Origin of the sequence: Asaia lannensis NBRC 102526, assembly GCF_024054035.1 — a bacterium.
GTDB classification, from domain to species: Bacteria; Pseudomonadota; Alphaproteobacteria; order Acetobacterales; family Acetobacteraceae; genus Asaia; species Asaia lannensis.
The window spans coordinates 1-115,343 of sequence record NZ_JAMXQU010000006.1; the positions used below are offsets into that span (position 1 = coordinate 1).

Below are 115,343 nucleotides of genomic sequence, written 5' to 3' on the forward strand. Positions count from 1 at the left end.
CAAGGACGATCCTCCCGGCAACACATAAAAAGGGCGGTCCTATCCATGGATCGCCCTTTTTCATGCCAATACCCCCCAATCCCCCAGCCACTGGAACCCCATGAGCGCCCCGCTCCCGCAACGGGACATGCGGTGACTGAGTAATATCTGGCGCACTCTGCCAGGGCGAGACTCTCCCTCCTCCTGCGAAGCGCTGCGATAATCCAGCGCAACAGAGCTTTTGCAGCGATACGGCAGAATGCCCGATCCATCATTGCCGGCAATGGATTTCCAGATTTTCCCGGGTGTTGTCAGTGTTACCCAGAGGTCAACCGACGTCCCAGAGTCCACCTCGGACACGAAAAAACATGGCAATTTATCGTATACTGAACGATCGCGCATGATCGTCGCTCTGCGGCTCGCACAAGGCTGGCGGTCCTGATACAGACATGAAAAAGCCCGGCACGACGGCCGGGCTTTTTTCTCGGATCAGACCGAGTAGTACATTTCGAACTCGGCCGGATGCGGCGTGTGCTCGAACTTGTAGACTTCTTTCCACTTCAGCTCGATATAGCTCTCGATCTGGTCCTTGGTGAAGACATCGCCTTCGAGCAGGAACGCATAATCGGCTTCAAGGGCCTGAAGGGCTTCACGAAGCGAACCGCAGACCGTCGGGATCTGGGCCAGCTCTTCCTTCGGCAGTTCGTACAGATCCTTGTCCATGGCTTCGCCCGGATGGATCTTGTTACGGATGCCGTCCAGACCGGCCATCAGCATGGCGGCGAAGGCAAGATACGGGTTGGCGGTCGGATCGGGGAAACGAACCTCGATACGCTTTGCCTTCGGCCCGATCGAATACGGAATACGACACGAAGCCGAACGGTTGGCAGCCGAGTAAGCGAGCAGAACGGGGGCTTCGAAGCCCGGGATCAGACGCTTGTAGGAATTGGTCGACGGGTTGGTGAAGGCGTTCAGCGCCTTGGCGTGCTTGATGATGCCGCCAATGTAGTACAGCGCATCTTCCGACAGGCCAGCATACTGGTCACCTGCGAAGAGCGGCTTGCCATCGCGCCAGATCGACTGATGCACATGCATGCCCGAGCCGTTATCGCCAGCGATGGGCTTCGGCATGAAGGTGGCCGTCTTGCCATAGGAATGGGCGACGTTGTGCACGCAGTACTTGTAGATCTGCATGAAGTCAGCCGACTGCACCAGCGTGGCAAACTTGGTGCCCAGCTCGTGCTGCGACTGCGCCACTTCATGGTGGTGCTTCTCGATCGGCAGGCCCATTTCGCCCATCGTCGAGAGCATTTCAGCGCGCAGATCGCCTTCGCTATCGACCGGAGCCACCGGGAAGTAACCGCCCTTGACCACCGGACGATGGCCCATATTGCCTTCCGGATAGTCCTTCATCGAGGCGTCGGGGCCTTCGATGCTGTCGAGCTGGTACGTGCCGTAGTTCGGGCCCGTGCCGAACTTGACGTTGTCGAAAATGAAGAACTCGGCTTCGGGACCGAAGAACGCCGTATCGCCGAGACCGGTGGTCTTGAGATAGGCTTCAGCGGCCTTGGCAGTCGCACGCGGGTCACGGGCATAGTAGTTGCCGGTGCGGGGCTCGACGATATCGCAGATCAGGATCAGCTGCGGCTTGGCCGAAAACGGGTCCATGACAGCCGTGGTCGGGTCGGGCAGAAGCACCATGTCGGATTCATTGATGGCCTTCCAGCCAGCGATCGACGAACCGTCGAACATGAAGCCTTCAACGAAGGTGTCTTCCTCAATGGTCGTGTGCCACTGCGTCGTGTGGTGCCACTTGCCCTTCGGATCGGTGAAGCGCAGGTCAACCAGCTCGACCGAGTGTTCCTGCATCAGCTCGAAAACGCGCTTTACAGCGGCGCTGTCCGGCTTGCCCGGCTTGGGCGCTGCAATCGTGGAGGACGCAGCCTTGGACGCCGCGGCTGGAGCTTTTTTCGCCATTTGTCAACTACCTGTATCTGCCTCAAGGGGCCGCACTGATCGGCTGCAAAACGATTAGGACAGGATTCGCGAACTGTCGAGTATTCCAGAGGCTTTTTAGCGCTCTGCACGAACGAAAATCCCCCTCTTTTCCCCCTCGCCTCGCCCCCGTATCCTCTTTCGGAAGCAAAACGATGCATGACAGACCAACAGAAAATGCATATCGGAGCGTTTCGCTCCCCCATCGAAGTTTTTTTCTGCCCTGCACGCGACTGTGATCGGCAGGAACCACTCGACTCCCATTCTGGACCAGAACAGCCGTCTTCATGACTGGCGGTTGCTCAACCTGCTCCTGTCAGGGTCGCCTGCCTGACAGGCCGAAGCCTGTGAGGCGCATCTGCCTGCGGATTTTACTCCGCCGATTATGCCGGTATCATGGGTCCTTCCCTCCAGAGCAGGCCCGGCATGAAACATCCAAACGCCTTTCTCGGCTCCTTGCCGACGACGATTTTCACGACGATGTCCCAGCTTGCCATGGCGCATGGCGCCGTCAATCTGGGGCAGGGCTTTCCCGATACGGAAGGACCGTCATCTCTGATCGATGCCGCTGCCGAAGCCCTCAAAGACGGTCGAAACCAGTACGCGCCCCTGACCGGCCTGCCTGAGCTGCGTGAAGCCGTAGCGCGCGCGAACAGACGCGATTACGGTCTGGACGTCGATCCTGCGCAGGAGGTTATTGTCACGTCAGGGGCGACTGAGGCGCTGGCTGTCAGCCTGATGGCGCTTATCGAACCGGGCGATGAAGTGGTGCTGATCGAGCCGCTCTACGACACCTATCTGCCTGTGCTGCGTCTTCTGGGTGCAATTCCACGCTGTGTCCGTGTCGAAGCCCCGGACTGGCATCTGCCTGAAGATGCCCTGCGCGCCGCCTTTTCGGCGAAGACGAAGCTGATCCTTCTCAACTCACCCATGAACCCGAGCGGGAAGGTTTTCACCACGCAGGAGCTCGATCTCATTGCCTCACTGGTTCAGGCATATGATTGTTACGCCCTGTGCGACGAAGTCTATGAACATCTGACCTTCGGTGTGAAACACGTGCCGCTGATGACCCGCCCCGGTATGCGCGAGCGCACGATCAGGATCGGCAGCGCAGGCAAAAGCTTCTCGGTCACCGGATGGAAAATAGGCTATATCACCGCCTGTCCGGCGCTGACTGCCGTTATTGCCAAGGCGCATCAGATCATCGCGTTTTCAAGCGCACCCAACCTGCAACGTGCCGTCGCCAAGGGGCTGGATCTGGGTGAAAGCTTCTTCCGCGATCTGTCGGACAGCCTGCGTGCAAGGCGCGATCTGTTTGCCGCAGGATTGCACCGTCTCGGCTTTCCGACGCTACCCGCCGATGGCAGCTATTTCGTGGTGGCCGATATAAGCGCGCATGCAGAAGGACGCGACGATGTGACCTTCTGCCACGATCTGGTGACTCAGGCCGGCGTAGCCGCCATTCCGGTCTCGGCCTTTTACGATCCGGCCGGGCCGACACCGCCACGTCACCTGATACGCTTTGCTTTCTGCAAGACAGAGGCCGTTCTGAACGAGGCACTGGATCGCCTCGCACGCCATTACGGACCGCAGACAGAACAGGCCTGAGGAAAGAGACAAAGGCCCGCTTCGTCAGGTATCTGGCCGCCATGAGTCAGGTCGACAGGCATCAGGCCGGTTGAAACGCTGTCATCTTGCCGGTCGGCACACGCTGATCGAGAGGAGAGACCTGCGCGTCCGGTCGCTTGTCCTGCGGAAGCGCCGTATGGCCGATTGCAGCATTCTGGCCCGATGGATGCTCCTGACTACCGGTCTCGACATCGCCTGCCGGTTTGGGCGGTGGCATGACCGGATCGTTCTCCTGGGGGCCGACGGCGCTATACGGATCGCTGGGCGGCAGAACATCGATCGGCGGCTGGCTGGCATGGGGATTACGCTCAAGAATGCGATCGGTATCGGCAGGATAACGACGCATCAGACCAAGTAACGTGCCATTGGTCCATCCGAACCCGATCTGCATCGGATATTCGCCACCGCCCTTGCCGCCGGTCGCGCTGATGGTCGGTGACTCGACATCGTATTTCTCAAGCAGCACGCCCGATTTTTCATACGTCCCGATCACGCGGGCCATCCAGCGTCTGGCAATCGTCTCGGCCAGATCGGTCGCACCGTAATTATTGAGTCCCTTGATGGCCATCCATTCCTCGGGGGCCCAGCCATTGGGCGCATCCCATTGCTGCCCGCTTTCATGATCCGTTGCCATGATACCGCCTGCGCGCAGCAGACGCGCCTTGATGGTATCGGCAACGGAAAGGGCCTGGTCCTGAGAAGCGATACGCAGAAAGAGCGGCATGGCCGTGGCAGCCGAGAGCACATCTGTCGACTGTCCCTTGCGCCAGTCGTAATCGTAGAATGCCTGACGATCGTCATTCCAGAACACGCGGCGCACAACGGCAATCCGTTCATCAGCGCGCTGGCCATAAAGACGCGAGAGCTTTCTCTGCCCTGTCAGGGCGTAGGCATGTTCAAGCGTCTGCTCCAGGTGGACCATCAGGCAATTGACCTCGATCGGTGCGAGATCGGTCGTATGAATGGTCGATAGCGTGTGGCCATCGGCCAGCCAGCGCGAAGAGAAATCCCACCCCGTTTCCGATCCGGCACGCAGATCGCGATAGACATCCGAAGGCGGCCGGGATGGCGCACGCCCCGCCGTGGCGACATCTTCAGGATAGCTCTCGTCGCGCGGCGTATCGAGATCGTCCCAGTGACGCAAAAGCAGGGTGCCGTCATTGAGGCGAACGACATGACGATAGGCCTGACCCGGTTTGAGCGTTCCGGCGCCATCCATCCAGTAATCATATTCTTTCTGCAGCTGAGGCAGGAAGGTTCGATAGGCGCTCTGCCCGTCATGCTGTGCCAGAAGATCGACCATGAGCGAGAAAAAGGGCGGTTCCGAACGGCTCAGATAATAGGTGCGCGTACCATTGGGGATGTGGCCGTAGCGGTCGATCAGCGAGGCCATGTCCCTGATCATGCCACGCAGCAGATCCCACTGGCCGGACTCATAAAGCCCGATCATGGTGAAATAGGTGTCCCAGTAATACAGCTCCGAAAAGCGGCCGCCCGGCACGACATAGGCATAAGGCAGCGGCAGAAGCGAGGAATAAGGGATTGGCTTGTCGGGCTGGCGCGTCAGAACACCCCACATGCCCTGGATGTAGTCGTAGATGTTTTCATCGGCCTTGCGCCTGTACGAGACATCACGCCGTATCGGGAGCGTAAAATGCTGCTGGTAAAATGCCTTGAGGTCGAAATCGGGGTGGTGACGCTGGGCCTCCCAGTCGGCAAGCAGGGCTGCGGGGGCTTCATCGGGGCGTGAATCTGCAATCGTTTTGAAATCCGGCGCCAGATGCGCGCCGCCGATCGCCGCGAACAGTCCACCGAGAGCGATGGAGGGCGAACGCAGATCCTGCGGTACGGAAGCGACATGAAGCGATTGCGCGGCCTCGCTGGCAACGGTTTCCCGCGGGCCTGTAGCGGGGCTTGGCGCTGCACGCGCGGGCGACGAAACAGCCGGAGCAGGGTCGCCGGATGATGGCGTGGCGGGGGCGGAATCTGTGGATGCCTGCGCTACCTTGTCATCGGCCCTGATCACCGGGGTGCCCTCATGCGTGGCCGACCCCGACGTCCCACCCTGTCCCGTCACACCCTGTCCCGTCGCGCCCTGTACCGGTGCGCCCGCTGCCGTCGCCTTCCTCTCCGACACTGCTTTTGCCGCTTCTGCACGGGGGTCAGAAACGCTGCCCCCTTCCTGCTGCGGAGCTGCCTCTGCGTTCTGACCTGCTGCCCAGGCGGAAGCGGTCGCACTCGACAGGGTCAATACGAGGAGCGATGACCCCAGAAGAAGAAAATCGGGAAGGGAAAGGCGGTTTCTCGTCATGCGGTCTCCATCGGTTCCGGGCCATAATCGCCTGGCCTGCCTCTCTCTTTTCACGAGGTTGAGGCGGCAATCTGTCACAGATGTGACTCGAGCCCGGTGCCGTTTTGTGGCGCTCTGCCCTTCCCGGCGCCTCAGGCGTCAGAAAAGGGGGAATGCCGGATGAACAGGACAACACAGCTTGGGTTGCAAAACAGCACAAGAAGCGTCTTCTTTCTTGTCGGGGCCGTATCGGCCTTGTGGTCGTGTCTCGTCCCGGTGGTAAAGCATCATGCCGGGCTCGATGACGGTGGGCTCGGACTGCTGATTCTGTGTCTTGGCACCGGATCGGTCATCGGCATGCCTCTGGCCGGACACTGGGTAGGGCGCTGGGGCTGTCGCATTGTCGCCACGGGGGGCATTTCGCTGGCTGGCATTGTGCTGCTACCGCTGGCTCTGGCCCATGATATTCCCCTTCTTGCTGCCTCTGTTTTCGGCCTGGGCATGGGGCTTGGGGCCATCGAGACGGCAATGAACATCCAGTCGGTCGAGGTCGAAAAACGTAGCCAGCGCCCGATGCTCTCCGGGTTTCATGCGTTTTTCAGCATCGGCGGCGCCATCGGGGCGGCAGGCCCCCAGCTTATGGCTGTCCTGCACGCGCAGCCCTGGCATAGCGTCGTGATCGGGCAGATCTGTCTTGCCGGGCTTTTCTGCTTCGCCTGGCGGGGATTGCTCAACGAACCCGAACCCGGCGGCGAGGCAGGCTTTGCCCTGCCGCGCGGTATCGTCTGGCTGTTGGGACTTCTGACCGGTCTTGCCTTTCTGGCCGAAGGCGCCGTGCTCGACTGGAGCGGGGTCTATCTGGCGGGCGAACGCAGCGGTTTCGGGATCACGCCGGGATGGGGCTACGCCATTTTTGCCGCGGCCATGACGCTGGGACGCCTGACAGGCGATCGTATCGTGGCGCTATGCGGTCGTGCGCCCGTTATGGCCGGTGGGGCACTCTGTGCCAGTCTGGGGTTCGTTCTGGTCGTAATCGGGCCTGGACCGGTGAGCCTTCTGGGTGGTTTTGCCCTGATCGGTCTGGGCTGCGCCAATATCGTGCCTGTGCTCTACGCCCTGACAGGAACGCAGACGGTCATGAGAATCAATGCGGCTGTCGCAGCCATCTCGACGATGGGCTATGCGGGCATTCTGGCCGGCCCGGCGCTGATCGGGGCCATAGCCCATTTCAGTAGCCTGACGACCGGCTTTGCCCTTCTGGCGCTCATGATGGTGTTCATTGCCTTCAACGCCCGTCTGGCAAGGTAGCGGTCGTTACCGGTCTCGCGGTGACGCAGCGTCATCCGTCTTTTTGCATGGCATGACGCGGTTTCCTCTCGCATTCGTTCACCGGAAACGCCATGTGTCTGGGTTCATGAAGGAGCTTTTCGTACCCATGACATCCTATGCCGAGACTGCGCCCCTCTCTGCCCTGGCGGTCACGGACCGTCTGTTTTTCGAACGCGCACACAGCACGCTGACACGCGACGAGGCGGAAAAGATCGTTACCCGCTCTCTGGAAGGGATCGAGGATGGCGAACTCTTCCTCGAATATCGCGAAAGCGAGTCCATCGTGCTCGATGACGGGGTCATACGCTCTGCCAGTTTCGATACCTCGTCGGGCTTCGGCCTGCGCTCGGTCATCGGTCCGGAAACCGGCTTTGCCCATTCCGACGAGATCAGCAAAAGCGCGCTCGAACGCGCGGCCGGGGCGGTCTCCGTCGTGCGTCAGGGACGAAGCGGCGTGCTGGCGGCATCGCCTCATGCCACCAATCGTCAGCTCTACACGCCCGAAAGCCCACTGGGCGATACGGAATTCGCCGCACGCGCCGCCGTACTGGGCGAGATCGATGCCTATGCGCGCGGTCTCGGCCCGGAGGTCGTACAGGTCTCTGCCAGTATCGCGACCGAATGGCAGGCTGTGCAGATCATGCGCGATTCGGGGTTTCGCACGGCCGATCTGCGCCCGCTTGTCCGGCTGAATGTCTCGGTGGTGCTCGAACGCGATGGCCGTCGCGAGAGCGGTAGCCGGGGCATGGGCGGCCGCTACAGCCTGTCGCGCCTTCTGGGGCGCGAAACATGGCAAAGCGCCGTGGATGAAGCGGTCCGCCGGGCAAAAGTGAGTCTTGAGGCAGGCCCCGCCCCAGCAGGCGAGATGGACGTCGTGCTCGGTCCGGGCTGGCCGGGCATTCTGCTGCATGAAGCCGTGGGCCATGGGCTGGAAGGCGATTTCAACCGCAAGGGCACATCGAGCTTCAGCGATATGGTGGGCAAGCGTGTGGCGGCTCCCGGTGTTACCGTGGTCGATGACGGTACGCTGGAAGAGGGCCGAGGCTCTCTGACGATCGATGACGAAGGCACGCCATCGGGCCGCACCGTCATGATCGAAGACGGCATATTGCGCGGCTTCATTCAGGACAGGCTGAATGCGCGTCTGATGGGCGTTGCTCCCACGGGCAATGGCCGTCGACAGTCCTATGCGCATGTGCCGCTACCGCGCATGACCAACACGCTCATGCTGGGTGGCGATGCCACGACAGAAGACATGATACGCTCGACGAAACGCGGCCTTTATGCCGTCGATTTCGGTGGCGGCCAGGTCGATATCACCTCGGGCAAATTCGTGTTTGCCATGTCGGAGGCCTATCTGATCGAGGATGGCAAGGTCACGCGGCCGGTCAAGGGCGCCACACTGATCGGTAATGGCTTCGATGCCATGAACAAGATCTCGATGATCGGTCAGGATGTCGAACTCGACCCCGGTATCGGCACCTGCGGCAAGGCCGGTCAGGGTGTGCCTGTGGGCGTGGGACAGCCGACGCTCAAGCTCGCCGGTCTGACCGTGGGCGGCACGGCCTGAAGCAGCCGTGAGAGAGGGTCAGGCGTCTCGCCTGCCCCTCGATGCCCCGAATGCCATACCGGCGACCATGGCGGCATAAACCACCGCCATCTCTTTTTTCAAAAAAACCAGTTCCCAGCCGGGGGTAAACCGTCTGGGTGTCGCCTTGTAATCGGCGAGGGCCGCAACCGGCCCCAGAGCGAGTGTTGCAACGACCGCGCGCGCCCGGGTGGGACGCTTGCCGAGGGCGCAATCGTAAAAAACAGCCCAGAACAGCACAGCAGCGACATTGGTCGCCATGCCTGTCCCCGAATGAACGCCATCGAACTGTGTGACAGAGGCGGCCTCATCTCCTTTGAGCCAGTGTGCCGTACAGTTGATCCCCCTTGCCGCTGCGCCGGTTTTTCTGTGCGCGAGGGCAAGCAGGGCTGCATTGCAGGCGAGGGAGCCGAACAGGGTGATTGCAGGCAGACGCGAGCGCATGGATATGTCTCCGTTCAGTAAGGCTGCCCCTCACAAAATGCAGCCCTCAGGGAAGGTAATTCAGTAAAGCGTCAGGCAGATGGCGCCCCCTACGATCGCCATCATCCAGAAAATGGAAACGACGATGCGATGGCGTATGGCACGCAGGGCCAAAAGCCGCATAAGCGGGTCGAGTTCGGACCCGGCAGTGTTTTTTTTCTGCCAGTCCATGCGCTGGCCCCGCTCATTATCGTCCACTTCATCGTGAGACAGCGCAGCCAGTCTGTCCTCGCCACGTACGCGCACGGCCTTGCACCATTCCATACGCAGACGCTCCAGCTCGCTTCTCCGGAAAAACGGCCGCGAGCGGATTTTCAGCATGGCAGGGCCGCAGCGGAATAGTCGCAGCGCACGGAAAAGTCCCGGTGTCAGGCCGAGGAACGCGGCGGACTGAACCGGATCGAGCAGTTCCTGCCGGGGCATGACCCGAATGACCGCACCTGTTCCCGCTTCATCGGGACGATCCATCGTTTCGCCTCCCCAATCAGGCCGATGAACGATGCAGGCAAGAGCAAGGTTCGGGATATTTCTGCAGCTCTTGCCCCCAGCTCTTGCCCGCATCGGAAGCAGACACAACATCAGACTCAAGCAGTAGAAACCAGGTAAAAGGGATAAAGCCATGGCAACCGGCTGGGCTCCCGATGGAGCCGTTCAAGACCAGATTGACGATACGATCAGCGATGCCGTGAAGAGGGCACGCGCCAATATGCCCAAGGGCGAGACCCTGACAGAATGCGTTTCGTGCGGAGAAGACATACCACCTGCGCGTCAACGTGCCCTGCCTGGAGTCAAATTATGCGTGGAGTGCCAATCGGAGCGCGACAAGAGGCCGGTCTTCACCGGCATCAACCGGCGAGGCAGCAAGGACAGCCAGTTGAGATGAGCCGTCCAGGTCAGGGTTTTGCATCGATCGCGAAAGGCCTGTCCGTACTTGCTCTGTGTTGTGTCACGATGGGCATCGTGCCTGCCCTCGCCTCTGACGCGCCCGATTGCGTTGAAGGTGCCGTTCAGCTGCCCCTGCTCGGAGGCATGGGCGATGCGCCCGTTTTGCCCGCCACACTCGAGGGACGACCGATCGCCGTCTATTTTTCGCCGGGGTTCGACAGGTTCTATGTGGGCAACATGAACGGGTTCGATACGACCGATACCCGTCTATCGGCTCATGTCACGATCAACGGCGTGCATTCCGAGACCTATCCGATCATTCGGGCAGGAAATTTCAGGCTCGGTCCGATCGATATGGGTACGCCCGATATGATCCAGCAGGTCGATTACCCGTCCCAGCAGATCGGCAAGACCCCTCTTATCGGTGTGATGGGTTTCAACAGCTTTGAGCACCTTTCCGTTCTGCTCGACATGCCACACGGAATTTTCGCGCTGATACGCTTTCGCCGTGATGAAACGTGCAAAGAGGCCCCGTCAGCCCTGATGGGGCACGGAACATACAGCGTCCCGTTGCAGGAAAAGACACTGATCCCGGTCTCTGTAGGGGGAACCCTGCGGGATTTCACACTCGACCCGGATGTACCCGTGACGACACTGCCCGCCAAATGGCTTCCGCCGGGCGGCGATATGTCGCGCAATATAACCGGTCATGATGGCGTCGCGCTTTATGGCTCCCTCCGCTCGCATATCGTCCCGACAACCGGCGTAACGATGAGGATCGGAGATCTGCATCTGGACAGGATGACGGTCTATGCGCAGGACGATCTGACCATGGGCCTGCTCGGGATGGATTTTTTCCAGAGTCATATCGCCCTGATCGATTACCCCGGTAACAGGGTCTATTTTCTTCCCAGCACGGCGCGCATCGCACGACCGGGGGCCAATCTGCATTTCGACCGTTTCCGCGTGGGGCATGCCAGAGTTACACATGCCCCCAAAGATCCCAACCGGTCCCATACCGACTGGCCCCTGACCCCGGCCTATCAGGGCCAGCCAGGATAAAGGTGCCTCAGAGCAGGGGTGTCAGGAGCGGCATGCCCTGAAAAAAGGCTGCCAGATTATCGAAAACCAGACGCCCCATGGCTGTGCGTGTTTCAACCGTCGAACTGGCACGATGGGCCTGCAAGACGACGTTGTCGAGCGACCAGAATGCCCGGTCCATTTCGGGTTCCCTCTCGAAGACATCCAGTCCCGCACCGCGAATGACGTTTGTCTGCAGGGCGTCGAGAAGTGCCGCCTCGTCCACCACACTGCCGCGCGCCACATTGATCAGGAACCCCTTGGGGCCCAGAGCCTCAAGCATGGCCTTGTCGATCATGTGGAAAGACCGTGCGCCACCGGAGACGCAAAGCACCAGCACATCCGCCCATTCTGCCAGAACGCGCAATTCCGGATAAAACGGGTATTCAGGGGTATCGGTCTGCTCGCGCGAGCTGAAATAGGCAATGGTCATGTCGAAAGCAGCTGCACGTTTGGCGACGGCTTTGCCAATGGCACCGAACCCGGCAATACCGAGCTTGCGCCCCTTGAGCGTCCATGAATTGGGCACAGGCTCGTGCCCCCATTTTCCGGCACGCACGAACCGGTCGCTGGCTGTAATGCCGCGCACGGTATCGAGCATGAGCCCCATCGCCATATCGGCTACATCTTCGGTCAGCACACCCTGCGCTGTGGCCACGCGGATATTTCTGCGACGACACTCATCGATGTCGATCCTGTCATAGCCGACACCATTGACCGAGATGACCTTGAGGTTCGGCAGAACATCCATGACCGCGCGCGGCAGACCGCTCCCGCCGCCGGTCGTCACGCCCTCTATACGTTCGGCGAGCGGGCCGAGTGCCGCGAGCGTGCTGAACTGATGGAGGCGAAAAGGCGACCCGAGCTGCTCATTGAAGCTCGCAGGCATCGGGTCGATCATCAGGATATCGGTCTTGCTGGCCATGATACGTCCGTCTGGCGGGTTGCAGGGCCTGCAACCCTATGAAGATCGCCGCCATATGGTGCATCACCTTGGCGTGACGGGCACAACGACAGGCCATATGGCTGTCATCCGGCGGCAGTTACCCGATATCAACGCGCGTGCAGACGGAAAGGCGCACCCAGATGGGCCTCGACCGGGAAAAGCCCTTCGAAAGCCACGCAGATATCCGATGGATCTTCCACGAAGAGTGTACCCATTGTGGAACCGGTCGTGATGACATCGCCTGCGCGCAGGGGACGCCCGCGTGCAATGGCGTGATTGGCCAGCCAGGTCAGAAGACGCAGCGGATCGCCTGCCTTGTTGCCGCCCCGCTGATCGTAACGCTTTTCACCATTGACCAGCATGGTCATGGGTAGGGTGATTGGGGTAAAATCGCGCCAGTTTGTAACGCCACGCCCCACAATCAGTGCGCCATGACTGCCCTGATCGGCCAGATGAGACAGGTTATGCTGTGTGTCGGGCGCCACGAAACGCGTATCGAGCAGCTCGATGGCGGCATGGATGGCCCCGATCGCCTCACCGACCTCTTCGACCGTCCAGGCGGTCTCGCGTGCGGGCAGATCGCTGGCAAGCGAATAGGCAATTTCAGCCTCGACACCGTGAAAACGACAGAAAGAGGGCGACAGATCGTGCCCGCTCTCGAAGACCGTCGCACGATGAAGCGGCGCACAGGCCGGGGTTGCCGTCGGTGTGGCTGCGCCCACCTTCCATCCCACGATCTCCCCTTTTCCCGACTCGCTGAGCAGGCGGGCAACGACATCCTGCACGGCGTAAGCGGCTTTGGGATTGATGGGAACAATGCTCTCGGGGACGGTCTGCAAGGGCTTGTTGGTGCGCCGTGCATCGAGAAGAAGGGAGGCCAGATGCTCATCCGGCGCTGTTTCCCGCAGGGTATCCTGTATCGAAGCGGTCATGAAATCGGTCATTTCCAGAACAAGGTCGTCAGCAAGATAGATCAGGCCATCGCGTGCCATCATCGTGTTCAGCAAACAGGATGAGGAACAATCTGACCATCGAATCAAGATGACATGTATGTAAGAATTTATCCATCTTTCGTTTGCTCTTCAGCCGGGTGGCCGTTGATCGTCCCCCTTAGACCCTGTCGGGTCTCAAGGCCTGAAAGAACAGCAGATCGAAATTACGGGACAGGATGTGATTTGCCACGGCAATCATGGTTGTCACGATGAGGCTTGCCCCGATCAGAGAGGAACCCGACAGGGCGAACGCTGCGGTCTTCTGCACCAGAACAGTCGTCAGCGCGAACGGAACAGTAAGGACTGCGCTCCAGAAAACGTAGCTCCAGACATGACCTCTCATGGCTTCATAACTCTGCGCGATACGAAAACCCGCATGGCCACTCTCCCACGCAATGTAGCTCATCACGAAGCAGCGTACGCTCAGCCAGATCCAGAACACGCACAGCAGACCAAGAAGACACCCCCCTCCCAGCTTGAACGGGAATGCCATGCGCTCCCCCATTGCCGTGATGATTTCAGGAATCACGAGACCTGTCAGCCCGGCCGGAATAACCTGAACGAACGCATTGACGCCAAGAGACTGCATGGCCCCCCGATCCAGCCGCCAGAGCGCCAAACCGCGTCGCGAGGTCAGACGCGCACGAGTGACCGTAAGAGTCAGGAACCAGAACACGAGCATATCGAGGCAGCTCAGCGCCAGATAATCCGGGTTATCCAGCTTCCCATAGGCCCGGGCCATCGAAGGCAGGTAAGCCTGTCTGATCACAGCGAGGAAAGAACCCGCAAGGATCACGACGCCGATCAGGCTCAGAACGTCAGGTCGATAAAGAAAGCGCAGTTTGATGCTCTGGCGCATAAGCTGCCCTGCTTGCCAGAACGATATCGTTTTTGAAGACAGCGTTTTCATTCTGTCAGATCCAGCCCCCGATTATGCCGCGCTCCATGGTGCGACCTCATGACCGAAAAGTTCCGATTGACCGGTCATGACCCGAAATCAGTCGGCGCAAAACCTAACCCGGCGGCAGAACCATGGGGCGAGGCCGCGGCTTGCGGGCCTTGTTGACCAGCGTATCCAGCGCGGAAAGGAAACGCGAGCGATCTGCCTTGCCGAATGCGGCGCCGCCCGGCGTCATCATCCCTGCCGAGCGCAGATCGGTCATGAGGTTACGCATGGCCAGCGCCATGCCGATCGCATCGCTGTCGAGCACGCGTCCTTTCGGGTCGATCACATGCACGCCCTTCTCGACACAACGGGCTGCAAGCGGAATATCGGAAGTGATCACGATGTCATTCCCGACTGCATGTTCGGCAATCCAGTCATCCGCCACATCGGGACCGGATTCGACGACAATACGTTCGATCAGAGGAGAGTCGGGCAGGGCGATCATGCGATTGGCCACGACAAAACTGTGCAGTCCATAACGACCGGCCACGCGATAAACCTCGTCCTTGACCGGACAGGCATCGGAATCAATGAAGATACGGGTCATGGCCCTACTGTGCCGCAGAGTGGCAGGCGCGGCAAACCGATTGCCGCAGTCAGAACCGGACGGACAAAAGCGGCCCGATAAAAACCGGGCCAATAAAAAAGGCAGGGCCCTGCGGCCCTGCCTTTCTTTTACTGACGACGAAACCGAAACGCCGGATCGTCACCCGCGACCGGGATCAATTGCCGTCGTCATTGCCATCGTCATCGCTGTCGCTTCCTGCAGGAGCGATCGCGATAAAGATCTGCTGGCCGTCACGCAGCACGCGCAGCAGGACAGGCTGCTTGTTCTTGAGCACACCGCGCACAGCAGTCAGCACGGCACGCGGGTTGTCCACAGCCGTATTCCCCACGGCCTGAATGATGTCACCGGGGCGCACACCGGCCTGTTCGGCTGGCGAACCGGGAGCGATCTGGCTGATCACCGCGCCCTTGACGGTATCATCCACACCCAGCTGCTGACGCATGTCACGCGAGAGCGGTGCAAGGGCGATACCGATCTTGCCGCCGCCAGCCTGGCTGGAATCGTCGGACGATGCAGCATCGGCGCCTTCGCCGTCCTTGGGCATGTTGCCAATCTTGGCGGTAATGGTCTGGCTCTTGCCATCGCGCAGAATGGTCAGCGTCGCATCGGTACCGGGCTTCATCGAAACCGTATGAACGACCAGATCGTGCACGCTCTTGATCTTGGTGCCGTTCAGCGCCGTAACCACGTCACCGCTCTTGAGCCCGGCCTTGTCGGCAGGACCGCCCTTCGTGACCTGAGCCACCAGCGCGCCCTCAGGCGGTGCGCCCGGCTCGCTCGGCTTCAGGTTCAGAGCCTGCGCCAGCGTCGGCGAGATACGCTGCATGAGCACGCCCAGATAGCCACGCGTGACATGACCCGAGGTGCGCAGCTGGTCCACCACGCTCTTGACCGTGTTGGAGGGGATGGCAAAGCCGATACCGATCGATCCGCCCGAGGGCGAGATGATGGCAGCGTTCATGCCGATCACCTTGCCGTTCTGGCTGAAGAGCGGCCCACCCGAATTGCCGTGGTTGATCGGCGCATCGATCTGGATGAAGTCGTCATAAGGACCGGCATTCAGGTCGCGACCGCGTGCCGAGACAATACCCGCTGTGACCGTACCGCCCAGACCGAACGGATTGCCGACCGCAACGACCCATTCACCCGGCTGGACATTGTCGGAATCGCCCAGCTCGATGAAGGGCAGCTTGCCGTTGGGCTTGATCTTGAGCAGGGCGACATCGGTCTTGGGGTCGCGCCCGATAATCTTGGCAGGCAGGGTCGTGCCGTCATCGAGCGTGACGGAAACCTTGGTTGCCCCGTTCACCACATGGTTGTTGGTAACGATATAGCCGTCACTGGAGATAATGAATCCCGATCCGCGTGCCTCGACCGTGCGGCGCGGCTGCTGCTGCTGCGGCATCATCTGGAACGGGAAGGGGAACGGGAAAGGCATGCCCTGCGGCATCTGCTGGCCACCGCCGCCACCTTCTTCCTGCTCCGCCACATCGGCGCGGATATGAGAGGTGATGGAGACCACAGCAGGCTTTACCTGCTTCACCAGATTGACGAAGTTCGGCAGGGTCTGGAGTTGGGTCTGGGGCGTGATCGGCCCTTCGGCCCAGGCTGATGACGAGGCGCCCGCTCCGATGGACAGCGCCGTGGCGGCAACCAGAGCCAGGGAACGGAATTTCCGTGAAGGCGTCAAACGAACAGGCATGGCGTCAGTCATGATCTTTCCAGCTTTGGCACCACCAGGGGTGCAGTACGGTACAAGAAACTTATGAAGCGTCTTCCGGTTCGTCCAGAACAGCGCGCTGTAAAAACGTGGTAATCCGTTTCACGAAAGACGAGACTGCCGCAATGTTATGAAAAACTTCTTCAGCAATCGGGCATTTTCCTGCTCTCTCACACCGCCGATCACTTCCGGTCTGTGCAGACAGGCCGGTTGCTCGAAAATACGTGGCCCGTGATCCACCCCACCGCCCTTGGGGTCGTAAGCGCCATAAATCACCCGTCCCAGACGAAAATGCACCATGGCTGAAGCGCACATCGGACAGGGTTCGAGTGTGACCACGAGCGTACATGAAGACAGGGAGCGCGATCCCAGAAGACGTGCAGCCTCTCTCATCGCCAGAATTTCGGCATGGGCGCTGGGGTCCTGACGTTTCTCCACCTCGTTCGAGGCAACGGCCAGTACCTGCCCGTCGCTGCCCAGCACGACGGCCCCGACAGGCACTTCACCCCGGTCGGCTGCCTGACGCGCCGCATCGAGAGCCTGCGCCATTCCCGTTGAGGTGTCGGTCCCTGCGTATGCCCCGTCGACAACCCGATCTGTCACGCCGCCGCCCTCTCTTGCCTGTATCCGCAGAATGACTGCAACCCAGTCTTCTGTTTGTCTATAAACCCTGCTTACATCCATCGCATGACACGCGCGCCTCTTATCGGCCTCACTCTCGATATCGAACCGGGTGGACCGCAGGATTTTTCACGCTGGCCCTATTATGCCCTGCGTCAGAACTACTTCAGTGCCATCAGTGCTGCAGGCGGGCTGCCTGTAGGCCTGCCGCATGAACCCGCACTGGCAGAAGCACTCATCGCCCGTCTGGATGGTCTGGTCGTGACAGGTGGCGCCTTCGATCCGGACCCGGCGCTCTACGGCGAGGTCGCTCATCCCGCCACCACACTCAAACCGGGCCGTACCGATGCCGAACTCGCCTATCTGGCACAGGCACGCGCACGCAACCTGCCTGTGCTCGGCATATGCGGGGGAATGCAGCTTATGGCGATCGTCTGGGGCGGGGCGCTTTACCAGCATCTGCCCGAGCAGGCGCCCGGCCCCGTCAGTCATGAGCAACCCAACCCGCGTGACGAGGCAGGACATGAGGTGATCGTTACCCCGGACACGCGTCTTGCCAGCTATACGGGTTGTCGGGTCATGCATGTCAATTCGTCCCATCATCAGGGCGTGCGCGACCCCGGAACGCTTATCGTCAGTGCCCGCGCACCCGACGGTCTGATAGAAGCCATCGAGACGGGCGACGGAATTTTCAATCTGGGGGTGCAGTGGCACCCGGAATTCGCTATCGATCCGGGCGATGCGCGTCTATTGGCTGGATTCATCGACGCGGCCCGACAGACGACACCACAGGACAGACGATCATGACCGAAGAACAAAGAGGCGAACGCATCGCCAAATGGATGGCTCGCGCAGGCGCTGGCAGCCGACGCGACATCGAACGCATGATCGAGGCGGGTCGCATCCGCATGAATGGCTCTTCGGTCGAGCATCCGGCAACGTTCGTTCAGGATGGCGATATCATCCAGCTCGATGGCAAGGTGATCGGCGCCAAGGAACACACACGCGTCTGGCGCTATCACAAGCCCGACGGGCTGATGACCACCCACCGCGATCCGCAGGGCCGCCCCACCGTGTTCGACTCCCTGCCCGAAGGCATGCCACGTGTGGTCAGCGTCGGACGACTGGACATCAACTCGGAAGGCCTGCTTCTGCTTACCAATGACGGCGAACTGGCCCGTCGCCTCGAACTGCCGTCGAATGCCTGGATACGCCGCTATCGTGTGCGCGTGTTCGGCGTGGTGGACGAGCGCAAACTGGCTGCCCTCGCTCATGGCTCGGAATTCGATGGCGTACGCTATGGCCCTATCGAAGCCGGTCTGGACTCGCAGAAGGGCGATAATGCCTGGCTGACCGTCAGCCTGCAGGAAGGCAAGAACCGCGAAATCCGTCGCGTCATGATGGGGCTCAACCTGCATGTCAGCCGTCTGATCCGCGTTTCCTATGGCCCGTTCCAGCTTGGCACGCTGCAAAAGCGCGAGATCGAAGAGGTCCAGGGCAAGATTCTGCGCGAGCAGATTCCCGGTCTTGCTGCCGCGCCGCGTCGCGTCCGTCGTGTGACCAAAGAGGTCGCGTCTGCTGCCTCCACTCCGGATGCCGAAGAAGAATAATGCGTATTGTCGGCGGTGAACGCAAAGGCGTCGCCCTTCAGGCGCCACGGGGCGAAACCACACGCCCCACTTCCGATCGCGCCCGTCAGGCCGTGTTCGACATGCTCGCTCATGCCCCCTGGGCCGGTGCCGATTTTCTGGGCAGCGCGCATGTGCTCGACGCTTTCGCAGGGACGGGCGCACTCGGTCTGGAAGCTCTCTCCCGCGGGGCAGCATCGGCCATTTTCATGGAGCAGGATCGCAGCGCACGGGCCATGATCTCGGCCAATATACGCGCCTGCCGCTTCGAGGACCGCGACCTGTCCGTACTCACCTGCGATGTGACGCGCGCACCGCGTGCCGCGCGCCCCTGCACGCTTGTCTTTCTCGACCCGCCTTATGGCAAGGATCTGATCCCGGCCGCCCTGAGAGCGCTGACACGCTCGGGCTGGATCGCCCCGGATGCCGTGATCGTGGCCGAGGCTGCCGTCAAGGACGAACTCGCCATCGACCTTCCCCTCCTGACCGAACGTCGCTTCGGCGTGGCACAGGTCAGGATCTGGCGCGCTTCCTGATACCCCGATACGCGCCCAGCCCTGTGATACGCACTTCCGGGGAACCGATGTTCCTTCGGCGAGGTCTGGAGCAAAGTCCTGACATACACAGGGCGCTGATACAGGGCGCTGACCCGATAGCGGCTGATTTCAGCCTTTTTTGCTCTCGTCTCCGGGCGCTGTTCCGCTATAGTTCTGCCACACGAAAGAGTTAGATCAGACGATGCTCGATGCCCCATGCGCGGGGCAGGATGTATTGCGCAGAACAGGAAGATGCGAATTTGGCTTCGTTCAGCCGCTTCTTTTCGACAGGGACAACGGCTCCCGGACCACGCAGCCCGATACAGGACCGGCTAACGGAGCTGGGCGGATTTGTTCTGCTCGCCCTTGCCCTGGCTCTGGCTGTGGCCTTGTGGAGCTACAATCCGCAGGATCCCTCGTTCGATACAGCCACCATTGCGGCGCCGACCAATCTGCTGGGGCAACCCGGTGCGACACTGGCCGATGCGCTCGTGCAATGGCTGGGTCTGGCAAGCGCCCTGCCGATTATCGTCATGCTGTGCTGGGCATGGCAGATCGTCCGGCATCATGCCCTGAGCGTGCCCGTTCTGCGTTTCATCGCCTTTCTGTGTCTGCTACCGGTTGCGGCATCGCTGATTGCCACAGTTCAGGTTCTGGTCCCTGCGCTGACAACAAGCTGGCCGTCGCGTGCCGGTCTTGGCGGACAGCTCGGTCTGGTTCTGGCCGATCATCTGGTTGCGACCGGACGCGCGACGATGGGGCGCGCAGGAGGTATTCTCTTTTCGCTGCTGGGTCTTCTGCTGACTGCTTTACTTGTTCCTCTGGCACTCGGGCTACGGCGCAGCGAATGGCGGGCGCTGTTCAGAGGGGCACGTTCACTCGGCAAGGGGTCCGAACATCTCGCCCGTCGCCTGGGTCATCGCAGCGGTCAGTCCAGTCCGCCGGACTGGAGCAGCTACGAACCGGTCGAGGCCAATGCCTATCGTCACGAGCATCCCTACCCCACGCCGCGACGCGGCGGGGACGCTGCTCGCGCACCGTTCATTCCTGCCAATACCGGATGGCTTCAACCACCAGAAAAGCATGAAGAGACTGCACCGGCAGCCCCGCGCACGCTGCAAACGAGTCCCAAGCCCGCCCCCGCATCGGAACCTGCACCCTCGAACCCCTATGCCATGCAGCTGGCACAGATTTCGCGCGATCAGGACAGCGCCTCGCGGCCCGCTGCCGTGGCACGCTATGCCGAAATCGAGGACGCAACGCCCTTCCCGGAAGAAGCGCCGCCCGCTCCGGTCGAGGAAGAGCCCCGCCGAGGATTTTTCGGTTTCGGACGTGCACGCCCGGAGCGTCCGAGCCCACCGCAGCCTACTGAATCGGCGAGACAGGGCTGGGAGAGCACGGGCTGGCAGCCGCCATCGCTCGGGCTGCTGCGCAAGGCCCCTGCCCATGGTGGCAACGGCCCCTCCAACGAAGTACTTCAGGCCAATGCCCGCCTGCTCGAACAGGTCCTCTCCGATTACGGTGTGCAGGGTCAGATCGGCGACATTCACGCAGGTCCGGTTGTCACGCTCTACGAGCTCGAACCCGCTCCGGGCATTCGCTCTGCCCGTGTGATCGGTCTGGCAGACGATATTGCCCGCTCGCTTTCAGTGCTGAGCGTGCGTATCGCGACCGTTCCGGGGCGTAATGTCATCGGTATCGAGGTTCCCAACGCCACCCGCGAGACCGTCTATTTTTCCGAACTGCTCGATACGCCCGAATTCATGGAACCCGGTGCGCAGCTGCGTCTGGCGCTGGGCAAGGATATTGCGGGTAACCCGGTCTATGCCGATCTGGCCAAGATGCCGCATCTGCTGATCGCGGGCACGACGGGCTCGGGTAAATCTGTCGGCGTGAATGCCATGATCCTGTCGCTGCTCTACCGGCTGACGCCGGAAGAGTGCCGCCTGATCATGATCGATCCCAAAATTCTCGAACTGTCGATCTATGACGGTATTCCGCATCTGCTGACGCCGGTCGTCACCGAGCCGAACAAGGCGGTCGCTGCGCTCAAATGGACCGTGCGCGAGATGGACAAGCGTTATCGCTCCATGGCGCATCTGCAGGTACGCAACATCACAGGCTACAACCAGCGTGTGCGCCAGGTACGTGCTACGGGCGAGCTCGTGACACGTCGCGTGCAGACCGGCTTCGACCCCGAAACAGGGCAGCCCGTGTTCGACGAGCAGCAGCTCGCGCTCGAAACCATGCCGCATATCGTGGTCGTGATCGACGAAATGGCCGATCTGATGATGGTGGCAGGCAAGGAAATCGAAGCTGCCGTGCAGCGTCTGGCGCAGAAGGCTCGCGCAGCCGGCATTCATGTGATCATGGCCACGCAGCGTCCTTCGGTCGATGTGATTACCGGCACGATCAAGGCCAATTTCCCGACACGTATTTCTTTCCAGGTGATCAGCAAGTTCGACAGCCGCACCATTCTTGGCGAGCAGGGGGCCGAACAGCTTCTGGGTCAGGGTGACATGCTCTACATGCAGGGCGCGGCACGTATCACGCGTGTCCATGGTCCCTTCGTGACCGATAGCGAAGTCGAGGATGTGGTTGCCGATCTGCGTAGCAAGGGCGAGCCGGTCTATAACGAAGAGGTCGTCTCCAACCTTGAGGACGAGGCTGCAAGCGCATCGTCGAGCGGCAATGGCATGAATGGTGGCAATTACGATGCTGAATCCAGCCTGTTCGATCAGGCGGTCGATCTCGTAACGCGCGAGGGGAAAGCTTCGACCTCATTCATTCAGCGCCATCTGTCGATCGGCTATAACCGTGCTGCCAAGATTATCGAGCAGATGGAAAAGGAAGGAATCGTAAGCGCTGCCAACCATGTCGGCAAGCGTGAGGTTCTGGCCCGGCGTCAGCGCGAAGAGGACTGACCTCCCTCCCCCGCTCCTCTCTCCATTCTGTGCTCTATTCTGTGCGCTGCCCGGACTTCTGTCATGATCGACCGCTTTCCCTATCCCCTTCTCTATGAAAGCCCGCGACTGGTCGTCATCGACAAGCCCGCGGGCCTGCCGGTGCATCCGGGCCCGAAGGCAACGCACTCGGTCGAATCGCTGTTCCCCCTGTTGTCACGACGCAAGGATGGACCGTGGCTGGTGCATCGTCTCGACGCTGACACGTCAGGCTGCCTGATGATCGCCCTGCGCAAACAGGCGCTTGTCGAAGCACAGGCACTTTTCGCATCGGGAAAGGTCAGAAAGACCTACTGGGCTGTCGTGGAGAACGGTCCTCAGGACTCCGAGGGGCTGGTCGATGCGCCTTTGCGCAAAAAGACCGCTCCGGAAGGATGGCATATGGAAACCCATCCCGATGGGCAGACCGCACGGACACGCTGGCGTGTTCTGGCGCGTGGCAAAGGCCATAGCCTGCTCGAACTCGAGCTGCTGACAGGGCGCACCCATCAGGCACGTATCCACTGTGCCCTGCTCGGCTGCCCCATTCTGGGCGACACGCGCTATGGCGGGAGAAAAGCCCCGTTGCATCTGATGAGCCGCTCGCTCGACCTCGCCCTGAGCGAGGAACGCGTCACGGCGCAGGCTGCACCGCCCGATTTCATGCGCGAAAGCTGTCAGGCTTTCGGGCTGGAGCTGCCATAGAACAGGAACCAGAGCCGGAACAGCCAGGTTTCGGCCAGACGCTGGCGCACGAAGCTGCGCTCTGTAAGCAGGAAGCGCAGTCTTGTGACCGCGCTGCCACTCAGACAGTTCTGCAAACGCCTCAGAAACACCCGGTTATCCGGCGTGAGAACGACCAGTAACTCCGGTTCGGCTAGGCGAGACACAAGAGCGGCGTGGAGAGCCATGAACGCCGCAGGACCGCGGCGCAGTGCACGCAGCCCTCTTGTCAGGAGAGAACGCTCGACCCCGACTGCATTACGACGATGCTGACGATAGAGCGTGACGCAGCGCTCGTCGAAAACGAATGTGCCGCCAGCAGCCAGCACCAGCACATAGCTCCACCAGTCATGCAATACACCTTGGGGGGGCAAAACCGGCCGTATGAGAGACGCTGCAGCCGGATTGAGTACGATCGTATGTCCCGTTGCGAGGTTCTGGATCAGAGCCGTGCGAAAATCCGGCATGCGTCTGAGCGCAAGCGAAGGTCCCTGCACTTTCAGTTTTTCATCGGTCAGAAACTGTCGTGCACAGTAAAGGGCCGACCCGGAGCACTCTGCCAGTTTCTCCCGTGCCCAGCGCAGTTTTTCCGGGAGCCAGACATCGTCCTGATCGGCAAAGGCAATCAGGGCGTCGCGAGGAGCCGCATCGAGCAGAAGCGCATAGGATCGCGCGACACCGATGTTAGCGGTCTCAGCATGACCCATCTCAGCATCGATCTCGATACAGCGTCCCTGACCGCGATGTTCCTGGAATGACAGCATGATCGCGCGTGAAGCATCCTGCGATCCGTCATCGCGCCAGTAAAGACACCAGTTGCTGTCGGTCTGTGCGAGAAAACTGTCGAGCTGCTCGTTGAGAAAAGCCTCGCCGTTATAGACAGACAACAGAATCGCAACGGGCGGCACCGAGGCCGCCCGCTCCGTATCACGCCCTCCGACCGCGTAGAGACGCGGTGGAGTGGCCTGGGCCCTGTTTCTGCCAGTCACGCTCAGGCCGTTTGCGTTGCGAAATGCTCGTCCACCGCGCGGGCGACGCCATCGCGCCATTCAGGCAGGCGAACCCCGAAAACGGTTTCGAGCTTGCTGCAATCGAGACGGGAATCCTGCGGACGTTTGGCAGGGGTCGGCCAGTCCTCGGTACGGATCGCAGCCACTTCCACAGGCATGGCCTGTCCATGACGCGTGGCCTCCTCAAGCGCCGCGACGGCCAGACCGTGCCAGCTCGTCTCGCCCGTGCCACAGGCATGATAGATCCCGGCAAACCTGTCCTGCCAGCCAGCTTCGACCCGATCGGCTATGTCAAGAATAGCCTTGGCCAGATCATCGGCGTTGGTCGGGCAGCCATACTGGTCGCCAACCACCTTCAGATGGGCGTTCTTGGCCCCGGCATTGACCATGGTACGCACGAAATTCTTGCAATGCCCGGAATAGACCCAGGCCGTGCGCAGTACGATACTGCGTGGCTGGGCCTTGAGCACGGCCTGTTCGCCCGCCGCTTTGGTGCGGCCATAGACCGTCTGCGGTGTGACGGGATCGGTCTCGACATAGGGCGCGCCCTTGTCACCGGCATAGACATAGTCGGTCGAGACATGAATGAGCGGAATATCCTGAGCGGCACAAAGACGGGCCAGCTCGGCCGGACCGGTCTCGTTGGCGGCCGTTGCCCCTTCGATTTCAGTCTCTGCCAGATCCACTGCCGTCCAGGCTGCAGCATTCACGACGAGCGCAGGCCTGACGCGATCGAGCGTGGCCGCTATCGTCTCAGGCTTGGCAAGGTCGAATTCAGGGCGACCAACGATAACAACTCGATCGCCACCGAGCTTTCTGAGCGACGTGGCGAGCTGACCCTGCCCACCCGTGACCAGTATCGGTTTATCGGATGTCTTGCTCATGAGTACTGGAACCACCCCTTGGCTTCAGTGAAATGCGGCGCGACCTTGTCCTTGTCGGACAAAACGACCTCATCGGCGCTGATCGGCCAGTCGATGGCGAGATGCGGACAGTTCCAGATCACGGCGCGCTCCGAAGCCTTGTCGTAGAGCGATGTGCATTTGTACTGCACCTCTGTGTTTTCCTGCAGCGTCACAAAACCATGCAGAAAGCCGGGAGGCACCCAGAGCTGGGACCAGTTCTCTTCCGAAAGTTCGGCTGCAACCCATTTGCCGTAGGTTGGCGAACCGGTACGGGCATCGATCGCCACATCCCAGATCGCGCCTTTGGTACAACGAACCAGCTTGCCCTGCACATAGGGGGCAACCTGACAATGCAGACCGCGTACCACGCCCTTCTGTACCGAAAGGCTCTGGTTATCCTGTACGAAAGTCAGGTCGATTCCGGCTTCGACCATCTTCTGATGGTTATAGGTCTCAGAGAAAAACCCGCGCGAATCGCTGAAGCGCTGCGGCGTGACGAGGATGACGTCAGGAATGGCGAGACGTTCGACTTTCATGGCGTATCTCCTAGTTCCTGCCCGAATGGGTCTGGTTTGCGAGTTCCAGCAGCATGCGGCCAAGATCCGTCTTCGCTTTGGCCTTGCCCTGAGCCATGAGCTGTTCGCGATCGATGAAGCCCATACGATAGGCCACTTCGGTCGGTGAGCCAACCAGCATGCCCTGACGCGACTGAATGGTCTGAACGAACAGACCGGCCTGCATCAGACTATCCGGCATGCCGGCATCGAGCCACGCGCAGCCTCGTCCCAGACGATCGACCTGCAACGTGCCTTCTTCCAGATACATCTGGTTCAGATCGGTGATTTCGAGTTCACCGCGCGGGCTCGGCTTCACCTTCTTGGCGAATTCCACAACGCGATGATCGTAGAAATACAGACCGGTCACGGCCCAGTTGGACTCAGGTTCGGTGGGCTTTTCGACGATACCGAGCGCACGACCGCTTTCATCGAAGCTGACCACGCCGTAACGCTCGGGGTCACGCACCTGATAGGCGAAGACCGTCGCTCCTTCCGGGCGGGCAGCCGCTGCACGCAGCAGAACGCCCAGATGATCAGCAAAAATCAGGTTGTCGCCAAGCGCCAGAGCGCAGGGAGAGCCATCGATCCAGTCTTCAGCAATCAGGAATGCCTGAGCCAGACCGTCGGGAGAAGGCTGCTCGCGATACTCGAAACGCACACCGAACTGCGATCCGTCGCCAAGCAGACGCTTGAACTGAGGCAGATCGTGAGGCGTGGAGATGATCATGATATCCTGAATGCCAGCCAGCATGAGCGTGGTCAGCGGATAATAGATCATCGGCTTGTCATAGACCGGAAGCAGCTGCTTCGAGGTCGCGAGCGTCATGGGATGCAGGCGTGTGCCAGACCCACCGGCAAGAAGAATGCCCTTCATCGGCTTGGATGCAGTGACGGCGTTCATGCTTTTGTTCCCAGTCTCTGTCCGGTGTAACGGCGGGCGCGAATACCTTCCCACCAGTTGCGGTTATCGAGATACCATTGGACCGTGCGGCGAATGCCCGTTTCGAAATCGTGCTTTGCCTTCCAGTCCAGAGCCTTCTCGGCATGGCTGGGGTCGATTTCGTAGCGGAAATCATGGCCGGGTCGATCCGTCACAAAGCGGATCAGACGCTCGCGCGGCCCTGCCGGGTCGGGCGACAGCTCGTCGAGTACGGCGCAGATGGTCTTGACCACATCGAGATTGGTACGCGGCTGACGGGCACCAATGGCATAGGTCTCGCCCGGCTGTCCTTGTTCGACGGCCTTGACCAGAGCCTCGGCGTGATCCTCGACAAACAGCCAGTCACGGATATTCTCGCCCTTGCCGTAAACAGGCAATTCCTTGCCTTCAAGCGCGTTGATCGTCACCAGCGGAATCAGCTTCTCAGGGAAGTGCCAGACGCCGTAATTGTTCGTGGTGTTGGTTACGAAAGTGGGCAGGCCGTAGGTATGATACCAGGCGCGCACCAGATGGTCCGAGGCTGCTTTCGAAGCAGAATACGGGCTACGCGGATCGTAGGGCGTCGTCTCGGTGAACGGCGGATCGTCGAGTTCGAGATGACCGAACACCTCATCCGTCGAGATGTGATGGAAACGAAATGCCTTCTGGGCTGCGGCATCGAGCGTCTGCCAGTAGCGGCGTGCGGCTTCGAGAAGCGCATAGGTGCCGGTTACGTTCGTCTCGACGAATACACCCGGACCGTCGATCGAACGATCGACATGGCTCTCGGCCGCAAGATGCATCACCGCATCGGGACGGTATTCCTCGAACAGCTTCGAAAGTTCGACGCCATTGACGATGTTAACGGCGGCATGGCGATAACGCGGATCGGAAGCAACCTCACCCACGGTCTCTTCAGAGGCTGCATAAGTCATGCAATCCACATTGAGAACCTCATGATCGGTCTGACGGATCAGATGCCTGACCACAGCAGACCCGATGAAACCACAGCCACCTGTCAACAATATTCGCATTGCTACTCTCAGTCACAGCATTTTACCGGAGCGACAGTTAGTGCCGTCATCTCCTACCGATACGCCCTGATTACAAGGTGAATGGGCATCATGGAAAGACGTCATATATAACAAATCACATTGATATGTCGTCCTATTGCTTTTCTATGACAAACTTTTCATTCGAAAATTGGAATATTCAAATCATTCTCTAACAATGAATGACATTATAATGGTAATAACTCAATAAACGTCCAGTATAATTGTTTAGTTCTATAATTGATATTTATTTACATGTGGTAATGTTCTTTATAATAACAAAATAGCACATTTCATAATTTTTTATTATTTATATTGTCCCATACAATTCTATAATTCATCATCGTACAGACTGTTATCCTGGAGCTATAGTCAACCGGGCACGCAGATAAATCAGGTGTGACGCCACATATGCTGGCTCAGAGGCGACGGATCACCCTGAACGCCGTCAATGCGGCAACGCTCCCGAAAATCACCACGCCGAGCGATTGTCCGATCAGAATACCGATCGGGCCGTAATGCGCCCCGATCCAGACGAAGGGGATCGTTCCAAGCGTGGCCCGCCCCCAGTTGAATCCGGTCGAATAGAGCGGATGACCCAGATTGTTGAATGCCGTGTTGGAGACGAACAGCAATCCGACGAAAAAATAGCTCGCCACCAGCCAGCAGCAGAAGAGTGTCACGATGCGGATGGCAACGCCCTTCGAGGCGAACAGATGCAGGATCGGCATATGGAACGCTGCCAGTATCGCCCAGGTCAGCAACACGCACAGGCCTGTCAGCTTCAGCGATGCATAGAGCGTTTCGCGCACACGATCCTTTTTACCTGCGCCGAGATTTTGCGACATGATCGGCCCGACAGATCCTGTCAGCGCAAAAACGAAAGCGAAAGCCACTGGCACGATACGCTCAATCGTCGCCTGTCCTGAAATGGCATCGAGCCCGAAACGCGACATGAAATGTGTGGTAAACAGCCCGCCGACAGGCGTTGCCAGATTGGTCGCAATGGCAGGCAGGGCGACAGCACCGATCTGACGCGTAGCCGGCGCAATCGCCCATAAACGCGGCCATTCGAGCATGCGGTGATCGCGCAGGCTGAAGAAGCCGAAAAGCACCACCGTTCCACGCGAGATGATGGTACTGATCGCAGCCCCTGTCAGGCCCATATGAAATCCGAAAATCAGGATCGGATCGAGAATGGCGGAAACGAAGGCACCGACCAGCGTCACCTGCATCGATCGTCGTGCATCGCCCACACAGCGCAGCAGCGCGGATTGCGCCATGCCGTAGCAGACCAGAGGCAGAGCCGGTGAAACGAGATGCAGAAAGCCGGTGGCCTGTTGCAACGCCTCCCCCCTGGCGCCGAGCAGAGCCAGAAGAAACGAGGCCAGCACAGCGGTCAGACATCCCAGCACAGCAGCCACGCCGACCATCACCACCATAAAGGCCGATGCAAAGCGACGGGCCCGGATGACACGACGCGCGCCGATCATCCTGCCGATCACGGCACCGAGCCCGATCGTCATACCGATCGATACCGCCACCTGTACATAACCGAGTGCTGCGGCAAAGCCGATTGCAGCCGTCAGGGCCGGATCGTGCAGATGCGAGACATACCAGAAATTGAGCAGATCGACCGCAAAGACGGCCATCAGACCGATGGCACCAGTTCCCGCCATGACGACAACATGGCGCATAATGCTGCCATGCACGAAACGTGCCGCTCGGGTTGCCTTCAGATCGACCTCGGGCAGAGGCTCCTGAAGATCGTGCTCTTTCGGGGGCGTCTCGCCGGGGGAGGAAGAAGTCAATGACATATCCCCCCGATCCTGCCCTGTTCGGGGGGAACTGGAAACGACTGAAATCCGGAATGGCAGTTTTTTTATCTGCCTCGCCCCCGGCTGCAGGTTTCAGGGCTCTGCTCGATCCGCAAAGGAACAAGGTCCTTCGGGATCGAGCAGGTGACCAGAGAACGACTGTCCTCTGGCGGGTGCGGGGCAGAACCCCGCTTGTCCCGGAAAGCCTAGTTCCGGGCTTTCACTTGACTGATCCAGGCATCCACCCGGTCGGCAAGCAGGTTCAGCGGCATAGCGCCGCCTGAGAGGACGACATCGTGGAACTTGCGGATATCGAATTTCGGTCCCAGTTCGGTCTTTGCCTTTTCGCGCAGACGCAGAATGGTCTGCTGGCCGAGCATGTAGCCCAGAGCCTGACCGGGCCAGGCGATATAGCGGTCTGTCTCGGCCTGCATATCCGGTTCGCTGGTCGGCGGATGCGCATGGAAGAACGCCAGCATCTGGGCACGTGTCCAGTGCAGGTCATGCACGCCGGTATCGAGCACAAGGCGATCGGCACGCAGAAGCTCGCCATTCAGACGTCCGTAATCGCTGTAGAGATCCTTGTAGAACCCCATTTCCTTGCCAAGCCCCTCAGCGTACAGCGCCCAGCCTTCGATATAGGCGTTATAGAAGCCCTGCTGGCGGAAAGGCGGCAGTGGCAGGGATTGTGCCGTGGATATCTGGAAGTGATGCCCCGGTACGCCCTCATGATAGGCTGTATCTTCAATCGTGTAGATGTCGCGCTTGGCGTAATCGCCGGTATTGACGAACACGATACCGGGACGAGAGCCATCGGGTGTGCCCTGATGATACTCGGCACCGGCAGCCTCGGCTTCACGGTAACGCTCGACCGGACGCACCTCCAGCTTTGTGGTCGGGATCCTGTCGAAATCGCGAGGGAGAGCGGGCTCCATCTGTGCGATATACTTGCGGTACAGATCGATGATCTGCTCGCGCGAAGTGGCGTAGAGTTTGGGGTCCCTCGCAACCGAAGCGCGCAGGGCAGCCAGATCGGCAAAGCCGAGCTTATGGGCAATTTCACCCATTTCACCCTCGATCTTTGCCACCTGATCGAGCCCGAGCTGATGAATTTCCTTCGGGGACATGGTGGTGGTGGTCAGAGTGCGAATGTCATAGCGGTAAAGCGCATCGCCACCGGGAAGGGCCCAGACGCCATCCTGCGTGCGACCATGGGCCGTATAACCCTGCTTCATGAACGTCGCGAGACGCTGATAGGCCGGTCGTACATCGTGATCGATGGCCGTCAGGATGGCCTTGCGCAGGCGTGCCTGATCGGCAGCTGGAACGGCAGCAGGGAATCTTGTGACGGGTTCGCCAAACGGGCTTTTCTCGCCGGCGGGTGCGGCAATCTGCTCGACCTGCTGCTCGGCCTTTTCAAGCAGGAACCGCGGCGGCATCAATCCGTCTTTTTCTCCAAGGCGTGCAAGCGCGATCACCTGATCGATCGCCTTGGGAATGGCGCGCAGACGGGCAAGGTAGTCCTCGTACTGCCTTGTCGTATTGAAAGGAATGCTCGACACGAAGCCCGGATATTGCAGCTGGGCGCCGTTCATCTGGTCTATGGGCATCTCATAGGTCTTGAGACGGATCCCCTCGAGCGTGTCCTGGATCTGCTGGATGATCATGGCACGGCTGATCTGGCGCTGATCGTCGAGCGAGGCCGGCGCGATAGCCTCGAACTTCTTCAGAAAGCCCGCAAGAACCGGCACGGAGGCCTGGATATGAGCGAGGGACAGATCGCTCCAGCGGTCGTTATAGCGGTAATCGCCAATCGACGTGGCGAGTTCTGGCGCGTTTTTCAGCTGATACTGCCATTCCTCATCCAGAAGACGATCGAACGCGGCAGCCGCCCTGTTGTCCGACGAGGCAGCAGGGGCTGCAAGCGCCGTGGTCGAGGCAAGAAGACAGCCAAGCCCCATCAGGGCGAGGCGTGAAGAGCGGGGGAATCTCATAAGCGTCGGATCTCCTGATGCGCGCCGGGCGCACGGAGATCCGAACCGGGTCAGAACGCCGCGTGCCAGTCTGTCGAGGGAATCTTCATAGCGGTATCGTTACGATGCCACCACCCTCCCCCCAGAGCCTGAAACAGGGCCACACTATCGGTAAATCTCGTGGCCTTGGCCTGGATCAGGGTGAGGCGCGCCTCAAGCTCGATCTGTACTGCAGCCTGCAGCAATACCGGGCTGATATCGCCATAGGACATCTGGCTTTGCGAAATACGCAGGCTGCGTACGGCGGCATCTTCATTGGCGGCGCTGATGGTCAGAGCATCGGAATCGTCCTGAAGCGCATGCAGCGTATCGGCCACGTTCTGCATCGAGGTCAGCACGGTATTCTTGTACTGCTCGGTCGCCGCCAGAAGATTATCGCGTGCCTGACGCTCCAGATGCATCAGCTCGAACCCCTGGAAAATCGGCTGGGCTACCATGGCGCCGATCGACCAGTTGCCATAGCCGGGCGTGAAGAACTGGCTCATGGCATTGATGGCCTGACCCGGCGTGGCAGAAAGCTGCACGTTCGGCAGACGATTGGCAATCGCGACACCCACCTGCGCGCTGGCACTATGCATCTGCGCTTCGGCAGCACGGATGTCGGGCCGCTGGACCAGAAGGGCACTGGGCAGACTGACAGGCAGGGTAGCAGGCAGACGATAGGCTTCCAGCGGGATTTCGGGCAGCATTTCGTCCGGTGTCGTGCCGACAAGGGCGGCAATCTGGTCATGTGCCTGCTCGGCCTGTAAATGCAAAGGTGGCAGAATGGCCTGCGCCTGTGTGAGCGCCGCTTTCTGGGCCAGAAGCTGGGCTTCGGAAATATCGCCAAGACGGAACTGCTTTTCCATCACGCCCAGAAGCTTCTGCTGATTGGCAATAATGTCTTCTGCTGCCACAATCTGGGCATTGAGGCTCGACTGGGTGATGAGCCCGACGATCAGCGTATTGATCAGCGTGTTGGTTGTCGCCACCAGCTGAAAGCGTTGCATCTCTGCCTGCGCAGCCTGATTTTCGACCTGACGACGCAAGCCCCCCCACAGATCGGGCTGGTAGGAAATATTCAGCTGCAACGTATGCAGGTTATAGAGCATCTCGTTATTGCCCGGCACGGGCGACAAGGCCTTGGAGGTCTTGTTGCGTGTCGGGTTGAACGAGGCCGAGATACTCGGCAGCAAGGGAGCCCCGGCCACCTTGGTCTGTTCATAGGCCGCCTTGAGCGCTGCCTGAGCCGACTGGAGAGACGGGTTGTTCTTCAGCGCACGCGCCACAAGTCCATCGAGCTGCGGTACGCCAAATGCCTTCCACCACTCTCCCGACAGATCGGCCCCGCGCGACAGGGTCTGGGCGGCGCCAGCCGATCCGCTATCGGCCGTGCCATGAATGGCGGCAGGCAGGGCATGGCTCTGATAGGCGCTGCTTTTGAGCATGTCGGGACGATGGAAATTCGGCCCGATGGCACAGCCCGACAGGGTCAGACCGGCGGCGCAGGTCAGAAGCACACGGCGTTTCATGACACACCTCCCGAACGGCGCGCCTTGCGGCGTTCGATGTAATGCTCGAGCTCGAAGAAAAACACGGGCAGAACGAACAGGGTCAGCAAGGTTGCAATACCCAGACCACCCACGACGACAGTGGCCAGACCGCGCTGCACATCGGTGCCGACACCTGTGGCAAGAGCAGCAGGCAGCATGCCAGCGCTGGCAACGGTGGCGGTCATGAGCACGGGACGGAAACGCTCTGCGGCACCCGCCAGCACGGAATCATGAATGCTCAGACCCGCACGATGATGACGGTTGATGGCCGCAATCATGATAATGCCGTTCTGCACCGCCACGCCGAACAGCGCGATAAAGCCGACAGCGGTGGCAATATTGAGCGTCTCGCCACGCAGATGAAGCGCGATCAGCCCACCCAGCGTGGCCAGCGGCACGACGCTGAGCACCAGCACGGCATGACGGAAGGTGCCGAATTCCATGAACAGCAGCAGCAGCATGACGGCGAACATCACCAGCAGCGCTACACCCAGACGGGCCTGCGCACGCTGCTCCTGCTCGAAACTGCCAGCCCATTGCAGGCGATATTTGCGCGGGTCGAAATGAACCTGCGAGGCAATCCGCTTTTGTGCATCTTCCAGATACTGCGACAGAGGGCGCTGGCCATTATCGACACGAATGGTGATCTGACGCTCGCCCATTTCATGGGCGATATTGCTCTCGCCCATATGCAGCCCGACATCCGCCACTTCCGATAGTGTCACAGGCGCCCCATCGGTCGACCGCAGCGGAAGCGCGCGTATCGATGCCAGATCGGTCAGATCATGTGCGCCGACATGAAGCGTTGCGTTGTAAACGCGGTCTTCCACGTAGACCTGTGTGATCGCGCCATCGCCGATCGCGTTCTGCACCACGGTGCTGATATCGGACACGTTAATGCCATAACGTGCGGCCAGCTCGCGTCTTGGCGTCACCATGAGCTGTGGAATCTGCGGCTCCTGGAAGATCGACGCATCGGTCGTACCGGGCACATCATGCAGAATGCTCACGATCTGACGGCCAATACGGCGCAGTTCGTGGAAATCATTGCCATAGACGCGCAGCACCAGCGGCGAGTGGGCGCCGCCAACCAGATCGTTCATGCCATCCTGAATCGGCTGGCTGATCCCGAAGCTGATTCCGGGAATCTGGGAGAGACGCTCGCGCAGGCGTGCAATGAACTGGGCCTTGGTCTCGCCGCTGGCCCATTGATCGTAGGGTTTGAGCCCGACCGGCATTTCGATATGCGAAAATGTCCAGGGATCGGTACCGTCATCGTTACGGCCGAGCTGGGTAATGGCATAGGACGTTTCGGGGAATTCACGCACAGCCGAACGCACTTCACTGGCGATACGGCTGCCTTCATCGAGGGAAATACCGGTGGGCAGCTGCACCTGCAGCCAGAGTGCGCCCTCATCCAGATCGGGCAGGAATTCGCGACCGACCGTCGCTCCCAGAACGACCACAGACAGCAGCGCCACGCCACCACCGATATAAGTGACGAGCGGGCGCGCAAGCATATGGTTGAGCCCGCGCTCATAGGCACGATGAAGGGCTTCGAGCGGGGTATTGTGCCAGATGCGTTTTGGTCTGTGCAGGGCCAGATAGCTCAGCGTCGGGATCAGGCAGAGCGAACAGGCCAGCGCGCCGATCAGCGCGAAGCTGACCGTATAAGCCATGGGACGGAACAGCTTGCCCTCGCTCCCCTCGAAAGCGAAGAGCGGCGAATAGGCGACAATGATGATGAGCGTCGAGGAGAAGATCGAGCGTCCGGCAATACGCGCCACGCTCAGCACTTCCGTACTGGTCAGCGTGGCTTCTGGCGATTCCTCGCGCAGACGCAGGATCGCCTCGGTAATCACGATGGCCCCATCCACGATCACGCCGAAATCGATGGCGCCCAGCGAAAACAGATTGGCCGACATGCCGAAGAAATGCATCAGCACGAAAACGGTCGACAGTGCGAGCGGAATGGTCACGGCGGTCACCACGGCGCTGCGCGGGCTGCCCAGGAACAGGGTCAGAATGACCAGAACGAGGCCGATACCCTCGACCATGGTCTCACCGACCTTATGCGTGGTGGCCTTCACCAGATTGTCGCGGTCGATATAGGGCACCAGACGCACGTCGAGCGGCTTGAGTCGCTCCTGCAAACCGTTCACCACGCTATGCACGTTATCCAGAACAAGCGAGGGATTGGCGCCGGACAGCATGGTCACGATACCCTCGATGGTATCGGGATTGTTGTCCTTGCCCAGAATGCCCTCGCGTATCTGGTGGCCGAACTGGACCTGGCCCAGATCGCTCAGCAGCACAGGCGTGCCGTTATGCTGCGCCACGACAATGCGCTTCATGTCATCCAGCGTGTGGATCATGCCCACGCCGCGCACGATATAGGATTGCTCGCCGCGCGTGATACGTCCACCTGCGGCATTGGCATTGTTGTTCTTGATGGCATTGACCACGTCATCGGTGCTCAGACCGTAACGCAGCAGGGCATCGGGCTTGAGGACGAGCTGATACTCGCGCGTCAGTCCACCGAAATTATTGACGTTGACGATACCCGGCACACGCTGGAGCGTGGGGATGACAATCCAGCGCTGCACATCCGAAAGCTGCATCAGATCCATCGAATCCGATTCCAGCGTATAGCGGAAAATCTCGCCTGCCGGCCCGGTAATAGGGCCGAGCTGCGGGGTCACGCCATCGGGCATGCTCGCTGTGCCGAGCAGTTCCAGCACAAGCTGACGCGCGGTAAAGACATCGACACCATCATGGAAGATAAGCGTGATCAGGGACAGGCCGAACGTGCTGCTGGAACGGCTTTCGGTCACGCCAGGGACAGCGGCCAGAGCGCGTTCGAGCGGTACCGTGACCTGCTGTTCCATTTCTTCGGCAGCGAGGCCTGAAACCTGTGTCGTTACCTGCACGTTGACCGCACCCAGATCGGGATAGGCCTCGACAGGCAGCACACGCCAGGCATAGCCCCCGGCGAGCGCCAGAAATACAGCGCAGATAAAGACGATATGACGGCGCGCGAAGCACCATGAAATCAGGGTCGCAATCACGGATCAGGAAGCTCTCACTCGCGGCGCTGACAGATCAGTCGTTATCATTGAGAAGAATGGCACCACGCGTCACGATGTGCTCACCGCTCTGCAGGCCGGAAAGAACACGCACGGTCTCACCCTCGTCATAGCTCACCGTGACCGGGCGACGGCGAAAATGCATGGGTGCGCCATCCTGGACGAAAACAGTCAGACGGTCGTTATTCATCAGAAGCGCCGTCTTGGGGATGATGACCATATCGGGCTGCTGCACGGCAATCTCGACGTCGGCAAACATGTTGGGGCGAAGCATACCATCGGCATTGTCGCACAGGATATGTGCAACCATGCGACGTGTGTCGTTATGAAGCTGCGGGTCGACAGACTGGATGGGTGCCGTACAGTGACGCCCCGGAAGCGCGATCATCTGTGCGGTCATCTGCTGGCCGACTGTCACCATACCGAGGGACTCCTCGGGAATTTCAGCATCGATCTGGACCTGCGCAAGATCGAGCAGAACGGCCTGCACTGCGGTCGCATCCGTAATGTTCACACCCGGTGCGAGTGTCGTGCTTGCAATAAGCCCATCGACAGGGGCTACGAGCCTCACCAGCCCCTCGCCATCCTGATCGGTGCGGCTATTAAGCGATTCAAGACGGCGCTCTGCACGCTGGCGTTCGGCACGGGCCTGGGCCAAATCGTTGCTGGCGGAGTCCAGATCCTTGCGTGCATTACCGCCAATGGCCAGAACGTCCTGGGCGCGTTTGACCACACGCTCCTGATACGTTTCCTGCGCGCGTGCCTTCAGCAGATCGGCATAAGCCTGATCGAGATCTCCGGAGGCCAGAACAGCAAGGACATCGCCCTTGTGCACGATCTGGCCCGGCTGCAGATCGGTCCTGACAACATGACCGGTAACCGGCGTCAGAATATTGATGCTGCGTCGCGGCTCGGCCTGCACCGTGCCGGGCACGCGCAGACCGTGCGCCAGCACACTGGTCTTTACCGTATCGACATGAAGACGTTTCATGAGCGGAGAGTCATCCGTTACGATGACCATGCCGTTCTCACGTGTGAGCTGGTTGACCGGACGACCGGCTCGCGGGCCAGCATGCTCATGAACGATCGCGATAACGACCCCGAGCAGCACAATAGCGAGGATCGCAGCCAGACCCAGGCGGCGAAGAGGAGGTGCCTGCATGGTCAGGCAAGTCCGTCATGGGAGCGCATCGAAACCTCGGCTCAGCGGGCATTGAAACAGTTTGTCGCAAAGCCTTTAGCTGAACGACATTCTTCCCGCTAGCGGTCGCAAACGGTCGAAACCGCCTTTTAATAGAGTTTTGCACAAAAGAACGCATGATAATTTCATGTCATACGCCCTGTTATCGCTAGTTTAACCGTAACAATGCTCTGACCGACCGGTTCAGCCCGGTATATTTCAGCCTGGCATGTCCGGTTTGACCTCAGGTCCAAGCGTGCGCAACGACCTTGGGCGGACCGGGCCGCCAAGCACATGGCCTATCGGTGTCAGGGCGCCGATATGATCGCAGAAGATCTTGAACACGGCGAGCATGGGCACGGAAAGAAACGCGCCACCGATGCCCCACATCCAGTCCCAGAAGAGCAGCGAGGCCATGACAAGCACCGGGTTGAGCGTAAATCGCTTGGCCAGAAGCATGGGGGTGATCGTCTCCCCCTCAAGGATATGGATGCACAGATAGATGGCCGGCGGCAGCAGCGACATCAGGAAAGAGGGAAAGCTGATGAGCGCCACGCAGAAATAGACGACCACACCGGTGAGCGGTCCGATGATCGGCACATAATTGAGCAGGAAGGCCAGCACGCCCCACAAAAGCGGGTTGGGCATGCCGGTCAGCCAGCATTGCAGCAGATTGAGCAGACCGACCAGAAGATTCATGATGGTGATGGTCGCCAGATAAAGCGACACATTGCGCTCTATCTGCGTCGTGATCTGCACCATGCGTCGTTTATCGGCATAGGTCGGCATGATCTCGACAATACGCCTGAGCAGACTGTCTCCCTCGGTCATCAGGAAGAACAGCATCAGCAGCATGGTGAAGAACTCGCCGACGAAGGCGCGCGTGCCTATCAGGAATGACGAACCCCAGACACGCAGTGTTTCGGCTCCGCTCGACCCCGACGAGGCTGCGGCAGCCGAAACACTGACATGATGATGCGGACTGCTGTTCATCATGGAGACCACACGCAGGTAGCCACGCTGTATGGAGTCGATTGGCCCCTGAAGAAAGGCGAGTTTCTGCTGGAGTGCGGGCAGGCTTTGCGGAACCTTGGTCAGCCACGCGGCGGCAGGCACGGAAATGGCTGTGCCGATACAGACCACGATCAGGAACATGGCAATGATCAGCAGCAGGGCCGAGATGGGCTTTGGAATGCGCAGCCTGCCATGCAGAAAACGCATCGGCCCGATCATGAGCAGATTGACCACCATGGCAAACACGAAGGGCAGAACGATATCGGCAGCGAAATACAGCGTGTAGAAGACAGCAAGCAGAGACAGGATCAGGATACAGACATCGCGCACGCTCAGGCTGTGTCGCAGCATGGCCTTGCGTATGATGCCGGCCTGAAGTCCCTCGCCTTTTCCGCCAATATCGTTGCCTTCGGGCATGATCTGCGGCTTTCTGTCTTTCGACGTGCCACGCCGGAGCGGCTCATCATGCAGCGGTCTACCCGTGTGTCCGTGTTCAGGCTGTGCTGTTTCCGAAGTCAGAGACGGGTCTGACATGGCGGGCGTATCTTTCCTGAAGGCGGTTGCGGCGTGAACAAGATGCCGTCATGACCACCGATCAACAGCCCGGGACCATAAACGTTGCCATCAACGTGATGCACGTTACATTTAATTGGGTTGAATCACGTTGGCTTGCAACCCATTTTCAGGTTCTATCTTTAAGCTGTCTCAGCACATTGTCTCATTGAAGGATATCGTCATGGCCTGGAACACACCTAAGGTTACCGAAATTCCGCTCGGCGCCGAAATCAACTCCTATGTCTGCGGCCAGAAGAAGTAAGTTCTTCACCGGACCGTCTACACGCAACAGCCGCACCCCATGTGCGGCTGTTGTCGTTTCTGGCCGGGCTGAAAGCCTTTCCATAGACCGATCACAAACAGACCGATCCTGACCATGCTCGATATCATCGTTCTCGGCAGTGGCGCAGGGGGTGGATTTCCACAATGGAATTCAAACGCCCCTGCATGTCGCGCTGCCCGTGAAGGCAAGATCCCTTCCCGCAGCCAGGCCTCGCTCGCTGTCAGTGGCGATGGCAGGAACTGGTTTTTGCTCAATGCCTCCCCCGATCTGCGCGCACAGATTCTGGCAACGCCGGAGCTCCATGCGCGAGATGCCGTGCGTTCGACACCCATACAGGGGGTAATCCTGACCAATGGCGAGATCGACTCCATCACCGGACTTCTGACCCTGCGTGAACGCGAGCCATTCAATCTCTATGGCACTGCTGCCACGCTGGCACAGCTCGATGCCAATCCGATTTTCGAGTCCGTCAATCGCGAGATCGTGCCGCGCCTGTTTCTGGATGAAGAGCACCCTGTCGCCCTGCCCAACAAGGATGGAACAGCATCCGGGCTTACGCTGAGAGCCTTCGATGTGCCGGGAAAGGCCCCGCTCTATGCCGAGCATCTGCCGAGCCAGAAGGGCGAAACCATCGGGCTGGAAATTTCGGATGGGCAGCACAGCATGGTCTTCCTGCCAGCCTGTGCCGATCTTACCCCTGCCATACGCGAGCGTATCCGTCGCGCCGATGCCCTATTCATGGAAGGCACGCTCTGGCGCGATGACGAGATGATCCGTGCCGGTCTGAGCCCCAAAACCGGTCTGCGTATGGGTCATATCTCGATGTCAGGCCCACAGGGCATCATCGCAACCCTTCACGATGCACCGATCCATCGTATCTTCATTCATATCAACAACTCGAATCCCGTCCTGATTCCGGACTCGCCGGAGCGCCGGACGGCAGAAGAGGCAGGCTGGACGATCGGCGAAGACGGCCTGCGCCTGACATTTGGAGATCATTCATGACGGTTCTGTCCCCCGACGCCCTTGAAGCCCGCCTGCGTGAAATCGGTGCCGAGCGCTATCACAACCGTCATGCGTTCCATCGTGCCCTGCATGACGGCAAGCTCAACCGCACGCAGGTTCAGGCCTGGGCTCTCAACCGCTATTATTATCAGGCCTCCATCCCGGTGAAGGATGCCACGCTGCTCGCCCGCCTGCCGACAGCAGAGCTGCGTCGCGAATGGCGCCGCCGCCTTGAGGATCATGACGGCACCGAACCCGGCACAGGCGGTATTGCGCGCTGGCTGAAACTGACGGACGGTCTTGGACTGTCGCGCGATTATGTCGAAAGCCTGCAGGGCATGCTGCCCGCGACGGGTTTTGCTGTCGAAGCCTATGTGCATTACGTGCGCGATCGCTCTGTTCTGGCTGCCGTCGCCTCATCGCTGACAGAGCTGTTCTCGCCGACCATTATCAGCGAGCGCGTCTCCGGCATGCTGCGCCATTATGACTTCATTTCTGAAGAGACCCTCGCCTATTTCGCACCGCGCCTGACCCAAGCCCCGCGGGATTCCGATTTTGCACTGGCCTATGTCAAGGAACATGCCCGCACTGCCGAGCGCCAGAAGGAAGTCATCGATGCGCTGATTTTCAAGTGCAACGTGCTCTGGACCATGCTCGACGCGCTTCAGCACGTGTATATGGAAGGCCACCCGGCCCCCGGCGCATTTGCAGGCGCTCATACGCCCGAGGCCTTCAGCGCGTGAGCGTTTCGGAAAGCAGCGTTCTGAAATTTACACGCGGTCATCGGCTTCAGCATGACCGCGTGCGCGATGTCTGGCTTATTCAGGCGCCTGAAAAAGCGTTCATTGCCGATCCGGTAGCCGCTGCGATATTGCGTCTTGTCGATGGCTCGCGCCCGCTCGGTACAATCATCGATACGCTTGCCGAGACCTATCAGGCTCCGCGCGACACGATTGCTACCGATGTGCAGACCCTTCTGGCCTCCCTGCTCGACCAGAAGGTGCTCGACCGGAAGATGCCCAGCGCAGATGTATTCGACCGGCAAGAGCCCGATCAGACTGTCCGCAGCTCCGAAGGACCAGAATCAGAAGGGCCAGAATTATGAGTCTCGTGCCCCCGCCCATGAGTTTGCTGGCCGAGCTGACTCATCGCTGTCCGCTTTCCTGTCCCTATTGTTCCAATCCGATCGATCTGGAACGACGGGCATCGGAGCTTTCGACGGCCGACTGGGTGCGCGTGCTGGACGAAGCGGCTGCCCTTGGGGTGTTGCAGGTTCACTTTTCCGGCGGTGAACCCATGGCGCGCAACGACCTGCCCGAACTGGTGCGTCACGCTTCGTCGCTCAATCTCTACACCAATCTCATCACCTCCGGCGTGCTCATCACGGAAACCACGCTGGCCGCGCTCGATGAGGCCGGACTCGATCATATCCAGCTCTCCTTTCAGGATGTCGAGGAAGAGGGTGCAGAACGCATTGGCGGGCTACGCGGCGCACAGGCAAAAAAACTTAATGCGGCCCGTCTCATCAAGGCGCGAGGCATTCCTCTTACGCTGAACTTCGTGGTGCATCGCGAAAACGTTGCGCGTGTGCCTGCCATGCTCGACCTCGCCCATGACCTCGGTGCAGGGCGTGTCGAGATTGCCCATACCCAGTATTACGGCTGGGGGTTGAAAAACCGCGATCTGCTCATGCCGTCTGCGGCCCAGCTCGAAGCCTCGACCGATGCCGTGGTAAAAGCCCGCGCCCGTTTCGGGAACAGTCTCGCGATCGATTACGTCACCCCGGATTATCACGCCGACCAGCCCAAGCCCTGCATGGGTGGCTGGGGCCAGCGTTTCGTCAACATCACCCCATCAGGCAAGGTTCTGCCCTGCCACGCTGCCGAAACCATTCCGAACGTCATTTTCCCCAGCGTCGCAACGGATTCCCTCGGCGCGATCTGGCAGGACTCCCCCCTGTTCAACCTGTTTCGCGGCACGGACTGGATGCCCGAGCCGTGCCGCTCCTGTAGCCTCAAGGAAGTGGATTGGGGCGGTTGTCGCTGTCAGGCCCTCGCTTTGACCGGAGACGCCGCAGCAACCGATCCTGTCTGCGCCCGCTCAGACCGGCATGCGCTGGTCATGGAAGCCGCCGAGGCCGGTCACGATGGCGAATTTCTCTACCGCCATTTCTGAGATTCTCCGGTCTCAGCTTCGACGGGGCTTTGCCCCGATCCCCACCAGAAGAACGATTATCCTCTGGACACCTGCCTGATGATCAGACGGGAATGCAGGGGTAAGCTTCTTCGCAGGCATAGGCCAGGGCGCGCCGGGTAGTTTACCCGGAGAAAGGCCGCACCACGATCATGATGACAATAACGATCATCAGCAACGTCGGCACTTCATTGGCGATACGATAGAAACGCTCCTGATGCAGACGCCGGTCCTCTGCGAATTCACGACGCCAGCGGGCGCAGAACCCGTGGAAACCGCAGAGAAGCAGCACAGTGACAAGCTTGATCCACCACCAGGGTGCCGACCAGTCGATCACACCGGGAAGAGACGCCATGAGACCGCCGGAAAGCAGTGTCGCGATCATGGCCGGTGTCATGATCGCACGCAGGAGGCGGCGCTCCATGATCTGGAAACGTGCGCTTTCCGCTGTGCCGGGCGCAACCTGGGAATGATAGACGAACAGACGAGGCAGATAGAAATTTCCGGCCATCCATGACGTAAAGGCCAGAATATGGAGCACCTTGAGCCAGGAAAACCACGGAAGAAGACCGCTCATGATGACTGCTCCCTGAGTATGCGGGTCAGGAGTGGGGCAAGTTCGTCCAGATGGGCAATGCGATGCAGTCCGGGCCACACGGTTTCTGGCAACGGACCTTCCGGACGCAGAAGGATACAGGCCATGCCGGCATCATGCGCCGCACGGACACCCGTATCGGAATCCTCGATCACGACACAGCAGGAAGGAGGAACGCTTTCCTGTTGGGCGGCATGCTCAAACACATAGGGATCAGGCTTGGGACGCATCATGTCGCGCGCCGAATGCACACGATCGCGCGGAAAGAACGGGGCGAATCCGACACGGGCGAATTTCACCTCCATTTCGGGCCAGGAGGAATTGGACCCGACCCTGAACGGAATACCCAGAGCCTTCACAGCTGCAAGCATGGCCCCTGCGCCTTCGACAGGGGCTGCTTCTTCACGCATCAGATCGACAAGCCTGTTCTGCATGACGGCGACGTAATCGTCACCCAGATCGATCCCCGTCTCGGCTTCAAGCTCTTTTTTCACCTGACCAAGTGCCTTGCCGGCAAAACGATGCAGGGCTTCCTCATCGCTCAGGGCGATACCGTGTTCACGCGCGGAACGGGCGACGAGGCGGCAGGATGGCCCTTCGCTGTCGATCAGTACGCCATCGCAATCGAAGATCACGAGACGCAGCCGACCGGAAGCTGAAAGCGCCGAGGGGATCGGAGTCGTCATGAGCGGATATCAGCCGATATCGCGCACGGCGTCGACCAGCGCGCCGACATGCTCGGGCGGGGTATCGGGCATGACACCATGGCCGAGATTGAACACATGAGGCCGCCCCTTGAGCGCATTGCGGATAGTGTGGGCTTCATCGATCAGGCTTTGACCGCCATTACGCAGAATGATCGGATCGAGATTGCCCTGGAGCGCCAGTGTCGAGGGGCACAGGGCTGCCATCTGGGCCATATCGACCGAGGTATCGCAGGCCAGCGCATCCACACCGGTCTCGCGGGCATATTCGATGGCCATCAACCCGGCGAGACGGGGAAAACCGATGATCTTCACGCCGGGACGGGCGGCACGAATCCCCTCGACGATGGCACGTGTCGGCGCGATCACATGCTTGCGGAACTGCGATGGCGGCAGAAGACCGGCCCAGCTGTCGAACAGCATGACGGCTTCGGCACCTGCATCGATCTGGCCGATCAGCATATCTGTCGTGGCCTGTGTCAGCAGGGCGATAAGATCGCCGTAAAGCGCCGGATCCTGCAGGGCCATGGCACGCGTCACCCCGAATTCACGCGAACTGCCGCCATCGACCATGTAGCAGGACACGGTGAACGGACTGCCAGCAAAACCCAGAAGCGTGGTGGGCTGTGGCAGTTCACGGGCCAGGATACGCAATGTTTCCTGGATCGGTGCGACGGTTTCGGCTACGCGGGCAGGAGACAGGGCATCGAGTGCCGCCCTGTTGCGGATCGGCTCCATGACAGGGCCGCGTCCTTCGATGAATTTCAGATCCTGACCCATGGCCCAGGGCAGGACCAGGATGTCGGAAAACAGAATGGCACCATCCATGGCGTAGCGCCGTATGGGCTGAAGGGTCAGCTCGGCTGCAATGTCAGGGGTGGTACAGCGTGTCAGGAAGTCGGCCTTGGCACGCTCGGCCCGGAACTCGGGAAGGTAACGCCCGGCCTGACGCATGAGCCAGACTGGAGGTGGCCAGACGGCCTCTCCATGGAGGACGCGCAGGAGCGGTTTTGCAGGCACGGGCCGAGGGGAGATTTCGCTATCCATACCGACCAATAACCATAAAAGAAAAAAGATAGATATCCTGTCGGATAGGTTGATCCCTGTGGATGACGGGGTACCCATCTTTCCGAAAACGTACCCCGACTTACCAACACTGTGTACAAACGATAAAGCCTTTGGTTAGAGGCGTTTGCGTGAGTTATCCCGAAATACCCACAGAAGGCCTGTGTACAACCCACTGGTATCGCCAGAAAAAGTACAATCCACGGTACTCGGTACGCCTTCTCCTGAAACCTCGTACAATCCCCATGTACCCCAGTACTGACGGTACTCATTCACCCCTGTTTCCAAAGGAGACTCGCCATGGAGTCGGCGCATACGAATCCCGGTCGGACAAGGCTTGTACTGGCCAGTGGATCAAAGGCGCGGCTTGGTTTGCTGCGCGATGCAGGGCTTGAGGTGGTGTCCTGCCCGGTGGCGCTGGACGAGGCCGTACTGCGAGACCGTATGCGGGCTGAAAATGCGGCTCAGAGCGACATCGCACTGGCGCTCGCAAATGCCAAATCCCTAGAGTTTTTCAGGAATCAGCGATTCACGAGCGCCGATTTCGTTATCGCCGCAGACCAGATTCTGGACTGCGATGGCATTGGTTTCGACAAGCCGGACAGCCGTCTCGCGATACGTGAACAACTGCTTTTTCTGCGGGGGCGTACGCATCATCTTCAGACGGCAACCGTGCTGTACAGAAACGGCGAGAAGCTCTGGGAGCATTGCGCAACGCCCGCGCTGAGGATGCGCCAGTTCAGTGACGCCTTTCTCGATGCTTATATAGAGGCAGAAGGTGACGCGCTTCTCTCCTGTGTCGGGGCGTACAGGCTCGAAGGGCGGGGTGTACAGCTGTTCGACAGGATCGATGGCGATCACGATGCGATACTTGGCCTGCCGCGCCTGCCATTGCTGTCTGTCCTGCGCGATCTGGGGGCGATTGCGGCGTAGCGAAAAAATACTGTTTTGGGGGCTTGTCAGGCGACTGGCCCCCCGCTATACCCGCGCCACTGGCCTGACCCAAGAGGCCGGTCTAGATACGGCGGGGCCATAGCTCAGTTGGGAGAGCGCCTGAATGGCATTCAGGAGGTCGTCGGTTCGATTCCGATTGGCTCCACCATCTTCCCTCAGAAAATCCGGTTTCAACGATTGCTGATAGCAGTAATTGCGTAGTTTCTCCTGTCTTGCTGATGGGATATTTCTACAGTCGGCTCACAAACATTACATAACCTCAAGATTTTAGTTGATATGTAAACTATAAATCTGCACTCTGCGCGCCTTCTCCGCGATCCTGACGAGCCTTTCATGCGTGTTATCTCCAGTCTGCCCCGGTGGCATAACGGTTTACTGCGATTTTCTCCCTTTCTGGCTGCTCTGGCGCTGGGTGGCTGTACGCGTGCTCCTTTGCAGGACGTGCTGGGCTCGTTTTTCCCGTCATGGATGCTGTGTGCCGCCATAGGTGCTGTCGCGGCCTCCTCGCTTCGCGCCGTGGTCGGGATGCTCGGCATGCAGCAATCCGTGCCAGCGCCGATACTGACCTATCTTGCGTTTCTGGTTGCCGTGACCTTTCTGGTCTGGCTCGTGTTCTTCGGTCACTAGGCGATGTCCATGCGCTCTCTTCCCTCCCGCATCGGCGGCATTTCGCTTCTGGTTCTTTCTCTCGCGGCCTGCGCGATTTTCGGCGTTTTCGTTCTGGACCGGCTCCATAGCCGACCGAGGACGGAAGATGCCTATATTGCAGCCAATATCGTGCATCTGGCTCCTGAGGTCAGCGGCAGGATCGTTTCCCTGCCCGTTCGTGACAACCAGCAGGTCAAGCGCGGGCAGATCCTCTATGTGATCGATCCCGAGCCTTACACCTACCGGGTGCAGCAGGCGCGGGCGCAGGTCGAGGGGCTCCAGGCCCAGATCGACGTGCAGACCAATCAGGTCAGTTCTCAGGTCTCGCATGCAGGGGCTGAAGCAAGCTCCGTAACGAGTGCTCGCGCCCGTCTGACGCTGGCTCAGGCGACACAGGCGCGCCTGACGCCGCTCGAAAAACAGGGATTCGTGACCAGAGAAGCCCTGGACCAGGCACGCGCCGAGACGAGAAGTGCGGAGGCCGGTCTGCAGTCCGCTCTGCAATCTGCGGTTGCAGCCCGTCAGGCCGTGCGCAGCGTTGCCCCCCTGCGCGCCGATCTTGCCGCAGCGCAGGCAGTCCTGCGTGAAGCCGAGCGCGATCTTCGCCTGACGACGGTCAGGGCGCCCTGCGATGGTATCGTGACAGATCTGACCATTTCGGCGGGCGAATACGCCACGACAGGCAAGCCTGTCTTCACGCTCGTCAATGACGAGACATGGTGGGCCATCGCCAATTTCCGCGAGACGCAGCTGACAGGGCTCGTGCCCGGACAGAAGGTCAAGGTCTATGCCATGGCCCAGCCCGGCACCCCCATCACGGGCACGCTCGAAAGCCTCAATGCCGGTGTCGTTCCCGATGAAGGCATGAGCGCCAATGGTCTGCCCAAAGTCCCGCGCACGCTGAACTGGGTGCGTATTGCCCAGCGCTTTCCCGTTCGTATCAGGCTCGACAATCCGCCGACCGATCTGATGCGTATCGGTGCCACAGTCGTTGTGGTTGTGATGCGATGAGCGGTGCGCAGCGGGCGCTCGGCACGGCGCTGCGTCTGACGCGCCCCGAACCGCCTTCCACCTTTGCGTTTCTGCGCAAGGAAATGGCCCCTGCACCGGGCAGAATGCGCAATACCCTGCTGCTCGTCGCACAGGTGATCGTGACCATTCTGATTGGCGAGACGTTTCGTATTCCCGATCTGCCCGTGCTGGTCTTTATCTGTTTCTTCCTGTCGGGCAACGATGCCGCCTCCAACACCAGCACCGCCGTCATGGGCGGCGCGGTGATCGTGGCAGGAACGGCCTTTACCATTATTCTGCTGATGGCCAGCCTGTCCGAGCCGGGGCTCAGACTGCCGCTCATGCTGCTTCTGACGTTGGGCGCCGGTTTTCTCTCGCAGGCCATGACCATGGGGGCTCTGGCCAATATCCTGCTGTTCTGGATCGTCTATATGACCATGAGCGCGGATATGCTGGAGACGGTCGGCTATTCGCTTGACGGGTTCATTGGCAATACGACCGACAGCGCCATGCCCGATGCGCTGTTCATGCCGCCTGAAGAGGCCATGCTGCACGTCCTGCTCTGGGTCGGCGCCGTGTTCGTGATCTCGCTGGTCATCATGGTGATTGCCAATCGTCTTGCCGGTCATGATCCGCTGATGCAGCTTCGTGGCGGTCTGGCGGCACGGTTCGAAGCCGTGACACAGGTTTGCGAGACAGGAGGTCGGCCCGACACGAAAGAGGCCGGCGCCGTGCTGCGCCTTGCAGAACAGGGTGTGGCCCTGCTGCGCCGGTTCCACGATCTGAGCATCAAGCTGCATCCTGAACTGTCGCAGCATCATGTCGGTCTGGCCATGATCCGCACGACGGCGCGTCTGGTCATGATCATGGTCGCCTGGACACGGCTTTACCAGCCGGCGGGCGAGGTGTTCCTGCACAGGGCGGGGGCGAGCCTCAGAAGTTTCTTTGCGGCTTTCAGCCATACTGGCGATCGATCCCTCGTGCTCGATTACGATCCATCGGTGCTCGAGCGGGAGGCAGAGTCCTTTCGTGACGATCCGAAGCTCTATCCGATCGCTCTGGAACTGATACGCAGCCTGACCATCATTCATGGTCTGCTGATCCGGCCTGAAACCACGGCGGCCTCTTTCGCACCGGAAATCAAGGCGGCAGCACAGAATTTCTTCAAGCCGGATGCCTTTACCAATCCGGCCTATCCGCAGGCTGCGATACGCATCGCCCTGTCGGTTGTCATTTGCTACGCGATCACACGCTTTACGTCCTGGCCTGGAATCCAGACCTGTGTCGTGACCTGTTTTCTCGTGTCTCTGGGCACGGTGGGAGACAGTGTCCATAAAATGCTGCTGCGTGTGATCGGGGCCATGATCGGCGCATTCTTCGGCATTGGCACCATTCTCACGCTCATGCCTGCCCTGACCGATTGCTTCGATCTCATTCTCGTCGTGATACCGGTTGCGCTTTTTGCCGGCTGGATCAAGAGTGGCAGCGAACGCATTTCCTATGCCGGCGTGCAGATCGCCATGGCCTATTTCATGACCATTCTGCAGGGATACGGGCCGACGCTGGATATGGAGACGGCGCGTAATCGCGTTGTGGGCATTCTGATCGGTAATGTGATTGTCTATCTGATGGCCGCTCTGCTCTGGCCCGTCAGCACGACCAATGTGGCCCGGCGCTTCCTGACAGGTGCCGTGCGCCAGCTCGGTGAACTGGTGGTGATCAGGCGCGCCCATCCGGAGGCCGCAGTCGATGTCGGGCAGGAAGTCGAGCGCGAGAAATTCGGTCGCGCCATAGCGGCGACACGCACCTCGCTGATGAACGCACCTTTCGAGGAAGAACGTCTGAAAGCGTCGCGTTTCATTCCGGATATCACAGGCAAGCTTGTGACCGATATCCAGATGCTCTCCATCCCTGTTGCCGTGATTTCCGATGTGAGGCATCCGCCCGATCCGGCGGCGCTCGATCATGTCCAGTCCCTCAGGACCTGGCTGGGCGATTTTGCCTCATGGCTCGATGATGGGCGACGGGGAGAGGAACTTCAGGCCATGCTGCCACCGCCCCCTGAGCTGAAACACGACCCGCAACGCGCGGCCTGGTTCGCCATTCTCGATACGCGCCTGCGACAGATCATACAGCGCTACGACCCCGAGGCGCAGGACGAGGCAGAAGCAGCCTGATGTATTTCAAGAAAAGCCGGATTTCCCCGATGACGAGACTGTCTCTTCCCCTGATCGCTGCAGGCCTCATTCTGTCAGGATGCAACGATACACGCGACCTTGCGCCGGAACGCGCGGACCGGGCATGGCATCCGCATAAATCCACCGGGTTGAGCCTGCCTGCCAGCATACGTTCCCCTTCCTTTACTGCCGGATCTGACGGGGTAAATGCGGGTGGGAATACGTCCGCCCTGATGACGCGTCCCGATCATCCCGGCATGGTTTTACCGGAGAATCAGGATCGCGCCCTGTCCCTGCCGCAGCTGATCGATCTTGCCGAGCGCAACAATCCAAGAACACGCGTGGCCTGGGAGGCCGCACGCCAGGCCGCGATCGGTGTTGGCATGTCGCGCGCAGCAATGCTGCCCCAGCTCACGTTTTCCGCCATGGGCGGGTTTCAGCGCATGGCCTTGCCTCTGCCGAACTATCTGTCGAGCCGTGGCTATCTGACATCCAATGGCGCGGCGGCCTTTCCGAAACTCGAGCTGGATTATCTGCTGCTCGATTTCGGCAGAACCCGCGCGCAGATCAATGAAGCGAAATACCAGACACTGGCTGCCAATTTCGGTTTCTCGGCCGTTCATCAGCAGCTGATTCTCGACGTCATCAGCGCTTATCACGCGCAGCAGGCCGCACAGGCCATCGTCGCAGCGTCGCATCATGCCGTCGAGAACATGGCGATCCTGCTGCAATCGGCCCAGTCGCGTCACGATCATGGCGAAGCGACGATTATCGATGTCGCGACGGCACAGCGCAATCTGGCGCAGGCGCGTTTCGATCTGGACAAGGCGAACGATGCCGAGCACGGGGCACGTCATGCCCTGCTCGAGGTGACCGGCCTGCCTGCAACCTTGCCGCTCGCCATCGATGCGATGCCCGCCCGTGCCCTGCCCAGAAGCACGCCCGGACAGATCAGACAGCTGGTCGATCAGGCGCTTGCCTCACGCCCCGACCTGATGGCCGACATTGCCAAGCTGCGCGCCTCCGATGAAGCCGTTCTGGCGTCGAAAGCTGCCCTCAGGCCCCGTGTGGCCTTTGCCGGGACAGCATCGGGTTATCTGGGTGGGCTGAAAACCTACGGAACAGGAAGAAATGCGCCAGCTTCGACGATTGCCCAGCCTGAAGCCGGCGCCTTTTTGCAGGTCAGCTGGCCGATCTATCAGGGTGGATTACGCGCCAATGCCATTCACATGGCTGAATCGCGTCGCGATGAAGCAGAGGCCACCCTGCTCAAGGACCGACTGAGCATAGAGCGACAGGTGGCCGATAGTCAGGACGCGCTCGAAACGGCGCTTGCACAGGTGAAATCGGCCGAGGTTCTGAACCGGGCTGCCCAGACAGCCAATGATGGCGCAACGCAGGCTTATGCCCATGGTGTCGGCACCATGACAGATGCCTCGACCGCAGCGGCCGCCCTGTTCGAAGCCCAGGCAGCCCTCGCGGTCAGCACGGCCCAGGCTTTCACCAAGGCGGCCGCTCTGGCGCATGCGACCGGTCAGCTCGACCTTGTGAACAACGTGCCCGATACCTTGTCTGATTCTGTGCCCTGATGAGTGAAATGAGCGAAACCATGACCATGGGGCGCATGATGGCGCTGATTGCGCGTCGCTGGCGTCAGATCCTCGATACGCGATTGCGCCCTCATGACCTGACAGATGCCACATGGCAGCCCCTGCTTGAGTTACAGCGCCATGGGCGCCCCATGCATCCCAAGGAAATTGCCGAAGCGCTCCTGCTCGACAAATCCTCCATGGTGCGCATTCTGCGCACGCTGGAAGACAAGGGCTTCGTCACCAGAGAACCCGATGAGGAAGACAAACGGGCGTTCTATGTGAAACTGACCGAGGATGGCGCTCTGCGTCTGAATGAGGTGCTACGCCTGTCGCGCCAGATCGAGCAGCATGCGACAGACGGGATCGACGAAGCTGATCTTGCAGCAACGCGGCGTGTTCTGGGGCAAATTCTCGTCCGATTGAACGCACCGACCCTGCCGGATGAGGAAAACCGGGCGATGGCGAGCGAGCATTCGAGGAAACACGAGACGATCGCCTGAAACGATCCTGCCACGATCAGGCAGGGCCGTTACGATAAATACCCGCAACCGTTAACGGCGCTTACCTGTTCAGGCGGAGCCCGTTTACTTCTCGCTTTCCAGAACGGCTTTCAGCGCAGCAAGGGTCAGGCGCACCTTGTGCAACTCGGCGTTGTAACCCATCGCGCCCAGACGCCAGATCTTGCCCACCAGCGGACCAAATGCGGTGCCGATCTCGATCTGGTATTCGTCGCGCATACGGGCCCGCACACGCTCGCCATTGATGCCTTCGGGAATATAGACCCCCGTGACATTGCTCATGCGATAGGCATCCTGCCCGTAGAGCGTCAGACCGAGACCGCGCAGCCCCTCCGACATGGCCTTGCCCGCGGCCACATGGCGGGCAAAACGGTTTTCCAGTCCCTCTTCCAGCACCAGACGGGCACATTCGCGCGCGGCGTAGAGCATCGACGTGGCTTCGGTATGGTGGTTCAGCCGCTTTTCGGACCAGTAATCCATGACCATGGCGAGGTCGAAATAGTTCGAGCGGATGAACGGGCGCGTGCCATCGCTGATGTCTTCACGACGAATACCGCTCTCGACCTTGCGTCGTGAGAAAATGAATTCGGCAGCGCGGTCGGAGATCGTGATGGGCGCGCTGCCCGGCGGACCGCCCATGCATTTCTGCAATCCGGCCGAGACCACGTCGATTTGCCATTCATCGGTGCGGACCGGCATGCCGCCAAGGGTTGCTGTGGCATCGATATAGGAAAGCGCGCCATAGCGGCGGCACAAAGCCCCCACGCCTTCCAGTGGCTGTGCCGTGGTGGTGGAAGTGTCGCCATGAATGGCGGCAAACACGGCGGGACGATGTTCGGCGAGTGCAGCCTCGATCTGCTCGAGCGTGGCCACCTGACCCCATTCCAGATCGATGGTCGCGATTTCGGCACCCAGACGTTCGGCAATCTCGCCCAGCAACATGCCAAAACGCCCGGAGCGGATGAGCAGAACCTTGGCACCTGGCTCGATCAGAGAGGTCAGGGCGGCCTCGATGCCGGCGCGGGCCGAGCCGTCGATCAGGAACGTCCAGCGATTTTCGGTCATGAACACCTGACGATAAAGCGCCATCGTCTGGTTCATGTAGTCGGTCATCTCGGGATCGAACTGGCCGAGCATGTCCGCCCCCATGGCACGCAGCACACGCGGATGCACATTGATGGGCCCCGGTCCCATCAGAAGGCGTTGCGGCGGGTCGATCTCACCGAAAAAACTGCTCACATCGTTTCTCCAAGTCGCGTGACGAAAGTCACCATGGCCTGATGCGCCGCCTCGACATCGGCGTCATCGACAGATTCTGCTGGATTATGGCTGATCCCGCCCTTGCAGCGGATAAACAGCATGGTCATCGGGGCCAGATGCGCCATGATCATGGCATCGTGTCCGGCCTGGCTGAGCAGCATGGGGGGCATGCTGCCCTGACGCTCTTCCACGGCGCGCCCGAGCAGCCCGGTCAGACGTTCATCGCAAAGCGCGCCGGCCAGATCCTGAATGCGCTCTATATCGAGACGGACGCGCCTGCGTGTGCAGATCGCCTGCAGGGCATCGCTGACCTGCTGGGCGGCATCCTCGCGCACACCCGGTGTCACGGCGCGGATATCGACGGTCAGAATGACCTTTCCCGGCACGATATTTGGGGCTCCGTTTTCAACTTCGAGCCAGCCTACCGTCGTGACCAGATCGATCGGATCCTGTGCGCCGATACGTTCTATGGCCGAAATGGCCTCGGCGGCAGCGGCCAGGGCATCGCGTCTTTCGTGCATGGCCGTCCCGGCATGATCGGCTTCGCCCGTCAAGGTGACACGAAAGCGGTATTGCGAGGCAATGCCACGCACGAGGCCGAGCGGCAGATCGGCACGTTCCAGATGGGGAGCCTGTTCGATATGGGCCTCGACATAGGCCAGAACATTGTCGCGTCTGGCTGTGGCGAAACGCGAAACATCCAGACCCCAGTCATCGAGAGCCTGACGAAGCGAAATGCCGTCGCGATCCGTCACAGTATCATCGATCTGCTGGGATAGCCCGGCAGCAGAACGCGACCCCATCATATAGGTAGGAAAACGCGATCCTTCCTCATCGCCAAAGCCGATGACCTCTATGGCAAAAGGCAGTCGAAGACCGCGCTCGTGAAAATAGGCGACCGTCTCGATACCGAGTGTCACGCCCAGCATGCCATCATAACGCCCGCCATCGCGCACGCTATCGACGTGCGAGCCAATCAGCAGCACAGGTGCGTCGGGTGTTGCGGCATCGTAATGACCGATAATATTGCCTGTGGCGTCGGTTTCGACGCTCATGCCAGCCTGGTCCATCCACTGGGCCAGCCTGCCGATCGTGGCCCTGTGTGCAGGACCCAGATAGGGGCGAAACAGCCCATCTGTCTGATCGCTGTAAGGCGCGATACCGAGTTCATCGCAGCGGGCGCGCGCCCGGAATCCACCAGCAGGAATTTCGGTCATTTGAGTCATGTATACAAGCATGTCTCATGGCGGTGGGAAACACAATCGAAAGCTGTCTTCAGGGAGAAATTCGGTCAATCAAGATGCATCCGGGTCATGAATGCGAATGCAAGGGAAGAGATATCGCTGAAAAGCAGGAGTTTTAGCGAGCCTGTTTCCGGTCAACTCTGCCCGCTTTGTTCCTGAACCGACGCATGACCTGCCAGAGTATCCTGCGTGCCCAAAGTGACAGGATTGTCGAAGGGACGAAAAGCTCGGATCTGATACGCACGAAGCGCTGATGCCTGCGGATGAAAGGGCGCATTCCGGCTTCGAAAAACCTCAGGGCGGCTTCAGTATCGTCTGGATACGCGGCGAGTGCTGCGCCTAATGCGACACCGCCCATCATTCCGGCAGAAGCGCCCATTCCGGAGTAAAGCGTCAGACACCAGGCGGCATCTCCCAGGAGTATAATGCGACCTTTCGACCAATGACGCATTCTGACCATCTGTACGTCATCGGAGAGGTAATCATCGCTTTTCTCGAGATCCTCGAGTGCTGCGGAAACGACACCACCGACATCGAGATTGCTGAAGATCCTGCGCAGGGCAGATGCCGGTGCCTTGCGTACGAGAGGATCATTTTTTTTCCGACGATAGGAAAACAGGGCTGTGCTTGGTTTTCCCTCAAGAGGAAAAATGGTGAGTGTGCGACGCGTATCGGCAATCATGAGTCCGTCGCCGGGCTCCAGGCCGGGGACAGGACGCAAGAGCGGGAAAGCACAGAGGCTTGTTTTCAAAGGGTAGATGAATCTGCCATCCGGTCCGAAAATCATGCGGCGGACCTGTGAGTGGACACCATCTGCACCGATAACGAGATCGTATGTCTCTTCATCCCTGTCGGTGCCACACATGTTCAACCTGACAACCACACCGTTCGGAGTTGCCTCGATCAGGGTCGGGTAGCTCTCGAAGCGGATCTCGACACGCCCTTCGATGGACTGCCAGAGCGCCTCTTCGATATCGCCACGCATCACGGCAATCGGCGTTTCTGTTTCACCTGTCAGGTCGGCAACAGCCCTCCGGCTGCCATCCTTGCGGATATCCCAGAAGCGCAAGCGCGCCGGGGTACGTTTTTCCATCCTGTCCAGAACACCGAGTTGTCGTGCAGCTTCCCGACCTTCGTCACGCAGACCAATGAAATATCCGCCCTTGCGCCTCTCGGGGGCGCGTTCGGCAATAACCGGAACCCAGCCTTGCCTCATCAGCGCTATGGCCGCAGACATGCCTGTAATACCCAGCCCTACGATAAGCGCGCGTTTTGTCATGACAGCCTGTTCCAATCGGGTTATCTCTTATCTGAACATTGAATAGATAAAGCATCGCATCAATCTGAACGTCGTTCAATAGAAAGGAAGCTGGCGTTGTCTCGTGCGCGTTATCATCATGGCGATCTGCGTACCGCCCTCATCGAGGCGGCAGAGGAAATCATCTGCGAAACAGGGGTGGAGGGGTTTACTCTACGCAAGGCGGCCGGTCGGGCTGGGGTTTCTCCCGGAGCGCCATCTCATCATTTCGGTGACATGAAGGGCCTGCTGACGGCGGTGGCTATTCGCGTATTCGATCGTCTGGGGGAGGCTCTCGATATTCTGCCGCAGACAAATCATCCAGCATCCGACCTGAGATGTCTTGCAAAGGGATATGTCCGCTTTGCGGCTGAGCACCCTGGTTTTTTCAGGCTTATCTGTCGTGTGGATCTGATCGACTGCCGAGATCCTGTTTTTCTGGAAGCGTCTTATACGGCCCTGTCGCCCCTCACCCGTGCCATCGCCGTCTATTACGGTCACGAGGTGCCTGAGCGTTCTGACAGAAACGGTCAAAGCGAGAACGGGCCGTTGCTGCGGCCTAATCATGTCAGTGCCATGGCGACCGTGCATGGACTGGCGCATATGGTGCTTGAAGGACGGCCAGCCCTCGTGTTCGAAACCGAGGATCCGGTGCGCACCTTCATGGAGACGGCGTTGCCGGATATTCTTGCCGCATCCTGGCCGGACAGGAAGACCATCTCGCGCTGAAAATCGCCAGCAGAGGCTTCAGGACAGGCGCGATAACATGAGCCTGCCCGTCCCGGTGGGGCGGGCAGGCTCGAAGGCGATCAGGCGCCCAGTTCAGCCTTGAGCTGAGGCAGAACCTCGAACAAATCGCCCACGAGGCCATAATCGGCCACGTTGAAGATCGGGGCTTCGGGGTCCATGTTGATGGCCACAATCACGCGGCTGTCCTTCATGCCTGCCAGATGCTGGATCGCGCCGGATAGACCCACCGCGATATAGAGATCGGGGGCGACGATCTTGCCGGTCTGTCCGACCTGCATCTCGTTGGGGGCAAACCCGGCATCCACTGCCGCACGCGAGGCGCCGATGGCGGCACCCAGCTTGTCGGCCACAGGTTCGAGCAGCTTGAAATTGGCAGCGTCTTTCAGACCGCGGCCGCCGGAAATCACCACGCGTGCCGATTCCAGCTCGGGGCGATCCGAATGGGTCAGCTCGATGCCGACATACTCGGCATCCGGCACTTCGACAGCAGCCGAGACGGCCTCGATCGGGGCAGCGGTTTCGCCCAGCTTTGCCGCTTCGAAACTGGCGTTACGCACAGTCAGAACCTTGATCGCATCGCGCGAGCGCACGGTGGATAGCGCGCTGCCTGCATAGATCGGACGCACGAACGTATCGGCATCGATGATCTCGATCACTTCGGTAATCGGCTGCACGTCCAGCAGCCCTGCTACGCGCGGCAGGGTGTTCTTGCCATAGGCCGTCGCGGCGGAAACGATATGATCGTAATCCTTGGCGCGATCGGCAATCAGGGCGGCGATGCATTCGGCCAGCTGGGGCGTGGATTCGGCATGAAGAACGCGGATGATCCCCTCGATCTTCGCGGCTTCCTGTGCGCCTTCTGCGCCGACCAGCAGCACATCCACATCACCGAAAGTCCGTGCGGCGGCCACAGCGGAAAGACTTGCCTTCTTGATGGAGGCGCCTTCGGCTTCGATCAGAACCAGAGTTGTCATGATCAGATCACCTTCGCTTCGTCACGCAGCTTGCCGACCAGCTCGGCAACGCTCGACACCTTGATACCGGCCTGACGCACGGGCGGCTCGACCACTTTCACTGTTTCCAGCCGCGGGGCTATATCCACACCCAGCGTATCGGCAGCGATAGTTTCGAGCGGCTTTTTCTTGGCCTTCATGATGTTGGGCATGGTGGCGTAGCGCGGCTCGTTGAGACGCAGGTCGGTGGTCACCACGGCCGGCAGCGCCAGACGCACGGTTTCGAGCCCGCCATCGGCTTCGCGCACCACGGTAACGCGTCCGTCTTCCACGCTCACCGAACTGGCGAATGTGCCCTGCGGCCAGTTGAGGCGTGCCGCCAGGATCTGGCCGGTTGCATTCATGTCGTCATCGATGGCCTGCTTGCCCATGATGACCAGACCGGGGTTTTCGCGATCCACGATGGTCTTGAGCAGCTTGGCAACGGCCAGCGGCTCAAGCTCGGCATCGGTCTGAACCAGAATGGCGCGATCGGCGCCCATGGCCATGGCCGTGCGCAGAACGGGCTGGGCCTCGGCCACGCCGATGGTCACTACCACGATTTCTGAAGCAGCGCCTTTTTCGCGGAGCCTGACGGCTTCCTCGACAGCAATTTCATCGAAGGGATTCATCGACATCTTCACGCCTTGCGTGTCGACGCCGCTGTTATCGGCCTTGACGCGGGGCTTGATGTTGTAATCCACCACCCGCTTGACCGGGACCACTATCTTCATCTGTTTCTCGCCGATCCTGGAATTTGTCGTCAGGGTTCATACCGTATTGCGACTCAAAATCACATACCGACAGGATAATTCGGGCCACCTGCCCCTTCGGGCACGCACCAGTCGATATTCTGTGTCGGATCCTTGATGTCGCAGGTCTTGCAGTGCACGCAGTTCTGCGCGTTGATCTGCAGGCGCATGGTGCTGTTTTCTTCCAGCGCCTCATAAACGCCAGCCGGGCAGTAGCGGCTTTCGGGCGAACGGAAAATGCCCCAGTTGACCGGCAGCCATTTCGACGGATCGCGCAGTTTCAGATGGACTGGCTGATCCTCCTCATGATTGGTGCCCGACAGGAACACCGATGAGGTCAGGTCGAACGTAAGTGCCCCATCGGGCTTGGGATAGGCGATGGGCTTGCACTGATCGGCAGGCTTGAGCGCCTCGTGATCCGTATGACGGAAATGCAGCGTCCATGGTGCGCGACCGCGGAAAATCAGACTGTCGATTCCGGCATAAAGCGCGCCGAGGCGATTGCCCCAGCGGGCAAAAGCGGGGCGCACATTGCGGGCCTCGAACAGTTCCTTGAACAGCCATGAACTCTTGAAGCGCCGCGTATAGCTTGTCGCCTCGCAGGGGCCTTCGCCCCCCAGCGCCTCGGCCACGGCTTCGGCGGCCAGCATGCCCGATTTCATGGCTGTGTGCGTGCCCTTGATCTTGGGCATATTCAGAAAACCCGCAGAATCGCCCGCCAGCACACCGCCCGGAAAAGACAGGCGCGGCAGAGACTGGAAGCCACCTTCAGACAGTGCGCGCGCGCCATAGATCAGGCGACGGCCCCCTTCGAGATGCTTCGCGAATTCGGGGTGCTTCTTGACGCGCTGCATCTCCTGAAAGGGAGAGAGCCAGGTATTGCTGTAGTCCAGCCCGGTGACGAAACCGTAGGAAACGAGGTTTTCGCCAAAATGATAGAGCCAGGCCCCGCCATAGGTGCCGTCATCCATCGGCCAGCCGAAGCTGTGCTGCACGAAGCCGGGCTTGTGCTTCTCGGCGGGAATTTCCCAGACTTCCTTGATGCCCAGCCCGTAGGTTTGCGGGTCTACACCCTGACGCAGATTGAACTGCTTCATGACGCGCTGGCTGATCGAGCCGCGCACCCCTTCTGTCAGGATGGTCTGTTTTGCACGCAGGATCATGCCCGGTGCGAAGTTCGGCCCCTGCTCGCCTTCGCGCGTTACGCCCATATCGCCGGTGATCACACCGCACAGACGGCCGTCTTCGATATAGGGTTCGGCAGCGGCAAAGCCGGGATAGATCTCGACGCCTATTTCCTCGGCCTGGGCGCCAAGCCAGCGACAGACTTCGCCCAGAGACACGACATAATTGCCGTGATTGGCCATGGCGGGCATGAGCCTGTCGATGAAGGGAATGGCAAAACCGCGCTTTTCAGTGAGGAAGAGCACTTTTTCTTCCGTCACCGGGGTTTTCAGCGGTGCGCCGCGTTCCTGCCAGTCGGGGAAGAGTTCGGCGAGTGCACGCGGTTCGATCACGGCACCCGAGACGATATGCGCCCCGATCTCACTGCCTTTTTCAACCAGACAGATCGTGGCATCCGGCATGAGCTGACGCAGGCGTATCGCGGCGGAGAGCCCGGCAGGGCCGCCACCGACGATGACCACGTCGAATTCCATTTCTTCGCGTTCGATTTGCGTGCTCATGCGCGGTTCCGATCCGTTCCGGTATCAGGCCCCGCGTCGCGTGAACGTCCAGTAGAACGGCACGCGGCCTTCGCGGTAGGCCTTGGCTTCATAGCGTGTGGGCGACCAGCTTTCAGGGCGTTCGCCCTTGGCTGGCGGCGGGGCGTCGAACAGGTCCTGTGCCCCCATGATCTCGAACACCCAGTCCTGATAAACGGGGTGATCGCTCGCAACGCGCCAGACTGCGCCCGGCTTCAGCAGACGGGCGAGTTCACGGATATTCTCCGGGTGGATGAAGCGACGCTTGGCATGGCGTGCCTTGGGCCACGGATCGGGGAACATCAGATAAGCGCGGTCGAGACAGCCATCGGGCAGGGATTTCAGTAAAAGCCGTGCGTCATCCGGCCAGATACGGAAATGATCCGGCGGTGTGATGGTGTCTTCTTCCCCTTCCGGCACGATGCGGGACATGAGGGAGCACAGACCGTTCTCGAAAACTTCAGAGGCAATATAGCCGACATCGGGATTGCGCTGCGCCTGATCGAGCGCATGCTCACCCCCGCCGAACCCGATTTCGAGCCAGAGCTGATCGACCGGAGCGCCGGTAAAGGCGGCTTTCGGATCGGCAGCCTGCTCGGGGTTCAGGCGTAGCCTTGGCAGCGCCTCATCGAGAAGACGCTGCTGGCGGGCGCGTAGTGGATGCCCGCGCTGGCGGCCGTAAAGCCGCTCAGGCTGGGACTTGAGAGACGTGTCAGACAGCTTGGGACCTCAGCGGTTGAGGGCACCGCGCAGCGAGCTGACCAGATCGGTCTGCTCCCACGTGAAGTTGTCCAGCACCGGATCGGGCACGCGACCGAAATGACCATAGGCCGAGGTCGGCACATAGATCGGACGGTTCAGGCGCAGATGCTTGCGGATACCGCGCGGCGACAGATCGACCAGTTCGTTCAGCAGCTTGCCGAGGCGCGCTTCGTCGATATCCTTGCCCGTGCCGTCGAGATCGACATAGACCGAGAGCGGCTTGGACACGCCAATGGCGTAGCTGAGCTGGATGGTGCAGCGATCGGACAGACCGGCAGCGACCACGTTCTTGGCCAGATAGCGCGCGGCATAGGCAGCCGAACGATCGACCTTGGTGGGGTCCTTGCCCGAGAAGGCGCCGCCGCCATGAGGGGCTGCACCGCCGTAAGTGTCGACGATGATCTTGCGACCCGTCAGGCCTGCATCGCCATCGGGTCCACCGATCACGAAGTTACCCGTCGGATTGACGTAGAATTCTTCTTCCGGGCACATCCAGCCTTCGGGCAGGACTTCACGGACCACTTCGCGCAGCATTTCGCGAATGGTGTTCTGGCGCATGCCTTCGATATGCTGCGTCGAGATCACGACTGAAGTCGCGCCAACGGGCTTGCCATCGACATAGCGCAGCGTGACCTGGCTCTTGGCATCCGGCAGCAGGCCGACGCCCAGTGCATGATTGCTCTTGCGATAGTCACGCACCTTTTCAAGGATCGACTGTGCATAGAAGAGCGGGGCCGGCATGAGGTGCTCGGTCTCGCGCGTGGCGAAGCCGAACATGATACCCTGATCGCCTGCGCCTTCATCCTTCTCGCCGGCGCTATCGACGCCGACAGCAATGTCAGCGGACTGCGCATGGAGCAGCGAGGTGATTTCGGCGTTCTTCCAGGAGAACCCTTCCTGATCGTAGCCGATGTCCTTGATGGCGGCACGTGCGCGCTCGATCAGCAGATCGCTGGTGATCGAGGACGGGCCGCGGACTTCACCGGCCAGAACGACGCGGTTGGTCGTGCAGAGGGTTTCGCACGCAACGCGGGCTTCCGGGTCCGCTTCGAGATAAGCGTCCAGAACGGTATCGCTGATACGGTCAGAGACCTTGTCCGGATGACCTTCAGAAACGGATTCCGATGTGAAGAGAAATTCGCCGTAGTTACGCACTCAGGGACCTCGCAGGGAATGAGTGAAAGAAAGGAGAGCGGACGCACGACAGCCTGCGCCCGACCCGCAAGAGAGGGCTGTCCTTAGAGGCATAAAGCTGCGGGGGTCAAGCGTTTGTTATGTTTCAGTCGGGCCGTGACACGCGATCAGGCACCGAATATTTCGGTCATGTCATAACATCCCGCAGGTTTACCAGCGAGCCATCTTGCGGCTTTTACGGCACCCTGTGCGAACACGCGCCGATCGAAGGCCCGATGAGACAGCGTGATCTGCTCGGTGCCCGAGGTCAGGATCAGGCTGTGCTCACCCACGATCTGACCGGCACGGAGTGAAGCGAAACCGATTGCACCTTCGCCGCGCAGCCCCGAACGATCCGTTTCCGCCACGTCCTTGAGTGCAACGCCCCGACCTTCTGCAAGACAGGCGCCAATGGCCAGGGCCGTGCCCGATGGAGCATCGCGTTTTTGCCGGTGATGGGTTTCAAGGATCTCGGCATCGTATTCGTCGGATGGGAGTTTTGCACCCAGCTGACGGGCCAGATCGAGCAGCATCGTCAGTCCGGGTGCGAAATTGGCCGCCCTGAGTACGGGGATCTGCGTCGCGGCTTCGAGAATGGCCTGTTCCGCCGCCTCGTCGAAGCCTGTCGTGCCGATAACCCAGCCACAGCCAGCCTGGGCAAAGGCCCTGGCATTGGCGACCGTAGCGGCAGGGCTGCTGACATCGATCACGACATCGCAGCATGCGGCCAGTTCGGACGGATCGGTCACGATGTGATGCTGCGGGTCGGACTGGCGTGCGAGCCCCCCTGCAAGATCGAGACCCGCGGACCTGACCTCCTCGGCACAAAGCGTGCCGAGGCGACCTGTAATCCCTGCAATGCCGATACGCATGACGCTTACTTTCCTTCGAAGAAGTCCTTGACCTTGGCGAAGAACCCCGTGTGCTCGGGATTGGCCTTTTCCTGGTCCTGAGCCTCACCGGCTTCGGCCTCGAAAGCTTCGAGCAGTTCCCTCTGACGCGCACTGAGATGATGCGGCGTTTCTACGGCGACCTGGATATACATGTCGCCCCGTGCGCTTGAGCGCAGAACGGAGAACCCCTTGCCACGCAGACGGAAATTCTCGCCCGATTGCGTGCCGGCGGGGATTTTCACCTTGGCGCGACTTCCATCGATAACCGGCACCTCGATTTCAGTGCCAAGGGCAGCCTGCGTCATGCGCAGTGGAACGCGGCAATAGATATTGGCCCCGTCACGCTGGAAAATGTCGCTGACGCCGACAGACACATGCACATAGAGATCGCCCGGCTGCACACCGCTGCCACCGGCTTCACCCTCGCCTGTCAGGCGGATGCGCGTTCCGTCTTCGACACCTGCGGGAATGGCGATTTCAAGCGTGCGCGTTTCTTCTGTTGTGCCGCTGCCCTTGCAGCTCTTGCAGGGGTTGCGCACAACCTTGCCCGAGCCCTTGCAGGTCGGGCAGGGACGCTCGACCAGAAAGAAACCCTGCTGCGCACGAACGGCTCCTGCGCCATGACAGGTGGGGCAGGTCGCATCGCCGGGATTGCTGTCAGCCGAGCCTGTTCCGTGGCAGCTCTCGCAGGCCACGCGCGTACGGATCTCGACCGGCTTCTTCACACCCGTAAAGGCTTCCGAAAGCGTGATCTCGACCTGAACCTGAATATCGCTGCCGGTGCGGCGACGCCCGCCACCACGGCGGCCGCCCATCATGTCACCGAACATCTCGAAAATGTCATCGAGGCCACCGCCCCCGAATCCACCTCCGAAACCGCCGCCGAACCCACCGCCCATACCGCCATTTTCAAAGGCGGCGTGGCCGAAGCGGTCATAGGCAGCGCGCTTTTGCTCGTCTTTCAGAACATCGTACGCTTCGTTGATTTCCTTGAACCTGTGTTCGGCTGTTTCATCCCCCGGGTTGCGGTCGGGGTGATAGCGCATGGCCTGTTTGCGATAGGCCTTTTTGAGCTCATCCGCAGAGGCGGTACGGGAGACTTCAAGAACAGCGTAGAAATCGATCTTGGTGGCCATGGGAGTCCTCGTCAGGAGATCCAGGGATCAGAAAAGCGGCCTGTAATGACCAGCGGGGGCAATGAGAGCATCACGGGGCGGAACCATCTAGATCAGGACGATCTCTGCCAGACTCATCCTGGCGATATCATCCATGGTGGTGCAGCCCCGAAGCAGAACGTCGAAACGCCCGTCCTTCCCTGAGGAAGGACGGGCGTCGAAAGCATCAGGCCTCAGGAGGGGCGAACCCCTCCTTCGGGAGATCAGTGCTTCTTGTTGTCGTCCACATCCTCGAAATCGGCATCGACGACGTTTTCGTCCTTGGCAGCATGAGCCTCGCCACCGGCGGCGCCTTCTTCTGCCTGACCGGAGGCATAGGCTGCCTGACCGATCTTCATGGCCGACTGCGTCAGACGCTCGGTTGCAGACTTCAGTGCTTCGATGTCGCTGCCGTTCATGGCTTCACGCACGGCGGCTACAGCGGCTTCCGCTTCCGACTTGTCAGCGGCAGGAACCTTGTCACCGGCTTCCGTCAGCGACTTCTCGGTCTGATGGATCAGGGCTTCAGCGTTGTTGCGCTGATCGACCATTTCACGCTTGGCCTTGTCTGCCGTGGCATTGGCCTCGGCTTCCTTCACCATGCGGTCGATATCGGCTTCGGTCAGACCGCCAGATGCCTGGATCTTGATCTGCTGTTCCTTGCCGGTCGCCTTGTCCTTGGCCGACACGTTGACGATACCGTTGGCATCGATGTCGAAGGTGACTTCGATCTGCGGTACGCCGCGGGGAGCCGGAGCGATGCCCGTGAGGTCGAAATTGCCAAGCAGCTTGTTGTCTGCGGCCATTTCGCGCTCGCCCTGATAGACCTTGATGGTCACGGCGCTCTGGTTGTCATCGGCAGTCGAGAAGGTCTGGCTCTTCTTGGTCGGGATCGTCGTGTTACGGTCGATCAGACGGGTGAAGACACCGCCCAGCGTTTCGATACCCAGCGAAAGCGGGGTGACGTCGAGCAGCAGGACATCCTTCACATCACCCTTGAGCACGGCACCCTGAATGGCTGCACCGATGGCCACCACTTCGTCAGGGTTGACGTTGCGGGCAGGTTCCTTGCCGAAGAACTGCTTAACGGTCTCGATGACCTTGGGCATACGCGTCATGCCACCGACGAGAATGACTTCGTCGATTTCTGCCGGTGTGACCGAAGCGTCCTTGAGAGCCGAACGACACGGACCGAGCGTACGCTGGATCAGGTCTTCAACCAGGCTTTCCAGCTTGGCGCGGGTCAGCTTGATCACGAGATGCTTCGGACCCGAAGCGTCGGCCGTGATGAAGGGCAGGTTGATCTCTGTTTCCTTGGAGGAGGAAAGCTCGATCTTGGCCTTTTCAGCGGCTTCCTTCAGGCGCTGCAGAGCCAGCTTGTCGCTGCGCAGGTCGATACCCTGCTCGCGCTTGAACTCGTCTGCGAGGTAACCGATGATGCGGTTATCGAAATCTTCACCGCCGAGGAAAGTGTCACCATTGGTGGACTTCACTTCGATCACGCCATCGGAGATCTCGAGGATCGACACGTCGAACGTGCCGCCACCAAGGTCATAAACAGCGACCGTGCCGGAATCGCGCTTGCCAAGGCCATAGGCCAGAGCAGCAGCTGTCGGCTCGTTGATGATACGCAGCACTTCGAGACCGGCGATACGACCGGCATCGCGCGTTGCCTGACGCTGGGCATCGTTGAAGTAGGCAGGAACCGTAATGACGGCTTCGGAAACGGTCTCACCGAGATAGGCTTCGGCGGTTTCCTTCATCTTGCCCAGAATGAAAGCGGAGATCTGGGCAGGAGAGTAGTCCTTGCCGCGTGCGCGGACCCAGGCGTCGCCGTTATCGCCACGTACGATCTCGTACGGGACCATTTCCTTGTCCTTGGCGACGGTCGGATCGTCATAGCGACGGCCGATCAGGCGCTTCACGGCATAGAATGTGTCGGTCGGGTTTGTGACGGCCTGACGCTTTGCTGCCTGCCCGACGAGACGCTCACCGTTTGCGGTGAAAGCGACCATGGACGGCGTGGTGCGTGCGCCTTCGCTGTTCTCGATGACCTTGGTCTCATCGCCTTCGCGAACCGCGACGCAAGAGTTTGTTGTGCCAAGGTCAATACCGATGACTTTACTCATGTTTCAGTCCTTTCAGCGGCGCTGTCCGGCCCATAAAGGCACCGGGCAACGCCCTTGTTTTCGTCTCCCTGCCTCGGCAGGGGCGGGTTACAGATAAAATCTAGGAGCGCGTGACGAGGGTTTCAAGCCTCATTGTGCGGCTTTGTTGCCACCCTTTGCCACAACGACCATGGAGGGCTTGAGCAGACGGCCATGAAGCGTCCATGTGGGTGTCCATGCCTGCATCACAGTGCCGTCAGCATGTTCGTCGCTGGGCTGTTCTGCCATGGCCTGATGCTTGTTCGCATCGAAGGTCTCGCCCACCGGGTGTTCGCAGGTAATGCCGTTGCGCTCGAGAATGCCGAGGAAGGAGCGCTCCGTGCTCTCGAAGCCCTCGCGCAGTTTGGCAACCAGACCGTCTTCGTGGTCTGTCTTCGCCGGTAGGGAGGCCAGACCACGTTGCAGGTTCTCGGCCGCCTCGACCACGTCCTTGGCGAATTTCTGCACGGCATACTGGCGTGCGTCTTCTACCTCACGCTTGGCGCGTATGCGGTAGTTCTGCATCTCGGCTTCGGAGCGCATCCATTTGTCACGAAATTCCTCGACCTTGGCTTCAAGCTCGGCAATCCGTGCTTCTGGCGTCTGCGACGAGGCATCGGTCTGGGTTTCTGCCGTTTCGGTGGCCGGGGTCTCGTTCTGTTCGTCGTGCAGCGCGTTATCTGTCGTCATCGTGGTCGCAACCTCGAAAAATCGGGCCCGGAGACCGGGCAGCTATGGGTCGGCTTCAGCGTACTCCCCCGTTGCGGGGCGAGCGTGACCGCCAGAAGCCACGAAAGACACCGGTCGATCATCAAGGGGTGATGCCCGACCGTTTTCGACTGCCCCGTCTTGGGCGCAGCCGCGTGGTAAGATATAGGTGGCTGCATCAAGCCATATGCCAACCCCCTTTTTATTGGCAACAGGCAGAAATTGAAGGCGGATGCATCGCGTATGGAGACGACAAAGCACACCATCGCCCTGGTGGATGACGATCGTAACATCCTCACTTCGGTCCAGATGACGCTGGAAGCCGAAGGGTTTGTAGTGCATGCCTATACAGATGGCGAAGCCGCCCTTCAGGGGATTCTGGCCCGCCCGGTCAGCCTTGCCGTGCTGGATATAAAAATGCCGCGTATGGATGGTATGGAGCTGTTGCAGCGTCTGCGCGCGCGCTCCGCCCTGCCGGTCATTTTCCTCTCTTCCAAGGATGAGGAACTCGATCAGCTCATGGGGCTGCGCCTGGGGGCTGACGACTACATCACCAAACCGTTCTCCCAGCGCCTGCTGCTGGAGCGCATCCGCGCCCTGCTGCGCCGTCAGGATGCAAGCCGCGCCGAAGGCAGTGGCACGGCCGGTGCCGGTGCGGCCATCGTGCGTGGCAGTCTTACGCTGGACGAGACACGCCATCAGTGTCTGTGGGCCGGTCAGGATATCATGCTCACCGTGACCGAATTCCTGCTCGTGAAGGCTCTGGCCCTGCGTCCCGGCATGGTGAAGTCGCGCGATCAGCTGATCGATGCGGCCTATGGTGAAAATATCTATGTGGATGACCGCACCATCGACAGCCATATCAAGCGCGTGCGCAAGAAGTTCAGGCAGATCGACGATAACTTCAACCAGATCGAGACGCTTTACGGCATAGGCTATCGTTACAAGGAAGACTGAACCGATCATGCCGCAGCGTGAATCCTTCGGCAGACGCCCCCGGCGCGGGGCTCCGGGTTTCGTCGCGCAGATGCTTCGTCGCCTGCGCAGACGCTCCTTTCGCTATGGTGACACGATCGCGCTCGAGGCGGGGCGGGAAGAGGGCCACAAGGCCAGAAAACGCTTCAGTCTGCCCCGTTTCGCCTCTCCGCTCATGCGGCGTATCTTTCTGCTCAATACACTGCCTCTGGCCATTCTGGCCGTCACGCTGCTTTTTCTGAACGACTTCCAGAACAGCCTTCTTGAAACCGATGTAAATGCCCTGCGTGAGCAGGCGCATATCTATGCTGCGGCTCTGGGTCAGATTGCCGTCGTACGCGATCCGGCGCGTCATCCGTTTCCCGGTGCGGAATTCATGCTGGATGGAGCCGAGGCCCGCCCGCTTCTGCTTCGCCTGACAGAGCCGAGCCCCAATGTGCGTGCGCGTCTGGTCGGGCCGGATGGAACGCTGGTGGCAGACAGCCTCAACGAAGCCGCTCTGGTGCGCCGTGACCGAAAGGGGCAATCGGGGGCCGGTGAGCCCGCCCCGCCGCCCCGCTGGCAGCCGCCGCGCAATAACGGCATCGAAATCGCCTATGAGTGGCTGCTCTCCCTTCTGCCGCTTTCCTCACGCGAGGGCATTGTCACGCTCGAAAGTCAGGACAGTCCGCCGCCCCTTCGTGCAGCAGGCGAGTATCGCGGGGTCGAGGCGGCTCCCTATATCCGGCGCACGCCAGAGCACGAGCTTGTCATCACAGTGGCTGAGCCGGTCATTCATGACGGGCAGACCGTCGGCATTATCCAGCTTACCCGTCAGGCGCAGGAAGTCGATCGTTCCCTTTTTGCCGTACGCTCTTCCATTCTCTCGCTGTTTCTGGCCGCCATGGCTGTGACGGTCCTGCTGTCATGGTATCTCTCGATCACCATCGCCCGTCCGCTTCTGCGTCTTGCCGTGGCCTCGCATGACATGCGCGATGTTGCGGGCCGTGCCGACAGCGTTCCGGAATCGCTGCTGGTGCGTCGCGACGAAATCGGGGTTCTGGCACGCGCCCTGCGTGGCAGTGTGCTGGCTTTGTGGGCGCGTATGGACGCCATCGAGCGTTTTGCTGCCGATGTCAGCCACGAAATCAAGAACCCTCTTTCATCCATACGTTCGGCCATCGAAACCCTGCCGCGTATCGAGAACCGTGAACGACAGACCCGTCTGCTGGCCATCATCAATAACGATGTGCGTCGTCTGGACCGTCTGATCAGCGATATTGCCGATGCAAGCCGTATCGATGCGGAGCTGTCACGTACACGATCCGAGCCTGTTGCTGTGGGTATGCTGCTGTCGATCCTGACGGAAATGCACCAGACCACGCGAAAGCCTGAAGATGCGATCATCGTTCTGGATGATTCCCATGACGATGCCAATCATCCGCTGCGGGTTCTGGCGGTCGAGGATCGTCTGGTTCAGGTGCTGCGTAACCTGATCGGTAATGCCATCTCGTTCTCTCCGCCGCGTGGTCATATCACGCTCTTCATGCGCCCCGAGGACCGGCAGATACGTATTACCGTCAGCGATGAAGGGCCGGGCATTCCCCCCCTCAAGCTCGAGGATATTTTCGACCGCTTCTACTCGGAACGTCCCCAGACCGAGAATTTCGGACAGCATTCAGGTCTGGGTCTGGCGATCAGCCGTCAAATTATCGAAGCGCTGCATGGCACATTGCATGCTGAGAACCGGTATGACGATGCGGGCCGTATCATCGGCGCGCGTTTCGTCATTCTTCTGCCACGCGCGCTGTAACCCGGGCCTGTTCGCGCCAGACCCTTTCCCGTTCTGTCCGTTCACGAACGTGCCAGACGGGTCTCGGTCGCGAGGGTACGACGGGCATAGATATCACGCATCTGCTGAATACCGTTTTCATAAGCCGACTGGGTGCATTCCTCGATTTCGGCATCGCGACGTTCACTGGCCGTGATGGTGCGCTCGCAGAGATCGGCAGCTTTCGCACGAACAGCATCGGCCACACGGTTCCAGTCGCGGTCGGATTTCAGGCTGGTATTGGAAACATCGATCTGTGCGGACTGATCGGGGGTAGCCTGAATGGTTTCGGCAAGACGATCCTGAGCAAGAGCGGGCTGGGCAGCAAGAGCGACGAAGCTGACGGCAGCGGCGATGGACTTGGCGAAAGCGAACATGATCGAGATCCTAAATTGTCCCCCGGGCCCTTCGCCCGACGGTCTGATCCCTCTCATGCAAATGCCGTGCCAAACTCGTTCAGTTGGCGATTTTCAGGGTGCTTAATTTCTATATTCCGAAAATACGAGCTGGAAAACATAATTATTGGTGTAAAGCGCCATGATATAACAATTATTACCATCTTGATATGGAATCCCCAATGGATGGGGGCGCGCGAGACGAAAAATGCAGGCGAATGATCTCGGGTCATTCTCAACGACTGTCTTTCATTTCGAATATATTACGAAGTGAAGAGCGGCGCGTTTTCTGTCCTTCGACAATATTGAATGGATCGCGAACTCGGTGCAGTCTCCCGTCCAAAAGGAGGAACCGATGGATTACCTCGGCAAACGCGTACAGGATCATGGCAAGAAGCTGCCATTTATTGGCAAATCGCTTTATCAGATTGGCAAGGATATGCGCCCTGCTATCGATCGCTTCATTGCCCGGCAATCTCTCATACCCAATACTGCGCTGGTCGATACGCGCTTCTTTCCATGGATACGCATGATCGAGCGTCATTGGGAAACCATACGCGATGAAGCTGTCGCACTTCGTGCGCAGGATATTCCGTCTCTGGGCGAGATTTCGAAAGAGCATGGCCGTATTGCTGGCGATCTGCGCTGGCGCTCGTTCTTCTTCGAAGGATATGGTTATCGCCGCGAGGAGAACTGTCGTCTTGCGCCGCGAACTGCCGCGCTTCTTCGTCGTATTCCTGGTCTGGTTACGGCCAGTTTTTCCGTTCTGGAAGCGGGATGTCGTATTCCACGTCATGTCGGCATGACAAAAGGAACACTCGTTTATCATCTGGGGCTCAGGATTCCCAAAAAGCGGGACTCATGCCAGATCACCATAGAGGGCGAGAATCACAACCACGTCTATTCCTGGGCCGATGGTGAATCCCTGCTGTTCGACGACACGTATAATCATCAGGTGTTCAACGATACCGATGAGGATCGTTACATCCTGCTGCTTCAGATCCAGCGTCCCTGCCGTCTGCCTGCAAGGCTTCTCTTGCGTTTCTTCCTGTTCTGCGTGCGTCATTCGCGTTTCGTGCAGGAAATCAAGAACCGTCTCGACAGGATGCCCGCCAGACCGTCACCTGTTTCTGCGGTCGAACCAGTCTGATCATGAAGGTTCCTGGGGTGGTCATGGGGCTTCTACCCTATCGCCCACCTGAAGGCGTTCACCCTCGGGAAAACTGCCTGGGAATAAAGCCGGGATCGAAGGAACTCGTGCCTTTGCGGATACGCTGCGCTCAGCGCGCAGCGCGCCAGCGACGGGATTGCAGGACGATGCTGTAGCTTACGAAGATGAACAATATGGCAGCGGCAATACCGCCCAGAACGGTCATGGAAACCGGAAGGTGAAAAAGATACGTCGGATCGTCACAAGGTTTTGCGGGGCGCATGGGCATGCTGGCCATACGTTCGCGAAAGCTGGCTCCGGCGTGAAAAACTGGGGCGTGGCACGCCGGTAGCGGGCTTTCCCACCATTTCTGTTCCACACCGTTATGCAGACCGGCAAGCATGATGGCCGCAGCGAGCGCAGGCAGGCTCAGCACGGTCGCCCAAAAGCCGATCATGCCGGGTATCAGGAGCGCCAGAACGCCGAGAAAAGCGATAATGCGCCAGGGCGCGCGCTCGATCAGGCAGAGTTCGCAGGGCGCATAGCCGAGAACGTGCTCGGCCCACCAGGCAATCCCGATTGCAGCCATACCGGCGATAAAGAGCAATCCACCGGTCAGTCGCGCAATCATTCCTGTCTTTCGGTCTCTCTGAGCATATCAAGAAAGCGATCCGCCCAGTTGGCTGCCGTGTTCTGGGTGACATCGCGATGCAGAGCCTGCCAGCGTCTCTGCCGCTCTTCAAGACTCATTGTGATGCCAGCATGAATTGCGTCGGCAATACCCTCATGATCGTAGGGGTTTACCATCAATGCCTCTTCCATCTCGGGCGCAGCACCGGCGAGAGAGGACAGAATGAGGGCGCCTGGATCGTCCGGGCTCTGCGCGGCAACGAATTCCTTTGCGACAAGGTTCATGCCGTCACGCAGAGGGGTGACGAGAGCCACGTCGGCGATGCGATGGAACCCGGCCAGAACCTCGCGCGGAACGGATTGTGTCAGGTAGCGTATGGGCGACCAGTCGAAATTACCGTGCATGGCATTGATATGGCCCGCCATCTCATCCAGTTCGCGGCGTAGCGCGCGATAGCTTGCCACGCCTGCACGCGAGACCGGGGTGATCTGCAGAAGAACCGTCTCGCCCTTGTGTTCGGGGTAGCGGTTGAGAAAGGTCTCGTAGCCGTGGATACGTTCGGGAATGCCTTTGGAATAATCGAGACGATCGACGCCTAGAATAAGCTTTCGTCCGCGAAGGGAGGCATGAAGACGCTGGACTTCTTCTGCCATGACATTGCGTACGGCCTGTTCGCCGAACTCGACCGGGTCGATCCCGATCGGGAAGTGGGCCGCGCGTGCGGGCAGATTATTGGCCTCGAAGCAGCTGTTCATGTTGCTGGCATCTTCGGCAGTCTGCACGCCGATCAGATCGTAGGCTGCCATTTCACGCAGCATTTCCTCGGCGCAGGGCAGAACGCGCGTGACGCTCCAGGGCGGAAACGGGATATGCAGGAAGAAGCCGATCTTGGCCTTGACGCCTCGCCTGCGCAGCTTCGCGCCGAGCGGAAACAGATGGTAGTCATGGATCCAGATCGTATCGTCCTCGCGTAGCAGGGGCGCGAGCTGGTCGGCGAAAAGCGCATTGACCTCGCGATAGACCTGATAATCGAGACGCTTGTAGTTGATGATTCCGATGCGATAGTGGCAGAGCGGCCAGAGCAGACCATTGGAGAAATTCTCGTAGAAATGCTCGTATTCGCTGCGTGTCAGATCGATCGTGGCATAGGTGCAGCTCTCATGCGTGTCGAGCTTGGGTGTCTGGTCCTTGGACTGGCTGGTATGACGGCCCGACCAGCCGAACCAGAGACTCTCGGTGCCGCGTACGGCATCGCGAAGGCCAACAGCGAGCCCGCCGGCAGGCTGGTTTCGCTCGCGCGGGGCGGGCACACGATTGGAAACGACAACGAGGCGACCCATCAGGCAGTCTCCGCATAATGGGTGAGCCAGGCCCGGAAGGCCTGGGCAGTCTGGAAGTCATCGGGAATCAGATAGCCAAAGCCGCCCAGTTCTCTGGCGGCGCGAACGCCATCCATATCCGTCACATCGTCACCGACAAAAAAGGGCACGCGACCTGCAAAGGGCGCCTGTTCCATGAGGGCTTCGACAGCATTGCCCTTGTTGATACCCGCAAGGCGAATTTCCCAGGCCATCTTGGACGGATGAATCTCGAATACATCCTGCCCTGAGAGCCAGCTCAGAATGGCACTTTTAAAGGTCTCTTCAACCTCGGGGTTGCCGCGATAATGCAGAACGAGGCCGGCCTTCTTTTCCTCGAGTGCCGTACCGGGAAAGCGTCCGACGAGTTCTTCTGCACGATCCCGCCAGTCAGAAGGCAGTTTCGCGCCAGTTACCGGCTCTTCTGCACGATCCGGGTACCGACGCAGGGTAAGGCCATGCTCGCCCGCGACTGCCGTGGGAATACCCGGAAGGAAATGGTCGATCTGTTCGATAGGCCGCCCCGTGACGATGGCGAGTGCACCGCCGCAACGATCCCTCAGGCGCAGGAGAACATCGGCAAATCCGGGCTCGAGCTGCACAGAAGCCGGGGTTGGCGCGATATCGACGAGTGTTCCATCGAAGTCGAGCAGGAAGGCGGCACGGTCTGCCGTGGGTGCCGTGGGTCCGGTAGACTCTGGCACCGTGGGAGAGGGGGTTGTCATGGGGCTGATAACTTCCTCATTGATACGCGGTTGCACCGAAATTCAGGCACAGTCTCGTTATCAGCCCCAAATCTGATCAGAATATGTTCAAAATGTCATTTTGTTGCAGCGTTTCCCTCAACCCTATTGTCCATAGGGCTGCGGTGGCGGCAAAGCCTGACCGTTACCGCCCGAAACGGGGCCATTTGAAACGGGTCCGCCTGAAAGGGGGGCAAGCTGGGTGGGGCCGCCCTGATCGTCACGTGTCGTGCCTGAAGCTGTCTGTCGCGGCAGGGCATTCATCGGGCGCGAGGCGCCTGAGGGATCGCCAAGCGGGGCAAGGCGTGTCGGTCCTCCGGTGGTGGGGGACGCATTGCCTGAACGGCCTGTCGGCATGGAGCCCGGTAGTGTTTGCGGCGTCGCGGCATGGGACGGATCGTCCAGATCGCCCGGCTGGTTTTGCGCACCTTCTGGCGTTGCTGACGACAGGACGGGCACAACCGGCTGCGGCAGAGGCGCGACCGCAGGGTCGGCCTTCGGCCCGGAACAGGCGACGACCGCGAGGCCGTATAACGCGCTCTTATAGGCGTTGAGCGAAGGCTCTTCGGCAAGGATCCAGCCCGTAAAGCGGGCATCGGGGTCCGTTTCGTCGCTGGTCGTCACAAGAGCGGCCGCATCGCGGGGCAGGGTCTCGGGACGGTCGACGCAGCGCGTCACCTGTAGATGCAGGCTGCGATACTGTGCCTGCCCGCCCACAGGGATGGTGAGGGTCTCGATATGGGAGTCCGTGCGGTTGAGCACGCGTATGATCGCTTCGCCGCGCCCCTGCCACAGCGTGGCCGGATACATGACAGGCGGAGCAATAGCCTCGGCCGCATGAGCCACCGGCGAGAATGAGGGAGCTGCAAATGCGAGAGTGCCGCATAGCAGCAGGGTGCCATGCGATAACAGGGCGCCTGTCGTGAGGCGCGATCGGGGGCGTGCGAGGAAGGATGTCATGGCGTGAACTCCTCAAGCGCCTCGATCATGGCGACCAGATGGCGACGCATGGCATCGGGCGCCACGCCCATGAGAAGGGCATCTTCGAAAGCATCCTGAAGCGACTGGCGCAGTTCGCTTTCGTTTTCGCGAAGGACCTTGAGTTTTTCGACGCAGGCGATGGGATCGCCATTGCGATCGGTCCAGAGCGTCGATCCGCTCATGGGTTGGCGGCCTTGCGGCTCTTGTCGAGCGAGTCCGTGACTGAGAAAATGAACTTGCTCAACAGCTGTTCGAGGCTGATCGCCCCCTGGGTCTGTGTCACCATGCCGCCCGGCTTCAGGTTCTTCTCGTCACCACCGGGCGAAAGCGCGATGTACTTGCCGCCCAGAAGGCTGTCGGAGGTCACGATGGCCGCACTGTCTGTCGGCAGGTTGATGCCGTTACGTACCGTGAAGGAAACTTCTGCATGATAATTTGCGGGATCGACACGCTCGGATGTCACGTGTCCGACCGTGATACCGGCAAGGCGTACGTCCGAACCGACCGACAGACCGTCGATCTGGTCGAACACGGCGTTCAGTGTGTAGCCATCGGTACCGCCCTGATGGCGGCCGAGAACGGCAAGCGCCAGCAGGGCAGCCAGAACGACGAGGACCATGAACCCGGTGGTCAGTTCAAGAAGATCGCGACGGGGTCGCGCGCCAGACAGTGCACTCATTAGGCTATGGCCCCGAAAAGGATGAACCCGAAAAGGATGAACCCGAAAAGATAACCGTCCCAGTCCTACAGGCTTCGCTTGCGAGCGTCCATGACCCTGCTGGAAACTGCTCACGTAATGTTATCCACCATATCCCCATTATGCGGACCATTATCCCCTGTCTGCAGGGCCGAAATACCCTTTTCCATCCACGAGTCGATGCCTAGATTCAGGGTATGACAACGCTTCTCCAGTGGAACGGGGTGCGTATGCGTACTGCGCATGTCGCTGCCGATCCTGACGATCTTGCCCTGCGCGCCGTAACGCTTCCAGCCAGCTGGGACGACGAGGCGGCCATAGCGCTCCTGCAGCTTTCGGGATCGACCGGCGCCCTGCGCCTGTCGACCGAGGCCGCGCGCTGGCTGGAGCGTTTCACGACGCTCCCCGCCCTGCCCGGTGAACCCGGCGCGAAGGCGCTCGGTCCGATGCTTGCTGCAGGACTGCTGGAGCGTCAGATCGCGCCCATGGCCTCGCTATGGCAGGGGCAGATCGACCGGCGTGCAGGCTTTGTCGTCAATCTCGGGGCGTTCGTTCAGGAGGGCGAGTTCAGGGGGGACAGTTTCGTTGCGACCCTGCGTCTTGCCTGTGCTGCGCTGCGTCGCCTGCATGCGGTCAACGGACCCATGCTCAATGGCGAACTGCCTCTTTTCGATGGCCCTGTCACTGCACCGTCGGACGTGGACCAGCAGGGCGGTCCGGCCGGCACGCTGCTTCTGACCAATCTCGATTGCTGTCTGGCTCTGCTCGGCCTCGATTACGACAGTGAGACGGGGCGCGATGCGGCCTGTTATCTGAGCTGGCTTGCCACATCCCTGGCGCGTCAGGGTGCAGGCCCCGTGCCTCTGCCGCCCGTGTCCTGCCCGATCCCCGGGCTTGAGGTCACCGGCAGGCAGATCCGTGACGAAATGGAAGACAGTCTTCCGGATATTCCCGACAGGGCAGTGATCGAGACCGGTTTCTCTCTCCCTGGCCCGGTCGATGCACTTCTGGGTGTCGAATCCTGCGGTCTTGCGCCGATTTTCTCGCCCCTGCGGGATAATGGCCATCTTCGCGTCAGCGCCCTGTCACGTCTCGCCCATCGTGGGCTGAGCCTCGAAGCGGCGCTGGCATCATCGGTCATGGGTGATAACCCGCTGCCACAGCCGGGGCCCGATGCGCATCTGCGCATGCACCGCGCCCTGACGGGTTTCGTCGATCGTATGCCTGCCCGCCCCGATCCGGCGGCACCCTTGTCGCTCAGGGCTCGTCTGGAACGTGGCGTGCGTCGGCCGTTGCCCGCCCGTCATGGTGGCTTTACGCAGCGCAGTGCGATCGGGGGGCATCGTCTTTATCTGCGTACGGGCGAATATGAGGACGGTTCGCTGGGCGAGGTTTCCCTGACCCCGGGGCGGGAGAGCGCCATGGTGCGCGGCCTGCTCGAAAGCGTCGGACAGGCGGTCACGATCGGTCTGCAATATGGCGCCCCGCTCGAAGCCTATGTCGAGCAGTTTGCCCATACACGCTTTGGGCCTGCAGGGACGGTCGAGGGCGACCCTGTGGCCGCCTATGCCTCATCGCTGCTTGATTATGCCTTCCGGGCGTTGTCAGATAGCTATCTGGGCAAGCGCCTGCCCGATAGCGCGCCCGAAGATCCTCACGTCGTAGAGGAGGATCCGATGCTGCCGCTCGATATTCCGGGCGATCTTCCGCCGCGCGAACGTGGCAGGCTGCGTCTGGTCAGCTGAGGGGAGATCGCCTCTCAGCAAGGAGACACGATCATGTCCGATACTGCATCTGAAACACCTGCCTCGCGTCTGGCTGCCCTTGGTCTCACCCTTCCCAAGGCGGCTGCACCGGTTGCGACCTATGTGCCCGTAGCGCGTACGGGGTCGCTTCTGGTGGTGTCCGGCCAGCTGCCACTTGCCGGCGGTACGCTGAAGGCCACAGGCAAGCTGGGCGAGGATGTTGCGCCGGAGCTCGGTCGTGAATGCGCCGAGCTGTGCTTTCTCAATATCCTTGCGCAGGTCCAGGCCGAACTTGGCGACCTGTCCAGGGTCAAACGCATTGTGCGTCTGGGTGGCTTCATCGCCTGTACGCCCGATTTTACGCAGCATGCCACAGTCATGAATGGTGCGTCCGACCTCGCCGTCGCGATCTTTGCCGAAGCAGGACGTCATGCACGTTCCACGATCGGCGTTCCTTCCTTGCCGCTGGATGCGCCGGTAGAGGTCGAGGCACTGATCGAAATCGTCTGATTTCCGGCTTCCCGTTGCGCTGCCTCCTGCGTGGCCGCCGGGGAAGATCCCGAACGGTCCAGGAGCGCAGCCGACAGGGTACATCCTGACCGACGCGCTATGAAAAGACCCGTGCCCGACGTCAGGGGGATCTGAAGCAGGAAAGGTTTTCCGGTCCTTCGGTCGGGGCAGGTTGTTTTGCCCCATGTCGTAGACCACATCCTGCCCATGACGGACTGGTCCCTGACGCTTCATGCGTCCATCTCGGAAATCGACGCCGCTCTTTGGGATCGCTGTGCTGGCGATGACAATCCTTTTCTGTCGCACGGCTTCTTTCTGACCCTTGAAGAGAGCGGCTCTGTCGGGATGCGCACAGGCTGGCTGCCACGTTATGCTGCCCTGCGCGACGGGAGTTCTCTCGTGGCTGTGGCGCCATTGTTCCTCAAGGGGCATTCCTATGGGGAATATGTGTTCGATCAGGCCTGGGCGCGCGCCTATGAACAGGCAGGGGGCCAGTATTATCCCAAGCTGCAGATTGCCGTGCCGTTCTCGCCCGTCAGCGGGCCGCGCCTGCTGGTCGATCCTGCCTGCATCGACTCCGATGCCGTCATGGGTGTTTTTGGCGATGCACTGCGTCAGGCCTGTCAGGAACTGGGGCTGTCCTCGATCCATATGACCTTCTGCACCGGTCACGAACAGGATGTGCTGACCCCCCATGGCTGGATGGCGCGCACAGGGCTGCAGTATCACTGGCACAATCGGGGTTATGAGAGTTTCGATCAGTTTCTCGACGCGCTGGCATCGCGCAAGCGCAAGGCCATCAAGCGTGAAAGGCGCGAGGCGCAAAGCTGCGGCCTGGCATTTCGTACGTTGCGCGGTGCCGATATCACAGAGCACGACTGGGACCGTTTTTATGCGTTCTATCAGGCGACCATCGATCGCAAATGGGGGCAGGCCTATCTGACTCGCGATTTCTTTTCGGGTCTGTCTGCCCGTTTGGGTGAGAAGATCGTCCTGATGCAGGCCGTTCATGACGGTGTTCCGGTCGCCGCGGCGCTGAATCTGGTCGGGCGCGATACGCTCTATGGACGTAACTGGGGCTGCGAGGGTGACTGGCCCTTTCTGCATTTCGAGCTGTGCTATTATCGTGCCATCGATTTTGCCATTGCCGAAGGGCTTGCCTGTGTCGAAGCGGGAGCGCAGGGCGAACACAAGATCCAGCGCGGCTATCTGCCGAGTCTGACCCATTCGGCGCATTTCATTCGCGATCCGGCGCTTGCCCGCGCCGTTGGGCCGTATCTGGCCGAGGAACGCAAAGCCATTCTTGAAGAGAAAGAGGCGCTTGAGACCCTCTCGCCCTATCGTCATGAAAATAGTTGTTGAGAACGACTCTCACTATCATATAGGCTGACCGCAGTCGGGGTGCAGGGATAGGCCCGGTACCTCCCTGAAAGAGGATCGTCTTTCAGGTCATTGTTTTCATGCCCTGTCTCGGTCGCGCATATTGCCCGACCCGGGAAAGGGTCGCGAGGGTCAGACTGAAATGATCAGATATCTTTCGACCGGCGCTGCCGATCTTGCCCGCCTGCTTGCCCAGAGCCACAAGACGCAGCCCTCGCCTGTCTGGGCCGAAGCGCAGATGTTCTTTGGCTTCGATGGCGCCGAGCGCAATGAGACACCCAGCCTGAACGCGTCTACGCTCTGGAACGAACACAGCGAAGCCATTGCCCGCTGAAGAGCGCGCCTGAAACCGCAACAACGAAATCAGGCGCGCGCTGTTACGGATGCGATGAGGGTATCGTCACGGCCGGCTGAAGCGTGAGACCGCTCCTGTCAGGAATGGGCAGACCCCGATCGGGGTCGAGTGCAATGGTCTTCACCGCGCCATGGTCAGGGAAACTCAGGCTCAGCCGGTCATGCAGGGCCCAGGCTTCGGTCGGGATAAGACGGTCTGCCTGCGATCCATCCTGCCAGGTCACGCGCAGCAGGACGGGCAACAGAAGCTTGCCCTCATTACGCACGCCAATGGCGATGCTGCCGGGATTTCCATCCTTTGCAGGCTGTGCGGTCATGCCGTCGAGACGATACTGGGGGCACCAGTTCTCGAAATACCAGCCGCGCCAGAACCATGTCAGATCCTCGCCTGCTTCGCTGGACATGAAGCGGAAGAAATCGGATGGCGTCGGGTGTCTGAATGCCCAGGCGCGGATATAGGCGCGGAATGCAGCGTCGAAACGCTCTGGCCCAAGAATTTTCTCTCGCAATAGCATCAGCCCATAGGCGCTTTTGAAATAGGTTACCTTGTGACGGTATTTTTCCGGCACCAGTTCTGCGGGCATCATCAGGGTCGGCGCATCGCCAGCGGTCAGAACCGGAACGATATCCTTTGCCGGATCACCCGTCTCGGGGGCGAATTCAGGGTCTTTCTTGGGCGCGTACTCGCCGTGATTGAAATGCTGCGAGGCGTAGGCGTCTATGAAGGTATTGAACCCTTCATCCATGAAGGCATGACGCCGCTCATTGCTGCCGACGATCATCGGGAACCAGCCATGGCCCAGCTCATGGGTGGTGATCCAGAACAGCACGTCGTTTTTGTCCTGCCAGCCATCGAAGACGATGCCCGGATATTCCATTCCCGCGCCATGACCGCCGAGATTCACGGCATTGGGCCAAGGGTAGGGGTACCATTGCGAAGAGAAATACTCGATGGCGTGTTTCACATACTCGGTTGAGCGGTCCCAGGCCTGTGGGCCGGCGCCTTCGCGCGGATAGACCGACATGGCCAGACGTGGCTGGGGCTTCTGGCCTTTGGCGACGGGCAGGGCAGGCAGGTTCAGACGTGCGGCATCCCAGACGAATACGGGTGAGGCCGCAAAGGCCACATCGCGCGTATTGTCCATATGAAAGCGCCATGTCTTTTCACCCGAGCGCGCCAGATGACTGGCGGGGTCGAGTACATCTTCCGGTGTGCGGATCAGAACACGTCTGTCGCTTCTGGTCGCTTCGGCCAGACGCGCCCGCTCCGTCGAGGTCAGTACATCCTGGGGGTTGGTGAGGGCGCCAGAGCCGACCACCGTGAAATTCCATGGCACGGTCACGGCGTAATCGATGGTGCCGTATTCCAGATAGAATTCCTGGCCCAGATAGGGGAGCGTGTCCCAGCCGCGCAGATCGTCATAGACGCTCATACGCGGATACCATTGGGCGATCTCGTAGATCTTTCCGTCCTTGACCGGGGTAACGGCGGTGCGGCCGCCCCAAAGGCCGGGAATAGTGTGATGCCACGTCACATGCAGGCGAAGCTGCTTGCCGCCTGCAGCAAGAGGCGCTGGCAGGGTGATCTGCATGCGGGTGTCGGAAATATGGAAGGGCACCGGCTTTTCATGACCATCGACCTCGATCGTAACATCCCCGATCACGAAACCGTCCGAGCTGGCAGAATGCCAATCGGGATAGGCAACCCATGAGCGGGAATCCTTGCGATACATGTTCTGGTCGAGTTGCAGCCATAACACGTCGAGGGCATCGGGGCTGTTATTGGTATAGGTAATCGTTTCCGTGCCGCTCAGGGTCTGACTGGCTGTATCGATGCGTGAGGCGATGCGGTAATCGGCCCTGTTCTGCCAGTAGGCCGGTCCGGGACGTCCCGACCCGCTGCGCCATATATCGGGGGCGTCGGGCAGAACCAGCGTATCGAATACGGGTCGCATGGAGAGTGGCATGGATTGACTCGGCGCCGGACGTGCTGCGAGCGCTGTGCCCAGACAGGACGTCAGACCGAGAAGGGTAAGAAACGGACGCATCGGAAAGAAGCCTTGCGGGAAGAGGAAACGGTCTCCTGATCGTTTCACTTCCGGTCTCATTAGACAAGGGACTTCGGGGGCTTGCAGCTCTTCGGTCAGCGAAACGGGGATTGCATGATCGCGACGATGAAGATGCGCGGAGAAGGGGAGCTGAATGCGCATCCCGATACATTGCTACAGTGCTACTGTGCCGATCGCGCCGGGAGCGGCACTTTTCCTTTTCCTGCGGATTTGACCGATCGAGGTTCGGGCAGGGCGAAGGATGCCCCGTGCCTAAACCACACCGCCCTGTCCCGATCCGGCATCGATCGGGCCACTGGAAGGGTCATCGGAAGGGCTGGGCGTTTTACGGTTATCGCTTGAGCCCGGCTCTGGGGGCTACAGGATCAGACGGCCATCCAGTGCGGCGTCTGATGCTTGTACGGTGTATCGAATTCTTCGATCAGCTGACTGAAAACACGGTGATCGTGAATGCTGGTGGGGGCAAGCGGCGCGATACCGGACAGATCGCGATGGATCAGACGGTTCAGCGCGCGATTGAACACACCGGGGCCGGTCTTGTACGCGATGAACAGGCCGGGGTGCAGATAACAGTTGCGATAGATGTTCAGCAGGGCTTCGTTCAGAAGCGGGCTCTGGGCCACGGCACCGAAGAAGTCGTTATGAACGACATTGTTATGGGTCAGGAACAGGACATTCTGCTCATGACGATCAAGGATGAACTGCAGGGCCTGCTCGTCACGGATGCGGATATCCGCATCGAGCCACCAGCCACCCAGAGCCTGGATGACATGGACGCGCAGAATATCGGCGGCTTCGGCAGGGTGGCGCGCACCGAGGAACAGGGAACGGGCCTCAACGCCATAGACGTCGTAGAGCCACTGTTCGGCCTCTGGCTTGTCAAAAATCTTGACGTCCAGCCCGGTGATCTGGCGGTGGAAGTCGAAATTGCGCTGGATTTCTTCCGGAGGATTTTTGTCCCAGTAGAGGAACAGCTTGTTCGGGATAACGCGATGGTCGGCGCAGCCCTTGGTGAAAGGGAAATTCGCCTGAAGCGCAAAGCCGAGATACAGGGAGTCGATTTCCTCTCCTGTATGAAATTCCTCGAAGGCATTGGCCGTATGACGCATGGCGCCCATGGCATCGCCCTCGCGCCACGCCTTGTGCACGCTTTCGATGAAGTTTGCATGAGGAATGCACAGGGCACGCAGCTCGGCAATTTCATTGGCAGGCGCGTCCTGCCCGGCCTTCATGAGGCAGAGAAGACGTGCCTGAAGCAGGGACTGTGCCAGCGGGTATTCGCCATGGCTTTTCGAATGCAGATCGAACGCAACACGATAGAAGCGTGAGGCTTCCAGCACGCGGAAACTCGTATGCAGGATGTTCGCCAGAGTGAAGGCATGCATGACTGTCGTACAGCCATTCTGTCTGTAGAATGCGATCGCCTGACCGTCATTCGCAAAATCCTGGTCGGTAAGCGAATCCAGCCCGTTCAGCGTGTCCTTGAGCGGCGCGACATCGGTTTGTGTGTCGATCGCGGAAGTCCCGTCAGACCGGAGTTCATCCCAAGCCTCGATATCGGCCGAGACAGGGTCTGATCCCGGATTCTTGCTGTCCATTGCCCTTGAATTCCCGCTTCTGTGACAACTGCTATAGGCATCCTATCTCACATCCGTAACCATATGTCCATTCATCGATTTCACTAGTAATCAAATATATTATCTTATTATTTCTGTTTATATAATATTTGTGTGGGATGATGACCATGAAATAGTTGGATACAGGAAAAGACCAGATCGTCGAACATGGGGCCATGACGACAGACTTGTGCGATGACATGGCATCACTGTTAAATGATAGTATCAAACGTTAATATTTTTCGCAGGGACTAGGACATATCTGAACCGTTTCTCTACACGGGAATGCCCTCTATCTTTGCTCGCCCTCCGAGGTCGATGTGTCATAGGGCTGTTTGTCATTCAGAATCAATGTTGGGCGCTAGGACAAAATACCGATAGGCAACACAGGCCGGATCACCTAGTCATCACGTCATGATATCGACGCATGACAGGGTGGGAGGAAAGGCAGTGTTCTGGCTGCTCTCCCTGCTTGCGCTCATGATGCGTCTTGTCATGACGGCGCCCTCGCCGGGTCTCGTTCCGGACGATGCGCTCGACGTTCTGACCCAGATCTCGGTACTGTGCGACAGTACGCCGCTGCCCGGGCCCGACAAGCACCCTTCCACTGTTCTTGCCGATGCCGATCTTGCACTGACAGGCCTGCTCGATGGACATGAGATGGCTTTCGCCGGGAGCGTTCTGCACGCCGGAGCCATACTGTACGGCGTCATGACCCGTTTCTGGTGTTTCCCTCCGGTGCGTGGTCCGCCGCTGCATCGTCTGGGGACACGTTTCGCACAGGGACCGCCCGTTTTTTCCTGACCGCCTTCGTTTCATGATTTGCCGGTGCGCGATGCAGCGTGCGGTGAATCATGACCCCGTCTCCAGTCAGGTTATGGTCCATGTCACGTCTGTTCCATGCTGCACGCCTGTGCGGCACGTCTCTCCCTGCCCTGCTCCTGCTGGGCAGTGCTCCGTCTCTCGCCTCGAACCGGCCCCACAGGAAAACTGCCACCCGGCCTGTGCCGTCCCAATCCGTATTGCCCCATTCTGTATCGCGCGGCTCCGTATCCTCCGTGCCGCGATCGGGATCGAAAACACCGCCAGGGCCCGAGGCTGCGCGCCACGGTCACAAGCGCATAATCGAGTCCATAGAAGTCAGGGGGCAGTCCCGTGGCCCTGTCACGCTTTCACCCGTGGGGCAAACCACCTACAGCGCCGAACGTCAGGATTTTGCCGGTCACGTCGCACAGAATGTCGGTGACATGCTGGTGACCGTACCGGGGGCGAGCTTCCTGCAAGGCAATGGTCCGCGCGATACGGTGGTCTCCATCCGCGGATCGGGCGCGCGCCAGTCCTATGGGCTACGCAACCTTCAGGTGTCTGAAGACGGGTTTCCCGTCACCCAGCCCGACGGCACGGCGCGCGCCGATCTGATCGACCCTCATGCCTATGAGGGGGTCGACGTGTTTCAGGGACCGGCATCCACGCTCTATGGCAATTACGCCATCAACGGCGCGATCAACTTCCGCACGCGTAGCGGCGCGTCGATTCATGGGCTCGAACTCGGTTCCGATTTTGGCAGTTTCGGCATGTTCAACAACTACATGACGCTGGGTGCCGGCAATCGTGCGTATGATTTCATGCTTTTTGCCAGCGATGTGCGCAGCGACGGGTTTATCGCCAACAGCCAGTATGCGACGTCGACAGAGAACATGCGCCTGCGTGTCTCGCTCTCACCCAGAGACCGTCTCGTTCTCAAATTCATCAACAACGTGACCGACGCTTTTCTGCCGCTACGGCTTTCACTCAACCAGTATCGTCTCAACCCCTATCAGCAGGGATGTGCCACTGCCTCCGGTGCTGCTGCCGGGTGCGCCACGGTCTCACTCTATCGCAACGGCGCTTATGGCGCCCAGACTGCCGTTACGCCGCAACAGGCCAATCTGGGGCGTTTCGACCGACGCAGTATTGTCGGACTGCGCTGGGAGCACGATTTCACGCCGCGCATGGTCTGGCGTACCCAGTTTACCTATGACCAGCGCCATGTCGAGCAGCCGACCTCAACCACCAGCTTTGTAGGGCCGTTCAACTCCTATAATGTCCAGACCGATCTGACCCGCCACGATACGCTGGGCAAGACGCCGCTCACCAGCTTCGTTGCCGCGAATTTCGACTACATGGATTACGGCTATCAGGTTTATGCCCTGCTGCCGCAGCCGGGTGCGACACGGGGCAGCGAGACATCGACCTCTTATGGACATCAGTGGAATATCGGCCTGCGCTTCGAAGAGGACTGGCAGTTCGCGCCGAAATGGCATGTGGTGATCGGACTCGGTGGCACGCAATCCGATATCGGGGCTGTGCAGACCGTTTACAGCCGAAGCGCCAGTGGCATGCGGTCCCAGTATATTCCGGCTAACCGGCGCTTTTTCAATCTTGCGCCTGAGGCCTCTGTCGTGTTCGCGCCCGACAAGGCCTGGACCTGGCATGCCCGACTTGGCACGGCCTATGCGACACCGGGCTATTCCAGCTTTTTCGTCACGCCCCAGGGCAATTACGGCAATAACACCCAGCTCAAGAGCCAGAGCAGCCTGGGCATCGATCTTGGTACGGCATGGCATCCGTCACCTGCGCTCGATGTTCAGGCAACCGGGTTCTATGAGTTTTACAGAAACGAGCTGGTCAGCCAGTCAGCGGGAGTCAACACGCAGGCCGGCAGCTACACGTTCAACGCGCCGGCTTCGCAGCATCGTGGCGTGGAGCTTGCCGCGACATGGCAAGCCCTGCCGCATTCCCTGCCGGGGGCGAAGCTGCGTCTGTCCTATACCTATGACAACCAGATCTATACGAATTACACCGAAATGCTGTCGAACACGGCGCTGTCTCGCAGCTTTTCGCGCAAGGGCAATCTGATACCGGGCGTCATGCCGCATTTCCTGAATGCGCGCGTGCTCTACGACCAGCCTTCGGGGCCGCTCGAAAGTCTGGGCGGATTTGCAGAAGTGACATGGCGCAGCGCCTTCTTCATCGATAACGCCAATCTGCTCAAAGTCCCCGGATATGGTCTGCTCAATCTGGAAATGCATTACGACCCTCCCGCAAGGCTGGGCTGGGTGCATCGTCTGCACAGCTATCTCGAGGTGCAGAACGTTGCCAACACTGTCTATGCCGCGGGCGCGACGACCATCAGCGACAGTCTTCTGGCCAATGGGCAGCAGGCTGGCGCGTCTGTACTCGCGGGCAAGACAGGGTCGATCTATGCCGGTAGTCCACGCGCCTTTTTCGGTGGCGTGCGGGTACGGTTCTGAGGGACGATCATGACACAGGCTACGCGCTTCTCCCGTCCCGTCCTCGCTCGCCCATTCTGGCCCGATCGCGCCACGCTTTGGCGATGGCATTTCTTTGCCGGGCTGTTCTGCCTGCCTTTCGTCATCATGCTTTGCGTGACCGGCTCGCTTTATCTGTTCAAACCGCAGATAGAGACCTGGCTCGACCGCGATATCGACCGCACCGTTTCAACAGGGTCACCACGAAGCGTGAGTGCCCAGCGCGATGCGGCGCTCGCGGCCGTGCCGGGCGGTCATTTTCTCGCGCTTGAAATGCCGTTCCAGGCAAGGCAGGCCACACGTGTCCTCGTTGCGCATGGGGCCGATGTGGCGCGGGTCTATATCGATCCTGTCACCCTCAGGGTCATGGCCAGTCGCAATGAGCAGACACGTTTCGAGCGCCTGGTATTCAGGCTGCACGGGCAGTTGCTGATCGGCAACTGGGGCTCTGCAATCATGGAAATGGTCGCGTCATGGACGTTGGTCCTGATTCTGACGGGGCTGCTGCTCTGGTGGCCGAGACGAATGGTCGCAGGCGGGACTGTCCTGCCAAGGCTGGGTGCGAAAGGCCGCCTGTTCTGGCGCGATATCCATGCTGTCGGAGGCGTGTGGATTTCTCTCGTGCTCGTGCTTTTTCTCGTCTCCGGCCTGCCGTGGTCTTTTATCTGGGGATCGGCCTTTTCTGCCGTAGAGAGCCGTATCGGCAGGCTCGTCACCATTCAGGACTGGGAGATCGGGGCGGTGCCCATCGCCGCAACGCTCTCGGGATATGCCACCATGCCCGGCATGTCGGACGCCGAGATGGCGGGGATGACTATGGAATCCCGGCCCCAACCGGCTATGACGCAGATGGGGCTGGATGCTGTCTATGAAACAGCCCGTGAACTCGCCTATCCCGCACCGGTGCTCATTACCCCACCCGCTACCACAGGGGCAGCGTGGCATATACGCTCTGATGCGCAGGACCGTCCGAAACGGATCGAGGCCAGCGTGACGGATCGAGGGCACGTCACCCATGTTGTCCGTTTTGCCGATAAAAGCCTGTCAGACCGGCTGATAGGCTATGGCGTGGCCTTTCATGAGGGGCATCTGTTCGGTGTGCTCAATCTCGCCCTTAATCTGCTTGTCGCGTTCTTGCTCACACTCGCCAGTGTGGCAGCGCTCATGCTCTGGCTCAGACGTCGTCGCCCCGGCCATCTCGATGCGCCCTGTGCCTCGCCACGCCCCATCGGCTGGGGTGCGCTTTGCATCATGGGGTTGATGGGGGTGCTTTTGCCCGAGCTCGGCGCCTCGCTTTTATTGCTCGTTCTGGCGAACTGGGGGCTGGGCAGGCGGTTTTCAGCGCTTCGCTAGATAAGGGGCAAGATCATGCGCCACGACAGCCGGGCTTGAATCGGCAGGAAGAATGGCCTGGAGACGGTTTTGGCCGTCCATCAGGTAAAGTACGGAGGAATGGTCGATCCGGTAATCGCCCTTTTCCTCGTCTCCCCCGTCACGATCGGCTGCAGGATCGAGCGTTACGTGCGACGTGACATGAAATGCCTTTGCGACAGCGTTGATCTGCGCTGTCGTGCCGGTCAGGCCGATGATCTCGGGCGAGAAGCGTCGCGTATAAATCCCGACATCCTCCGGGCGATCCCGCTCCGGGTCGAGCGTGATGAAAACCGGTACCGGGCGCAGCATGTCGGGGGGAAGCAGCGTATAGGCCTGCGCTACAGTCGCAAGTGTCAGCGGGCAGACATCGAGACAATGCGTGTAGCCGAAATAGATGAGTGTCTGCTGTCCCGCAAAACGCGCCTGCGTGGTGGGGCGGTTCGTACTGTCAATCAGGCTGTAAGGACCACCGATCTGCGTTTGATGCCGATGGGCAAACAGGGTCCGTAAACCGGTTGCTCCGGTGAAAAGTCCGGCGATGACCAGCGTAGGCACGATCCAGAGGCGGAGCGTAGCACGTCGCGCGCTGGATGGCTTCGATCGGAGAGGTCTGGCGGTGGAGGATTTCCGGGCCATGCGCGTCTCCCTTTTAGAGAAAGAGGCGGGACTTTGGCCCGCTCCTTGCAAAGAGGCAAACCCCTTTTACCCCCAGTGAGAGGGGGCCAGAGAGCAGAAGCCCCGGGGCGATAGCTCTGGACAAAAGCCCTGGGGCAATAGCGCTCTGGCGGTGTGCAGGGCAGAGCCCTGCACGCCTTTGTCAGTAGCGGTATTCTTCGTGCTTGAACGGACCGGCAACCGGCACGCCGATATAATCGGCCTGCTTTTCGCTCATCTTGCTCAGCTCTGCGCCAACCTTGGCGAGGTGAAGTGCAGCCACCTTCTCGTCCAGCTTCTTCGGCAGGGTGTAGACCTTGGTTTCGTACTGGCCGGGCTTTGCCGTCCAGAGTTCGATCTGGGCCAGGGTCTGGTTGGTGAAGGATGCCGACATCACGAAGGAAGGGTGACCCGTGGCATTGCCGAGGTTCACGAGACGGCCTTCGGAGAGCAGGATGATGCGCTTGCCGTCGGGGAATTCGATCTCGTCCACCTGCGGCTTGACGTTGTCCCACTTGTAGTTGCGCAGCGCCTCGACCTGGATTTCGCTGTCGAAATGGCCGATGTTGCACACGATGGCACGGTGCTTCATCTCGCGCATATGCTCGACGGTGATGATGTCGACATTGCCCGTGCAGGTCACGAAGATATCGCCACGCGGTGCGGCGGCTTCCATCGTCACGACCTCATAGCCTTCCATCGCAGCCTGAAGGGCGCAGATCGGATCGACTTCGGTCACGAGTACGCGGCAGCCTGCATTGCGCAGCGAAGCGGCAGAGCCCTTGCCCACGTCGCCGTAACCGGCAACCACGGCAACCTTGCCGGCCATCATGACGTCGGTGCCACGGCGGATCGCGTCCACCAGGCTTTCGCGGCAGCCATAGAGATTGTCGAATTTCGACTTGGTGACGCTGTCGTTCACGTTGATGGCCGGAACCTTCAGCGTGCCCTTCTTCGCCATTTCCCACAGGCGGTGCACGCCGGTGGTCGTCTCTTCGGACAGGCCGCGCACATCATTCAGCATCTCGGGGTACTTGTCGTGCATGAGCACGGTCAGGTCGCCGCCGTCATCGAGGATCATGTTCGGCGTCCAGCCATCGGGACCCTTGATGGTCTGCTCGATGCACCACCAGAATTCTTCCTCGCTCAGGCCCTTCCAGGCAAAAACCGGCACGCCGGTTGCAGCGATGGCAGCTGCAGCCTGGTCCTGGGTCGAGAAGATGTTGCACGACGACCAGCGTACGGTCGCACCAAGGGCCGTCAGCGTCTCGATCAGCACGGCGGTCTGGATCGTCATGTGCAGACAGCCAGCAATGCGCGCGCCCTTGAGCGGCTGGCTGGCGCCGTATTCCTCGCGGAGCGCCATCAGGCCGGGCATTTCGCCTTCGGCAATGGAGATTTCCTTGCGGCCCCATTCGGCCAGGGCGATGTCGCGCACCTTGTAATCGGTCATTCTGAAACCCTTGTTTCTCTGGTGAGGGGCATTTGTATAGAGCGAGTTCCCGCTTTGGGCCAGCGCGCATGAAAAAAGCGCCTGCCCAGAGGGCAGACGCTTCGTTTTTCACCGGACCGGTCCGGGTGTCGACTGGTTCGGAATTACTGCTGTGCCGACTTGTCGGACATTTTCATGCCCTTCATCCCGTGCTTGTGCTTTGACGCTTTTTCATGCTGCGGCGAGGAAATCGGCATTTTTTCCGATGTCTGACCGGTGGGGGTCGCCGTGCCCATCGGAGCGCCCGGCGCCTTGGGGTCCGGCTGCTCGTTCATCTGGTTCTTGTACGTCTTGTTCTGCTCGGTCGGGTTGTGGATCTGCGTCGACTGGTTCTTCAGTGCTTCTGCCTTCTGGGCAGAGGGGGCCTGCTCGCTATCGGTGGCCGTCGTCGCCTGAGCGAAAGCGGGGCCTGAGACCAGGGCAGGGGCAGCGAGGAGGGCGGATGCGGTCAGAACGGCCTTGAGTGCATGTTTCATGACAGGCTCCTGTCGAATAACGGGGTAGGGATGCCAGACCTGTTTTTGGACTTGTTTATGGTTTTGCTGGACATCTTGATGGACAGGTAACAAACCGGGGGCGTTCCGGTTTCCTTGCCGCTACATTAAGCTTGGAAACCGGTTGCCTGGACCTCTCGCCCATGCGAGACAGCGAGCACGTTCGCCCGGATCGGACGTCTGGAATGGAAGTCCAGGACAGACGTCTATAAACAGACGCCCATAACGAGATTTCCTCAGGATGGAGGATGGCATGTCCAACACACGCTCACAGCTGCCGTTCTCCGTTATTGCAGGTCAGGACGTGAAGCCTGCCGGGACCCTGCCGCATGGCATTGCCAATGGGCTTGTCTGGGCAATCAGGGCGCGGCCGGGCGAGGACCCTGTTCCACTTGAGCCTCATGAAATCGAGAGTCTGCTCAACGACCGCACACCGCCCTCCAATTATCCCAAGCCGTCGGAAAGCTGGGCCTGGCTGCATTTCGACACAGTGCACAGCTCGGCGCGCCAGCACGTGGCAACCCTGCCCTGCCTGCCAGAGGATGTCAGCGCGATGCTGGCCGAAACCGAATATGGCGTGATGCTCGAAGCCATGCCCGGCCTTGTATGGGGCGCGCTCCCGGCATTCGACGATGCTGTGTCGGAAGAGGATCGCGATATCTGCGCCTGGCGCTTTGCCATGCGCCCCGATCTTCTCATCACGACAAGGCGCAACCCGATCCCCGTGCTTGGAGCAGCCTTTCGCACCCTGCGTGCGGACTCCATTCCGCGCAGCCCTGCCGGTGTGATCGACCGTGCCCTGCGCGAGTTCACCGGCAGTGTGCGTCGCCAGATCGGCAAGCTCGATGACGAACTCGATCGCGCAGAAGACGCGCTGTTGCTGATCGAGCGACGCACGGATCTCGGTCATCTCGGCGGTATTGTGGGCAAGGGCAGGCGACGTGCTACCGAACTCCGCCGTGTGGTGACCCCGATCGATCGTGTGTTGCGCGATGAGGATCTGGAGTTGCCCGAATGGGCCGAGGACGAATTACGCGACCGTACCGAGCGTCAGGTTCATGCTGCACTCGATGACATGATCGCCCTACTCGACCGTGCCCGCTCGCTTCAGGATGAGCTCGGTTCGTCACAGGCAGAAGAAACCAACCGCCGCCTTTACATTCTGACGGCGGCGACCATCCTCATGTTCCCGGCAACGCTGGTGACCGGGTTTTTCGGCATGAATACGGGCGGCATGTATCTGGCCAGCGGCCAGTACGGCACGCTCGAAGCGGGTGCCGTGTGCTTTATTGCCATGATCCTGACCTGGGTATTCCTGAAGCTCGCCCGCCTTCTCTGAGACGACGATCCAATACGTCCCGCAACAGATGCGAGTCGATTGCAAGACGGCGGTCGGTCGAAATCCCTGTGCCTGAAACGTCAGGAAGAGAGTATTTCTAAATTTATGTAATATTGATCTTCATCAATACTTAATCGTTCGCGAATAAATTTCGAGACAAAAGTCATACCGTACCTTTCTTCAGGATTGCCGTGCCATTGCAGAAATCGGAACTGCGCTGTTCGGGAGTCGGTTGAAAAGCTGTGAAACCTGCATCGACGGGCCAATCAGCAGAATTTGTCACATGAGGCGATTGTAATGCGGGCGAATGTGATTGATTTCAAAAATTATTCGTTAAAAGAAAACAAAATAATAGCGGTTTAACAATTATCCATTATTCATGAAATAACTCGGAATCCGCACGGGTTTGTGATCGTATTCCAGAGAACAGGAATGCCGGCTCTGGAGTACTCGGGAGTCCTGTTATGGGATATTTTTGACGGGATAGTCAGAAATGAGTAGTAAAATAACAACAATTACAGATTCTGGCGTAACCTATGAGGTTACGTATAGTACTTCGTGGGGAACAACGACTTATTCTGTTGTTATCACAGACCCGGATGGAAGCGTTCTCTATGATGGATCTATAAAATCCGGTGTAATAAATACCGGTAATGTTGCGATTTCAGACGGTTTCTCCATCAATATCGGTGCCTCCATTCTAGGTGCGGTCTATGTCGTTCCTGCCGGTCTGAGCGGTACCATCAATATTGCAGCCAATATACCGGTCGGCTCTCCTCCGACCATTTATGTTGGGGGAACTGCCACTATTTCGACTGGGTTATCTCTGGCAGGCAGCCTGAATATTCAGGTCGACGGAGGCTCTGCCGTTCTTGCCAACGGTATAGTGGGCGCACTCCTCAGCGGTACGACGGTCACGCTCTCCAATGGAGGCTCTTTCGCCAACGGCAATGGAGGGCTGAGTGTCCTGTCCGGTATCACCATAGACTTTGCGAAGGGCGGTGGCACTTTCGTGGTCAATAGCGGTGGTGCGGTGATCAATCTCTCTACGGTCGAGATAATCAATTACGACCCGCGATATGATGTGATCGAATTCGCGGGTATGACGACGCAGGTCAGTAGCTACACGATCTCGGGTACAGGGACCCAGCGTACGATTGTTCTGTATGACGCCCTGGGGCAGAACGCAGGGGAATACACAGTTTCGCTGGCATCCGGCGTCGTGCTTCCTGCCGGGACCTATTACACGGGATCGTCAGATAGCAACCCTCTGAGCATCAGCCATGTCGATGGAAATACCTATGTCGGCCTATGCTTTCTCGAAGGGATGCAGATCAGCACGCCAGAAGGTGAACGTCCTGTCGAGACGATCCATGCCGGCGATATGGTGCATGTCTTTGCCGAGGGTGAAATGACCGTCCGTCGCGTGCGCTGGGCAGGCATGGCCATTGCGCACGTCAATACGGACAGACCCGAGGATATGGCGGGCTATCCTGTGCATATTCTCAAGGATGCATTCGAGGAAAATGTTCCATCGGCAGATCTCGTGGTGACGCCGGAGCATTGTCTGTACTTCAATGGGACATTCGTTCCTGCACGTATGCTCGTCAATGGTCTGAGTATCTATTACGACAGGACAAAGGTCGAGTATAAATACTATCATATCGAGACTGAGGATCATTCGGTTATCAAGGCCAATAATACGCTGACCGAAAGCTATCTCGATACCGGTAACAGGCATGTTTTCAGAAAGCATGGCAGGTTTTGCGCGATAGGCGGCAAATCGAAGATCTGGAACCAGGACAGTGCCTGTCCCCTGAGGGTCGACCAGGAGCATGTCGAACCGATTTACCGTCATTATGAAGCCAGGGCGAAGCTGGCCGGTATCGAAGACAAGCGCCCTGCCTGTGTCAGGAGTTCCGATCCCGATATCTATCTTGTCGATGATCACGGGCGACATATTCGCAGGGCCAGAGGTAATGGGTCTCTCTGGGTGTTCATGATTCCCGCGCTGACCAATGCGGTCAGAATCATGTCGCGGACAATGCAGCCCAGTCGGGTTATGGGATCATTCGTGGATGATCGGCGGGAACTGGGCGTTCTGATCGGAAAGGCTACATTTTTCGACGCAAGGCGTTTTCATGAACTGACGAAGCACCTGCACGATCCCGATCTCGATGGGTGGAACAATCTGGAGCCCACAGCATGGCGCTGGACCGCAGGAAACGCCCTGTTCCCGCTCGACAGGGAGGATGTGGAAGGTATGGGTATCCTTTCGCTCACGATTGTACCGGCTTCGGAATATCTGGTGTCGGATCATGCGGGCGAACCGGTTGCACTGCGTGCCTGATCGGCGCGACAGGTTTTATCCATTTCTGCTGAACGACACAGACCGTACGCCTCAGTAAAACGGCGCGTACGGTCTCTTATTCGTCCTGTTGCAAGAAATGCTGTGTTCGCAGTCTGCTGAAATACCCCGGCGGCAAATGTTCCGTAGGCAAAGGCGCCGAGAGGCAACGGTTATCTGGGGCGCCTTTCCCTGGAAAAGCCTTTTCCCGATTGCCGGATGAGCCGGTCCGGGAATTCTGCCTTTCAATGTCTGACAAGGGCGTCAGCGATCCTGAGCGATCCCGTTTGCAAGCGGTCGTGCATTTTTGCGGTTTCAGCCCATGCTCGCAAACGGATTACGATGAGTGTTGCCCCTGCTCGGTCCCGATATGATGGGTGCCTCGCGCACGGGCGAGGTCTTCCTGATGCTGACGGGCGGCATAGCGGGCGCGCTGGGCCTCTGTGCGTTCGGCTGCACAGGCGGGGCATTGTACGCCTTCGATGAACAGCGGCGACTTCTTGTCTTCTTCGGAAACCGGACGTCGACAGGCGTGGCAAAGAGCGTAGTCGCCGGGCTCAAGACCATGGCGTACGGTTACGCGCTGGTCGAACACGAAGCATTCCCCTTCCCACAGGCTTTCGGCCTCGGGCACGTCCTCCAGATATTTGAGAATGCCACCTTTGAGGTGATACACGTCTTCAACACCTTCGGAGAGCGCGAAAGCCGTGGATTTCTCGCAGCGTATGCCACCTGTGCAGAACATTGCGATTTTTGGTTTGCGACCCTCTGCTTCAAGCGCGGCCCGACGGGCGCGGAACCATTCGGGAAACTCGCGAAAGCTCTGTATATCGGGGTCGATTGCCCCTTTGAATGTGCCGACAGCGACTTCGTAATCATTGCGCGTGTCGATCAGAACGGTATCGGGATCGCTGATCAGGGCGTTCCATTCGGAGGCAGGTACATAATGGCCGACCCCCGTCAGAGGATCGATATCGGGTTGCCCCATGGTGACGATTTCACGCTTCAGACGCACCTTCATACGGTTGAAGGGCATGGTCTCGTCGTAGGAAAGCTTCCATTCCAGCGCATCGCAGCCGGGCAGTGCGCGGATATGGCTCAATATAGCCTCTATCCCGTCGGCGCTTCCTGCAATCGTGCCGTTTATGCCTTCGCGTGCCAGAAGCAGCGTGCCCTTGATACCGTGCTCAAGGCAGGCATCGAGCAGAGGACCGCGCAGGGCGGCCGGATCGGCGAACGGGGTAAAGCGATAGAGAGCGGCAATGCAGATAGGCGCCTGCGCCATAATGAAAATTCCTGAAACCTTGATCACGTTAGGACAGGTTTCATAGCGCAAATCGGGGGAGGAAGCCTATCAAGAATGGCCGATCGTTAAATCTGCGTCGTACTCATGCGCAATAGGATGAAGAGATTATGAACAATAACGGTGATTAATCATTATGATCCTACAGGCTGTCGAATTTAACGAAGTTTGTTGATTAAGCCGTTAAATCTGATTGCGGAGCGGCGAAGAGCGCGACTAAGACCCACATGATGATCGCCCCGACGACATCAGACGGCTGCGATTGCACCTGGGGGTAGAGCGATGGCAACGACGACGGTCCTGAGCGGGGGAAGCTGGTCTGCAGTCAATAGCAGCGGCGTTACATGGTATGTGAGCGGTAGCGTCTCTGCGACAGGCGCTGTTGTTTTTTCCAGTATCAATAGCCTGACAATTTCCAGTGGCGCAGTCGTTTCCGGCGCGCTGCTATCAGGTGGTATTCCGACGGTATCCGTTCTCAATGGCGGCGCCATGATTTCCTCGACGGAGATCAACGGTTATCTGCGTGTTGCCAGCGGTGGCACCATATCGGACAATACGCTCAACTCCGATGAGGTCACGCTTTCTTCCGGCGCCAGCTCGATCAACGATCTGTTCCTCAACAGCGGCTCTGTGGCCGATGGCGATGCGTATGTCTATGTTTCGTCTGGTGCGTCGCTGATTGGGGCCACCATGACGAATGGTGCGCAGGCGGGTCTGACCGCTTATGTCTCATCTGGAGCGACAGTAAGCGACCTGACATTGGGGTCTGGAGCAGGAGCGACGGTTTCTTCCGGTGCGTTTGTTTCTGGAACGATCAACACCGGCTCCGGTAGTGTTCTTTCCCTGGCGACGGCTTATGGAAGCGGTAGCGCAACCATTAACACCCAGGCCAGAAATCCGGTCATTCTCTCCGGTGGGACATGGTCTGCCGTTCTGCGCGGTACGACAACCTATTATGTCAGTGGACAGGTGTCAGCGACAGGGCCTGTCGTGCTCTCCTCGATTTCTACTCTGGTAATTTCGAGCGGTGCTGTTGTGTCGGGCGCTGTTGTCAGCGGCGGCATACCGACTGTTTCGGTAACAAGCGGTGGCATTCTTGAAAACTCGCTTGTTCTGAATGGGTATGTCTCGGCGCTGAACGGCGCCACATTATCGAGCAACACGCTTAACTCAGATATAGTCATGCTCTATTCGGGCGCCAGTTCCATACGGGACACCTATATCAACAGCGGTTCGGGTACGGATAGTCTATCCGATGCCACTGTCTATAGCGGTGCAACACTGGATACGCCTTATATCGGATCGGCCAATGCCGGTTCGTTTACGGTGACTGTGTCGTCGGGCGCATCGGTGACCAACCCAACTCTGGTGCAGAGCGGGGGCAAGCTCGTGGTTTCGGGTGGTACGCTCACGACAGATACGACCGCACCCTGCTTTTTGTCCGGGACCCTGATCGAGACCGCAGACGGTCTGAAAGCCGTGGAAGATATACGCATCGGCGATCGGGTGCTGACCTATGCCGCGACCGATTTCGAACGCGGCATTGCTCTGGCACGTGAAGTAATCTGGGCGGGACGAACGTCAGCGCGGATCGATCCGGGCCAGCCTGACGATCTGTCCGGTTTTCCGGTGCGCGTGGCCAGGAACGCACTGGAAGATGGTGTACCGTTCAAGGACCTGCTGATTACGGCCGAACATTGCCTGTTGATCGATGGTGCGTTCGTGCCAGTACGCATGCTCGTTAATGGGCGGACGATCCGTTACGACAAGACAATCAGCGCATACGAGTACTATCATATTGAAACCGAAGATCATGCGATCATCAGCGCCGATGGTGCCCTGAGCGAAAGCTATCTCGACACAGGTAACAGACAGTCGTTCAGACAAGCGGGCAAGATCCATGCATTCGGCAGTCGAAAGCTGGACTGGCATGACGCAGCGGCAGCGCCATTGATGACAGACCGTGATTTTGTGGAGCCGATCTACCGAAAGCTCGAGTCACGGGCTGACGCCCTGCATGATGCGGGCGATATCAGCAAGGACAGGGCGATCACCCACGATCCGGATCTGTATATCGTGACCGAATCAGGTGAGTGGATCGGTCAGCACAGGCGCCAGAACGGGCAGTATGTCTTTGCCCTGCCGCACGATACGCAGGATATACGCCTCGTTTCGAATAGTAGTCGCCCCAGCGATGCAATTGCGCCTTATCTCGACGACCGTCGCACGCTGGGCGTTCTCGTCGGGGATCTGAGGATTTATGACAGCTGGGGAACGATCGAGCTTGCCGATATCCTGACGAGTGCCACGCTGGACGGGTGGAACGATATCGAGCCTTGCGGCAGACGCTGGACGAACGGCAATGCACGGGTGACGCTGCCTGAACGCCGTCCTGGAGGGATATCCCTTCTGGCCCTGAAAATCGATGCGGCTGGGCCGTATGTCATGCAGTCGTCAACGGAGATGGAGACGATTACAGCAATCTCATCTCCGGTAGAAAACGGGTCGGATCGCAGAAAATCTGCCTGACTGCCTGTCCAGCACACAGAAAAATCCGGTCCCAGACCGGCTTTTTCTGTTGGAGCTGTTTTTATCAGTAGCTGAGACTGATCTGCCCGAGGAATGTCCGGCCAGCCGATGGCGTGGCACGGTTGGAAAACAGGCTCTGGTAATTCAGGCGATTGGCCAGATTGTAGCCATTGAGCGAGACCTTCCAGTGTTGGCCTAGACGATGCGAAATGACGGCATCGAAATCGAGATTGGCCGGGACTTTCAGCGTGTTTGTGGTGTTGAGCCACACATGCTGACGCCATGTCACGCCGCCGCCGAAAGACAGGTTATAGGGCGTGGTAGGGAAAGCTTCGTAAACCGACCAGAGCGTGGCCTGATTATGCGGCACATACTGCACCTGTTTGCCGATTGCGGCAGCCGTATCGGAGGCCAGTGTGTCGCTGTCATACAGGGCATAGGTGGCCGAGATATTCCAGTGACGGGTAATCATGCCGCCCACGGAAAGCTCAAGACCCTGATTGCGCTGTCTGTCGCTCGATCCCTCGACCTGACCCGTGACAGGATCGGCATTGATGGCGTTGTTCTTTTCCAGACGGAACAGCGAGGCGGTAAAGCCCATGCGGTCATGAAACGCGCTGTACTTCGCGCCGATCTCGTAGAGGCTGGCTTTCTCCGGGCTGGCAAAGCTGTTCGTGCCGGGGCGAATGGGTACGGAGCCATTGGTCACATACATGCCGCTTGGCGTGGTCGAGGTTGCCCAGGTGAAATAATAGGTCTGATGGGCGTCAGGCGTCGCGACAAGGCTGACATTGGGGTTAAAGACGCTGCTGACCTGATGATAATGAATATCGGGGCTGGTCGCGACATTGCCGCCCGTCAGGTTGTAGCTGGTCTGCCAGCGATCCCAGCGGAAGCCACCCTTCACCGACAGCCAGTTGGTGAACCAGATCTGGTCATAGAAGAACAGGCCGGTATCAAAGCCATAGCCGTTTGAATGTGATTTGGCCCCCAGAGCACCGAGGCTGACCAGCCCACCCGGATTCAGATCGCCAGGCACCAGAAGCAGATTGCCGACATAGGGGTTGGGGTTGACCAGTGAGGCATAGGGCTTTGCTTTGAGATAGGTCGATTGCGAGCGCACATCGTTGACGCGTTCGAGATCGAAACCTGTCACGATCTGATGCTTGAGAAAACCCGTATGAAAATCGGCCACCATCGAGCCGACATTCTGCACCGACCAGCTTGTCTGCTGATAGGGCAGGGGCGCCATATAGGTGCCCGGACCTGTTCCTTTGCCCGCACCGCTCGGCCCGGATCGCGCAACCAGTGCCGAAGCCGGATTGCCGAGAAAGTAGTTATTGACGCAGGTCGTGTCGCATGTGGCCTTGGAGGCTGCGAATGTACGGTAGAATTCGCCGCCACGCAGATCGTCGTAGAATTTGATATGGTCGTTGAGTTTATATGAGAAACGCGCTGTTTCCATATTGTCGTTGGTCGCGTTCTGATCGTTGTTCGTGCCGTAGAAATTGGTGCGCCGGATACCGTATTCGGTAATCGGTCCACCTGTTTTTGCACCTGGCGGGGTCACGACCGGCACGCCGAAATCGGGAATGGAGTTCTCCTGCTGGTGCATGTACTGGAGCACCAGCGTGGCCTTGCTGCCCAGTCCGAAGGCGATGGACGGCGCGATGCCCCAGCGATGCGAATAAAGGAAATCGCGCCCGACAATATTGTTCTCGTTGCCCATACCGGTAATGCGCAGGGCCGTATGATCGTCGAGCTTCTTGTTCACGTCGAGCACGCCACGATAATACGAGCCCGATCCACCGTTGAATTCGGCTGAATAATGATCGCGCAAGGTCGGTGTCTTGGTCACCATATTGATTGCGCCGCCAGTCGTGCCATTACCGAAGACCTCGGATGACGGACCCTTGATGACCGAGATGGTCTCAAGATTGAAGGCATCGCGGCTATAGACACCGAAATCGCGCAGGCCGTCCTGATAGATGTCATTCTGCGCCTGGAACCCGCGTATCAGGAACTGGTCGCCATTCATGCCGCCAGCGCCTTCACCGATGGATGAGGTCACGCCCGGCACGTTGCGCAGGGCCTCATCGACCGATTTCACGTTCTGTTGCTTCATGAGCATCTGCGGCACGATATTGATCTGCTGCGGCGTATGCAGCGCATCCTGAGGCATGCGCGACAGGCCGATGGGGTCTTTCAGCGTGTTGAACCCATTGCCGAGCACGGTAATCTGCTCATCGGGCTTTTCTTCACGGCTGCGCTTGTCGGTCGGATGTTTGTCGGCCTTGCGCTGGCGTTGCGGTTTCTTGTCCTTGCGGTCGTCTGTCGCATCCGTTGCGGCATGGGTTTGAGTCGCTCCGAGAATGATCCCTGTGAGCATCGGTAACAGAGACAGTGATTTGCGCGAGGGGGACCGCATAAGGCGCGACGCTCCGTGAAGTTGCGAGGATTTCGCAACTGCTTACGCGGGTCGCGACTAAGTCGCAATTGCTTTATTGCGAAATGTGTGTAGATTTTTGCGAAATGTTCAAACTCTTCCTTCGTGATGTGCACGCTGCGTGCAGGGCTATGGTCTTGCGTGGTTTGCGCAGGCCTCATAGCCGTCACGCATGGCGCAAGGCTGCGCGTGCGCTTGCGAAGGCCGAACCGTCGTCACGCTATGCGCGTCTGCCCGACGATATCGAGACTATCCGTCAGAAGGCCCGTGCAGGCCATGTGCTCGAACAGGTACAATGGGGTCAGATCCTGCGCGAGAGCGTGTATATGCCGCCTCGGCCCGATCTTGCTTTCAAATGGTTCGAGAGCGCCGCTCTGGCCGGTTTCGGTCCGGGTCTGAACATGCTGGGGCGCTGTTATCAGTTCGGCTGGGGATGCACGCTGGATCTGTTGCGCGCTGCGGCCTGTTACGAGCAGGCCGCCGTCAGGGGCGATGTCTGGGGGTGTTATAATCTGGCGATTCTGACCATGCGCGGGCTTGGGGTGGAGCAGGATCTTTCACGTGCGCTCTGCCTGTTTCAGGCCGGTGCGCAGGCCGGACACGCCAAATCGATGAATCTCTATGCCCGTTTTCTCGAAGAGGGATGGGAGATCGCGCAGGACAGGGTTATGGCAGAGCACTGGTATCGACGTTCTGCCGAGTCAGGCGATTATCGTGGGCAGCATAATTATGCGACGCTGCTTTGCGATCGCGGAGAGTACGACAAGGCCCTGGAATGGTGGCGTAGGGCAGCGTCAGAGGCGACTTCGGATATTCTTCTGGCCATGCGCAGTCGTCTGGAAATAGCCGGGATACACGGCGATACGGCTTTGCTCGATCTTGTATGCGAGCGTCTTGCCGGTCTCGAACGCATGGCCCGATAGTCTGAGCGGGCTCATGCTGACCGAATTCCGCAGCTCAATTTTTCGTATGCGGCGCTTTCTGGACAAAACGTCGCTGGAAAATCGAACGTCCGGCAGAAGCAGGCTCACGAAACAGTCTCTTGATCTGATCGTTTTTTTGGGGAAGGTCGTTGGGCCGACGACCTCCGGGTCCGGTTTGCGGTCGGCATATAACCGGCCCGATGAGAGGGGAACGATCAGGAATGTCTGACAGCCACGTTTTCAGTAACGGGACTTATACAGCCCGCGTTTCCGCTCTCGGAGCCGAACTCTGTTCGCTATGCGATCGCACCGGGCGGGAGATCATGTGGACGGGTGGGGCATGGCCGCGCCACTCACCGGTCCTGTTTCCGATCGTGGGGCGTCTTCGCGATAACCATGCCCTGATCGATGGGCTGGACTATACGCTTACCCAGCACGGGTTTGCGCGCGATCGTTTGTTTCGCTGGGTGGAGCGCAGCGAAACCGGATGCACGCTGATGCTTGAGGACGACCCCACAAGCCGCACGCTGTTCCCTTCTGCATTTCGTCTGATTCTGCGTTACACGCTCGACGAGCAGGGACTGCACGTTCATTACACACTGGCCAATCCCGACAGCAGAAGCCTTCTTCATGCTTCGCTTGGCGCCCATCCGGCTTTCATCTGGCCTCTGACCCCCGATACGGCAAAAGACAGTTATGTGCTCGATTTTGACGCACCGGAGCCCGGTTCCCTTGCCCTGTTGCAGGAAGGGCTTATTGCCGAAGGTGAGCGCCCCAATCCGATGGATGGATCACGTCTCGCCCTGAACGACGATCTGTTCGAACAGGATGCCCTGATTTTCATGCATCCCGTCAGTCGTCAGGTGAAGTTCCATGCCCCCGAGGGCGAGGCCCTGCTGTTTTCGTGGCACGGTTTCGAGCAACTCGGTATCTGGATGAAGCCGGGCTCCGATTTCCTCTGCCTGGAACCGTGGATGGGCTACGCAAGTCCGGTCGATTTCGACGGACCATTCGAGCAGAAGCCCGGATTGCTGCATCTCCCGCCCGGAGGGAGCTGGGAGGCAGGCTGGTCGATACGGGTGGAGGAATAAGGGGCTGTCATCATAACATCCCTTGCATCCCCGGACCGGTGATGGAACGCTCCTGCGCTTCAGATCCCCCGTTTTTCGAGGCCCCATGACACGACGCTCGCTTTGCGCCTTTTCGGCGCTGCTTTCTGCTGCTGCCCTGACCATTTGTTCTCCGCATGCGCTGGCATGGGGTCCCTATGGACATGCGATCGTTGCCGATATCGCCCAGAGCCGTCTGACCCCTCAGGCGCAGGATGAAGTGACCCGTTTGCTGGCGCTCGAACATCACCAGACGCTCGATCAGGTTGCATCATGGCCCGATACGATCGGTCATGTTCCTCCGGAGAAGGGCGGCCTGCCCCAGACCCTGCCCTGGCATTATGTCGATACCGACGCGCAGTTTGCGACTTATGACAAGGCACGCGATTGCGGCGACGATATCTGCGTGACTGAAAAACTGCCTGAGATGGAAAAGGTACTGGCCGACCCGAAAGCGACACCGCAGGCGCGTCTGACGGCCCTGAAATGGGTTGTGCATCTGATGGGCGACCTGCATCAGCCGCTTCATGCCGCAGAGCGCGATCACGACAAGGGCGGCAACATGGTCAAGGTCTCGTATTTCGGTCAGGACCGTCAGGGGCATGAAAACCTTCATTCCCTGTGGGATGAAGGCATTATGGATCATGAGCGCCATCTCGTTGTCGGGCCGCATTACAGCATCGATTTTGCCAAAGCGCGTGAAGAAGCCGATCGACTGAATGCCCAGATCACGCCGGGTCAGGCCGCATTCTGGGCGGGCGCTCTTGCGCCTGCCACCATGCATGATGCGGTGGTGCAATGGACCGATGAAAGCCACGGTCTGGCGCGGTCCGTTGCCTATGGTGCCCTACCCGCCGGCAAGACGAAAGATCTTGGCGAGGCTTATACCGCCATCGCCTTTCCCGTCATCGAAACACGTCTGCAGCAGGCCGGGGTACGTCTGGCCGATGTCCTGAACACGGCACTCACGACACACTGACGCGCTTGCGTAACGTCCCGACAGGTCCGGTCTGCAAGGTGTCTGACCTGTCGTGGCGCTTCAGGCCCCGAAGAGAGGTTTTGCCCGGGCGCTTCGGTCATTCCAGGTATCTCGATAGCTCTGGCTCAGGCGGACCTGGTGCCATCGGTGCGGAAAATGCGTTGATAGAAATCAAGTTCTCTGGCGAAGCTGTCGGTCAGTGTGTCCTGCTGGCGAAAGCCATGACCTTCGCCAGCATAGACATGCATTTCCGAAAGACGTCCGCGCGCGCGTAACGCGTCGTGCATGGAGCGTGCCTGATCGAGCGGCACGACCTTATCCTGATCGCCATGCAGGAAAAGAGTGGGTGCGGTAAGCGTGTTGACATGGCTCAACGGGGACCGTTCGAGATACAGGGCTTCCTGCTCGGGATAGGGACCGATGAGCCGATCGAGATAACGGGACTCGAATTTATGGGTCTCTTCGGCAAGGGCGCGCAGATCCGTCACGCCATAAAGCGAGCATCCGGCGGCAAAGACATCCGATGTGGCGAGTGCCATGAGAACCGTCAGCCCGCCTGCACTGCTGCCGCGTATGACGCAGCGCGAGGGATCGGCCAGACCACGCGCGACGACATGCTTCACTGCAGCGATACAATCCTGCACATCGATGACACCCCATGCGTCATTCAATGCCTCACGATAGGCTCGACCAAACCCGGTCGATCCCCGGTAATTGACGTCGAGCACGGCAAAACCGCGACTTGTCCACCACTGCACCTTGAAGGAAAAAGCCGCACTGGCCCGGCCTGTCGGACCGCCATGCGCCATGACGACAAGTGGCGGTTTTTCACCGTCGGCAATGTGATGATGACGGTTGACCGGTGGATAATAGAGCGCATGGGCGATGGCATTGCCGGATGTGGGAAATGTCAGTTTTTCAGGTCTGGAACAGTCCTGCGCATCCACTCCCGAGGGAAAATCGAACGCCTGCCGGATGATGGAAGGAGGGTCGTTCATCATGATGGCTTGCGGTGCATCGGGGGCCGCGCCGAGCCATGCAAAACGACCTTCTACCCAGACAGGCACCTGGGCCGCGTCGATATCCGGACAGGCTGTCCATGTTGAACCGTCGAGCACGGCAGTATGGGAGAGGCCGTTGCGGATCACCTGAGCAAGGATGCGGCCGTCGGGCAGGACACGCAGGCTATGCTGGCCGAACACCCAGTGTGGAAAACCTGTTTCCCCTCCCGGATCGGGAAGAAACACGGGCATGGCTTCAGCGATGCGCTCTCCTTCAGAAGGCAGCTCCGCGATGTGAAACCGGCAGGGCTTCCACGTTCCCGGTCCGTCATGGCTGACCAGAAGCGTTTCGCTGTTTTCCCACACAGGATCGACGCAACTGCATCGCGTCGTCTCACCGGCCAGACATGTTGCCTCCCCCGTTTCAGGGCGTCCGTCGTGCCAGTCCAGAAGTGCGACCATGAGACGCGTGGCGTCCCACGGCATGTCGGGATGCGACCAGCTGATCCATGCAAGATGGCTGTTATCCGGCGCAGGGCGCGGCGATGCGTAGAAATCGTCTCCTTCGACCAGAACGCGTTCGCTGTGCCGATCGAGCCAGACGATGGCGGCAGCAGGCTCGCCTGCTACGCGGCTGTCTTCCCGCACGCAGAAAACACCGCTTTCCGTGGCGTCGAAGCTGAAATCGGCATAGGCACAGCCAGGTGTGCTGGCCAGAGCCACCACACTGCCCTCGGCCTCGCGTAGCGATACGGCACCGGTCTTGCGGTCGCTGAACACGATACGCTGGGAGGGAGAGACCGTGTAGGCGCCTCCGCCATATTCATGGACGCTTGTGCCGACGGAGCAGTTTGCAGACAACAAATCCCGGGGCGCTTCCCCACGTTTGACACTAACCAGGGCCGTGCGGCCCCCTTCCTGCGGTCTGCCTTCGAGCCAGTATACCCTGTCTCCCTGGGCCTGAAGTTCGGATAGGGAGACGCTGCGCCCTGCAACAAGGTCGGTCGAGACCCAGGAAGGCCAGAAACCGGGAGGAAGCGAAGATGGATTCGTCATGGAACTCAGAATAATCCGACGAAAAGCATCTGACGAGTTTTCCTGAGAGCGGCTTTCAGGCATCAAGTCGGTCTCTTAATTGCCATGCCTCAAGGATGAGAGCCCTGCTGCATCTTCTGGAACATCTTCTCAAGGAATATGGCTACGGCATTATCGGCGTCGTGGTCATGCTCGAAAGCATGGGTCTTCCCCTGCCTGCCGAGAGCCTGATCATCGGCGCGTCGCTTTATGCGGCCACGACCCATCATCTTGAAATACGCTGGATCGTGGTTGCGGCTGTAACCGGGGCTATTATGGGCGATAATTTCGGTTATCTGATCGGTCGCTCCATCGGTTACAAGCTGCTGCAGAAACATGGTACCAAAGTGGGTCTGACCAAGGAGCGCCTGCTGCTGGGGCGTTTCCTGTTCAAGCGTCATGGCGGTCTGGTTGTGTTTGTCGGGCGTTTCGTCGCCGTGCTACGCGTCTTTATCGCTCTTCTGGCCGGTGCAAACCATATGCCGTGGAAATCATTCCTTTGGCATAATGCCCTTGGTGGCGTGTTCTGGGCTGGCGGCTATGCCGTTGCGACCTATTTTCTCGGCAAGGAAATTTTCAGCCTTTCCGGCCCCCTTGCCATCGGTCTCGGGTCAATCGTGGTGGTGGGGCTGGGCGTTGCCCTTTATTTTCTCAAGAAGAACGAGAAACGTCTGACCGAAGAAGCGCTCAAAGAAGCCGAAGCCGAGGAACACTCGGGAAAGGCCGCATCGTGACAGAGACAATCGAGCCGGTGTTCGACCGGTTTGCCCACCAATCCTGCGAGGGCATGACAGCAATCGTCACCGGGGCGACCGGCGGTCTGGGGCTGGCAACCGCGCGCGGTCTGGCGCAGGCCGGAGCCGATGTGATCGTGACCGGTCGCAATGCCGAAAAAGGCCGGGCAGCACTCGCTGCCATCCAGTCGGATTGCCCGAGTGCGACGCTTCGCTTCGAGGGGCTCGATCTGGCGTCTCTTGCCTCTATCGCGCGTTTTGCCGAGCGTATGGGCAGCCAGCCTGTGCATATCCTGATCAATAATGCAGGTGTTATGGCACCCGCGCATCGCTGTGCCACTCAGGACGGGTTCGAACTCCAGTTCGGGACCAATCATCTGGGTCATTTTGCGCTGACCGGGCGCTTGCTGCCGTCGCTCGTGGCCGGGGAAGCGCATATCGTTACCGTGGCATCGCTCGCTGCATGGCGCGGCGCCATGCCTCTGGACGACCTCAATGCGACCGAGAGCTATCGGCGTTTCGCACGCTATAGCCAGAGCAAGCTGGCCAATCTCATGTTCAGTCTCGAGCTCGACAGACTTGCCCGGTCTGCGGCGCTGCCTTTGCATGTTCGCGCGGCCCATCCCGGATGGTCGACAAGTTCGATCATCACCAATAGTGCGGCGTTCGGCCTGACGGGATCGCCTCTGGGTCGCGCCTTTTCGCGCGTACAGGACCGGCTGGGCAATTTCCTCTTTCGTCTGATGGGGCAGGATGTAGCGTCCGGCGCCGAGTCGATCCTTTATGCAGCCATAGCCAATGCTGCGCGTGATGGCGGTTACTACGGCCCGCAGGGTAAGGGCGAACGCCGTGGCCCTCCCGGACCGGCCGAGATTCCGCCGCAGGCTATGGGGCTTTCCCTCAGGGCAAAGCTCTGGCAGGCTTCGGAGAACATGACCGGTGTCCGGTATGACTGGGAGGTTGTCCGATGAGCATGACCCTGTCCGTATTCAAGGAAAGCCTGCAAGACGGCATTCCACCCGATAACATTTCTCCCGCTCTTCTGGCGCTCTGGTGGGCGAGAAAGGAAGACTGGGCCGCAGCTCACGAAATTGTCCAGTCCAACGAGCGCGATGCGGACTCGAACTGGGTTCATGCCTGGCTGCATCGTGTGGAAGGCGACAACGACAACGCGCGTTACTGGTACCGTCGCGCAGGTCATCCCATGGGCCATGGGGAGATCATGGACGAGTGGCAGACGATCGTGATCCGCCTGTTGAGTGGTTCAGGATATTAGGCTTCATGGGGCGCTGCCCCATACCCGGCCGCAGGGTAGTCGCCTTCAGAAGACGGGTGTCTTTCTGGAAATCTGCTGCTGGCAGAACGGGATCGAACTGCCCCGTCACGGGTGCAAGGCAGAGCCCCGTGTACCCCCCGGACAGACGGGCGCGATGCTGGCGCCTGTCCGGGGAGAGGCCGATCAGCCTTCCTGCTTGGGAAGGTTCTCAGCGATATAGGGTGGCAGGTTGAAGCTGCCGACGTGGATTTCCGGTGTCCAGTAGCGTGTGGTGCCCAGGATACCGGCCGCTTCGGCGCGGGTACGCACGTCTTCCACTGACTGCTTCGTGGGGTTCACGCCCTTGGCGGCAACGCCGAGCGTCATGAAGCCACCGACATAGGTCGGGACGGCAGCAACATAGGCCGAGACATGCGGGAAGAAATTGGCGCGTCGCAGGCTGGTTTCACGCAGCTCATCGGCCTGCATGAAGGGCACGCCGCACTGGTTGACGATCAGACCCTGTGCCGAAAGGATGCGGGCGCAATCCTTGTAGAACGCGTCGGTGAAAAGCACTTCGCCCACGCCGATGGGGTCGGTCGAGTCGACGATGATGACGTCGAACGAACCGTCTTCGGCCTTGGCGACGTAATCGATGCCATCACCGACGATCACATCGGCGCGCGGGTCGTTCCAGGCATCGCCTGCAATATTGGGGAGGTGCTGCTTGGAAAGCTCGATGACCGCGCCATCGATCTCGACCATGACGGCCTTTTCGACGGTCTTGTGCTGAAGCACGCGACGGAGCACGCCACCATCGCCAGCGCCGATGATCAGCACGCGTCTGGCATCGGGATGCGTCAGAAGCGGCACATGGGTGAGCATTTCCTGATAGACGAATTCGTCGCGCTCGGTGATCTGGATAACGCCATCGAGAACGAGCACGCGGCCGTGGAAATCGCTTTCGAAAACGACGATGTCCTGAAAATCGCTTTTGACGCGTGCCAGCTCGCGTGTGACGCGAAAACGCTGACCCCAGTCGGGGTAGAGGGTTTCGTTGATCCAGGATTCAGACATGAGGCGGTCTCTCCCAATTTGTTCAAAAAAAAGGCCGGGCAACGGGCCCGGCCTTATCTGCTTTCAAGCGCAGCGCAACGCGCTCAGCCTGCAGGTGCAATCTTTTCGCGACCGCGACGCACTTCGTCAGAGACGACGCGACCAGCCTGGAAAAGACGCTGCATGACCGGAATCGTCAGATTCGGGTCGCAGGCGCCGCACATGAACACGTCCACGGCAGCAAAATTGCGCTCGGGCCATGTGTGAATCGAGATGTGGCTTTCGGCCAGCACGATCACGCCCGACACACCGCCATTGGGCGTGAAGTGATGGAAGTGGCTGTGCAGGATTGTTGCCCCTGCGGTAACCGCTGCCTCGCAAAGCGTGGCGTCGATTGCTGCGGGATCGTCCAGGTTCGTGGCGTCCCAGAAATCGATCAGCAGGTGATGACCGGCGAAGCGTTCACCATCACGCTCAATAAAGTAATCCTTGCACACCTCTTCATGAGATGTGTTCGATGCGACAGTCTGGTTATCTCTCGGGAGTCCCGATACCATCCCCAGTTGAGCAAGTGCGTTCATCACGTACCTCTAAACCAGCAGACAGCCTGTTGGGCAACATGCCCCCTTGGGCCAAGGCCGCCCGATTAAAGGTCATGCCCCCCCGATGCAAGGTTTTTCTGACCCGGTCACCATATTTTCTTCATAACGTTACCAAAGGCGGATCGCCAGGGTGTAGCCCCCTGCGGGAGGTGACAGATGGACGAACCCTCTTGCCCCGGGTTGGGTCCGCGGCCGGGGCACTTGTCGTGTGGCAGGCGGATCGGGAAAAACTGTGCGATAGGCCCGGAAACGGCGAGGTTTCGGCCTGCTGGCCGCTGCGCGATGCGGCTCAGGCCGGTTCAAGCTTTGCGGAGTCGCGGTGGGTCAGGCCGGGCGACATGGCATAAAGGCCAGGAACGGAGGGCGTTCAGCGTCGCGAGGGGGAGATGACCCTGAAAGCGCCCACATAACGCATGTCCTGCAACAGGGGCGAGCACGCCGCGTCGAGCGTTGCAAAAGCGTCTGGGTGGTCGTTGCGGAAGTTCAGATACGCCCGATGAGTCGTCCATTCGTCGATGGCAATATACTCGCCAGGCTTCTCCAGATCGGCAATGAGCCGCGTACCGAGATAGTCGCGCACATTGCGGTAGAGGCGCGCCCATGGACCCTCAGGTCCATAGGTCGATTCGAAAATCTCGATCTGGCTCGGGACAACACTGAAAACCCGGACGATCTCGCAAGACACGGTCTTCAGTCCCTCGTTGCGATGGATCTGCCCTTTGAACCCAGATCGGCAAAGGCTTCTTCAAGGCGGTCGACAATGCTCTTTTCGCCCACGCGCAGCCATTTGCGCGGGTCGTAGAACTTCTTGTAAGGCGCATCGGTCTCGGGATCGATCTGGTGCAGGAAAGCCTTGGAGTGATCCAGCACGTATTTGCCGATGCCATTGGCGAACGCAAACTGCACATCGGTATCGATGTTCATCTTGAACACGCCATAGGATACGGCTGCGGTGATCTTGTCTTTCTCCGAGCCCGACCCGCCATGGAACACGAGGGCCAGAGGCTTGGGGCCAAGACCGGTCTTCTCGGCGACATGCTCTTGCGAATGAAGCAGGATTTCAGGGCGCAGCTGGACGTTGCCCGGCTTGTAGACGCCATGCACATTGCCGAAAGACGCAGCAACCGTGACGTGACCCAGCGGGGAGAGCCGGTTCCAGGCGGTCAGCACATCCTCAGGCTGCGTGTACAGATGGGCATTATCCTCATGATCCTCGAGATCGTGCCCGACGCCATCTTCCTCGCCGCCGGTAACGCCGAGCTCGATTTCAAGGCTGATACCCAGCTTGGCCATACGCGGCAGCAGGCGCGCACACTCTTCCAGATTGCTTTCCAGCGGCTCGGCGGAAAGGTCGATCATATGCGATGAGAAAAGCGGCGGGCGTCCGGCGGCCACTTCCTTCTCGCTCAGATCGAGCAGGCCCTCGACCCAGGGAATCAGTTTACGGTCTGCATGATCGGTATGAAGGATCACGCAGATTCCATATTCTTTCGCCAGAAGATGGACATGATGGGCCATGGCGGCAGCGCCCAGAACACGGGCCTTGTGCTGGTCCGCCAGACCTTCGCCTGCATAGAAGCGGGCACCGCCGTTCGAACACTGCACGATCACATCGGAGTTGTTGCGCGCAGCCGCCTCAAGAACCGCATTGACGCTGTCTGTGCCGACAACATTGACAGCCGGAAGGGCATAACCGCCTTCCTTGCAGGCCTCGATCAGGGTGAGATAGTCATCACCTGTGACAACTCCCGGGGGCAGGGCTCGGCTGGGGCGCGACGCATTCGGGTTTGTAGGGGTCATAAGGATCTCATGTCTCTGAAAACGGGTCTTCGAGGCCAATTTATCGCGATACGGACCCGGAATGCCTAGACCTTTCCTGGACACATTGAAGTCATTCTCGTTGCAGTTTTGAATGATTGTCGCCTGGGCGACAGTTTTGCCTTGCGCTGATCGACCCGTTCGGTCAGTTCTGGGTTCTGCTTGCAGGCGGTCACCGCGTTTGCGTCTGACTGTCCTGCTCGACATCAGGCCCCTGCTCTCGATGAGATCAATGTGTCAGACGGATGGACCGGTTGAATAAGAACGAAGGAAGCATCTTGCCCGAGAATGACGATACGATACGCGAGAGTGCGTCCTGCAACGCGAAGCGACGTCAGATCCTCGATGGCGCAGAGGCGATCTTTCTGGAGTCCGGTTATGAAGGCGCCTCGATGTCCCAGATCGCCTGCCGCGCAGGGGTATCGAAGGGCACGCTCTATAATCATTTCGAAAACAAGGCCGACCTGTTCGGCGCCGTGATCGAGGATCTGAGCCGTGGCAAGCTGGCCCCGGCAATCTGTCAGAGCTACCTCACCACCATGAGCTGCGAGGCTGCTTTCACGCAGCTGGCCGAACGCTTCATCACGGTTCTTCTTGAGCCTGGACCGCTGCGCCTGTACCGGATCATCGTCGCTGAGGCCCCGCATTTTCCGGATCTGGCCGATACGTTCTGGCGTCACGGCTTCGGGCGGACGCTGAATACGGTCACGCAGTGGGTCGAGCACTGGATCGAACAGGGCGCAATCGCAACGGACGATCCCCTTTTTGCCGCAGAGCAGTTCATGGCGCTGTGTCAGACGCGCCTCGTTCAGCGCAAGCGTTTTGAACTGCCGATCGATTGCAGTGAAGAGCAGATCCGTTCAGTGGCGGGTCGTATAGGCAGGGCCTTCATGGCGATTTACGGAACGCCGCATGACCGTCCGGCCGCATCCTGAGACCGGCTTTCGGGCGTGATCCTGAATGACGGTATCTCGCAGGGTAAAAGGCGGCTGAATAAATATGGCGGTCGAGCGAGGGTGATTATTGCAAACGGAGTACGAGAGCGTATAGCGGGGCAAAAGAACTGCCGCTGAAGGGCTGCCCCATGGTCAAATCTGCCGCCCGTTTTACCTTGTTTCTGGGGCTGGCTGTTCTGAACGGTCCGGGCCTGCCGGTTGAGGCAGAAGCTGCCGTTCCTGTCCTGCCCGTGCAGATCGTTGCGCGTTACCCGCACGATCCTTCGGCCTTTACCGAAGGGCTCCTGTATCGTGACGGGTTTCTTTACGAGAGCACGGGCCTGTCCGGTCGCTCTGTCATACGCAAGGTCGCCTTGCAGAGCGGGAAAACCCTGAGTCAGACCACCGTGCCTGACGGTCATTTCGGTGAGGGTATCGTCGATTGGGGCAATACCCTGATCAGCATCACATGGCGCAGCGGTAACGGCTATGTCTGGAATTTTCCGTCTCTCACCCTGAAAGATCATTTTACCTATACCGGGGAAGGCTGGGGGCTGACTCACGATTCCCATACGCTGATCATGTCGGATGGAACGTCCTGCCTGAAGCGTCTCGACCCGGTCACGCTGCATGTGATCGGACGGCTTTGCGTGACTGCCGATGGTATTGCAGTGAATAGACTGAACGAACTCGAATATATTCACGGCGAGATCTGGGCCAATATCTGGATGACACCCGAGATTGCGAGAATCGATCCCGAAACAGGTCAGGTGAAATCGTGGGTCGATCTGACAGTTCTTGAAGAACAGGTTAATCTGGACGATCCGGATGCGGTGCCGAATGGTATCGCCTATGACCGGACAACAGACAGAGTATTCATCACTGGTAAATACTGGCCGTATCTTTACCAGATCAGATTTCCGGGATAGAAGAAATAATTTGTGAAAAAATACGAACTACTACAGTCTTGATTACATAGATGTGAACAAAAAACGAAGATAAAGGTTTATTCGGACAGCAATAACGTTATGAGATGCTCTCGCGCCCTAGGTGGAGCAAGAACAACCCTCATAGCGAACGACAAGCCCTTCAGAAGACCAAGGCACCGTTCAGAACACATGGAGCGGCACGTGGCATATTCGGATAAAGACTGGCCTCAGGGCACACAGACCCTCGGTCGCGGTCTGTCGATCATTCTGGCCGTAAAGGCTGGAGTCGACACTCTTTCCGAACTGGCTCTGGAAATCGGGTGTACGCGCAGCACGACACAGCGTCTGACTGCGGCCCTGCTCCAGCAGGGCTGGCTGCGTCTGAAATCTATGGGGCGCTACGGTCTGGGTGAGAAGCTGACAACCCTGACGACGCAGGCCCAGGCCGTGACACCGCTTCTCGGGCTTGCCACCCCGCTCCTCCAGCGTCTGAACGAGACGACGGATCGCATGGTCCATCTGGGTGTGCGCTCGGATGGCGGGGTGATCTATATCATGAGGCTGGACGGACGGACGCCGCTTTCTGTCCGTACCGGAACCGGGCAGCATGTGCCGCTTGCGCGTACAGCCGGGGGCCGTGCGCTCATTCTTGACGAGGATGAGGCAGAATGGGCGCGTCATTATCGCACCAGCTACCGCCACATGCCTGCCGGGCTATCCAGCTGGGTCAATCGCATGCGCTTTTACAGGGCATCGGATTGCGTGTTCGATCTGGAAGATGACGAGATTGGCGTTCACTGCGTCGCCGTGCCTGTACGGGATGCATCGGGGAGTATCGTTGCCTCGATCAGCATCACCGGTGGTACGGGCGATATGCCGCTCATGCGCATGAAGGCGCTGGCGCCCCAGGTGCGTCACACGGCGTCGCTGCTTTCGGCCAAGCTCGGCTGGCATGAATTCAGCGATGTCGCCGATTAGGTGCAGGATGCGGAATGCTGGGGGATCTGTCTGAAACCCCGCATTCTGCCGCATGATTTCTCGACCACCTGTCAGAGGCTGCGGCTCGTGGTCTGAAACGCGGATCGTATGGCCGGACACGGCCCTGAGCCATATTCTTCCGTTAGTGTGGTCGTCGGTGACAGTAAGGGTGTTCAGTACCCTGCGTGCAGGGAAGCGAAGACCAGACGGTTGAGAACCGGCACGACGAGATATTGCAATCCGAGCAGAACCGCGAGCGGGCTCAGATCGAGCGCGCCGAATTGCGGCAGGATGGACCGTACGGGGTTGAGCACAGGCTCGACGATACGTCCCAGAAAGATCACGATATTATAGACGAAGCGGTTGCCCGGATCGAGCAGGCGAAACCCGACGAGCATGCTCATGACGCAATAGAGCAGCAACGCCCAGGTGAAGAGCTGAATCAGCATCATGATGATGTTGTAAATGGTGAGGATCAGCAAATCGGGTCTCTTTGTCAGAAGGGCTAAGGCCCCAGTCTAGCCGCGCAGGGCTGTTCGGCACAACAGGATGTGCTCTGGCTTACGGTTTGTCATTCTTGACTTTGATGAGAGACCGTGTAGCTTTTGCAGCGTTCCGTGGGGCTGTAGCTCAGATGGGAGAGCGCCTCGTTCGCAATGAGGAGGTCAGGGGTTCGATTCCCCTCAGCTCCACCATGGAACGCTTCCCCGTATCGCTGTTCTTGCCGAACTCTGCCCGATTGACGGTTGCGCGCCTCCTCAGCGTACCCAGACCTGTCCTGCGCTGAACGAAATCCAGATATCGTGCTGGGCAAACCAGTCTGCGCCCAGAAGCATGTCGGCATCGTCGCGCATATCCGAGACGGTAAGAACCGGGTTTGTCCAGACAGGGTTGCCGCTTCCGGGTTTTTCCTCCTGAAGATGCAGGGCATGGAAATGATGCCAGTGATACCAGCGCGCATTCAGATCCACACCGCTCGTCACCCCTCCCTGATCGCGTCGCAGCACATCGTCGGAAATACCCATGGAATGGGCGAACCTGCGTGACAGGATATGCGAGCGCGCCCCGCTATCCACCAGAGCCAGACCGTCATGGCCATCGAGTGTGAAAGACAGGGTCAGGCGTGTTCCTTCACGTCTGGCACGCAGCGTCGTGTAGCCAGCGGGCCAGGCAGGTGCAGCCAGGCAGCGCCCGTCGCCGGGGACGGCACGCCAGAGCGTAAGGCGCTGTCGGGGCACATTGAATTCAATATCCATGCCATGCAGCAGATCCACACCCATCAGTCCCGCGACGGGCGGTGTCAGCGACGGCAGGCCGGGCAGGGCGCCCAGGGGGATGGAGCGTTGACCGAGCGGAATGGTGCCAAGTGCAAGCGAGCGTATCAGCATATTCGGGGCAAGCTGACCGCGCCCGTTTGGCCCCTGGATAACGGTCGCATGGGCCGGGTCGGGCGTAAGACGCAGCGCCGCTGCCGCTTCGGGGATAATCAGGCTGCCTTCGGACCCCGTATCGACAATGAACCGTGCCTGACGGCCATCCAGCACGACCGGCGCATTGAGAAACAGCCCGTCATTATGGAGCGGAATATCGGCAATACGCTGCGGTGCGCAGGGCGCAGACCAGGCCCGGGCGATCGACAGACCTGTCGTAAAGGCAAGGAACAGGGCGGGGAGAAGGCGCGGCATGACAATCTATTTCCTTGCGCGTGGATGAGCCTGCCAGACGGCAAGGAGATGGCGTTCGTCGGCCAGGGTATAGGCCTGGGTGGTGGAAAGACTGGCATGGCCGAGAAGTTCCTGTATCGCACGCAGATCGGCACCTCCTTCCATGAGATGCGTAGCGAATGAGTGCCGCAGGGCATGGGGGGTCGCACTGGCATCAAGGCCGCTCTGATCGCGCCACGCCTGCATGACCCGTCGTGCCACGGCTGGCTGAAGCCTCTTGCCACGCAGGCCGACGAACAGAGGCGCGTCGGGAAGCGGGCAGGGATGCTGACGACGCCATGCCGTAAGTGCCTTGAGAACGCTGGGCAGGACGGGAACGATACGCTCCTTGCCTCCCTTGCCTATGACGCGCAGTCCGGACTCCGCGGCACGATCGCAGTCGCGCACATCGAGGGCGAGCGCC

At 59.5% G+C, this 115,343-nt stretch carries 101 protein-coding genes, 2 tRNA genes and 1 pseudogene (1 of these 104 running past the window's edge); 46 read left to right on the forward strand and 58 right to left on the reverse strand.

All coding sequences use genetic code 11. From position 1 onward, the window contains the following. Positions 1-468: 468 nt before the first annotated feature. Positions 469-1,956: a type I glutamate--ammonia ligase gene (gene glnA / locus NF685_RS09200; RefSeq protein WP_222546329.1), complete on the reverse strand. Its 1,488-nt coding sequence runs from the start codon at positions 1,954-1,956 to the stop codon at positions 469-471. Between the two features lie 444 nt (positions 1,957-2,400). Between glnA and NF685_RS09205 the strand changes: the two genes are divergently transcribed. After that, complete coding sequence (locus tag NF685_RS09205; protein WP_252849421.1) at positions 2,401-3,582, forward strand: aminotransferase; 1,182 nt, start codon at positions 2,401-2,403, stop codon at positions 3,580-3,582. Between the two features lie 61 nt (positions 3,583-3,643). Here the strand turns inward: NF685_RS09205 and treF are convergent, their stop codons facing one another. Continuing rightward, positions 3,644-5,914, reverse strand: a complete 2,271-nt coding sequence (gene treF, locus NF685_RS09210) for an alpha,alpha-trehalase TreF (RefSeq protein WP_252849422.1) — start codon at positions 5,912-5,914, stop codon at positions 3,644-3,646. Between the two features lie 159 nt (positions 5,915-6,073). Between treF and NF685_RS09215 the strand changes: the two genes are divergently transcribed. Continuing rightward, positions 6,074-7,201, forward strand: coding sequence for an MFS transporter (locus NF685_RS09215; protein ID WP_252849423.1), 1,128 nt, complete (start codon positions 6,074-6,076; stop codon positions 7,199-7,201). A gap of 127 nt (positions 7,202-7,328) precedes the next feature. Beyond that, on the forward strand, positions 7,329-8,792 hold the full coding sequence (gene tldD / locus NF685_RS09220) for a metalloprotease TldD (protein WP_252849513.1): 1,464 nt from the start codon (positions 7,329-7,331) through the stop codon (positions 8,790-8,792). A gap of 18 nt (positions 8,793-8,810) precedes the next feature. On the opposite strand, the gene NF685_RS09225 is transcribed toward tldD, so the two are convergent. Continuing rightward, on the reverse strand, positions 8,811-9,254 hold the full coding sequence (locus tag NF685_RS09225; RefSeq protein ID WP_252849424.1) for a hypothetical protein: 444 nt from the start codon (positions 9,252-9,254) through the stop codon (positions 8,811-8,813). 60 nt (positions 9,255-9,314) lie between these two features. Beyond that, complete coding sequence (locus NF685_RS09230) at positions 9,315-9,761, reverse strand: hypothetical protein (protein WP_222546323.1); 447 nt, start codon at positions 9,759-9,761, stop codon at positions 9,315-9,317. A 151-nt stretch (positions 9,762-9,912) separates the two neighbouring features. On the opposite strand from NF685_RS09230, the gene NF685_RS09235 reads away from it, so the two are divergent. Then, a complete protein-coding gene (locus NF685_RS09235; RefSeq protein ID WP_252849425.1) occupies positions 9,913-10,176 on the forward strand; it encodes a DksA/TraR family C4-type zinc finger protein in 264 nt (87 codons plus the stop codon). Beyond that, on the forward strand, positions 10,173-11,240 hold the full coding sequence (locus NF685_RS09240) for a retropepsin-like domain-containing protein (protein WP_252849426.1): 1,068 nt from the start codon (positions 10,173-10,175) through the stop codon (positions 11,238-11,240). The genes NF685_RS09235 and NF685_RS09240 overlap by 4 nt, the downstream gene beginning before the upstream one ends. A 7-nt stretch (positions 11,241-11,247) precedes the next feature. Here NF685_RS09240 and NF685_RS09245 read toward each other — a convergent pair whose 3' ends face one another. From NF685_RS09245 to NF685_RS09270, 6 genes are all read right to left on the reverse strand, one after another. Then, positions 11,248-12,183: a 2-hydroxyacid dehydrogenase gene (locus NF685_RS09245; RefSeq protein WP_252849427.1), complete on the reverse strand. Its 936-nt coding sequence runs from the start codon at positions 12,181-12,183 to the stop codon at positions 11,248-11,250. Positions 12,184-12,311: 128 nt separating this feature from the next. Then, complete coding sequence (locus tag NF685_RS09250; protein WP_252849428.1) at positions 12,312-13,199, reverse strand: 2-keto-4-pentenoate hydratase; 888 nt, start codon at positions 13,197-13,199, stop codon at positions 12,312-12,314. Positions 13,200-13,314: 115 nt separating this feature from the next. Beyond that, positions 13,315-14,055, reverse strand: coding sequence for a hypothetical protein (locus NF685_RS09255; protein ID WP_252849429.1), 741 nt, complete (start codon positions 14,053-14,055; stop codon positions 13,315-13,317). Positions 14,056-14,209: 154 nt separating this feature from the next. Then, positions 14,210-14,689, reverse strand: coding sequence for a YaiI/YqxD family protein (locus NF685_RS09260; RefSeq protein WP_252849430.1), 480 nt, complete (start codon positions 14,687-14,689; stop codon positions 14,210-14,212). Positions 14,690-14,864: 175 nt separating this feature from the next. Then, complete coding sequence (locus tag NF685_RS09265) at positions 14,865-16,424, reverse strand: Do family serine endopeptidase (protein ID WP_222546316.1); 1,560 nt, start codon at positions 16,422-16,424, stop codon at positions 14,865-14,867. Between the two features lie 108 nt (positions 16,425-16,532). After that, complete coding sequence (locus tag NF685_RS09270; protein ID WP_252849514.1) at positions 16,533-16,979, reverse strand: nucleoside deaminase; 447 nt, start codon at positions 16,977-16,979, stop codon at positions 16,533-16,535. A 138-nt stretch (positions 16,980-17,117) separates the two neighbouring features. Here NF685_RS09270 and NF685_RS09275 point away from each other — a divergent pair, with 138 nt between their 5' ends. The 5 genes from NF685_RS09275 (at position 17,118) to NF685_RS09295 (ending at position 22,862) form a co-directional block, all read left to right on the forward strand. Beyond that, positions 17,118-17,858 carry a gamma-glutamyl-gamma-aminobutyrate hydrolase family protein gene (locus NF685_RS09275; RefSeq protein WP_222546315.1) on the forward strand — a complete coding sequence of 247 codons (741 nt, stop codon included), beginning with the start codon at positions 17,118-17,120 and terminating at the stop codon, positions 17,856-17,858. Then, positions 17,855-18,661, forward strand: a complete 807-nt coding sequence (locus tag NF685_RS09280) for a pseudouridine synthase (protein WP_252849431.1) — start codon at positions 17,855-17,857, stop codon at positions 18,659-18,661. The genes NF685_RS09275 and NF685_RS09280 overlap by 4 nt, the downstream gene beginning before the upstream one ends. Next, complete coding sequence (gene rsmD, locus NF685_RS09285; protein WP_252849432.1) at positions 18,661-19,215, forward strand: 16S rRNA (guanine(966)-N(2))-methyltransferase RsmD; 555 nt, start codon at positions 18,661-18,663, stop codon at positions 19,213-19,215. Before NF685_RS09280 ends, rsmD begins: the two co-directional genes overlap by 1 nt. 260 nt (positions 19,216-19,475) lie before the next feature. After that, a complete protein-coding gene (locus NF685_RS09290; protein ID WP_252849433.1) occupies positions 19,476-22,139 on the forward strand; it encodes an FtsK/SpoIIIE family DNA translocase in 2,664 nt (887 codons plus the stop codon). A 63-nt stretch (positions 22,140-22,202) separates the two neighbouring features. After that, a complete protein-coding gene (locus tag NF685_RS09295) occupies positions 22,203-22,862 on the forward strand; it encodes an RluA family pseudouridine synthase (RefSeq protein WP_252849434.1) in 660 nt (219 codons plus the stop codon). On the opposite strand, the gene NF685_RS09300 is transcribed toward NF685_RS09295, so the two are convergent. The 11 genes from NF685_RS09300 to NF685_RS09350 all read right to left on the reverse strand — a co-directional run bounded on the left by NF685_RS09300 (position 22,835) and on the right by NF685_RS09350 (position 38,336). Further along, the gene (locus NF685_RS09300; protein WP_252849435.1) at positions 22,835-23,869 is read right to left on the reverse strand and encodes a glycosyltransferase; all 1,035 of its coding nucleotides are present in this window, start codon (positions 23,867-23,869) and stop codon (positions 22,835-22,837) included. The two genes, NF685_RS09295 and NF685_RS09300, sit on opposite strands and share 28 nt — an antisense overlap. A gap of 2 nt (positions 23,870-23,871) precedes the next feature. Beyond that, a complete protein-coding gene (gene rfbD, locus NF685_RS09305; RefSeq protein WP_252849436.1) occupies positions 23,872-24,774 on the reverse strand; it encodes a dTDP-4-dehydrorhamnose reductase in 903 nt (300 codons plus the stop codon). Continuing rightward, positions 24,771-25,331: a dTDP-4-dehydrorhamnose 3,5-epimerase gene (gene rfbC / locus NF685_RS09310; protein WP_222546309.1), complete on the reverse strand. Its 561-nt coding sequence runs from the start codon at positions 25,329-25,331 to the stop codon at positions 24,771-24,773. Before rfbC ends, rfbD begins: the two co-directional genes overlap by 4 nt. Positions 25,332-25,341: 10 nt before the next feature. Then, positions 25,342-26,253 carry a glucose-1-phosphate thymidylyltransferase RfbA gene (gene rfbA / locus NF685_RS09315; RefSeq protein ID WP_252849437.1) on the reverse strand — a complete coding sequence of 304 codons (912 nt, stop codon included), beginning with the start codon at positions 26,251-26,253 and terminating at the stop codon, positions 25,342-25,344. Beyond that, positions 26,250-27,305, reverse strand: coding sequence for a dTDP-glucose 4,6-dehydratase (rfbB, locus tag NF685_RS09320; RefSeq protein WP_222546308.1), 1,056 nt, complete (start codon positions 27,303-27,305; stop codon positions 26,250-26,252). The genes rfbA and rfbB overlap by 4 nt, the downstream gene beginning before the upstream one ends. 437 nt (positions 27,306-27,742) lie before the next feature. Next, positions 27,743-29,020 (reverse strand): MATE family efflux transporter, encoded by a 1,278-nt coding sequence (locus tag NF685_RS09325; protein ID WP_252849515.1) that lies wholly within the window; start codon positions 29,018-29,020, stop codon positions 27,743-27,745. Positions 29,021-29,346: 326 nt separating this feature from the next. Further along, positions 29,347-31,134, reverse strand: a complete 1,788-nt coding sequence (locus tag NF685_RS09330) for a DUF885 domain-containing protein (RefSeq protein WP_252849438.1) — start codon at positions 31,132-31,134, stop codon at positions 29,347-29,349. A gap of 50 nt (positions 31,135-31,184) precedes the next feature. Beyond that, positions 31,185-32,684: an efflux transporter outer membrane subunit gene (locus NF685_RS09335; RefSeq protein ID WP_252849439.1), complete on the reverse strand. Its 1,500-nt coding sequence runs from the start codon at positions 32,682-32,684 to the stop codon at positions 31,185-31,187. After that, a complete protein-coding gene (locus NF685_RS09340; RefSeq protein ID WP_222546305.1) occupies positions 32,681-35,773 on the reverse strand; it encodes an efflux RND transporter permease subunit in 3,093 nt (1,030 codons plus the stop codon). Before NF685_RS09340 ends, NF685_RS09335 begins: the two co-directional genes overlap by 4 nt. Positions 35,774-35,807: 34 nt before the next feature. Further along, positions 35,808-36,953 (reverse strand): efflux RND transporter periplasmic adaptor subunit, encoded by a 1,146-nt coding sequence (locus NF685_RS09345; protein WP_252849440.1) that lies wholly within the window; start codon positions 36,951-36,953, stop codon positions 35,808-35,810. Between the two features lie 237 nt (positions 36,954-37,190). Further along, positions 37,191-38,336: an AI-2E family transporter gene (locus NF685_RS09350; RefSeq protein WP_373317784.1), complete on the reverse strand. Its 1,146-nt coding sequence runs from the start codon at positions 38,334-38,336 to the stop codon at positions 37,191-37,193. A 385-nt stretch (positions 38,337-38,721) separates the two neighbouring features. On the opposite strand from NF685_RS09350, the gene pqqA reads away from it, so the two are divergent. The 5 genes and pseudogenes from pqqA to pqqE all read left to right on the forward strand — a co-directional run bounded on the left by pqqA (position 38,722) and on the right by pqqE (position 42,003). Further along, positions 38,722-38,802 carry a pyrroloquinoline quinone precursor peptide PqqA gene (pqqA, locus tag NF685_RS09355; RefSeq protein WP_023978294.1) on the forward strand — a complete coding sequence of 27 codons (81 nt, stop codon included), beginning with the start codon at positions 38,722-38,724 and terminating at the stop codon, positions 38,800-38,802. A gap of 114 nt (positions 38,803-38,916) precedes the next feature. Beyond that, positions 38,917-39,828, forward strand: coding sequence for a pyrroloquinoline quinone biosynthesis protein PqqB (gene pqqB, locus NF685_RS09360; protein ID WP_252849442.1), 912 nt, complete (start codon positions 38,917-38,919; stop codon positions 39,826-39,828). Then, positions 39,825-40,571 carry a pyrroloquinoline-quinone synthase PqqC gene (gene pqqC / locus NF685_RS09365; protein ID WP_222546302.1) on the forward strand — a complete coding sequence of 249 codons (747 nt, stop codon included), beginning with the start codon at positions 39,825-39,827 and terminating at the stop codon, positions 40,569-40,571. The genes pqqB and pqqC overlap by 4 nt, the downstream gene beginning before the upstream one ends. After that, a pseudogene (gene pqqD / locus NF685_RS09370) lies at positions 40,568-40,834 on the forward strand (pyrroloquinoline quinone biosynthesis peptide chaperone PqqD); the annotation flags it as partial. The gene pqqC and the pseudogene pqqD, both read left to right, overlap by 4 nt. Before the next feature lie 95 nt (positions 40,835-40,929). After that, on the forward strand, positions 40,930-42,003 hold the full coding sequence (gene pqqE / locus NF685_RS09375; RefSeq protein WP_252849443.1) for a pyrroloquinoline quinone biosynthesis protein PqqE: 1,074 nt from the start codon (positions 40,930-40,932) through the stop codon (positions 42,001-42,003). 142 nt (positions 42,004-42,145) lie between these two features. On the opposite strand, the gene hemJ is transcribed toward pqqE, so the two are convergent. The 3 genes from hemJ to hemE are packed head-to-tail and all read right to left on the reverse strand — an operon-like array spanning position 42,146 to position 44,367. Continuing rightward, positions 42,146-42,598 carry a protoporphyrinogen oxidase HemJ gene (gene hemJ / locus NF685_RS09380; protein ID WP_252849444.1) on the reverse strand — a complete coding sequence of 151 codons (453 nt, stop codon included), beginning with the start codon at positions 42,596-42,598 and terminating at the stop codon, positions 42,146-42,148. Then, the gene (locus NF685_RS09385; protein WP_252849445.1) at positions 42,595-43,302 is read right to left on the reverse strand and encodes an HAD family hydrolase; all 708 of its coding nucleotides are present in this window, start codon (positions 43,300-43,302) and stop codon (positions 42,595-42,597) included. The genes hemJ and NF685_RS09385 overlap by 4 nt, the downstream gene beginning before the upstream one ends. Before the next feature lie 9 nt (positions 43,303-43,311). Continuing rightward, positions 43,312-44,367 (reverse strand): uroporphyrinogen decarboxylase, encoded by a 1,056-nt coding sequence (gene hemE, locus NF685_RS09390; protein ID WP_252849446.1) that lies wholly within the window; start codon positions 44,365-44,367, stop codon positions 43,312-43,314. Between the two features lie 318 nt (positions 44,368-44,685). Between hemE and NF685_RS09395 the strand changes: the two genes are divergently transcribed. The 7 genes from NF685_RS09395 to NF685_RS09425 all read left to right on the forward strand — a co-directional run bounded on the left by NF685_RS09395 (position 44,686) and on the right by NF685_RS09425 (position 51,267). After that, positions 44,686-45,318: a Maf family protein gene (locus NF685_RS09395; protein WP_222546296.1), complete on the forward strand. Its 633-nt coding sequence runs from the start codon at positions 44,686-44,688 to the stop codon at positions 45,316-45,318. A gap of 93 nt (positions 45,319-45,411) precedes the next feature. Next, a tRNA-Ala gene (locus NF685_RS09400) sits at positions 45,412-45,487 on the forward strand. A 185-nt stretch (positions 45,488-45,672) separates the two neighbouring features. Continuing rightward, positions 45,673-45,966 (forward strand): YtcA family lipoprotein, encoded by a 294-nt coding sequence (locus NF685_RS09405; RefSeq protein WP_252849447.1) that lies wholly within the window; start codon positions 45,673-45,675, stop codon positions 45,964-45,966. 9 nt (positions 45,967-45,975) lie between these two features. After that, positions 45,976-46,998: an HlyD family efflux transporter periplasmic adaptor subunit gene (locus NF685_RS09410; protein ID WP_252849448.1), complete on the forward strand. Its 1,023-nt coding sequence runs from the start codon at positions 45,976-45,978 to the stop codon at positions 46,996-46,998. Further along, a complete protein-coding gene (locus NF685_RS09415; protein WP_252849449.1) occupies positions 46,995-49,175 on the forward strand; it encodes an FUSC family protein in 2,181 nt (726 codons plus the stop codon). Before NF685_RS09410 ends, NF685_RS09415 begins: the two co-directional genes overlap by 4 nt. Before the next feature lie 29 nt (positions 49,176-49,204). Continuing rightward, on the forward strand, positions 49,205-50,764 hold the full coding sequence (locus tag NF685_RS09420) for a TolC family protein (protein ID WP_252849450.1): 1,560 nt from the start codon (positions 49,205-49,207) through the stop codon (positions 50,762-50,764). An 8-nt stretch (positions 50,765-50,772) separates the two neighbouring features. After that, on the forward strand, positions 50,773-51,267 hold the full coding sequence (locus NF685_RS09425) for a MarR family winged helix-turn-helix transcriptional regulator (RefSeq protein ID WP_252849451.1): 495 nt from the start codon (positions 50,773-50,775) through the stop codon (positions 51,265-51,267). An 84-nt stretch (positions 51,268-51,351) separates the two neighbouring features. Here the strand turns inward: NF685_RS09425 and NF685_RS09430 are convergent, their stop codons facing one another. The 3 genes from NF685_RS09430 to NF685_RS09440 all read right to left on the reverse strand — a co-directional run bounded on the left by NF685_RS09430 (position 51,352) and on the right by NF685_RS09440 (position 55,068). Continuing rightward, a complete protein-coding gene (locus tag NF685_RS09430; protein ID WP_252849516.1) occupies positions 51,352-52,479 on the reverse strand; it encodes a pyridoxal-phosphate-dependent aminotransferase family protein in 1,128 nt (375 codons plus the stop codon). 41 nt (positions 52,480-52,520) lie between these two features. Then, complete coding sequence (locus NF685_RS09435) at positions 52,521-53,762, reverse strand: allantoate amidohydrolase (RefSeq protein ID WP_252849452.1); 1,242 nt, start codon at positions 53,760-53,762, stop codon at positions 52,521-52,523. Positions 53,763-53,904: 142 nt separating this feature from the next. After that, positions 53,905-55,068 (reverse strand): FAD-dependent monooxygenase, encoded by a 1,164-nt coding sequence (locus NF685_RS09440; RefSeq protein WP_252849453.1) that lies wholly within the window; start codon positions 55,066-55,068, stop codon positions 53,905-53,907. Between the two features lie 96 nt (positions 55,069-55,164). On the opposite strand from NF685_RS09440, the gene NF685_RS09445 reads away from it, so the two are divergent. Then, entirely contained in the window at positions 55,165-55,815 is a 651-nt protein-coding gene (locus tag NF685_RS09445; protein ID WP_252849454.1) for a TetR/AcrR family transcriptional regulator, read from the forward strand. An 80-nt stretch (positions 55,816-55,895) separates the two neighbouring features. On the opposite strand, the gene NF685_RS09450 is transcribed toward NF685_RS09445, so the two are convergent. From NF685_RS09450 to NF685_RS09490, 9 genes are all read right to left on the reverse strand, one after another. Further along, complete coding sequence (locus tag NF685_RS09450) at positions 55,896-56,810, reverse strand: FAD-binding protein (RefSeq protein WP_222546287.1); 915 nt, start codon at positions 56,808-56,810, stop codon at positions 55,896-55,898. A 2-nt stretch (positions 56,811-56,812) separates the two neighbouring features. Further along, positions 56,813-57,562, reverse strand: coding sequence for an electron transfer flavoprotein subunit beta/FixA family protein (locus NF685_RS09455; protein ID WP_222546286.1), 750 nt, complete (start codon positions 57,560-57,562; stop codon positions 56,813-56,815). Positions 57,563-57,621: 59 nt separating this feature from the next. Further along, positions 57,622-59,265 (reverse strand): electron transfer flavoprotein-ubiquinone oxidoreductase, encoded by a 1,644-nt coding sequence (locus NF685_RS09460; protein WP_252849455.1) that lies wholly within the window; start codon positions 59,263-59,265, stop codon positions 57,622-57,624. A 24-nt stretch (positions 59,266-59,289) separates the two neighbouring features. Then, positions 59,290-60,003, reverse strand: a complete 714-nt coding sequence (trmB, locus tag NF685_RS09465; RefSeq protein ID WP_252849517.1) for a tRNA (guanine(46)-N(7))-methyltransferase TrmB — start codon at positions 60,001-60,003, stop codon at positions 59,290-59,292. Between the two features lie 9 nt (positions 60,004-60,012). Then, positions 60,013-61,200 carry a methionine adenosyltransferase gene (metK, locus tag NF685_RS09470; protein WP_222546284.1) on the reverse strand — a complete coding sequence of 396 codons (1,188 nt, stop codon included), beginning with the start codon at positions 61,198-61,200 and terminating at the stop codon, positions 60,013-60,015. A gap of 146 nt (positions 61,201-61,346) precedes the next feature. Then, the gene (dapB, locus tag NF685_RS09475) at positions 61,347-62,090 is read right to left on the reverse strand and encodes a 4-hydroxy-tetrahydrodipicolinate reductase (RefSeq protein ID WP_252849456.1); all 744 of its coding nucleotides are present in this window, start codon (positions 62,088-62,090) and stop codon (positions 61,347-61,349) included. 5 nt (positions 62,091-62,095) lie between these two features. Further along, on the reverse strand, positions 62,096-63,247 hold the full coding sequence (dnaJ, locus tag NF685_RS09480; RefSeq protein WP_252849457.1) for a molecular chaperone DnaJ: 1,152 nt from the start codon (positions 63,245-63,247) through the stop codon (positions 62,096-62,098). Positions 63,248-63,489: 242 nt separating this feature from the next. Further along, complete coding sequence (gene dnaK, locus NF685_RS09485) at positions 63,490-65,394, reverse strand: molecular chaperone DnaK (protein ID WP_222546281.1); 1,905 nt, start codon at positions 65,392-65,394, stop codon at positions 63,490-63,492. A gap of 129 nt (positions 65,395-65,523) precedes the next feature. Further along, positions 65,524-66,102 carry a nucleotide exchange factor GrpE gene (locus tag NF685_RS09490; protein WP_252849458.1) on the reverse strand — a complete coding sequence of 193 codons (579 nt, stop codon included), beginning with the start codon at positions 66,100-66,102 and terminating at the stop codon, positions 65,524-65,526. 261 nt (positions 66,103-66,363) lie between these two features. On the opposite strand from NF685_RS09490, the gene NF685_RS09495 reads away from it, so the two are divergent. Together NF685_RS09495 and NF685_RS09500 are read left to right on the forward strand one after the other, a co-directional pair. Then, positions 66,364-67,077, forward strand: coding sequence for a response regulator transcription factor (locus tag NF685_RS09495; protein WP_222546279.1), 714 nt, complete (start codon positions 66,364-66,366; stop codon positions 67,075-67,077). Between the two features lie 70 nt (positions 67,078-67,147). Further along, positions 67,148-68,887, forward strand: coding sequence for an ATP-binding protein (locus NF685_RS09500; protein ID WP_373317785.1), 1,740 nt, complete (start codon positions 67,148-67,150; stop codon positions 68,885-68,887). A gap of 41 nt (positions 68,888-68,928) precedes the next feature. Here the strand turns inward: NF685_RS09500 and NF685_RS09505 are convergent, their stop codons facing one another. After that, a complete protein-coding gene (locus NF685_RS09505) occupies positions 68,929-69,282 on the reverse strand; it encodes a UrcA family protein (RefSeq protein WP_252849459.1) in 354 nt (117 codons plus the stop codon). Positions 69,283-69,655: 373 nt separating this feature from the next. On the opposite strand from NF685_RS09505, the gene NF685_RS09510 reads away from it, so the two are divergent. Continuing rightward, positions 69,656-70,450, forward strand: a complete 795-nt coding sequence (locus NF685_RS09510) for an aspartyl/asparaginyl beta-hydroxylase domain-containing protein (protein WP_222546276.1) — start codon at positions 69,656-69,658, stop codon at positions 70,448-70,450. A 130-nt stretch (positions 70,451-70,580) separates the two neighbouring features. On the opposite strand, the gene NF685_RS09515 is transcribed toward NF685_RS09510, so the two are convergent. The 6 genes from NF685_RS09515 to mlaD form a co-directional block, all read right to left on the reverse strand. After that, entirely contained in the window at positions 70,581-71,081 is a 501-nt protein-coding gene (locus NF685_RS09515) for a disulfide bond formation protein B (RefSeq protein ID WP_222546275.1), read from the reverse strand. Then, positions 71,078-72,421 (reverse strand): alpha,alpha-trehalose-phosphate synthase (UDP-forming), encoded by a 1,344-nt coding sequence (locus tag NF685_RS09520; RefSeq protein WP_222546274.1) that lies wholly within the window; start codon positions 72,419-72,421, stop codon positions 71,078-71,080. The genes NF685_RS09515 and NF685_RS09520 overlap by 4 nt, the downstream gene beginning before the upstream one ends. Continuing rightward, complete coding sequence (gene otsB, locus NF685_RS09525; RefSeq protein ID WP_252849460.1) at positions 72,421-73,164, reverse strand: trehalose-phosphatase; 744 nt, start codon at positions 73,162-73,164, stop codon at positions 72,421-72,423. The genes NF685_RS09520 and otsB overlap by 1 nt, the downstream gene beginning before the upstream one ends. A 123-nt stretch (positions 73,165-73,287) precedes the next feature. After that, positions 73,288-74,142 carry a DUF2155 domain-containing protein gene (locus tag NF685_RS09530; protein WP_222546272.1) on the reverse strand — a complete coding sequence of 285 codons (855 nt, stop codon included), beginning with the start codon at positions 74,140-74,142 and terminating at the stop codon, positions 73,288-73,290. After that, positions 74,139-74,345: a hypothetical protein gene (locus NF685_RS09535; protein WP_252849461.1), complete on the reverse strand. Its 207-nt coding sequence runs from the start codon at positions 74,343-74,345 to the stop codon at positions 74,139-74,141. The genes NF685_RS09530 and NF685_RS09535 overlap by 4 nt, the downstream gene beginning before the upstream one ends. Then, positions 74,342-74,842 carry an outer membrane lipid asymmetry maintenance protein MlaD gene (mlaD, locus tag NF685_RS09540; protein ID WP_252849462.1) on the reverse strand — a complete coding sequence of 167 codons (501 nt, stop codon included), beginning with the start codon at positions 74,840-74,842 and terminating at the stop codon, positions 74,342-74,344. The genes NF685_RS09535 and mlaD overlap by 4 nt, the downstream gene beginning before the upstream one ends. A 215-nt stretch (positions 74,843-75,057) precedes the next feature. Here mlaD and NF685_RS09545 point away from each other — a divergent pair, with 215 nt between their 5' ends. From NF685_RS09545 to NF685_RS09560, 4 genes are all read left to right on the forward strand, one after another. Then, on the forward strand, positions 75,058-76,605 hold the full coding sequence (locus tag NF685_RS09545) for a TSCPD domain-containing protein (RefSeq protein WP_252849463.1): 1,548 nt from the start codon (positions 75,058-75,060) through the stop codon (positions 76,603-76,605). Positions 76,606-76,638: 33 nt separating this feature from the next. Further along, complete coding sequence (locus NF685_RS09550; RefSeq protein WP_222546268.1) at positions 76,639-77,115, forward strand: RidA family protein; 477 nt, start codon at positions 76,639-76,641, stop codon at positions 77,113-77,115. A gap of 207 nt (positions 77,116-77,322) precedes the next feature. Continuing rightward, positions 77,323-78,477 carry a GNAT family N-acetyltransferase gene (locus tag NF685_RS09555; RefSeq protein ID WP_252849519.1) on the forward strand — a complete coding sequence of 385 codons (1,155 nt, stop codon included), beginning with the start codon at positions 77,323-77,325 and terminating at the stop codon, positions 78,475-78,477. Between the two features lie 160 nt (positions 78,478-78,637). Beyond that, positions 78,638-78,829 (forward strand): hypothetical protein, encoded by a 192-nt coding sequence (locus NF685_RS09560; protein ID WP_252849464.1) that lies wholly within the window; start codon positions 78,638-78,640, stop codon positions 78,827-78,829. A gap of 43 nt (positions 78,830-78,872) precedes the next feature. Here NF685_RS09560 and NF685_RS09565 read toward each other — a convergent pair whose 3' ends face one another. Both NF685_RS09565 and NF685_RS09570 read right to left on the reverse strand, forming a co-directional pair. Next, positions 78,873-80,897, reverse strand: a complete 2,025-nt coding sequence (locus NF685_RS09565; RefSeq protein WP_373317783.1) for a M1 family metallopeptidase — start codon at positions 80,895-80,897, stop codon at positions 78,873-78,875. Positions 80,898-81,283: 386 nt separating this feature from the next. Further along, complete coding sequence (locus NF685_RS09570; RefSeq protein WP_252849465.1) at positions 81,284-82,516, reverse strand: glycosyltransferase family 32 protein; 1,233 nt, start codon at positions 82,514-82,516, stop codon at positions 81,284-81,286. Between the two features lie 432 nt (positions 82,517-82,948). On the opposite strand from NF685_RS09570, the gene NF685_RS09575 reads away from it, so the two are divergent. The 3 genes from NF685_RS09575 (at position 82,949) to NF685_RS09585 (ending at position 87,198) form a co-directional block, all read left to right on the forward strand. Then, a complete protein-coding gene (locus NF685_RS09575) occupies positions 82,949-83,338 on the forward strand; it encodes a hypothetical protein (RefSeq protein WP_252849466.1) in 390 nt (129 codons plus the stop codon). Between the two features lie 80 nt (positions 83,339-83,418). After that, positions 83,419-85,827: a TonB-dependent receptor family protein gene (locus NF685_RS09580; protein WP_252849467.1), complete on the forward strand. Its 2,409-nt coding sequence runs from the start codon at positions 83,419-83,421 to the stop codon at positions 85,825-85,827. A gap of 9 nt (positions 85,828-85,836) precedes the next feature. Beyond that, positions 85,837-87,198, forward strand: coding sequence for a PepSY-associated TM helix domain-containing protein (locus NF685_RS09585; RefSeq protein ID WP_252849468.1), 1,362 nt, complete (start codon positions 85,837-85,839; stop codon positions 87,196-87,198). Here NF685_RS09585 and NF685_RS09590 read toward each other — a convergent pair. The 3 genes from NF685_RS09590 to NF685_RS09600 all read right to left on the reverse strand — a co-directional run bounded on the left by NF685_RS09590 (position 87,184) and on the right by NF685_RS09600 (position 89,841). After that, positions 87,184-87,855 carry an SCO family protein gene (locus tag NF685_RS09590; protein ID WP_252849469.1) on the reverse strand — a complete coding sequence of 224 codons (672 nt, stop codon included), beginning with the start codon at positions 87,853-87,855 and terminating at the stop codon, positions 87,184-87,186. The genes NF685_RS09585 and NF685_RS09590 overlap by 15 nt on opposite strands. 181 nt (positions 87,856-88,036) lie before the next feature. Then, the gene (ahcY, locus tag NF685_RS09595) at positions 88,037-89,326 is read right to left on the reverse strand and encodes an adenosylhomocysteinase (protein WP_222546261.1); all 1,290 of its coding nucleotides are present in this window, start codon (positions 89,324-89,326) and stop codon (positions 88,037-88,039) included. A gap of 143 nt (positions 89,327-89,469) precedes the next feature. Then, positions 89,470-89,841: a hypothetical protein gene (locus NF685_RS09600; RefSeq protein WP_222546260.1), complete on the reverse strand. Its 372-nt coding sequence runs from the start codon at positions 89,839-89,841 to the stop codon at positions 89,470-89,472. Positions 89,842-90,112: 271 nt separating this feature from the next. Between NF685_RS09600 and NF685_RS09605 the strand changes: the two genes are divergently transcribed. Further along, positions 90,113-91,198 carry a CorA family divalent cation transporter gene (locus NF685_RS09605; RefSeq protein ID WP_222546259.1) on the forward strand — a complete coding sequence of 362 codons (1,086 nt, stop codon included), beginning with the start codon at positions 90,113-90,115 and terminating at the stop codon, positions 91,196-91,198. A gap of 493 nt (positions 91,199-91,691) precedes the next feature. After that, positions 91,692-93,548 carry a Hint domain-containing protein gene (locus NF685_RS09610; RefSeq protein WP_222546258.1) on the forward strand — a complete coding sequence of 619 codons (1,857 nt, stop codon included), beginning with the start codon at positions 91,692-91,694 and terminating at the stop codon, positions 93,546-93,548. Positions 93,549-93,882: 334 nt separating this feature from the next. Here NF685_RS09610 and trhO read toward each other — a convergent pair whose 3' ends face one another. Continuing rightward, on the reverse strand, positions 93,883-94,830 hold the full coding sequence (gene trhO, locus NF685_RS09615; RefSeq protein ID WP_252849470.1) for an oxygen-dependent tRNA uridine(34) hydroxylase TrhO: 948 nt from the start codon (positions 94,828-94,830) through the stop codon (positions 93,883-93,885). Positions 94,831-95,130: 300 nt separating this feature from the next. Between trhO and NF685_RS09620 the strand changes: the two genes are divergently transcribed. After that, positions 95,131-97,377: a Hint domain-containing protein gene (locus NF685_RS09620; protein ID WP_252849471.1), complete on the forward strand. Its 2,247-nt coding sequence runs from the start codon at positions 95,131-95,133 to the stop codon at positions 97,375-97,377. A 64-nt stretch (positions 97,378-97,441) separates the two neighbouring features. On the opposite strand, the gene NF685_RS09625 is transcribed toward NF685_RS09620, so the two are convergent. Beyond that, positions 97,442-99,805: a TonB-dependent receptor gene (locus tag NF685_RS09625; protein ID WP_252849472.1), complete on the reverse strand. Its 2,364-nt coding sequence runs from the start codon at positions 99,803-99,805 to the stop codon at positions 97,442-97,444. A 104-nt stretch (positions 99,806-99,909) separates the two neighbouring features. Here NF685_RS09625 and NF685_RS09630 point away from each other — a divergent pair, with 104 nt between their 5' ends. The 3 genes from NF685_RS09630 to NF685_RS09640 all read left to right on the forward strand — a co-directional run bounded on the left by NF685_RS09630 (position 99,910) and on the right by NF685_RS09640 (position 102,834). Continuing rightward, complete coding sequence (locus NF685_RS09630; protein ID WP_252849473.1) at positions 99,910-100,746, forward strand: tetratricopeptide repeat protein; 837 nt, start codon at positions 99,910-99,912, stop codon at positions 100,744-100,746. A 221-nt stretch (positions 100,747-100,967) separates the two neighbouring features. Then, on the forward strand, positions 100,968-101,837 hold the full coding sequence (locus tag NF685_RS09635; protein WP_222546255.1) for an aldose 1-epimerase family protein: 870 nt from the start codon (positions 100,968-100,970) through the stop codon (positions 101,835-101,837). Between the two features lie 85 nt (positions 101,838-101,922). Further along, on the forward strand, positions 101,923-102,834 hold the full coding sequence (locus tag NF685_RS09640) for a S1/P1 nuclease (RefSeq protein WP_252849474.1): 912 nt from the start codon (positions 101,923-101,925) through the stop codon (positions 102,832-102,834). 125 nt (positions 102,835-102,959) lie between these two features. Here the strand turns inward: NF685_RS09640 and NF685_RS09645 are convergent, their stop codons facing one another. Then, a complete protein-coding gene (locus NF685_RS09645) occupies positions 102,960-104,891 on the reverse strand; it encodes an alpha/beta hydrolase family protein (RefSeq protein ID WP_252849475.1) in 1,932 nt (643 codons plus the stop codon). 95 nt (positions 104,892-104,986) lie between these two features. On the opposite strand from NF685_RS09645, the gene NF685_RS09650 reads away from it, so the two are divergent. From NF685_RS09650 to NF685_RS09660, 3 genes are read left to right on the forward strand one after another with little or no spacing between them, the layout of a single operon-like run. Continuing rightward, complete coding sequence (locus tag NF685_RS09650) at positions 104,987-105,643, forward strand: DedA family protein (protein ID WP_252849476.1); 657 nt, start codon at positions 104,987-104,989, stop codon at positions 105,641-105,643. A 53-nt stretch (positions 105,644-105,696) separates the two neighbouring features. Beyond that, a complete protein-coding gene (locus NF685_RS09655) occupies positions 105,697-106,614 on the forward strand; it encodes an SDR family oxidoreductase (protein WP_252849521.1) in 918 nt (305 codons plus the stop codon). After that, complete coding sequence (locus tag NF685_RS09660) at positions 106,611-106,919, forward strand: hypothetical protein (RefSeq protein WP_252849477.1); 309 nt, start codon at positions 106,611-106,613, stop codon at positions 106,917-106,919. Before NF685_RS09655 ends, NF685_RS09660 begins: the two co-directional genes overlap by 4 nt. 183 nt (positions 106,920-107,102) lie before the next feature. Here the strand turns inward: NF685_RS09660 and speE are convergent, their stop codons facing one another. The 4 genes from speE to fbaA all read right to left on the reverse strand — a co-directional run bounded on the left by speE (position 107,103) and on the right by fbaA (position 110,356). Continuing rightward, complete coding sequence (gene speE, locus NF685_RS09665) at positions 107,103-107,975, reverse strand: polyamine aminopropyltransferase (RefSeq protein ID WP_222546252.1); 873 nt, start codon at positions 107,973-107,975, stop codon at positions 107,103-107,105. Positions 107,976-108,058: 83 nt separating this feature from the next. After that, positions 108,059-108,535 (reverse strand): adenosylmethionine decarboxylase, encoded by a 477-nt coding sequence (gene speD, locus NF685_RS09670; protein WP_222546251.1) that lies wholly within the window; start codon positions 108,533-108,535, stop codon positions 108,059-108,061. 388 nt (positions 108,536-108,923) lie between these two features. Further along, on the reverse strand, positions 108,924-109,241 hold the full coding sequence (locus NF685_RS09675) for a hypothetical protein (RefSeq protein WP_222546250.1): 318 nt from the start codon (positions 109,239-109,241) through the stop codon (positions 108,924-108,926). Positions 109,242-109,246: 5 nt separating this feature from the next. Further along, positions 109,247-110,356: a class II fructose-bisphosphate aldolase gene (gene fbaA, locus NF685_RS09680; protein WP_222546249.1), complete on the reverse strand. Its 1,110-nt coding sequence runs from the start codon at positions 110,354-110,356 to the stop codon at positions 109,247-109,249. 296 nt (positions 110,357-110,652) lie between these two features. On the opposite strand from fbaA, the gene NF685_RS09685 reads away from it, so the two are divergent. The 3 genes from NF685_RS09685 (at position 110,653) to NF685_RS09695 (ending at position 113,216) form a co-directional block, all read left to right on the forward strand. Then, a complete protein-coding gene (locus tag NF685_RS09685) occupies positions 110,653-111,309 on the forward strand; it encodes a TetR/AcrR family transcriptional regulator (RefSeq protein ID WP_252849478.1) in 657 nt (218 codons plus the stop codon). Positions 111,310-111,458: 149 nt separating this feature from the next. Next, on the forward strand, positions 111,459-112,238 hold the full coding sequence (locus tag NF685_RS09690; RefSeq protein WP_252849479.1) for a glutaminyl-peptide cyclotransferase: 780 nt from the start codon (positions 111,459-111,461) through the stop codon (positions 112,236-112,238). Between the two features lie 201 nt (positions 112,239-112,439). Beyond that, positions 112,440-113,216 (forward strand): IclR family transcriptional regulator, encoded by a 777-nt coding sequence (locus NF685_RS09695; protein WP_252849480.1) that lies wholly within the window; start codon positions 112,440-112,442, stop codon positions 113,214-113,216. A 173-nt stretch (positions 113,217-113,389) separates the two neighbouring features. On the opposite strand, the gene NF685_RS09700 is transcribed toward NF685_RS09695, so the two are convergent. Beyond that, positions 113,390-113,698: a YggT family protein gene (locus NF685_RS09700; protein WP_306414232.1), complete on the reverse strand. Its 309-nt coding sequence runs from the start codon at positions 113,696-113,698 to the stop codon at positions 113,390-113,392. A 137-nt stretch (positions 113,699-113,835) separates the two neighbouring features. Between NF685_RS09700 and NF685_RS09705 the strand changes: the two genes are divergently transcribed. Further along, positions 113,836-113,911: transfer RNA gene (locus NF685_RS09705), tRNA-Ala, on the forward strand. A 63-nt stretch (positions 113,912-113,974) separates the two neighbouring features. Here NF685_RS09705 and NF685_RS09710 read toward each other — a convergent pair. Both NF685_RS09710 and NF685_RS09715 read right to left on the reverse strand, forming a co-directional pair. After that, positions 113,975-114,901 (reverse strand): retroviral-like aspartic protease family protein, encoded by a 927-nt coding sequence (locus NF685_RS09710; protein ID WP_252849481.1) that lies wholly within the window; start codon positions 114,899-114,901, stop codon positions 113,975-113,977. A gap of 6 nt (positions 114,902-114,907) precedes the next feature. Then, a protein-coding gene (locus NF685_RS09715; RefSeq protein ID WP_252849482.1) for a tyrosine recombinase XerC crosses the window boundary here: on the reverse strand, positions 114,908-115,343 show its 3' end. The gene runs 500 nt beyond the window's last position; 436 of the gene's 936 nt are visible here — the last part of the coding sequence; its start codon lies beyond the right edge, outside the window — the gene reads right to left on this strand; it ends in the stop codon at positions 114,908-114,910.

Bases quoted from the DNA above. Each gene is read 5' to 3' on its own strand.
- glnA (WP_222546329.1), bottom strand. From the start codon at position 1,956: ATGGCGAAAAAAGCTCCAGCCGCGGCGTCCAAGGCTGCGTCCTCCACG.
- NF685_RS09205 (WP_252849421.1), top strand. From the start codon at position 2,401: ATGAAACATCCAAACGCCTTTCTCGGCTCCTTGCCGACGACGATTTTC.
- treF (WP_252849422.1), bottom strand. From the start codon at position 5,914: ATGACGAGAAACCGCCTTTCCCTTCCCGATTTTCTTCTTCTGGGGTCA.
- NF685_RS09215 (WP_252849423.1), top strand. From the start codon at position 6,074: ATGAACAGGACAACACAGCTTGGGTTGCAAAACAGCACAAGAAGCGTC.
- tldD (WP_252849513.1), top strand. From the start codon at position 7,329: ATGACATCCTATGCCGAGACTGCGCCCCTCTCTGCCCTGGCGGTCACG.
- NF685_RS09225 (WP_252849424.1), bottom strand. From the start codon at position 9,254: ATGCGCTCGCGTCTGCCTGCAATCACCCTGTTCGGCTCCCTCGCCTGC.
- NF685_RS09230 (WP_222546323.1), bottom strand. From the start codon at position 9,761: ATGGATCGTCCCGATGAAGCGGGAACAGGTGCGGTCATTCGGGTCATG.
- NF685_RS09235 (WP_252849425.1), top strand. From the start codon at position 9,913: ATGGCAACCGGCTGGGCTCCCGATGGAGCCGTTCAAGACCAGATTGAC.
- NF685_RS09240 (WP_252849426.1), top strand. From the start codon at position 10,173: ATGAGCCGTCCAGGTCAGGGTTTTGCATCGATCGCGAAAGGCCTGTCC.
- NF685_RS09245 (WP_252849427.1), bottom strand. From the start codon at position 12,183: ATGGCCAGCAAGACCGATATCCTGATGATCGACCCGATGCCTGCGAGC.
- NF685_RS09250 (WP_252849428.1), bottom strand. From the start codon at position 13,199: ATGATGGCACGCGATGGCCTGATCTATCTTGCTGACGACCTTGTTCTG.
- NF685_RS09255 (WP_252849429.1), bottom strand. From the start codon at position 14,055: ATGCGCCAGAGCATCAAACTGCGCTTTCTTTATCGACCTGACGTTCTG.
- NF685_RS09260 (WP_252849430.1), bottom strand. From the start codon at position 14,689: ATGACCCGTATCTTCATTGATTCCGATGCCTGTCCGGTCAAGGACGAG.
- NF685_RS09265 (WP_222546316.1), bottom strand. From the start codon at position 16,424: ATGACTGACGCCATGCCTGTTCGTTTGACGCCTTCACGGAAATTCCGT.
- NF685_RS09270 (WP_252849514.1), bottom strand. From the start codon at position 16,979: ATGGCGCAGGCTCTCGATGCGGCGCGTCAGGCAGCCGACCGGGGTGAA.
- NF685_RS09275 (WP_222546315.1), top strand. From the start codon at position 17,118: ATGACACGCGCGCCTCTTATCGGCCTCACTCTCGATATCGAACCGGGT.
- NF685_RS09280 (WP_252849431.1), top strand. From the start codon at position 17,855: ATGACCGAAGAACAAAGAGGCGAACGCATCGCCAAATGGATGGCTCGC.
- rsmD (WP_252849432.1), top strand. From the start codon at position 18,661: ATGCGTATTGTCGGCGGTGAACGCAAAGGCGTCGCCCTTCAGGCGCCA.
- NF685_RS09295 (WP_252849434.1), top strand. From the start codon at position 22,203: ATGATCGACCGCTTTCCCTATCCCCTTCTCTATGAAAGCCCGCGACTG.
- rfbD (WP_252849436.1), bottom strand. From the start codon at position 24,774: ATGAGCAAGACATCCGATAAACCGATACTGGTCACGGGTGGGCAGGGT.
- rfbC (WP_222546309.1), bottom strand. From the start codon at position 25,331: ATGAAAGTCGAACGTCTCGCCATTCCTGACGTCATCCTCGTCACGCCG.
- rfbA (WP_252849437.1), bottom strand. From the start codon at position 26,253: ATGAACGCCGTCACTGCATCCAAGCCGATGAAGGGCATTCTTCTTGCC.
- rfbB (WP_222546308.1), bottom strand. From the start codon at position 27,305: ATGCGAATATTGTTGACAGGTGGCTGTGGTTTCATCGGGTCTGCTGTG.
- NF685_RS09325 (WP_252849515.1), bottom strand. From the start codon at position 29,020: ATGCGCCATGTTGTCGTCATGGCGGGAACTGGTGCCATCGGTCTGATG.
- NF685_RS09330 (WP_252849438.1), bottom strand. From the start codon at position 31,134: ATGAGATTCCCCCGCTCTTCACGCCTCGCCCTGATGGGGCTTGGCTGT.
- NF685_RS09335 (WP_252849439.1), bottom strand. From the start codon at position 32,684: ATGAAACGCCGTGTGCTTCTGACCTGCGCCGCCGGTCTGACCCTGTCG.
- NF685_RS09345 (WP_252849440.1), bottom strand. From the start codon at position 36,953: ATGCAGGCACCTCCTCTTCGCCGCCTGGGTCTGGCTGCGATCCTCGCT.
- NF685_RS09350 (WP_373317784.1), bottom strand. From the start codon at position 38,336: ATGCTGCGACACAGCCTGAGCGTGCGCGATGTCTGTATCCTGATCCTG.
- pqqA (WP_023978294.1), top strand. From the start codon at position 38,722: ATGGCCTGGAACACACCTAAGGTTACCGAAATTCCGCTCGGCGCCGAA.
- pqqB (WP_252849442.1), top strand. From the start codon at position 38,917: ATGCTCGATATCATCGTTCTCGGCAGTGGCGCAGGGGGTGGATTTCCA.
- pqqC (WP_222546302.1), top strand. From the start codon at position 39,825: ATGACGGTTCTGTCCCCCGACGCCCTTGAAGCCCGCCTGCGTGAAATC.
- pqqE (WP_252849443.1), top strand. From the start codon at position 40,930: ATGAGTCTCGTGCCCCCGCCCATGAGTTTGCTGGCCGAGCTGACTCAT.
- hemJ (WP_252849444.1), bottom strand. From the start codon at position 42,598: ATGAGCGGTCTTCTTCCGTGGTTTTCCTGGCTCAAGGTGCTCCATATT.
- NF685_RS09385 (WP_252849445.1), bottom strand. From the start codon at position 43,302: ATGACGACTCCGATCCCCTCGGCGCTTTCAGCTTCCGGTCGGCTGCGT.
- hemE (WP_252849446.1), bottom strand. From the start codon at position 44,367: ATGGATAGCGAAATCTCCCCTCGGCCCGTGCCTGCAAAACCGCTCCTG.
- NF685_RS09395 (WP_222546296.1), top strand. From the start codon at position 44,686: ATGGAGTCGGCGCATACGAATCCCGGTCGGACAAGGCTTGTACTGGCC.
- NF685_RS09405 (WP_252849447.1), top strand. From the start codon at position 45,673: ATGCGTGTTATCTCCAGTCTGCCCCGGTGGCATAACGGTTTACTGCGA.
- NF685_RS09410 (WP_252849448.1), top strand. From the start codon at position 45,976: ATGCGCTCTCTTCCCTCCCGCATCGGCGGCATTTCGCTTCTGGTTCTT.
- NF685_RS09415 (WP_252849449.1), top strand. From the start codon at position 46,995: ATGAGCGGTGCGCAGCGGGCGCTCGGCACGGCGCTGCGTCTGACGCGC.
- NF685_RS09420 (WP_252849450.1), top strand. From the start codon at position 49,205: ATGACGAGACTGTCTCTTCCCCTGATCGCTGCAGGCCTCATTCTGTCA.
- NF685_RS09425 (WP_252849451.1), top strand. From the start codon at position 50,773: ATGAGCGAAACCATGACCATGGGGCGCATGATGGCGCTGATTGCGCGT.
- NF685_RS09430 (WP_252849516.1), bottom strand. From the start codon at position 52,479: ATGGGACCGGGGCCCATCAATGTGCATCCGCGTGTGCTGCGTGCCATG.
- NF685_RS09435 (WP_252849452.1), bottom strand. From the start codon at position 53,762: ATGACCGAAATTCCTGCTGGTGGATTCCGGGCGCGCGCCCGCTGCGAT.
- NF685_RS09440 (WP_252849453.1), bottom strand. From the start codon at position 55,068: ATGACAAAACGCGCGCTTATCGTAGGGCTGGGTATTACAGGCATGTCT.
- NF685_RS09450 (WP_222546287.1), bottom strand. From the start codon at position 56,810: ATGACAACTCTGGTTCTGATCGAAGCCGAAGGCGCCTCCATCAAGAAG.
- NF685_RS09455 (WP_222546286.1), bottom strand. From the start codon at position 57,562: ATGAAGATAGTGGTCCCGGTCAAGCGGGTGGTGGATTACAACATCAAG.
- NF685_RS09460 (WP_252849455.1), bottom strand. From the start codon at position 59,265: ATGAGCACGCAAATCGAACGCGAAGAAATGGAATTCGACGTGGTCATC.
- dapB (WP_252849456.1), bottom strand. From the start codon at position 62,090: ATGCGTATCGGCATTGCAGGGATTACAGGTCGCCTCGGCACGCTTTGT.
- dnaJ (WP_252849457.1), bottom strand. From the start codon at position 63,247: ATGGCCACCAAGATCGATTTCTACGCTGTTCTTGAAGTCTCCCGTACC.
- dnaK (WP_222546281.1), bottom strand. From the start codon at position 65,394: ATGAGTAAAGTCATCGGTATTGACCTTGGCACAACAAACTCTTGCGTC.
- NF685_RS09490 (WP_252849458.1), bottom strand. From the start codon at position 66,102: ATGACGACAGATAACGCGCTGCACGACGAACAGAACGAGACCCCGGCC.
- NF685_RS09495 (WP_222546279.1), top strand. From the start codon at position 66,364: ATGGAGACGACAAAGCACACCATCGCCCTGGTGGATGACGATCGTAAC.
- NF685_RS09500 (WP_373317785.1), top strand. From the start codon at position 67,148: ATGCTTCGTCGCCTGCGCAGACGCTCCTTTCGCTATGGTGACACGATC.
- NF685_RS09505 (WP_252849459.1), bottom strand. From the start codon at position 69,282: ATGTTCGCTTTCGCCAAGTCCATCGCCGCTGCCGTCAGCTTCGTCGCT.
- NF685_RS09510 (WP_222546276.1), top strand. From the start codon at position 69,656: ATGGATTACCTCGGCAAACGCGTACAGGATCATGGCAAGAAGCTGCCA.
- NF685_RS09515 (WP_222546275.1), bottom strand. From the start codon at position 71,081: ATGATTGCGCGACTGACCGGTGGATTGCTCTTTATCGCCGGTATGGCT.
- NF685_RS09520 (WP_222546274.1), bottom strand. From the start codon at position 72,421: ATGGGTCGCCTCGTTGTCGTTTCCAATCGTGTGCCCGCCCCGCGCGAG.
- otsB (WP_252849460.1), bottom strand. From the start codon at position 73,164: ATGACAACCCCCTCTCCCACGGTGCCAGAGTCTACCGGACCCACGGCA.
- NF685_RS09530 (WP_222546272.1), bottom strand. From the start codon at position 74,142: ATGACATCCTTCCTCGCACGCCCCCGATCGCGCCTCACGACAGGCGCC.
- NF685_RS09535 (WP_252849461.1), bottom strand. From the start codon at position 74,345: ATGAGCGGATCGACGCTCTGGACCGATCGCAATGGCGATCCCATCGCC.
- mlaD (WP_252849462.1), bottom strand. From the start codon at position 74,842: ATGAGTGCACTGTCTGGCGCGCGACCCCGTCGCGATCTTCTTGAACTG.
- NF685_RS09545 (WP_252849463.1), top strand. From the start codon at position 75,058: ATGACAACGCTTCTCCAGTGGAACGGGGTGCGTATGCGTACTGCGCAT.
- NF685_RS09550 (WP_222546268.1), top strand. From the start codon at position 76,639: ATGTCCGATACTGCATCTGAAACACCTGCCTCGCGTCTGGCTGCCCTT.
- NF685_RS09555 (WP_252849519.1), top strand. From the start codon at position 77,323: ATGACGGACTGGTCCCTGACGCTTCATGCGTCCATCTCGGAAATCGAC.
- NF685_RS09560 (WP_252849464.1), top strand. From the start codon at position 78,638: ATGATCAGATATCTTTCGACCGGCGCTGCCGATCTTGCCCGCCTGCTT.
- NF685_RS09565 (WP_373317783.1), bottom strand. From the start codon at position 80,897: ATGCGTCCGTTTCTTACCCTTCTCGGTCTGACGTCCTGTCTGGGCACA.
- NF685_RS09570 (WP_252849465.1), bottom strand. From the start codon at position 82,516: ATGGACAGCAAGAATCCGGGATCAGACCCTGTCTCGGCCGATATCGAG.
- NF685_RS09575 (WP_252849466.1), top strand. From the start codon at position 82,949: ATGATATCGACGCATGACAGGGTGGGAGGAAAGGCAGTGTTCTGGCTG.
- NF685_RS09580 (WP_252849467.1), top strand. From the start codon at position 83,419: ATGTCACGTCTGTTCCATGCTGCACGCCTGTGCGGCACGTCTCTCCCT.
- NF685_RS09585 (WP_252849468.1), top strand. From the start codon at position 85,837: ATGACACAGGCTACGCGCTTCTCCCGTCCCGTCCTCGCTCGCCCATTC.
- NF685_RS09590 (WP_252849469.1), bottom strand. From the start codon at position 87,855: ATGGCCCGGAAATCCTCCACCGCCAGACCTCTCCGATCGAAGCCATCC.
- ahcY (WP_222546261.1), bottom strand. From the start codon at position 89,326: ATGACCGATTACAAGGTGCGCGACATCGCCCTGGCCGAATGGGGCCGC.
- NF685_RS09600 (WP_222546260.1), bottom strand. From the start codon at position 89,841: ATGAAACATGCACTCAAGGCCGTTCTGACCGCATCCGCCCTCCTCGCT.
- NF685_RS09605 (WP_222546259.1), top strand. From the start codon at position 90,113: ATGTCCAACACACGCTCACAGCTGCCGTTCTCCGTTATTGCAGGTCAG.
- NF685_RS09610 (WP_222546258.1), top strand. From the start codon at position 91,692: ATGAGTAGTAAAATAACAACAATTACAGATTCTGGCGTAACCTATGAG.
- trhO (WP_252849470.1), bottom strand. From the start codon at position 94,830: ATGGCGCAGGCGCCTATCTGCATTGCCGCTCTCTATCGCTTTACCCCG.
- NF685_RS09620 (WP_252849471.1), top strand. From the start codon at position 95,131: ATGGCAACGACGACGGTCCTGAGCGGGGGAAGCTGGTCTGCAGTCAAT.
- NF685_RS09625 (WP_252849472.1), bottom strand. From the start codon at position 99,805: ATGCGGTCCCCCTCGCGCAAATCACTGTCTCTGTTACCGATGCTCACA.
- NF685_RS09630 (WP_252849473.1), top strand. From the start codon at position 99,910: ATGTTCAAACTCTTCCTTCGTGATGTGCACGCTGCGTGCAGGGCTATG.
- NF685_RS09635 (WP_222546255.1), top strand. From the start codon at position 100,968: ATGTCTGACAGCCACGTTTTCAGTAACGGGACTTATACAGCCCGCGTT.
- NF685_RS09640 (WP_252849474.1), top strand. From the start codon at position 101,923: ATGACACGACGCTCGCTTTGCGCCTTTTCGGCGCTGCTTTCTGCTGCT.
- NF685_RS09645 (WP_252849475.1), bottom strand. From the start codon at position 104,891: ATGACGAATCCATCTTCGCTTCCTCCCGGTTTCTGGCCTTCCTGGGTC.
- NF685_RS09650 (WP_252849476.1), top strand. From the start codon at position 104,987: ATGAGAGCCCTGCTGCATCTTCTGGAACATCTTCTCAAGGAATATGGC.
- NF685_RS09655 (WP_252849521.1), top strand. From the start codon at position 105,697: ATGACAGCAATCGTCACCGGGGCGACCGGCGGTCTGGGGCTGGCAACC.
- NF685_RS09660 (WP_252849477.1), top strand. From the start codon at position 106,611: ATGAGCATGACCCTGTCCGTATTCAAGGAAAGCCTGCAAGACGGCATT.
- speE (WP_222546252.1), bottom strand. From the start codon at position 107,975: ATGTCTGAATCCTGGATCAACGAAACCCTCTACCCCGACTGGGGTCAG.
- speD (WP_222546251.1), bottom strand. From the start codon at position 108,535: ATGAACGCACTTGCTCAACTGGGGATGGTATCGGGACTCCCGAGAGAT.
- fbaA (WP_222546249.1), bottom strand. From the start codon at position 110,356: ATGACCCCTACAAACCCGAATGCGTCGCGCCCCAGCCGAGCCCTGCCC.
- NF685_RS09690 (WP_252849479.1), top strand. From the start codon at position 111,459: ATGGTCAAATCTGCCGCCCGTTTTACCTTGTTTCTGGGGCTGGCTGTT.
- NF685_RS09710 (WP_252849481.1), bottom strand. From the start codon at position 114,901: ATGCCGCGCCTTCTCCCCGCCCTGTTCCTTGCCTTTACGACAGGTCTG.